The following is a 115343-nucleotide window of genomic DNA, read 5'->3' on the forward strand; positions in this document are numbered from 1 at the left end:
GGGCGCCGACGTGTTGCAGCAGGCGATCACTGAGGTTCGGATGGTGCAGGTCAGCCTCGACATCGGCCCATGGCCTGATGGCCGCAGCCTCATCTTCGACTCGCAGCCGGGCGATCAGGCCATGGGCAAAGCCGCACAGCTCACGCAGCAGGGGGTCCCGTTCGCCCGGGTCCTTGAGCACTTGGGTTTCGCGGATCAGCGACCGCAACTCGATGATCAACTGGCCCAATTGCTTGCGGCCTTCCCACCACCGGTCATAACAGGCGTTGTTGCGAAAGCTCATGAAAATCGACAGTGACAGCCCCAGCAGGGTGAACGGTGTGGCATTGACCTTGGAGAAGTACGCCGGGTGCAAGGTTTCCACCAGCACAATGACCGATGCCAGCAACGTCACCAGCAGGCTGCGCAAGGCGATGCGCTTGGCAATCGAACCCTTGAGGGAGAACAGGATGCCGATCAGGTTGGGTTTGGGGCGGACAATCATCAGTGGGGTCTTCAGCCGTTTTGGTGCAGTGGCAGCGAGTAGAGGCTAGAGGCCCGCAGGCAGCCTGTCCAATTGCTCTGGCTGACGGGGTGATCGATGCTGTCTATGGATTTGACTTGGCTGATCGATTTACGCCATGTGCCACGTTCAGACCCTTGTGGGAGCTGGCTTGCCAGCGATGGACGTCAACGATGACGCGAGGCTCCTGAATAAACGCGGCGCTCTCAGGTTTTTCGCGCGTAGGCTCGCTCCCACAGGACGGCGTTCGGCCTGTGGGAGCGGGCGCCCGCTTGCGGCTTGCCCGCGATGAGCATAGGTATCTACACAACTGTGGTGCGACGTTGCACCAGGGTTTTGGATTAGACCGAGTACATATCCAACACCCCAGAGGCCGCTACAAAGTTGTGTAGATACCTATGCCGCGATGAGGCCGACCCAGTCCCACAGGTTTGGTGGCCATACGCAAAATTTGCCGGCAGCCAGATTCACTGTGCGAGCCCACTCGCGAAAACGGCCTCAAGCCTTGCGCAGTGTTTGATTCAACCAATCCCCAGGCCAAAAAAAGCCCCGCGACCGAATGAGGCGCGGGGCTAAAAGTTGGTTGGTTGCGGCCAACCAAAGGAGCACGTTTAAGCTTAGTTGCTGGCGACGGTTTGTGGTTGCCAACCGCCACCCAGGGCTTTGTAAATGGCGACGATGCCACGGTACAGGTCGACTTCGGCCTGGGCCTGGGCATCTTCGGCTGCCAGGCGCTCGCGTTGGGCGTCCAGCAGCACCAGGAAGTCCACGGTGCCTTCGCGGTAGCGAATCTCTGCAAGGTCGGCGGCGGCCCGGCTCGATTCGCTTTGGCGAATCAGCGAAATCAGCCGCTGCTGGCGTTTGCCGTAGTCAGAGAAGGCGTTTTCCGATTCTTCCAGGGCCAGCAACACTTGCTGTTCGTAGCTGGCCAGGGCGCCGTCGGCGTTGGCATCGGCGGCCCGCAAACGCGCGCGCACGCTGCCCAGGTCAAAGGCCGCCCAGGTGATGCTGGGGCCCAGCGCCCAGGCATTGGCTGCCGATGAACCGATCTGCGAGCCGCGCCCGGCGGTAAAGCCGAGGAAGCCACTGAGGCTGACCCGCGGGAACAGGTCGGCCTTGGCCACGCCGATGCGCGCGGTGGCGGCTGCCAGCTTGCGTTCGGCGCTCTGGATGTCCGGCCGGCGTTGCAAAAGTTCCCCCGGGTCGCCAATCGGCAAGGCCTTGGCAATGGCCGGCAGGCTGGCCGGGCTGAGGTCGACGCTGAGCTTGTCCGGACGTTGACCGAGCAACGTCGCAATGCGGTTGCGCTGACGGATCTGCACTTCCTGCAATTGCGGCACGCTGGCTTCCACGGACGCGAGGCGGGCATCGGCGCGCACCACGTCCAATTGATCGCCGACACCGGCATCACGCAGGGTCACGGTGATCTTGCTCGACTCCTGCTGGTTCGCCAGGTTGGCCAGGGCAATCTTCTCGCGCAATTGCGCACCGCGCAGTTGGCCGTAGGCGTCCACCAGTTCGGCAATCAGGGTGACTTGCAACTGGTACAGGTCCGCCGCGGCCACCTGGGTGTCGGCGTCGGCCGCTTCCAGGTTGCGCTGGATACGTCCGAACAGGTCCAGTTCCCAGGCCATGTCCAGGCCCAGGTCATAACGTTCGCTGCTGACCCGGTCGGTGGTCTGGCCGGGGATCTGCCCCTTGGCCAGGTCACTGCTGACGCGGCTGGTCACCACCGGCATGGCGTCGTTGCTGACGTCATCGCGAAACGCTCGGGCGGCCCGCAGGCGGTCAAATGCCACCCGCAGTTCCCGGTTGCCTTGCAGCGAGGTGTTGACCAGCTCGTTGAGGATCGGGTCCTCGAACTGCTGCCACCAGATACCCTCGAAGCGGGCCCGGTCGAAGTTCTTCTGACCCTGGGCGCCATCGGTGGCGGCCGTGATGTGGGCCGCCTCCGTCGTTGGAGTCTGGTAGTCCGGGCCGACGGCGCAGGCACTCAGGGCCAGCACCAGCAAGCTCGGCAGGAAGACTTTCAGGCTCATGGTTGTGCCTCCAGTGGCAGGGCCTTGGCCGCTTTGCGCGCTTCACCGCGCTCGACATAGCGGCGAATCAATACGTAGAACACCGGCGTCAGCAACAGGCCGAAGAAGGTCACCCCAAGCATCCCGGAGAACACCGCCACACCCATGGCGTGACGCATTTCGGCACCGGCACCGCTGGAGAAGACCAGGGGCACCACGCCCATGATGAAGGCGAAGGAGGTCATCAGGATCGGCCGCAGACGCAGGCGGCAGGCTTCCAGCACCGCGCTGAGGGCGTCCATGCCTTCCTCTTGCTTGTCCTTGGCGAACTCGACGATCAGGATCGCGTTCTTGCACGCCAGGCCCACCAGTACGATCAAGCCGATCTGGGTGAAGATGTTGTTGTCACCACCGGACAGGATCACCCCGGTAATGGCCGACAGCAGGGTCATCGGTACGATCAGGATCACCGCCAGGGGCAGGCTCCAGCTCTCGTATTGCGCCGCCAGCACCAGGAACGCCAGCAGCACACACAGTGGGAACACGAACAGCGCGGTGTTGCCCGAGAGAATCTGCTGGTAGGTCAGGTCGGTCCACTCGTAGGTCATGCCGTTGGGCAGTTCTTCCTTGAGCAGTTTTTCAATTGCCTGTTCGGCCTGGCCGGAGCTGTAGCCGGGAGCTGCGGCACCGTTGATTTCAGCGGTGATGAAGCCGTTGTAGTGCATCACACGGTCCGGCCCCGAGGTGTCGCTGACCTTGATGAAGGTCGCCAGCGGGATCATCTCGCCTTTGTTGTTGCGCACTTTCAGCTGGCCGATCTGGTCCGGTTCGAGGCGGAACTGCTGCTCGGCCTGGACGTTGACCTGATAGGTGCGGCCGAAGCGGTTGAAGTCGTTGGCATACAGCGAACCCAGGTAGATCTGCAGGGTGTCGAAGATGTCACTGACGGCCACGCCATGGGTCTTGGCTTTTTCCCGGTCGATGGCGGCATCGACCTGGGGCACGTTCACGGTGTAGCTGGTGAACAGGCCAGCCAGCTCCGGCACGTTGTGGCTCTTGTTGATGATGTTCATGGTTTCTTTGTACAGCTCGTCGTAACCCAGGTTGCCGCGGTCCTCGATCTGCAGGCGGAACCCGCCAATGGTGCCCAGGCCCTGTACCGGCGGCGGTGGGAAGATCGCCATGTAGGCTTCCTGGATGTCGGCGTACTGGCCGTTCAACGCCCCGGCAATCGCCCCGGCGGACTCGCTCGGGTCCTTGCGTTCATCGAAAGGCTTGAGGGTGACGAACACGATCCCGGCGTTGGGGCTGTTGGTGAAGCCGTTGATCGACAGGCCCGGGAAGGCCACCGCGCTTTCCACGCCCGGCTGCTTGAGCGCCATGTCGGACATGCGCTTGATCACTTCTTCGGTGCGGTCCAGGCTCGCCGCATCCGGCAACTGGGCGAAGGCCACCAGGTACTGCTTGTCCTGGGCCGGGACAAAGCCGGTCGGGGTGTTGGAGAAACCGAAGAAGGTCAGCACCATCAGCCCGGCGTACAGCAGCAGGGCAATCCCGCTGCTGCGGATGACCCGGGTCACGGTGCCGACATAACCATGGCTGGCGCGGTCGAAGAAGCGGTTGAACGGACGGAACAACCAGCCACCGAACAGCGAGTCCAGGACCCGCGAGAAGCGGTCCTTCGGCGCGTCATGACTCTTGAGCAGCACGGCGGCCAGGGCCGGCGACAGGGTCAGGGAGTTGAAGGCCGAGATCACGGTCGAAATGGCAATGGTCAGGGCGAACTGTTTGTAGAACTGCCCGGTCAAGCCGGAGATGAACGCGGCCGGGATAAACACCGCACACAGCACCAGTGCCGTGGCAATGATCGGGCCGGTCACTTCGCGCATGGCGCGCTTGGTGGCTTCCACCGGTGTCAGCCCCAGGCCGATGTTACGTTCGACGTTCTCCACCACCACGATGGCGTCGTCGACCACGATACCGATGGCCAGCACCAGGCCGAACAGCGACAGCGCGTTGAGGGAGAAGCCGAACAGGTGCATCACGGCGAACGTGCCGATCAGCGAGACCGGTACCGCCACCAGCGGAATGATCGAGGCGCGCCAGGTCTGCAGGAACAGGATAACCACCAGCACCACAAGGATCAGCGCTTCGAACAGGGTGTGCACCACCGCTTCGATGGAGCCACGGACGAAGATCGTCGGGTCATAGACGATGCTGAAGTCCATGCCTTCAGGGAAGTTCTTCTTCAGCTCCGCCATTTTCTCGCGAACCTGGTTGGAGATTTCGATGGCGTTGGAGCCCGGACGCTGGAAGATCGGGATCGCCACCGCCGGATCGTTGTTGAGCAGCGAGCGCAGGGCGTACTGGCTGGAGCCCAGCTCGACCCGGGCGATGTCCTTCAGTCGGGTGATTTCACCGTCGTCGCCGGCGCGGATGATGATGTTCTCGAACTCTTCTTCAGAGACCAGGCGCCCCTGGGTGTTGACCGAGAGCTGGAACGCGGTGGCGTTCGGTGCGGGCGGCGCGCCCAGGGCACCGGCGGCGACCTGGCGGTTCTGTTCGCGAATCGCGGTGACCACGTCGGTAGCCGTCAGGTTGCGCGAAGCGGTCTTGTTCGGATCGAGCCAGACCCGCAGCGAGTAATCACCCATGCCGAACAGCTGCACGTCACCGACACCGCCCAGGCGCGCCAACTCGTCCTTGATGTTGAGCAGGGCGTAGTTGGACAGGTAGAGCATGTCGTAGCGTTTGTCCGGGGAGGTCAAGTGCACGACCATGGTCAGGTCGGGCGAGGCCTTGTCCACCGTGATGCCGATCCGGGTCACTTCTTCCGGCAGCTTGGGCTCGGTACGGGTGACGCGGTTCTGCACCTGCACCTGGGCGTTATCCAGGTCGGTGCCCAGGGCAAAGGTGATGGTCAGGGTGATCTTGCCGTCGGCGGTGGACTGCGAGGACATGTACAGCATGTTCTCGACACCCGTGATGGCTTGCTCCAGGGGCGCTGCGACGGTTTCGCCGATGACCTTGGGGTTGGCGCCGGGGAAGTTGGCGCGCACCACCACGGTCGGCGGTACCACTTCCGGGTATTCGCTGATCGGCAACTGGAACAGCGAGATGCTGCCGGCGATCAGGATCAGCAGCGACAGCACGGCGGCAAAGATCGGCCGTGAAATGAAGAACTGGGAAAAATTCATTGGCGTGTGTATCCCTTAACCGCGTGGAGTCGCAGCGGCGAGCTTGACAGCCGTACCCGGCGCACCCTTGGCAGGTGCGACTTGGGGCAGGTTGCTGGCTTCAAGCGCCTGGCGTTGTTGGGCGAGGGCGGCAAGGGTTTCCTGGCTGGCCATCTGCACCACTTCAGGGGTGACCGGCGAGCCTGGGCGCACCCGTTGCAACCCCTTGACGATGATCGTGTCGTCCTTGTTCAGGCCACTGCGCACGATGCGCAAGCCTTCGATCTTCGGACCCAGCTCGACGGCGCGGTACACCGACTTGTCGCCATCCATGACCAGCACGAACTTCTTGCCCAGGTCGGTTCCCACCGCTTCGTCGGTGATCAGCACCGCCGAGTAGGTACCGCTGCCCACCAGCTTCAGGCGTGCGTAGAGGCCGGGGGTGTATTCGCCCTTGCTGTTGTCGAACACCGCACGACCGCGAATGGTGCCGGTCTTGGGGTTGACCTGGTTGTCCATGAAGTTCATCTGGCCCTGGTGCGGGTTACCGTCTTCGTTGGACAGGCCCAGGTACACCGGGGTGCTCTGGCCGCGCTGGCCTTGGCGAGCCAACTGGCTGTACTTGAGGAACACCCGCTCATCGGCGTCGAAGTAGGCGTAGACCTTGTCGGTGGAAACCACGCTGGTCAGTGGCGTGACATCGGCGGTCACCAGGTTGCCGGCGGTGATTTCGGCGCGGCTGACGCGGCCACTGATGGGGGCGGTGACGCGGGTGAAGCTCAGGTTCAGCCGGGCCAGGTCCAACTGCGCCTGGATCGCGCCCACGGCGGCCCGGGCTTCCTGGGCGGCGCTGGTGCGCGAGTCGGCGAGTTCCGCCGAGATCGCGTTGCTGGTGCGCAGGCGCTCGCCGCGTTGGGCTTCGTTTTCACTGCGGGTGGCATTGGCGCGGCCTTGGGCAACCAGGGCTTCGAGGCGGCGGACCTCAGCCTGGAACGGACGCGGATCAATCTGGAACAGCAGGTCGCCCTTTTTCACCAGGGCGCCTTCGGTGAACGCTACCTCATCGATCTGGCCGGACACCCTTGGGCGGATCTCCACGGTTTCCGGCGCTTCCAGGCGCCCGGTGAACTCGTCCCACTCGTTGACCGGTTGTTCCAGCACCTTGGCCACGCTGACCTTGGCGGCGGGCATGGCGGCGGCCGAGTCCGGGGTCTTGCCGCAGGCGCTCATCACCAGCACGGTGAGGGCGGCCAGGGGCAAGCGCAAATGTTTAAGAGACTGTTCCATGGATAGATCCGCCAATGTATTGAGATGGGCGGATGATGCTCGGCGAGGCTCTATCTCACGAATCGAATGAAGCAAAGGTAACTATCATTCGGAATGATATAAGCCTCGGGACAGCCCTCTAGCCTAAGGCTTTTGCGAACAAGTCTTCGAATGTGCTGAGTCGAGATGGATCGGGCCGTGTTGTCACTTGCCTATGGCAAGTAACTCATCCAATGCCTGCTTGAAGCTGACCAACAGCGCGTGCACGCAATCGTCAGGAATGGCGTCACGATAGTAGGAAAGACTACCGACCAATCCGCTTTCGGTACGTAGTGTGTTAAGCGAAACATCAGTCTTTATTCCGCTGGACGGAACCCCGATACCGTGGAGCTGTGACGTGCCTAATCGGCGCTGTCGTGAGGGATAGTTGTGGTGGTTGTACCAGTAAGGAAATCGGGAGCCGTAAGCGACAGAGTGGGGCGAGCAGTTGGCCTCAAAAATAGGTGGTGGCAGCATGGCATGGCGATAGGCATCCAACACACAACGATTGACCTGCGCGAGCAGCCGCTGAGAAGGTGACCATTCGCAAAGCCTTGGTCGAATCACCATGGGGTGAACAAAATACCCCACCACCGGTTCCAGGGCTGCGTCGGTCCGGTTGGCTACAGGAGAGCGTACATAGAGGTCGATCGTGCCTGTATTTCTGGCGAGAGAAACCAGGAACGCAGTGAGGATAACGGTATAAAGGCTGAAGCCTGTTCGGCTGCTCAATTGCGCGATTGCGGGGTATTGCGCATCCAGGTTGAGCGGTAGGACCGCACTGCGATAGGTAAATTGCTGAGGCCGCTCAATAGCGCCGCGCAACGCAAAGGGTTCAGGCAGTTGCTTCAGTGTCTCTTGCCAAAAAGCGCTATGTGTATCCAGCAGGTTTTCAGCCAAACGTTGCTGTTGGGCATCAGTAAATTCAGCGTATTGCATGCAATGTTTGGCTTCGTCAGGCACGCCGGTAGCGAGTAACGACTGATAGTGCGCGCAAAGCTGGTCCATCAGTACCGCACCTGACCAGCCATCGAATGCAATGTGATGGGCAGTGATGATCAGCACGTCATCTGTCCCTTGGCAATCAAGGTAGGTTGCCCGCATCAACGGTGGATGTCTCAGGTCAAAAGCGAGCAATGATTCTTCAACGATCAGATCGGCCACGGTTTGGCTGATGTCGCTTTGAAGCGCCAGTTTTATCGGGTGAAAAGGCAATGGGAACTCATCAAGGGCGTGTTGTGATCGACGCCACTGGCCGTGCGAGTTGAGTTCGAAACTGCAACGTAATGCCGGTTGCTGTTCAAGTACGGCGCCGAACGCTTCGCGCACCCTGGTGACTGAACACTCGCCTCGAATGTAAAACGCCATCACCACATTTTCCAGATAGCCTGGGGTTTCGGGGGGCTTTTCAAGGATCTCGCGTTGAGCCAGTCCGGGCGTATCTTCACCTTCGCGCATGCGCCAGGCATGGGCGTCCCGCATTAGGCTGTTTTCACCATCCTGGCGTGCGCTGCAGTTGAGCAACACCGCCTGCTGAGCCAGTATCGGATGGTCGAAAATATCGTTGGGGGTCAGGTCAACATTGAAGAGGTTGGAAATCCTGCCAAGCAGCATCATCACCGAAAGGGAAGTCGCGCCACATTCAAAAAAATGGCTGTCGGCCGAAATCGCCTGGTGGCTGAGGATTTCTTTCCAGATAGCTTGTAGTCGATCCAATGTTGACGCGTCGCCGGCGACTGCCGCGCGCAGATTGGTCTTTAGGGATAGTAAATCAGTGTGGTTCATGGTGGCCCCTTTGTAGATTAAGTTATCCATAAGGTAGGGGTTACTATTGGCGGTTGTAGAGGCCTTGTTAAGTCGGCCTTGTCCGATATCTCCGATCCGTTTTCCATTTGTCGAGAGAGAGGATTCCTACAAAGTGTTTGGTCGATTCAACTCTTTTGGCTAAAAAATTTAACTGTCCCCAAGTGCCTACATTCAAGGCTATCCGCTGACTTCTGACGCTGTGTTCCGGATCCTTATCTGGAGCTAAGGCTTTCGTTAGGCTGCTATCAATATCATTGATGGGCCCCCGGACCCGCCAATCCCGCCCCTGGCCAGCCCCCTGAAAGCACAAGCTGCTCTATTCCGGGCATCTTAGACCAATGAATAAGCGCTCATGAGTGTTATTCCGAACACCATGTGTGATATTTTGCGCGCCGTTCAAGGTTTTACTGCATGCAGTGCTTTGATGACGAACGCTGCGTGGATTCTGCAATAACTATAAATAGCGAGAATTGTTCATGAGCAAGACCCCTTACGCCGTGGCCGACGAGCCACACGAGGCGAGCCATGCCGAGTCTTCCGGGCTGGAAGTCAAACGCCTGACCTTCGTCGAGGCGGTGGCAATGATTGTCGGCACCAACATTGGTGCTGGCGTGCTGTCGATGGCCTACGCCAGCCGCAAGGCCGGCTACATGCCGCTGCTGTTCTGGCTGGCGGTCGCCGGCATCTTCACCACCATCTCCATGCTGTATGTCTCGGAAACCGCCTTGCGCACCCGCCGTCACCACCAATTGAGTGGCCTGGCCCAACGCTATGTCGGCTCCTTCGGGGCCTGGGCGATCTTCCTCTCGGTGGCGGTCAACAGCATCGGCGCGCTCGTGGCCTACATGAGCGGCAGCGGCAAGGTGCTCAGCGAATTTTTCGGCATCAGCCCGGCACTCGGCAGCTTGCTGTTCTTCCTGCCTGCGGCGTTGGTGCTGTTCCTGGGCCTGAAGGCCATCGGCAAGGGTGAGAAGTTCATCAGCATCGGCATGCTCAGCATGACCCTGGTGCTGGTCATTGCCACGCTGGTCAATGAAAACACCCAGTTTGCCAACCTGCTGGAAGGCGATTGGATCTACATGATCCCGGTGTTCAACATTGCCGTGTTCTGTTTCTCGGCCCAGTACGTGGTTCCGGAAATGGCTCGCGGCTTCAGCCACGCGCCCAAGCGCCTGCCGCTGGCGGTGATCACCGGGATGCTGATTACCTTTATTTTGCTGGCGATGGTGCCGATGTCGGTGATCGCCCTGACCGGTCTGGAAAACCAGAGCGAAGTGGCGACCCTGGCCTGGGGCCAGGCACTGGGGCAGTGGGCGTTCTACACCGCCAACACCTTTGCCCTGTGCGCGATGATGACGTCCTACTGGGGTCTGGGTGGCAGCTTCCTGACCAACATTTTTGACAAGTTCCAGAGCCTGGGCTCGGAGAGCAACCCCAAGACCCGCCTGATGGTCCTGGCCATTGTCTGTGTGCCGCCGTTTATCCTGGCCTACAGCGGTATGGTCGGCTTCGTCAGCGCCTTGTACTTCGCCGGGGTTTTCAGCGGGGTGATCCTGTCGATCATGCCGATCCTGATGCTGCGTTCTGCGCGCAAGAACGGCGACATCGTCCCGGCCTGGCAATGCGGCTGGATTGCCCATCCGCTGATCCAGGTCACGGTGGTGGTGCTGTACCTTCTCAGCATGGCCTACGCCATCTGCGGGGCACTGGGTTGGTTGCCTGCCAGTTGGTAGGGTTTTGCGGCTACGCCAGTTGAGATAAAAAACGCCCCGACTTGTCGGGGCGTTTTTGTGTTTGCGGGAGACAAACCTTTAGCAGCTGCCGAGCGAAGGCAATACACCGTTCCGGGTATGCATCGTTACTCCCTCCCAGAGATGCGTTTGCTTAAGGCCTTCCCGATCCGTCGGGACCCGTGGCATTTCGCGCCCGTACTCGCCGCTCACAGTTGCGGGGGCAGCGCGGGAATCGCCCTTGTGGGGCTTACCCGCTTCCCTGTTGCCTGTGTCTTGCGACACAACCGGCAGGCGTTGCAAGGGTGGTGCTCGTGGCCAGCCGATGCCAGCCGTTGGAACGGGGTGAAAAGGCTCAGAAGTAGCGCCACTGCACGGCGAATTCCAGGCTGCGCGGCTCACCCAGGTAGTACTGGGTGTTGGTCTGGTGGACGAACCGGGCATAAACCTCATCGGTCAGGTTGCGCAGGCGTGCGCTGAGCTGCACCTGTTTGTCCAGATCGTGGGTCATCGACAGCCCATAGACGGTGTAGGAAGGCACCCACGAGGTGTTGGCTGTGTTGGCGTAGACCGAGGCGACGTAGCGGGCGTCGGCACCGATCTGCCAGCCTGGGGTCAGGTCGTAGGTCAGCCAGAGGTTGGCCACGCGGTCGGGGATGTTCACCGGGGTCTTGCCTTTGCGTGAATACACCACGCCACCGATGGTTTCGTTGAACTCATCGTATTCGGCATTCACCCAACTGAAATTACCCGCTGCCAGCAGCGTGGGCGTGACCTTGAACGAGGTCGCCAGTTCGATCCCGGTGGACGTCTGCTGACCCGCCTGTTCGGTGGTGTTGGGCACAGTCGAGGAGGGCACCGAGATGTCCTTGCGCACAATGCGATAGGCCGCGGCGGTCGCCGAGCCTCGGCCATCGAGGAAGTCGAGCTTGCTGCCCACTTCGATCTGCCGGCCGGTGCTCAGGTCAAAGTCGCCGACCTGGCTGATCGAGGCACTGGTGAGGGTGCCTCCAGGCGGTTCGGCCGAGGTGCTGTATTGGGTGTAGAGGCTGATGTCGGACGTCAGGTCGTATACCAGGCCCAAGCGACCGGTGAACGCATCCCAGCGGCGGTCAAACCGGGTCCGAGCAACATGGTCGACGACGTCGAAGTCGATGTGGTCGTAGCGCAAGGCGGAGACCAGCGACAGTTGGTCGGTCAGTCGAGTGCGGTTTTCGACGAAGGCCGATGAAGTATCGGTCGTAGTGCTGCGACCTTTACTGCGCGGTGCGTCCATTCCCGGAATATCGAGGAAGTGATCGGGCTCGAAGCCATTCGGATCGACGGTGTCAAAGGCACCCTTGGACAGTGGGTAGTTGGTTTGCTGGTTACTGTTGTAATCCAGCCCGAACGCCCAGTCGCTGGCCAGGCCAAACAGTTGGTTCTGGTGGGTCAGCTCTATGCGATCGCCGTTGACGTGCTGGTCGTGGCGCTGGCGATAGCCGCCGGAGCGGGCGATGGCGCTGTTGTCGGCGTTGTAGCGGTACACCTCCAGATTGCGGTAATCGCGCTGGCCGTTGTAGTGGTAGAAGGTGTTGCGCAGTTGGGTGTTGTCATCGAAGCGATAGTCGGTGATCGAGCGCAGCCAGCGGGTGCGCTGCTCGTAGCGGCCGTCTTCGACGTTGTAGTTGTTGAAGCGGTTGTGCTTGTCGATATGCAGGGTGCCCACCAGCGGCTGTAGCACAGGCGTCCCCCAGTACGGACTGTCTTCCTGCTCTTGCAGGTATTCGATGGCCAGGGTGTGGGACAGCTGATCATTGATGTCGCTGAGCAGGGAGAAGGCAAGGTTGCCGGCGCCGTTCTCCTGGCGATCGATGTAGCCGTTGGTGTTAGTTCGGCTGTAGTCCAGCCGTGCATAGTGGCGTGGGCCATCGCCGCTGTTGAGCGCCTTGTTGAAACCGACGGCCGTTTCCCAGGTGTCGTAGCGTCCGTAGCTGACCCGCCCCTCGGATGTATCCCCATCGCGGTTGGCTAGTTTGGTGATGACATTGAGGCTGCCGCCGACAGCGCCGCTACCGTTGAGAAACGAAGAAGGGCCACCGAGCAGCTCGACACGGTCATAGATCCATGCGCCGACCGGGCGTGCCGCACCGCCATATTGCAGGTTGATACCGTTGAACAACTGACTGATCTGCGCGCCGTTGAAGCCCCGGTACGCTACGTAGCCACCCCAGCCTGGTGGTGCGGAGGCATTTACGCCGGGCAAGGCATTGGCGACGTCCTGAAAGTTTCGCGCGCCTATACGCTCCATGGTCTTGCGATCGGCCACGCTAACGGAGGCGGGGTTTTCCCGAGCGCTGAGGTTCAGGCGTGAGCCGCTTTCGATGGCCTGGTCGAGGTCCAGGGCGGTGGCCTGCTTGGGGTTGTCGGCTGTGGCATTCACAGTGCTGGTGGGCAGGGTCAGGGTGCCGTCCTGCGCCCACGCGCAGGTTGCGCTGCTGACAAGCAGCGCCAAAGTGGTAGAGCGAAACATGCAAGGCTTCCTAGCTAGAAGTCGATGAGCCCGTGAAGACCGCCATTAACGTGGCAATCAACCGGAGCGTTCTCAGTGCACTTGCATCGAATCGGGGGAGGCGCGGGGGTTTATCAGCGGCCAGCGATGGCGCGGTGAGCGGGACAGTATCTGTTTGCTCGGGTGCTTTTGTGCGGCGCATGGCAGGCGCCCGAACATGCTGAAAAATGCGGCGAGCAATATCGCGCTGAACAGGCTGGCAATGGCGCAGTCAGCTCCCGGCAGCAACATAGGTTCCGATAGATCGGTACTCATCTTCGCTGCGCCGTTGCTGTCCATCGAGCAGAACTGGGCATCCAAACCACTCAGACGCAAGCCTGCCATCTGGCCATGGCCCATCGCACACATCAGCGAACCGAGCAGGACACTGAAATACAGTACCCAGGCGATCAGAGATTTTTCGTGGCCGGCCATTTTCATGGGCGATGCTCGTAGGGCAGGGGTGGGCGAGAGGGGCGGTGGGATTCTACAGGTTCTGATGCCGCTGAACAGCAGCACTGACCAGGTAGCGTCCGGGGAATATACCTGGCGTCGGTACCGGCATCGCCCGTGCTTGTCGCCAACCCATCATTGCTCTCCCGCAACCCGCGTTTTGCCCTTGGTCAACGCCAGGCTCAACACCACCGAACTCAATATGAGGCCGCCGACGGTGGTCAGCGACCACTGGACCGGTACGTGCCACCACGGCGCGATCAGCATCTTGGTGCCGATGAACACCAGGACGATGGCCAGGCCGTATTTGAGCAAGTGGAAGCGGTAGGCCATGTCGGCAAGCAGGAAATACAGTGCGCGCAGGCCCATGATGGCGAAGATGTTGGAGGTGAATACGATGAAGGGGTCGGTGGTGACGGCGAAGATCGCCGGGATGCTGTCGACCGCGAACACCAGGTCGCTGGCCTCGATCAGCACCAGCACCAGGAACATCGGGGTCGCCCAGCGCAGGCCGTTCTGGCGCACGAAGAAGCGCTCGCCGTGAAAGGTGTCGGTGATGCGCAGATGGCGACGCAGCCAGCGCAGCAACGGGTTCTTTTCGAGGTCTGGTTGCTGGTTGGCGAAGATCAGCATCTTGATGCCGGTGATGGCGAGGAAAGCGCCAAACACATACAGCAGCCAGGCAAACTCCTGCACCAGCCAGACACCGGCGAAAATCATGCCGGCGCGCATGACGATGGCGCCGAGCACGCCATAAAGCAGGACGCGGCGCTGCAACTCCGGCGGCACGGCGAAGTAGCCGAAGATCATCACGAACACGAACATGTTGTCGATCGACAGCGACTGCTCGATCAGGTAGCCCGTCAGGAATTCGAGCGTTGTACGCTGGGCCACTTCGACGCCGAACATGCTGCGCAGATACCACCAGAGCAGGGCGGCGAAGAGCAGCGCCAGGCTGGTCCAGGCGATGACCCAGGCCAACGCTTCGCGCACTGAAACACGATGGGCCTTGCGCCCGCCGAAGACGAAAAGATCCAGCGCCAGCATGGCCAGAACGAATCCGATGAAGGCGGCCCACATCCAGGACTGGCCGACGCTGATGGCAGTCATTTAACCACCCACGGGCGCCATGACTCAGGCTGTGAGCCAGGCGCTTGCAGAGGCAATTGTGCAAACCCTCGATCAGCTCGAAACCGTGGCATTGGATGACCCTCTGCATGGCTGTCTGCGCATCAAACAGCGATGGGCTGGATGGGGTCATGCTAAAGGGCATGTTGCATCAGTAAAATTCGGTTATTCGGGGCCAGTTGTTCGTTTTTTCCGAAGTATGGGTGCAACGGTTCAAAAGCGGTGAGGCTGGCCTATATTGATAGTGTCGATCCTGATAGTTGAGGCGATAAGAGATCGCCAAGGGTGGGACAAGAAAGTGCTGGGGGCGCTAGCGGTTAACCCAGAACGTTTTGAGGTGCCACATGAGGCAGTATCAACGACTCTTTCTGATCGCAGGCCCCACCATGCGTCACTCGCCAGCGATGGAGCGGGCAATCGCGCTGGCCGAAGCCACTGGCGCGGCGCTGCATATCGCGGTGTTCATCGAAGACTTCGACCTGATGCGGTTAATGAGCAACAGTGAACACCTTCGCGAACGTTGCCGGCAGGAGAACCAGCAGTGGTTGACGGACGAGGCCGAACTCATGCGCCGCAAGGGCATCAATGTGACCACCGAGGTTGCGTTGACCCGCGACCCACTGCAAGAGATCCTCGAGCATGTGGCTCAAATGCAGCCGGACCTAGTGATCAAGGACGTACATCATGAGTCCGCGCTCAAACGCGTATTCGTCACGCCTTTGGATTGGCAGTTGTTGCGCGAATGCCCGACCCCGGTGCATCTGGTCAGCGAAGTCAGGTGCCCGCTTCCTCGGGTGATAGTGGCGGCGGTTGATCCCTCGCATCCAGAGGGGCAGGTCAGCGCAATCAACGACAGCATCATTCAGGCGGCAAACGAATTGGCGACGCAATGTGCGGCTGAGTTGCACATGCTGCACGCCTATGAACTGACCCACACGCATTTCTCTGATGCAGGGGCTGGCGCCGTGACGATGCCCGGCTTTAGCAACGACGTGCGCCGCTCCCTTGAAAAGTGCTTCGTTGCCTTGGCTGAACGCTACGGCGTACCCCCTGAGCGGCAACACTTCATTGCAGGGCCACCCACCAAAGCGATGGTCGACTTTGCGACTCATACCCGAGCGGACGTCTTCGTCATGGGAAATACCCATCACCAAGGGGTAGGCAAGCTGCTTGGCAGTACCACGGAGCATGTTCTGTATCAGGTGCCCTGCAGCGTTTTGGCCATCAAGGTCGAAGCGCACCAATGAAAAAACCTGCCGCGATCACCGCCGGTTGTTGGTGCTGGACCCTCTCGGGTCAAGGGGCACAGGGCGGGTACAGTTCGACCGCAGCAACTGCACGATGGGCTGGTGCCCGCCCGGGCTGAAGAACAACTGAACGTCGTGTGGGGCGTTTTGCTACAGGCTATCCGGGTCCCCAAAAAACATCTGAATCCGCGACCGCAACCAACGCTCCCCCGGATCATTGTCCTGGGACCCGCGCCAGGCCATGTGCAGTTCGAAGGTGCGGGTTGGCAGGGGTGGGTTTTCGGCGCGCAGGCCGCCGGCGGCGGTCAGGGCTTCGGCGGTGTAGTCCGGAACGGTGGCGAGGATGTCGGTGCCGGCAAGCAGCGTGCCGAGGCCGTTGAACTGTGGCACGGCGAGTACCACGTGGCGTTTGCGACCTTGCTTTTCCAGCTCTTCATCGACGAAGCCGCTCAGGTCGCCGGCAAAGGACACCAGTGCATGGGGGCGGGTGCAGAAGTCGTCCAGGCTCAGCGCCCCGGGGACGGTGTCGGCGCGCAGCAGTTTGGGCTGGCTGCGGCGCAGCACTTTGCGCTTGGCATTGGCCGGCAGGTCGGTGGTGTAGCTGACGCCAATGGAGATTTCCCCCGAGGCCAGCAGGTTTGGCATCAGCAGGTAATTGACCCGGCGTACCACCAGGACAATTCCCGGGGCCTCGGCGCGCAGGCGCTTGAGCAGCATGGGTAACAGGGCAAATTCGACGTCATCCGACAGGCCGATGCGAAATACTGTGGTGCTGGTGGCGGGGTCGAACTCGGCTGCGCGGCTGACGGCCGTCGAGATCGAGTCCAGGGCCGGGGAGAGCAGGGCGAAGATTTCCACCGCGCGGGCGGTCGGTTCCATGCTGCGTCCGGTGCGCACGAACAGGGGGTCGTCGAACAGCCCCCGCAGGCGTGAGAGGGCCGCGCTGATGGCCGGCTGGCCGAGGAACAGCTTCTCGGCGGCACGGGTCACGCTGCGTTCGTGCATCAGGGTTTCAAACACGATCAACAGGTTCAGGTCGACACGACGCAGGTCATTACGATTCATCTGGAGTCCTGGCAGAGTCAGCAAACTTGACGAGAGCGGCCATTTGAGAACAATGACCGGCATGAATCTTACGGGGAAAGGCTGTTACTCTGCACCGAGTAATTCATTTTTCCCACAATGCTGGTTCGGTTTTCTAGATTGGATTGACGGATTGCCGGAGCTGCGGAATCAATGACAGGCATGTCGACTATTAATAGCCACTGATGGTCTTGGCCAGAAAGCCCGGATAAAGTTCATGGCATTAGAGGTTTCTTTGACGAGGTTTGCGATGTCCCGCACGATCCGTTTTCACAAGTTTGGTCCAGCCGAGGTGCTCAAATGCGAAGAGCATGCGGCTGCTCTGCCTGCACCCGGTGAAGTACAGGTGCGTGTCGAGGCGATAGGCGTCAGTTGGTATGACATCCTCTGGCGGCAGAACCTGGCGTCCTCCCATGCACGACTGCCCTCCGGGCTGGGGCATGAGATGGCGGGCGTGGTCACGGCCCTGGGTGAAGGCGTGGACGACCTGGCGATTGGCGACAAGGTCGCCAGCTTCCCGGCTGAAAGCCCCAATGACTACCCGGTGTACGGCGAGCAGATTGTGCTGCCGCGTTCGGCGCTGACCCGTTATCCCGATGTCCTGAGCCCGATCGAGGCTTCGGTGCATTACACGCCCCTGCTGATCGCCTATTTTGCCTACGCCGATCTGGCGCGGGTCAAACCCGGGCAGTTTGCCCTGGTGACTGACGCCAGCCACTGCGCCGGCCCGTCCTTTGTGCAACTGGGCAAGGCCCTGGGTGTGCGGGTGATTGCCGCGACCAAGACCGCCGAGGAACGTGAGTACCTGCTGTCGCTGGGTGCCGAGAAGGTGATTGTCACCGAAGAGCAGGACCTGCTCATGCAGATCAACAAGCTCACCGACAATCGAGGCGTGGACGTGGTGTTCGACGGCCTGGGTGGCCCACAGATGTCGCTGCTGGGCGACGTGCTGGCGCCACGGGGCAGTCTGGTGCTGTATGGCCTGCAAGGCGGCAACCAGACGCCATTCCCGGCCTGCGCGGCGTTCCAGAAGAACATTCAGTTTTTCGTGCACTGCATCGGTAACTTCACCGGCAAGCCGGAACTGGGGATTGTCCAGGACCAGGCTGCGCTGCAACGGGCCCTGCGCGAGATCAATCAATTGACCGCCGACCGTGTGTTGCTGCCGCTCAAGACCCGGGTCTTCCCGTTTGCCGAGTTCGTCGAGGCGCACCGTTACATGGACGAGTGTCCGTGTCGCGAGCGGGTGGCGCTTCTGGTCGAGCCCGCCTGAGGCCAGCACTAAAAACAGCCCGCGAAAGCGGGATGTTGCGTTATGGAACCTGATAAACCCCGCAAACGTTGCCCTGATAAACAACCCGTTCAGCAACTGAACTGGTTTTTGTCTGTGATCTGTATCTTCTAATCAATATCCAAGCCCTGATAATTGAAAGATCACTTTCATCTCAAGGAATGAGTCATGGCTGAGCCTTTTATTTTAATCAGCGCTATTAACGGTGGCGGGGGGCGGGCACAGTGCTCGTCCATACCCGGTGTTGGTATTTGGCAAGTAACGCAGTCAACTACAAGTTGCCGATTTTTTGCCGGGTTATGGCTTCTTGATTTTGCGTACTCATTGGCTGTGGGAAGTTGTCGGAATTGTCCTAGGCCATGCCGTATGGGGCTGGGAGCCCTTGGTTCAGGCGTGTCAGGGCGAACTTTCCGGCGTGTCAACTCGGCTTGGGCAATAGTGTCAAATGGTTGCTGGAATCAAAATGCTAGCATCTGAGCGCCGATAATTACGCCACGCATTAATCAACCGACAATGATCACCGCCAGTGCGGTTGAGCCATGTTCTTTTGATACCGACTTATTGAATATCAGGTAAATAACGATGAGCGCCATGCATGATTCAGCGATGAACAATGTCTATCACCAAGTATTGACTCGTCTGCTGAGTTACTTCTCCCGGGCAGAGCGCACTGCACTGCAACTTTTAATCCAGCGTTTACTCGTGGCGGCTGGCGGCCCAGAAAGAATGGAGCATTTCAAGGTGCTGTTGGCCCACACCGGCACTCAGGACAGCTGTTATTCGCTGGCGCTGCTGCGTGCCGCGCAGTTGAGCATCGCTACCCGGTCGCCAGCGACCTTCCACCTGCGGGTAGCAACCCTGCGCATGGGCACCACGACACCGGCGATCATGGACAGCATTCACCGCAGCTATGGGGCGCTGTTTGTCTACGATGACCCGCGGGTCGAAGTGCTGATGGTCGACAACCGTGAGGTGTTGCCCTTCAGCCATTTGCCAGCGCTGTCCGACGCCGGCCGGGAGTGGAATCGCTACAGTCTGTTGTTGCTTGGCCATTTGCGAGAGACGGGGAGTCCCTATGAAGCCTGCGATGACGGCTACCTGGCCACCGGCGAATTCTATGGGCAGATGAGCCGCTGGCAGGGGGGCGTGGATGCGCTGGTGGGCGGAGCAACGGCGCGCCAGCAGCGACAGTTCCTGGCCGGATTGGCGCGAGCGGCGCAACGCGCCAACTTGCCGACGCTGGCGGAACCGGCACTGAGCATGGATGGGCTACTGAACAGCCTCGAACTACTGGACAACGACTGCTACCACGCGCTGTATGCCGAGCAAAAAACCGTGGCCTGGCGGCCCCAGGCGGATTTTGACGCACGGCGCGGGACCACCTTTATCGATATCCAGGACCTGGTCACGGGCAACGCGCAGGAGCGCTGGCCGCTGCTCAACGAATTTTTCGGTCTGCAGGCGGAGGACGCGGGGCTTGCCCTGCGGGAAAACGACTACGCCAGCGCGCTGCTATCGGCCCATTGCCGTGGTTTACAGGCCAGCTACCTGGAGGGCCAGCCGTATGAGCGCGGATTTGCCCACTACGTGCAGCGTGGGTTGTTGCTGATGCGCAAAAGAGGCGTACCGGAACCCATTTGCCAGCAGGCCTCGGCGCCCTATGACAATCCCCTGGCATTGGCCGAGCGGCGCATCGAGGCCAACGCCGAACTTCAGCAGACCCTGGGCCTGAGCGAAACGCAACTGGTGTGCCTGTTGTTTTCGCCCTTTGTCGGCCAGGGCGCAGGGCTGGAGAAATTTCTGCGGCGCTGCCATCCCGGCATGCTGGTGGCCATGGGCGAGCTGCACAAGGCGTTGCAGGGCGAGGCCGCGCCGGAGCAGGTCATGCACTGGATGGTGGATGTCAGTGGTTTGCCGATCAACCTGATGCGAGTGTTGTATCGCCGCCGTCCCGTGCTGGAGGCTGGTGTTCCGGTCTCCAGTGGCGGGGACGTGGTGCAGTCGCTCAATGCTCTGTCAGCGCGACCTTGAAGGAGCCTGGTTTGATTGATCTGAACCACATGGGCCGGGGCAATGGCGGCCAGGCGTGTTTGCCGTGGGCGCGGTCCCTGACCCTTGCCGCGATTGGCTTGCGTCCATGAAAGAGCACAGAGAGAACGACTTCGCCTACCAGGCGGTGTACCGCTACCTGACCTGCCTGATCAATGAAATGGAGGCCGAGACGCCGATCAAACTGCCGTCCCTGCGGCAACTGGCCGAGCGCCTGAGTGTGTCGATTTCGACCATCCAGTACGCCTACTCGTTGCTGGAGAAGGAAGGGCGGGTGTACTCGGTGGCCAAGTCCGGTTATTACGCGTTGCCGGTGTCGCTGAACGCGGCGTTCTGCGGCGGCAATGACCTGCTGGAAACCCTTTACGTGAGTGCCAGGCGTCCAGGCGTGCTGGTCATGAGCACCGACGAGCCGGCCCTGTTGCAATCGCTGGACAGTCCGTTGCTGCTGCTGGAGCGCGAACTGGTGCGCCAATACCCGCGCCAGCAGCAACCGCACTCCCAACCCTGTGGCGAGCTGGAACTGCGTACCGCGCTGGCGGCGCGCTATACCACATCGCCCACTCGATGCTGGCACGCCGATGATGTCTACATAGGTGCCGATTTGCGTGGCGTGCTGGAGATCCTGATCGCGGTGCTGGCGCTCAAGGGCGCCACCGTGCTGGTGGAGTCGCCCTGCGACTGGGTGATTTTGCGCCTGTTGCAGGCGGCCGGGGTCCGGGTGATCGAACTGCCGCTTGGCGACGATGGCTCGCTCGACCCGCAATGGCTGGCGCACCTGCTGGCGACCGAGCCAGTGCGCTTGGTGCTGCTGTCCTCAGGCGTGAGCATGCCCAGGGGCAGCCTGATGCCGGCCGCCAACCGCCAGGACATCGCCCACCTGTTGCAGGCGCACGGCTGCTGGGTGCTGGAGAATGATGTCTACGGCGAACTGGGGCACGGGCCGAACGAGCTGCGCTTTCGCGACCTGCTCGACCCTGAGCGCTTGATTGTGTTTTCGACCTTCGAAAAACTCATGGGGCCCGAGGCGCCATACGGCTACGTGCTCTCGCGCCCGCTCAGCGCTGAGTTGCAGCGCACCTTTCTGCTGCGCTCCTTCCGCTTGTCGCCGATCCGCCAGAAAGCCATTGCCCGGCTGTACAGCAGTGGGCGCATCGACCAGCACCTGCCGGTATTGCGCCGCCTGCTCACGGAGCGCAAGAGCCGCATGGTGCACCTGCTGCAGGAGCGCCTGGCCGATGCCCTGGACTTTGTCGAGCCGGCGGGTGGCGCGACCCTCTGGGCCCGCTCGCTGCGCCCGGTGGATATGCGTCGGGTGTTCCAGCGCATGCTCAAGCAGAGCGTGGTGATTGCCCCGGGAGAGCTGTTCAGCCTGCACGGCCTGCATTCACAGCACCTGCGCCTCAGCCATGCGTTCAATGGCCATCACGATCTGGACGCGACCATGGCGATGCTCGGCGATGCCCTGAGGCTGGAGCTGATGGAGTGATCGAGGGGTAAATAATCCTGGCCGGACGCGGATAGATATCGTCGCTCTATAGTCAAACTGCCAGTAAACTGCGTCCCTATTCCTGAACCACTCTTTTTCAGAGGTTTTGCATGACACTCAGTCCTTTTGCGGGCAAACCGGCACCAGCAGAGCTCTTGGTCGATATCCCGCGACTGGTAACCGCCTATTACACCGGCCGCCCCGATGCCTCGGTGGCGACCCAGCGCGTTGCGTTCGGTACCTCCGGGCACCGTGGCAGCTCGTTCGAGCTGAGTTTCAACGAATGGCACGTCCTGGCGATCAGCCAGGCGATCTGCCTCTATCGCCAGGCCCAGGGCATCGACGGCCCGTTGTTCGTCGGTATCGACACCCACGCGCTGTCGACGCCGGCCGGTGCCAGCGCCCTGGAAGTGCTGGCGGCCAACGGTGTCACCGTGATGATCGCCGCCGGTGACGAATACACCCCGACCCCGGCCATTTCCCACGCGATCCTGTGCTACAACCGTGGCCGCACCTCGGGCCTGGCCGACGGCATCGTCATCACGCCGTCGCACAACCCGCCGCAAAGCGGTGGCTACAAGTACAACCCCACCAACGGTGGCCCGGCCGATACCCACATCACCAAGTGGATCGAAGCCAAGGCCAACGAACTGCTGGCCAACCAGTTGGCCGGGGTCAAGCGCATCAGCTACGAGCAGGCGCTCAAGGCCAGCACCACCCATCGCCATGACTACCTCAATACCTACGTCGCCGACCTGGTCAATGTGATCGACTTCGACGCGATCCGTGGCGCCAACCTGCGCCTGGGCGTCGATCCACTGGGCGGCGCCGGGGTGCGCTACTGGTCGGCCATCGCCGAGCACTACCGCCTGAACCTTGAAGTGGTGAACACCGAGGTCGACCCGACGTTCCGCTTCATGTCGGTGGACTGGGATGGGCAGATCCGCATGGACCCATCTTCCAGCCACGCCATGCAGGGCCTGATCGGCCTCAAGGAACGTTTCGACGTCGCCTTTGCCTGCGACCCGGACCATGACCGTCACGGTATCGTCACACCCTCCGGTGGTCTGCTGGCGCCGAACAACTACCTGGCAGTCGCCATTGACTACCTGTTCCAGAACCGTCCGTTGTGGCGTGCCGATGCCGCCGTTGGCAAGACCGTGGTCAGCAGCGGCCTGATCGACCGCGTGGCCAAGCGCCTGGGCCGGCGCCTGTACGAAGTACCGGTGGGCTTCAAGTGGTTCGCTGACGGCCTGTTCGACGGCTCCCTGGGTTTTGGTGGGGAGGAGAGCGCGGGCGCTTCGTTCCTGCGCAAGGATGGCGGCGTCTGGAGCACCGACAAGGATGGTCTGATCCCGGCATTGCTGGCCGCGGAAATGACCGCCCGCACCGGCCGCGACCCAAGCCAGGCCTACCGTGCCCTGACCGATGAACTGGGCGAACCCTTCGCCGTGCGCGTCGATGCCAAGGCCAGCCCCGAGCAAAAAGCCCTGCTGGGCAAACTCGCGCCGGAGCAGGTGAAGTCGACCCAACTGGCGGGCGAAGCGATCCAGAGCATCCTCAGCAAGGCACCGGGCAACGACCAGGCCATTGGTGGCCTGAAAGTCATGACCGAAAACGGCTGGTTCGCCGCCCGTCCTTCGGGCACCGAAGACATCTACAAGATCTATGCCGAGAGCTTCATTGGCGACGATCACCTCAAGCAACTGGTGCAAGAAGCCCAGACCCTGGTGGATAGCGCGATCAGCGTCTGATAACCCCCGGCTCTACTTTGTGGGAGCGAGTCGGGCGGCGTTCCGTTTGCTCGCGATAGCGGTGGGTCAGGCACCGTCGATATTGAATGTTCTGGCCCCAGCGCTAGCAGGCCGCAAGCAGGCCGCAAGCGGGCGCCGCAAGCGGGCACCGCAAGCGGGCACTAACTCCCACATGGGAAATTCGTACACCAGGAAAAGCGAGGCCGGCCGGTAGGCCGTCTCGCCCACCCTTACCACTCAACAGGCCGAGCGTTAGCTCGCCTGCAGCTCTTGATCTTGATCCACACGCCCCAACCGCGAACCCGCAAAGGGCCTCAGCGGCGCAGGTACGAGCCGAAATCAATGTCCCCGGCACTGAGGATCGCCTGGACCCGATTGTGCACATTGAGCTTGCGCAGGATGGCCGAGACGTGGGCCTTGACCGTGGTCTCGGCGATTTCCAGGGTGTAGGCAATCTGCTTGTTCGACTCGCCCTTGGTCATCCGTTCGAGCACCAGCAACTGTTTGCGGGTCAACGCCTGGAGCAGTTCCGGCGGGAAGCTGGGGGTGTCGTTCATGCGCCGCTGGCTGCTGCTTTTTTGCGTGCGGATGATATCGGGCGGCAGGTACACGTTGCCGTTGAGAATCTGCTCGATGGCGTCGGTCATCTGCGCCCTGGGCGAGGACTTGGTAATGAAGCCCACCGCGCCATAGGTAATGGCTTGCAGCACGATCTGCTTGTCCTGTTCGGCGGACACGATCACCACCGGGATGGTCGGCGCTTCGTTGCGCAGGTTGATCAGGCCGTTGAGGCCGTGCATGCCGGGCATGTTCAGGTCCAGCAGGATCAGGTCCAGGTCGTCGTGGGTCTGGGTCAGGGCCAGGGCACTGTCCAGGTCGGCGGTTTCCATCACCTCGCTGCCGGGAAAACCATCGCTGATGACGTTATGAATGGCTTCGCGGAACAGTGGGTGATCGTCGGCAATCAGAATTTTGTACATAGCCTTTCACCTCATTATTTTGATTATGGTGTGGCAACAACACGCAAGGGTGCAACGTCAGGGAAAGGGCTCCGGTTGGGCCAGGGTCACTGGCAGGTTCGCCGCCTGCCAGGCATCCAGGCCGTCGCGGTACCAGTACACCGACTGATAGCCCAGAGCTGCGGCGCGTTTTACCGCGTTCCAGCTCAGCCAGCAATCGGAGCGGCAGTAAAACACCAGCGCACGCTGCCGATCGCCCTCGGTCAGTGTTTGCAGGTTACGCGCAAAATAGGCCTGCCAGGCAGGCGTCAGATCACCGTCCCCGGTATTGGCCAGCCAGTGGCTGCCGGGCAGGTTCTCGTGGGGTTGGTCTTCAATGAAACGCTCATGCAGCCATTGCCGGCGGTAGACGTCGATCAGCAGCGGGCGCGGTGTCTGGCCGAGCAGGGTTTGCAGGCCGGCGGTATCGATGATGCTGGCGCCCGGCGCCTGGTCGGGCGTCGGGCTGCGGTACAGGCTGATGCGGTAACCCTCGGCAGAGAACAGCGGGCCCTCGGCGTGGGCCACGCCCAGCAGCAGGCACAGCGACAGGGCGGTGAGCGGAGGGCACAACAGGCGGCGGCAGGCACGCAGCATAGCGGTTCAGTCCTTATCGTTATGAACCTATTACATGCCAGTCGTTGTGCCTTGGGAATGCGACGATAGACAGGAAAACCAGTACCAAAGTAGTAGTTTTGCGCCTTTATGGGGAAATACCGCCTAACCCGCCTTTCGCAACGCCGCATGCTGCGGATTGAACGTCAGCACGGCAAGCAGGCCGAACACCAGCGTCAGCCCAACGCACACCGCCAAGGCCAGGGGGTTGAACCGCTCGTACAGGGCAAACCGCACCAACTCCACCGCGTGGCTGAACGGGTTGACCGCGCACAGCCAGTACAACCACTCACTGGAGTCGCGCATTTTCCACAGCGGATACAGCGCCGATGACAGGAAAAACAGCGGGAAGATCACGAAGTTCATCACCCCGGCGAAGTTCTCCAACTGGCGGATCCCATTGGACAGCAGCAACCCCAGGGCACTGAGCATCAAGGCCACCAGCAACAGCGCCGGCAGGGCGAGCAGCAGGCCCGCCACGGGAGGGCGCACCCCGTACAGCCAGGCAATCGCCAGAAAGGCATACACCTGCAACAGCGAGACCAGCGCGGTCGCCAGCAATTTGCTGCACAGCAAAAAGGTCCGTGGCAGCGGGCTGGTGAGCAGCACGCGCATGCTGCCCATTTCCCGGTCGTAGACCATCGACAGCGAACCCTGCATGCCGTTGAACAGCAGGATCATGCAGGCCAGCCCAGGGATGATGTAGACCTCGTAGGGGATGTAGGTGTCGTAGGGCTCGATGATCGCTATGCCCAGCGCCGCCCGAAAGCCAGCGGCAAATACCAGCAACCACAACAGCGGCCGCACCAGGGCGCTGAGAAAACGCGTGCGCTGCAACACAAACCGCAGCCATTCGCGCAGCACGATGCCGCGCAGGCATTGCCAGTAGGCGTTCATCGGGTGGCTCCCACGGTGGTCAGGCGGTTGAAGGCTGCGCCGAGGTCGCCGCCATGTTCCAGGCTCAGGGCCGCAGCCTGCCCGCTGGCCACCAGGCGGCCCTGATGGAGAATCAGCAGGTCGTCGCTGGGCAACACCTCGTCCAGCAGGTGGGTGGTCCACAGCACGCTCAACTGCTGCTCGCGGCACAGGTTGCGCAGGTGCTGGTTGAGGGCCAGGCGGCTGGCCGGGTCGAGGCCGACGGTGGCTTCGTCAAGCAACAACAGGCGCGGCTCATGCAGCAGGGCCCGGGCAATCTCCACCCGGCGGCGATGGCCCCCGTTGAGTTCGCGCACTCGTTCGCCGCGGCGCTCGCTCAGGCCCTGGCGCGCCAGTTCGGCGTCCACCCGCTGGCCGCTCTGGCGCCGGGACAGACCATGCAGGGCGGCGTGGTAGCGCAGGTTCTGTTCGACGCTGAGGTCCAGGTCCAGGGTGCTTTGCTGAAACACCACGCCCAATTGCTTGAGCGCCGGGCGCGGGTGCTCGCGCATCGAGTGACCGCCAACCCGGATCTCCCCGCGCTGCAGGTCATAAAGTCGGGTGAGCAGGGCGATCAGGGTCGATTTGCCCGCCCCGTTGGGCCCCAGCAACGCGGCAAAACGCCCCGGGGCCAGACTGAAACCGACCTGGTTCAGCGCCTGACGGGCACCGTAGGCAAAGCTCAGGTCGCTGACGTCCAGGGCGTTCATGGCGTGACCACCACGCCCCAGGGATAACGCCCGACTTTTACCGACTTGATGACCTTGAGGCTGTCGACATCGATCACCGAGACATCGCCGCTGACGCCGTTGGTGGCCAGCAACTGCTTTTGATCCGGGGTGAACGCCATCTGCCAGACGCGCCGTCCCACCAGCAGGTAGTCGAGGATTTCAAAGGTCTTGGCGTCGATCACCGCCACATGGTTGGCCGGGCCGAGGGCGACAAACCCGTACTTGCCGTCGGCGCTGAGCTTGACCCCCACCGGCTGGACCTTGTCCGGGTGCACGCCCTTGATCTGGAAGTTCAGGGTCTTGAGCACCTTGCGGCTGGCCACCTCGAGAATGGTCACGGTGCCGCCGATTTCCGCCGAAGCCCAGAGCTGTTGGCCATCCGGGGAGAACTCGACAAACCGTGGGCGCTGGTCCACCAGGGTGCTGTCGGCCAGGGTCTGGGTGCTGGTGTCGATCCAGTGCAGCATGTTGGTGGTTTCACTGGTGTTCACCGCCCACTTGCCATCGGGGCTGACGGCCATGCCTTCGGGCTCGACGCCGACGCTGATCTGCCCGAGCACCTTGGCGGTCTCGGTGTCGATCACCGTCACCAGCGCATCGTCTTCGTTGGACACGTACAGCCAGCGGTTGTTGGGGTGCAGGGCGAACTGCTCGGGGTCCTTGCCGGAGGGCAGTTCCTTGATGATCTTGCGGGTCGCCACGTCCATCACCTGGACCCGGTCCGAATCACTGGCGCAGATGTACAGCAGCGTGTTGTCGTGGGACAGCAGCAGGCCACGGGGGCGCTGGCCGACGGGCAGGGTGTCGGTGACTTGCAGGGTCTGCAGGTCGATCAGGCTCAGGCTGTTGTCCTTCTCGTTGGAGACCCAGGCAGTGCTGGCCACGGCGTGCCCGGCGGCGAGCAACAGGGCGCATGAGAGCAGGGTGCGGCGCATGGCGGATACCTTCTTGTTGTTGTGGGGTGGGCTATTTCAGGGAAAGCGGCAACTGACTTCGGGCTTGTCGTAACCCAGGCTGTCCATTTCGTTGAAGGGGTGCAGGAAACCCTCCTGGGGGGACGTGCTGACCAATGCCCGGGGCTGCACGATGGGGATGGGCTGGCGCAACTGGCCGTTCCAGGGGCGATAGCTGAGCTTGCGGCCCTTGAAGCCGTCCAGTGGCAGTTGATCGATCAGTTCCAGTTCGCGGATTGCCATGGGGTCGGCGTTGCGCAGCTTGCTCACCGCACTGGCGATGCTGCGCACGGCCATCCAGGCGGCGAAATCGCGGTCGTTCATCCAGCGCCCGGCCAGGCTCTCGAAACGCTTTTGCAACTGTGCGGCGCCGAAGGTCTCCACGGTCTTGTGCCAGCCCACCGGGGTCAGGCCCTGGGTGCCCGCGACCGGGCGTGGGTACCAGGTCTGGTAGGGCACGTACTCGCCGAAATCGCCGCGCTCATCGGCCACCAGCACCACGTCATACTCGGCGGTCTGGGTGAACAGGGGCATGTCGGCCTGGGCGCTGCGACGCTGGTCGTTGTCGAAACTCCAGGCCTTTTCTGCCACCAGTTGCACGCCGAAGCGTTTGGCCGCGCGCCGCAGGGCGGCGGCATAGGCCTGGTCATCGGCGGTCGGGCCGACAATCAGCAAGGCCCGCTGCAATTTGCGTACCACCAGGAACTGCCCCAGGGCATCGGCGAGCATCGCCCGGCTCGGCAGGCTGTGCAGCACGTTGGGCAGGCAATCGGTGCTGCGCAGGCTGTCATCCGGGCTCCCGGCATTGAACAGCAGGCTGTCGGGCAATGCCGCGCTCAGTTGGCGCAGGCTGGCCGCCGGGGCGTTGACCACAAACAGGCGCAGCCCTTGCTCGTGCTGGACCTTGGCGGCGTCCAGCAGGGCTTGTGGGGTGACGACACTGGCGCTTTGCAGGTGATAGCTCTGGTTGAGAAAGCGCCCGGTGCTGTTGCTGTCGGTGATCGCCAGTTCGGCGCCGCGCAGGCCGGCGTCAGTGGGTTCGGCAATCACGTTGGACAACAGCGGGCCTGGGTCGGGGCGATAGCCCAGGTAGCCGATCTGCACCGGCAACGCTGGGTCCGCGGCCTGGCTTTGGGTCGCCACGCCGGCGGCGCAGGCAATCGCCAGCAGGTAGATCAAGGCGTAGGGGGCAAGCTGGCGCATAGGGCACTCCGTTCCAGGTAGCGCCAGCATAGGAAGCCCACGAGCAAGGGGAAATATGCAGAAAGTACCAGTGAGCCAGTACCAAGGTAGTAACTGCGCCAAGGCGGCGTGGTTTTAGCATGGGCAATACCGGCCATTTCAGTGGAGGCGATCGACCATGCGAATTCTCAAGGCGCTGCTCCTGCCGTTGTTGCTGATCCTGAGCATGATCGGCGTCGACCGTCTGCACGGCCCGCAACCGGTCGCCGCGCGGGTTTTGCCTGTTTGGCCGGGGCGCTAGGCGTGTCGGCCCTGTGGCGGATCAACCTGTGGGTCTGCGGCTTTTTTGCCCTGGTGACCCTGGGGTGCATGGGGCTGCTGCTGCACCAGACGCTGGCGGATGTCGAGCGGGAGCTGCAGTCGGCGCAGGCGGTGGTCGAGTACTTGAGCGAAAGCGCCGCCCGCGACCCGGTCAGCCTGCAGCCCCGGCTGACCGAAGGATTGCGTCACGTACGGGTGCGTTGGTTGCAGCCGGGGGAGGCGGCCCAGGTCCCGGTGCAGGCGGGAATGGATGCCTGGCTCGCGCGCCTGCTGTTTGCCGAACGCCTGCACAGCCCCCGCCTCCTTGACCTGAGCGACGGCCGACGGGTGCAGATTGCCCTGGATCCGCGGGACGAACTCGATGAAGTCTGGGACTCGGTGCAGCAGTTGCTCGGCCTGTGCGCCCTGGCGTTGATCGTCAGCCTGTTGAGTATTCGCTGGGCGGTGCGCCGTGGCATGGGCCTGCTCGATGAGCTGCTGCGGGCCATGCAGCAAGTGTGCGCCGGCCAGCTCCAGGTCCGCCTGCGCGGCGTCGGTCTGGCGGAAGCGCGGCAACTGGCCCGGCAGTTCAATCGCATGACCGAGACGCTGGAACAGGCCCACGCCGACAACGCCCGGTTGACCCGCACCCTGTTGGCCGTGCAGGAGCAGGAGCGCACCCATCTGGCCCAGACCCTGCACGACGATCTTGGCCAGTACCTGGCGGGGATACGCGCCCAGGCCTGTCTGCTGCGTCTGGTGGCGAACCAGCCCCAGACCATCGAACGCACGGTGCGCGAGTTGGAGCACAACTGCGAACACCTGCAGCAGGGCTTTCGCGCCCTGGTCCACGGTCTCTATCCGGTCGTCCTGCAGCACCTGCCGTTGAGCGAGGCCGTGGGCTTGCTGGTACAGCAGTGGCAGACCCGGCAGGGCATCGATTGCCGGTTGCGGGTCAGCGCCGATCTGCCGCTGCTGTCCGGACCGCACCAGACCCATCTTTATCGGCTGTTGCAAGAGGCCCTGACCAACATTGCCCGCCACGCGGGCGCCAGCCAGGTGCGGGTGCGCCTGCACCATTGCGGCGGACGATTACGGGTGCTGGTGCGCGATAACGGTCGTGGTGCGCAGCAACCCCAGCAACCGGGTGTCGGCCTGTATTCAATGTTCGAGCGGGCCCGTTGCCTGGGCGGCGAACTGCGCATCATCAGTCATCCCGGCGCCGGTTGGGCGCTGGCCTTGAGCATACCTTTGGAGGCGTCATGAATATTCTGCTGGTCGATGACCATGCGGTGGTCCGCCAGGGCTACGCCAGCCTGTTGCGGGCGTTGTTGCCGGCGATCGAGGTGCGCGAAGCGGCCACCGGCGAGGAGGCGTTGACCCGGGTCCAGGAGGCGCTGCCGAACCTTGTGATCATGGATTTCGGCCTGCCGGGCATCAGTGGCCTGGAAACCACCCGCCGTCTACGCCAGCGCTTGCCGCAACTGCGGGTGCTGTTTTTCAGCATGCACGATGAATTGCCACTGGTGCGCCAGGCCCTGGACGCCGGAGCCTCGGGCTACCTGACTAAAAGCTCGGCGCCTGAGGTGTTGATCGAGGCGGTGCGACGGATTCTCGCCGGTCACGCCTATATCGAGCAGCCCCTGGCCACCCAACTGGCGTGCCATCCGCAGCAGGACGCCAGCGATCCGCGCTTGCAGAGCATGACCCAGCGTGAACTGGAGATCTTTGTGATGCTCGCCAAAGGCACCCCGGCCCGGCTGATTGCCGAGCAGTTGAGCATCAGCAGCAAGACCGTTTCCAATCACCTGACCTTGCTCAAGAGCAAGCTGCAGGTCAGTTCCCATGCCGAACTGGTGCACCTGGGGATTGATATGGGGGTGGTGCGGGTGGCGAGCTGATCTTTTGATCTTGGCTTTGTGGGGGCATATCCGATGCTGCGGTTTTCGCTCAGCCACCATCGAGCCTCGACAACAAGTCAGTCATTTATCCCAGGTCGTTGGACAACCGATACAGCCCTCCATGTTGGCATCCTGGAAATTGCCGTAGTGCTGGCGTGAGCCGCTGAGGTTGGCCTGGGCCAGGTTGCTCTCGCCGAACTTGGCTTCCTGCAGGTTGGCGTCGCTGAGGTTGGCGCCTTGCAGGTCGGCCTTGCTCAGCCAGGTCATTTCCAGGTCGGCGGCGCGCAGGTTGGCATTGTGCAGCTTGGCTCCGGACAGTCGGGCGAATTGCAGGTAGGCGCCACTGAGGTTGGCGTCCTGGAATTGTGCGCCCTGGGCAAACAGGCCCCAGCCCTGGATCGCCAGCAGCGTGGCGCCGGTGAAGTCGGCCAGGCGCAGGTTGCTTTGTTGCAGGCTGGCGCGGGTCAGGTTGGCGCCTTGCAGTTGGGCCTTTTCCAGATTGGCCAGGTCAAGGCGGGCGTGGCGCAGGTCGGCATCGCGCAGGTCGGCGCCGCTGAGGTTCATGTTGCGCAAGTCCTGGTTGCTCAGGTTGGCGCCACGCAGATTGGCGCCGGGGCATTGGCTGTGGTCCGCGATGGTGCAGCCGTTGATGATCAGCGGCGCATTGTCAGCGTCGTCGGCGTGCGCCTGGGCGATGCTCAGCAACAGTAACAGGGGCAGGTATTTCATGGTGAGTAGGTCCTTGGGTGGTCGTGGGGATTGGTTGCCTGCGCGGGGGCCGCTTGTGGCGTGCTCGCGACGGCCGCCAGCCTGACGCGTTCATCCAGGTAGAACGAACGCGTCATCGTTGCCGTCCCTCGTCGGAACGCCGCCCGGAGCGGGCTCGCTCCTACTGGGTCAGCGTTTGGCGGTCGAGTTATCCCAGCTCGGGATCTTGAACACCCAGAACGAGCCACCCTGTGCCACCGGCTTGGTCAGTTCGGCCATGTCGCCGCCCCACAACGGCACCGCACCGCCGTAACCAACGGTCACGCCGATGTACTGCTCGCCATCCTGTTCCCAGGTGATCGGCGGCGAGACGATGCCGCTGCCGGTCTGGAACTTCCACAGCTCCTTGCCGGTTTTCGCATCGAAGGCCTTGAAGAACCCGTCGCCGGTGCCGGTGAACACCAGGTTGCCCTTGGTCGCCAGCACGCCGGCCCACAGCGGCAAGGCTTCCTTGTGTTCCCAGACCACTTTGCCGGTGGTCGGGTTCATGGCGCGCAGGGTGCCGACGTGATCGTCGTACATGCGCTTGATGCGAAACCCCATGCCCAGGTAGGCCGAGCCCTTCTTGTAGTTGACCTCTTCGGTCCAGTATTCCTCTTTCCACTGGTTGCCGGGGATGTAGAACAGCCCGGTGTCCTGGCTGTAGGCCATGGGGTTCCAGTTCTTGCCGCCGAGGAACGGCGGCGAGACTTCCACCGGCTTGCCCTTGGTTTCCCCTGGCAGGGGCTTGGCCGGACGTTGGCCCTCGTTCTCCACCGGCCGCCCGGTCTTGAGGTCGATGTGGCTGGCCCAGGTGATGTTGTCGACGAAGGGGAAGGCGTTCTGCAATTTGCCGTTGTTGCGGTCGACCACGTAGAAGAAGCCATTGCGGTCGGCGTGGCCGGTGGCCTTGACCAGTTTGCCGTCCTTGTCCTTGTAGTCGAACAGCACCAGCTCGTTGTTGCCGGAGAAGTCCCAGGCGTCGTTCGGGGTGTGCTGGTAGAACCACTTGACCTCGCCAGTGCTCGGGTCGACCCCGACCTGGCCTGAGGTGTAGAGGCTGTCGTAGTCGTGGGGGTTGCCGTCCTTGGAGGTACGCGCCCAGGTGTTCCAGGGGCCGGGGTTGCCCGCACCGACGATGATGGTGTTGCTTTCCGGGTCGAAACTGGCGCTCTGCCAAGGGGCGCCGCCGCCATGGCTCCAGGCCTCGACCTTGCCGGTCTCGGTGGTGGGATCATCGGGCCAGGATGGTGCCTTGACGTCACCGGTGGGGGTGCTGTCCTTGCCGTTCAGGCGGCCCATGTGGCCTTCGACGAAAGGCCGCATCCAGACTTCTTCGCCGGTGTCCGGGTCGCGGGCGAACAGTTGGCCGACCACGCCGAATTCATCACCGGAGCTGCCGTGGATCAGCAGCACCTTGCCGCTGGTCTTGTCCTTGATCAGCACCGGGGCGCCGGTCATGGTGTAGCCGGCGGCGTGGTCGCCGAATTTCTTGTTCCAGACGACTTTGCCGGTGTTCTTGTCGAGGGCGATCAGCCGCGCGTCGAGGGTGCCGAAGTAGATCTTGTCGCCGAAAATCGCCGCGCCACGGTTGACCACGTCACAGCACGGACGAATGTTGTCCGGCAGGCGATGGTTATAGGTCCACAGGCGCTTGCCGGTCTTGGCGTCGAGGGCAAAGACCCGGGAGTAGGAACCGGTGACGTACACCACGCCGTCGCTGACGATGGCCTGGGACTCCTGGCCGCGCTGTTTTTCATCGCCGAAGGAGTAGGACCAGGCAGGGGTCAGCTTGAACACGTTCTGGTCGTTGACCTGGGCCAGCGGGCTCCAGCGCTGGGCGTTGGTGCCCATGCCGTATTGCAGCACGTCCTTGGTGGTCAGGTGGTCGTTGGCAATGTCTTCCCAGCTCACCTTGGCGCTGCTCGGGGCGGTGGCAGCGTACCCGGTGGCGCTCAGGGACAGGCTGCCCACCAGCAGGAAAGCCTGCACGGCGAGGGTCAAGGGGGAAAGGGCGGGTAGCGATCTTATTGTCATGGTTGCAGTTCCCAGTGGAGGTTTTGGCCTGCACAGGTTGCTGCGCCGCCTCGGTGGCGCCTACGGAAAAAGTCCCGCTGTGGCCGGGAAGAGTTCCCGGCCGGGCCATGAATTGGGTGTGCGTCACAAGCCCTACTACCAAGGGAGTAGAACGCGGCCACCAAAGCAGCATGGGGCTTGTGCCAAGGGCTTTCTAAGATGGCTGCCATAGCCTCTGCCAAGAGGTTTTGCGTGCAATCCTGAGGGCATAACAATGACAACAAAACGCAACGCCTTGCTCGTGGCCGGACTGCTGGCCGGCTTTATCTCTGCAGGTTCGGCCTGGGCCCACGGCAACGTGGTGCCACAAGCCGTCGAGACCCAGGGCCTGACCCCGGTCAAGGATGCCGGCGTGACGCTGGATGGCGATGGCTGGGCCGCGGTGAACCCGTACCGCAGTTCGCCGGAGCACGACAAGGCCGTGGCCATCGGCTCATCGGCCTACAACCAGAACTGCGCCGCCTGTCATGGCCTGGAAGCCAAGTCCGGGGGGATTGCCCCTGACTTGCGCATGCTCGACGCAGGCGATGCCGGGGATGAGTGGTTCGTCGAGCGCGTGCGCCACGGCGCGGTGCGTGACGGTCGGGTGTACATGCCGAAGATGGCCGACTACCTGAGCCAGGAAGCCCTGTGGGCCGTGCGCACCTACCTGGACAGCGTGCACGTCGAGGAGTAAGCCCATGCGCCTGCTCGCGGTGTTGATCAGTGCGCTGCTGCTGTGTTGCCCGGCGGCGCAGGCCCAGGTCCGAACGTATGACGAAATGATCGCCGCCGGCGAATTGAAGGTGGCGGTGTACAAGGACTTTGCTCCCTACAGCTTCGAGGAAACCGGGCAACCCCGTGGGGTCGATGTGGAGCTGGCCCAGGCGTTGGCCAAGGCCCTGGGTGTACGGCTGCAACTGATCTGGGCACCGGCCGGGGAAAAGCTCGACGACGACCTGCGCGATTACATCTGGCGTGCCAGTGCGCTGCACAACCAGCAACTGGCCGACCTGATGATGCGCGTGCCCTACGACCGCGACTTTGCACAGAAACGCAACGAGCTGGGCGAACTGGAAAACGGCCATGTGGTGATGTTCGGACCGTACCAGAGCGAACAGTGGCAGGTGGCTTTTGACCGCCGCCGGCTGGACAAGGTGGCCAGTGTCGCGGTGTTCGAATACCAGCCGATCGGGGTCGAGGTCGACAGCGTGCCCTCGTTCTACCTGACCTCGGTGTTCAACGGCATGTTGGCGAAAAACACCCGCCACTATCCCGGTGTGCCCCAGGCGTTTGCCGCCATGCAGGCCGGTCAAGTAGATGCGGTCATGGCCATGCGTGGCGAGATCGACTGGCAACTGCATCAAGCCGCCGACCCGCAACTGGCGCTGGCCGAGAACGCCTACCCGAACATGGGTAAACAACGCTGGGAAATCGGCATGGCGGTGCACGAGAGCAACCGTCAGTTGGCCTACGCCGTCGAAGAGGCGCTGGAAGGGTTGATCCGCGAGGGTGTGGTGCAAGCCCTTTATAGCCATTACGGCCTGCGCTACGACGTGCCCGAGATGTATCAATAGGAGCTGCGATGAACTGGCGAGCGTGTTGTCTGTTGGCCTGCTGGCTGCCGTTGCTGGCGGCGGCCGCGCCGGTCGACCCAGGGCCGGACCCGGTGCCGTCGGTGATGTGGGCCTTCTATCACAAGCAGATGCTGGGCGATGCGCCGTTCGTGTTCGATGAGCGGGTCAAGCTGCTGGCGCCGCCGTTCGCCGAGGACGCGCGCCAGGTGCCGCTGGAAATCGACGCCCGGGCATTCAAGGGCGAGGTGGTGAGAATCCTCGCCTGGGCCGAGTTGAATCCCTTGCCCAAGATCGTCGACTTCGAACCCCTGGACGGGGTGCTGCCGTGGCTGGCGATCCGCATCCGTATCGAGCAGGCCACGCCGCTGCGCGCGGCGGTACAGACCCGGGACGGCCTGTGGCACGTTGGCTCGACCCTGATCGACGCCGCGGGTGGCGGCTGCACGGCGCCGAGCGTGGTGCGCACCCAGCCAGGCTGGGAAGAGCACATCGGTGAAGTGCTCGGCGGCCGTTATCCGCGGGACCACTTCAGCCGCTTGCGCCTGCAAGTGGCCCATCCGATGGACAACGGCATGGTGGGCGGGATCCCGGAATTTTTCCTCAACCACGCTGAACTGCGCGACCAGGACGACCGGCTCATGGCCCGCCTGGAGCTGTTCCCGGCGGTCAGCGAAAACCCCAGCCTGGCCTTCGATATCGAAGGGGCAGGGCAGACGCGCCTGCTGCTGCGTGACAACAGCGGCAACCAATTTTCCGCAACCCTGCCCTGAGCCCAAGGAGTACGTGATGCGCTGGATGCTGTTGTTGTGCCTGTCGCTGAGCCTGCCCGCCCTGGCGGATCTGGACTATGCGCTCAGCCCGCGGCAGATCGCCGAAGACACCTGGCTGCTGGAGGGCAGCACCGACAATTTTGCCAAGGCCAATGGCGGCAACATCGTCAACACCGCGTTCATCGTCACCACCCAAGGGGTGGTGGTGATCGACAGCGGGCCTTCCAAACGCTACGGCGAAGCGATGCGCAAGGCGATTGCAGCGGTCACCGACAAGCCGGTGATCCAGTTGCTGTTGACCCATCATCACCCTGACCACGTGCTGGGTAACCAGGCGTTCAGCGACGTGCCCATTGGCGCGTTGCCCGGCACCACCGTGCTCCTGCAACAGCAGGGGGACGCCATGGCCGAGAATATGTACCGGATGGTCGGCGACTGGATGCGCGGCACCGAAGTGGTGTTGCCGACCCAGGCCCTGGCGCCGGGAGTGAACCGTTTTGGGAATCACGATTTGCAACTGCTGAGCCTGGGTGGGCATACCGGCGCAGATCTGGCTATTCTCGACCAGAAAACCGGCGTGCTGTTTGCCGGTGATCTGGTGTTTTATCAGCGGGCCCTGACCACGCCCAACAGCCCGGGATTGTCGGTGTGGCTGGCCGACATCGCCACCCTGCAGGGCTTGCCCTGGACGCAGGTGGTGCCCGGTCACGGGCCGGTGGCCAACGATGCACGACCGTTCGAGCAGATGCGTGACTACCTGGCCTGGCTCGACCAGTTACTGCGTGACGGCGCCGCCAACGGCAGTGACATGGGCGAGATGATCCGCAGCCCCATCCCCGAGCGCTTCGCCGCCATCAACCTCAGCCGCTATGAATTGATCCGCAGCGTCAGTCATTTGTACCCGCGCTATGAGCGTGAGCAGATGAAGCGGATTGACGCCGCGTCTAATGGCCAGTAACCCCGCACCACCCCACTGACCACGCCGTGCCACCGCACTGCCGCGCCACGCCACCGCGCTACGGGGCCGCGTGGTACGGGAATCGGAATCGGACCCCCTACCAAGGAACTAACAATCTCCACACTGCGGGCAATTGTTGCCAGGGCGGTGGCGCCCAAGAATCTGCACCAGACCGGGAAAATTTCCCGGGTATAACAAAAACCGCAGAGGTAGCCGCCATGACCCAACCCGCACGTCGCCAACCCTTCGTCCTGTGTGCACTGCTCAGTGCCATGCTGCTGTCCGGCACGGCCCTGGCCGCCGTCAGCGACCAGGACATTCTCCAGGATCCGAAAAACCCGGAGCAGATTGTCACCAACGGTCTGGGCGTCCAGGGTCAGCGCTACAGCCCGCTGGACACCCTCAACGTCAGTAACGTCAAGGATCTGCGGCCCGTCTGGGCATTCTCCTTCGGCGGCGAAAAGCAGCGTGGCCAGCAAGCGCAGCCGATGATCAAGGACGGCGTGATGTACATGACCGGCTCCTACTCGCGGGTGTTTGCGGTGGACGCGCGCACCGGCAAGAAACTCTGGCAATACGATGCGCGCCTGCCCGATGACATCCGTCCCTGCTGCGACGTGATCAACCGTGGCGTGGCGCTGTACGGCGACCTGGTGTTCTTCGGCACCCTCGACGCCAAGCTGGTGGCCTTGAACAAGGACACCGGCAAAGTGGTCTGGAGCAAGAAAGTCGCCGACCACAAGGAAGGCTACTCCATCAGCGCCGCGCCCCTGGTGATCAACGGCAAGCTGATCACCGGGGTCGCCGGTGGCGAGTTCGGCGTGGTGGGCAAGATCGAAGCCTACGACCCGAAAAACGGCGATCTGTTGTGGAGCCGGCCAACGGTCGAAGGGCACATGGGCTATGTCTACAAGGACGGCAAGGCCGTGGAAAACGGCATTTCCGGTGGTGAAGCGGGCAAGACCTGGCCTGGCGACCTGTGGAAGACCGGCGGCGCGGCCCCGTGGCTGGGCGGCTACTACGACCCGGAAACCAACCTGCTGCTGTTCGGCACCGGTAACCCGGCTCCGTGGAACTCGCACCTGCGCCCTGGCGACAACCTCTACTCCTCGTCGCGCCTGGCCCTCAACCCGGACGACGGCACCATCAAGTGGCATTTCCAGAGCACCCCCCATGACGGTTGGGACTATGACGGGGTGAACGAACTGGTGTCGTTCAACTACAACGAAGGCGGCAAAGAGATCAAGGCGGCCGCCACCGCCGACCGCAACGGCTTCTTCTACGTGCTGGACCGCACCAACGGCAAGTTCATCCGCGGCTTCCCGTTTGTCGACAAGATCACCTGGGCCACCGGCCTGGATAAAGACGGCCGGCCGATCTACAACGAAGCCAGCCGTCCGGGTGCTCCCGGCAGCGAGGCCAAGGGCAGTTCGGTGTTTGTCGCGCCGGCGTTCCTGGGGGCCAAGAACTGGATGCCGATGGCCTATAACAAGGACACCGGGCTGTTCTATGTGCCGTCCAACGAGTGGGGCATGGACATCTGGAACGAAGGCATCGCCTACAAAAAAGGCGCGGCATTCCTCGGTGCCGGTTTCACCATCAAGCCGCTGAACGAAGACTACATTGGCGTGCTGCGGGCAATCGACCCGAAAACCGGCAAGGAAGTCTGGCGCCACAAGAACTTCGCGCCGCTGTGGGGCGGGGTGCTGACCACCAAGGGCAACCTGGTGTTCACCGGCACGCCGGAAGGCTTCCTGCAGGCGTTCAACGCCAAGACCGGGGAAAAAGTCTGGGAGTTCCAGACCGGCTCCGGGGTACTGGGTTCACCCGTGACCTGGGAAATGGACGGCGAGCAATACGTCTCGGTGCTCTCGGGCTGGGGCGGCGCCGTACCCCTGTGGGGCGGTGAAGTGGCCAAGCGGATCAAGGATTTCAACCAGGGCGGCATGCTCTGGACCTTCAAGTTGCCGAAGGAGCTGGTGGCCAAGCACTGATCCACCACAAACCTGTAGGAGCGAGCTCGCTCGCGATGGTCGTTAACGATAACGCTGGAAGCCTGACACCCCACGGCGTTCTCGGGTTCATCGCGAGCATGCTCGCTCCTACAGTGATCTGTGTGAAATCTACGACCAAATAATGAGAGCCCCCCTGCCAACGGCGCATACGTCTGGCTCGCGGGGCTCTCTACTATCGGTGCATCGCCTGTTTGCCGACAGGCATCGACCAAGACAGAGGCCCAGCATGATCTACGCACAACCCGGTACCCCAGGCGCTGTTGTTTGCTTCAAGCCGCGCTACGGCAATTTCATCGGCGGCGAATTTGTCGCCCCGATCAATGGCCAGTACTTCACCAACACCTCGCCGGTCACCGGCGAGGTGATCGCCGAGTTCCCGCGCTCCTGCGCCGCCGACATCGACCGCGCCCTGGATGCCGCCCACGCCGCGGCCGATGCCTGGGGCAAGACTTCGGCCCAGGACCGCTCCCTGGTGTTGTTGAAAATTGCTGATCGCATCGAACAGAACCTGGAAATCCTCGCGGTCACCGAGACCTGGGACAACGGCAAGGCTGTGCGCGAGACCCTCAACGCCGACGTTCCGCTGGCCGCCGACCACTTCCGTTACTTCGCCGGGTGCATCCGCGCCCAGGAAGGCGGTGCTGCCGAAATCAATGAACTGACCACCGCCTACCACTTCCACGAACCCCTGGGCGTGGTCGGGCAGATCATCCCGTGGAACTTCCCGCTGCTGATGGCTGCCTGGAAGCTCGCTCCGGCGCTGGCCGCCGGCAACTGCATCGTGCTCAAGCCAGCCGAGCAGACGCCGCTGTCGATCATGGTCTTCGCCGAACTGATCGCCGACCTGCTGCCTGCTGGCGTGCTGAACATCGTCCAGGGTTTTGGTCGCGAAGCCGGTGAAGCCCTGGCCACCAGCAAGCGTATCGCCAAGATCGCCTTCACCGGCTCGACTCCGGTGGGCGCGCACATCATGCATTGTGCCGCCGAGAACATCATTCCGAGCACGGTGGAGCTGGGCGGCAAGTCGCCGAATATCTTCTTCGAAGACATCATGAATGCCGAGCCTGCGTTCATCGAGAAGGCCGCCGAAGGCCTGGTGCTGGCGTTCTTCAACCAGGGCGAAGTGTGCACGTGCCCGTCACGGGCGCTGGTGCAGGAGTCGATCTACGAGCCGTTCATGGCCGAGGTGATGAAGAAGATCGTCAAGATCAAGCGCGGCAACCCGTTGGACACCGAGACCATGGTCGGCGCCCAGGCGTCCGAGCAGCAATACGACAAGATCCTCTCGTACCTGCAGATTGCCCAGGAGGAGGGCGCCGAACTGCTCACGGGCGGTGCGGCCGAGCGCCTGGAGGGTGACCTGTCCAGCGGCTATTACATCCAGCCGACCCTGCTCAAGGGCCACAACAAGATGCGCGTGTTCCAGGAAGAAATCTTCGGTCCGGTGGTGGGTGTCACCACCTTCAAGGATGAAGCCGAGGCCCTGGCGATTGCCAACGACAGCGAGTTCGGCCTCGGTGCCGGCCTGTGGACCCGCGACATCAACCGCGCCTATCGCATGGGCCGGGCGATCAAGGCCGGGCGCGTGTGGACCAACTGCTACCACCTGTACCCGGCTCATGCCGCGTTTGGTGGCTACAAGAAGTCCGGGGTTGGCCGGGAAAACCACAAGATGATGCTCGACCACTACCAGCAGACCAAGAACCTGCTGGTGAGCTACGACATCAACCCGTTGGGGTTCTTCTGATTACCTGAGCACGACACAAAACCTGTGGGAGCGGGCGCCCGCTTGCGGCTTGCCCGCGATGGGCATAGGTATCTACACAACTTTGTAGCGGCCTGTGGCGAGGGAGGAGCTTGCTACCGTGGCGGTCTCTGGGCCGTCCGTGGTGTTGGATTAGACCGAGTACATATCCATTTCTTCGGTAACGGCCACCTATGGTTCCGCTCTTACAGCGGCTCACTTTTGGGAGCCGGAATGCCGGCCCAGCCAAAAGTAAGCAAAAGGCTCTTGCCCCACCACTTGGTGCCTCGCTTAGGCTCGGCATGCCCGTACTCCGACATTGATTTGGGGGGTCGCCGCACTGGGCCATCCCTGGCCCAGTGCGGCTAAACCGGCGTCCTGCCGGTTTACCCCCCAAATCAATATCGGACTCCGGCCAGCGTGGTTAACGGGCGCCCAGAATCAAAAACAAAGCGAGGCGGCCTTAGAGCCGACCTGATCGCTAGGGCATGCGCGGTGTAGCTTCTACTTCCTCAGACGCTGACGAAGTCAGCCATCTTTTGATCTGGCTTTTGCTTTCGCTTTAGCTCTGGCTCTGGCTTTTGATCCTGGGCGCCCCGTTAACCACGCTGGCCGAACGCAGGCTTGAAGCCGTGGGCAACCCGGCAGGACGCCGGGTTAGCCGCCCCGCGCCATGGATGGCGCGTGGCGGCGGCCCACGGATTCAAGCCGGAGTGAGGGAACACCGAGCCCAAGCGAGGTGCCGAGTGGTGGGGTAAGAGCGTTTTGCTTACTTTTGCGCTCTCAAAAGTGAGCCGCTGTAAGAGCGGAACCATAGGTGGTCTTTACCGAAGAAATGGATATGTACTCGGACGTCGCACCACAGTTGTGTAGATACCTATGCCTATCGCGGGCAAGCGGAGCGCCGCCCGGCCAGCTCCCACAGGTCGGATGGTGTTTCTGAAAATCGGGCAAACACCCCCTACCAAATCACCCCGCCAGCTCCTTCGAAAGTAGCATTCGGTCACCTCAAGCCCCGTGCATTAATGCGTGTACCGGAATCGCCCGGCACAAGAAGAGGAATGACCCATGTGGACTAAACCCGCGTTTACCGATCTGCGCATTGGCTTCGAAGTGACGATGTATTTCGCCAACCGTTGATTGACCACCCGGCCAGCCGTTGCGTTGGCCGGGCCTGCCATCTGGAGCAATGCCCATGCACATCCGTGTCCTCGGTTCCGCCGCCGGTGGCGGTTTTCCGCAGTGGAATTGCAATTGCCGCCAGTGCGCCGGCGTGCGCGCGGGCAGCCTGCGGGCGCAACGGCGGACGCAGTCGTCGATTGCCTTGAGTGACAACGGTGTGGATTGGGTGCTGTGCAACGCCTCGCCGGACATCCGCGTGCAACTGGAAAGTTTCCCTGCGCTGCAACCCGCGCGCCAGCTGCGGGATACGGCGATTGCCGGGATCATCCTGATGGACAGCCAGATCGACCACTGCACCGGCCTGTTGAGCCTGCGCGAAGGTTGTCCGCACGCCGTGTGGTGCACCGAGCGGGTCCACCAGGACCTGAGCAGCGGTTTTCCCCTGTTCAACATGCTGACCCACTGGAACGGCGGCCTGCAGTGGCAGCCCATCGGCCTGGACCGCGCACCGTTCAGCATCGCTGCTTGCGCGCACCTTGAGTTCCGGGCCATCCCCTTGGTCAGCAACGCACCGCCGTATTCGCCGAATCGTGGCAATCCGCAGCCGGGTGACACCATCGGCCTGTTCATCGAGGACCGGCGCAGCGGTGCTTCGCTGTTCTATGCCCCGGGCCTGGGCCAGGTCGACGACGAGTTGCTGGGCTGGATGCAGCGCGCCGATTGCCTGTTGCTCGATGGCACGCTGTGGCGCGATGACGAGATGCGCCTGTGCGAAGTCGGCCAGAGCCTGGGCCGCGACATGGGGCACCTGGCGCAAAGCGGCCCGGGCGGCATGCTGGAGGTGCTGGAGGGGTTCCCACGCCAGCGCAAGGTGCTGATCCACATCAACAACACCAACCCGATCCTCGACCCGGACTCGGCCGAGCGGGCGGAGCTTGAGCGGCGCGGGATCGAAGTGGCCTATGACGGCCTGCACATCGACCTGTAGGGCCTTTCGCGAGCAGGCTGACTCGGACCCTTGTGGGAGCGGGCTTGCCCGCGATGCCCCCAGACCCCACCGAACCGCGAGGAGAAGCACCATGATTGACCAGGCAATGACCCCCAGCGAATTCGAAGCGGCCCTGCGTGCCAAGGGCGCCTATTACCACATCCATCACCCATTCCACCAAACCATGTACGCCGGGGGTGCCACTCGCCGGCAGATCCAGGGCTGGGTCGCCAATCGGTTCTATTACCAGTTGAACATCCCGCTCAAGGACGCGGCGATCCTGGCCAATTGTCCGGACCGCGACGTGCGTCGCCAGTGGTTGCAACGCCTGCTCGATCACGATGGCGCGCCGGGCAGCGAAGGCGGGATCGAAGCCTGGTTGCGCCTCGGCGAAGCCGTGGGGCTGACCCGCGAGCAAGTGTTGTCCCAGGAACTGGTGTTGCCGGGGGTGCGGTTTGCCGTGGATGCCTATGTCAATTTCGCCCGGCGCGCCTGCTGGCAGGAAGCGGCCAGCAGTTCGCTGACCGAGCTGTTCGCCCCGCAGATCCACCAGTCGCGCCTGGATGCCTGGCCCCAGCATTACCCCTGGATCGACCCGGCCGGCTACCAGTATTTCCGCACACGCCTGGGCCAGGCCCGTCGCGATGTCGAGCACGGGCTGCAGATCACCCTGGCGCACTACGTCACCGCCGCCGGCCAGCAACGGATGCTCGAGATCCTCCAGTTCAAGCTCGATGTGCTGTGGAGCATGCTCGATGCCATGAGCCTGGCCTACGAACTGGAGCGCCCGCCGTACCACACGGTGACCGCCGCCAATGTCTGGCACCGGGGGATCGCCCTGTGAGCCTGATCAAACGCGAACAGGCACCGCTGCTGCGCCGGGGTTTTCGCCTGCAATGGGAACCGCGCCAGGACTGTCACGTGCTGCTGTACCCCGAGGGCATGATCAAGCTCAACGCCAGTGCCGGGCAGATCCTCAGCCTGGTGGACGGCCAGCGCAGTGTGGCGGCGATCATTGCCCAGCTGACGTCGAGTTTCCCCGGGGTGCCGGGGATCGACGAGGATGTCCTGGCATTCCTGGAGGTGGCCCATGCGCAATTCTGGATTGAGTGAGGCGCCACCCGGCCCCCCGCTATGGTTGCTGGCGGAGCTGACCTATCGGTGCCCGCTGCAATGCCCTTACTGCTCCAATCCGCTGGATTTTGCCCGGCACGGTGAGGAGTTGAGTACCGCCGAGTGGATCCGGGTGTTCCGCCAGGCACGCGACATGGGCGCCGCGCAACTGGGCTTTTCCGGTGGCGAGCCGTTGGTGCGCCAGGACCTCGCCGAGCTGATCAAGGCCGCCCGGGACATGGGCTACTACACCAACCTGATCACCTCGGGCATTGGCCTGACCGAACAGAAAGTGCGGGATTTCAAGGTGGCTGGGCTGGACCATATCCAGATCAGTTTCCAGGCCGCCGACGAAGCGGTGAACAACATGCTCGCCGGCTCGCGCAAGGCCTTCGCCCAGAAGCTGGCCATGGCCCGGGCGGTCAAGGCCGAGGGTTACCCGATGGTGCTGAATTTTGTCACCCACCGGCACAATATCGACCGTATCGAGCAGATCATTGAGCTGTGCCTGGAGCTGGAGGCTGACTTTGTCGAGTTGGCCACCTGTCAGTTCTATGGCTGGGCCGAACTCAACCGGGTGGGCCTGCTGCCGACCCGCGACCAGTTGGAGCGCGCCGAGGCGGTCACCCAGGCTTACCGCCAGCGGCTCGAGGCCCAGGGCCATCCGTGCAAACTGATTTTCGTCACCCCGGACTACTACGAGGAGCGTCCCAAAACCTGCATGAACGGCTGGGCCAACCTGTTTCTCGACATCACCCCGGACGGCACCGCGTTGCCGTGCCACAGCGCCCGGCAATTGCCCGTGGCGTTTCCCAACGTGCGCGAGCACAGCATCGAGCACATCTGGAATGACTCGTTCGGCTTCAACCGCTTTCGCGGTGACGCCTGGATGAAGGAGCCGTGCCGTTCCTGCGATGAAAAGCACAAGGACCTGGGTGGCTGTCGCTGCCAGGCGTTCATGCTCACGGGGGATGCCGCCAACGCTGACCCGGTGTGCAGCAAGTCGGCGCACCATGGGGTGATCCTCAAGGCCCGGGAAGAAGCCGAGGCGCCGGGGCCGGGCATGGAGGCGCTGACGCTGCGCAATGAAAAGGCTTCACGGTTGATTTATCGCGGATAGCTCGCCAAGCCTGGTTCAGGCTTGGGGTACCCAATGGTCTGATTGCATTCACCAGCGGATCGGTTAGTGTGGCTGTTACCTTTCAAAACAATAAAAAACAGGCTTTCCAATGAGCCAGAGTCTCAGCCAACTGCGTAAGTTCGTTTCCCCTGAAATCATCTTCGGTGCCGGTTGCCGGCACAACGTCGGCAACTATGCCAAGACCTTCGGCGCCCGCAAGGTGCTGGTGGTCAGCGACCCGGGGGTGATTGCCGCCGGCTGGGTCGCGGATGTCGAGGCCAGCCTGCAGGCCCAGGGCATCGACTACTTCCTCTACAGCGATGTGTCGCCCAACCCGCGGGTCGAAGAAGTCATGCTCGGTGCCGAGCTGTATCGGGAGAATCACTGCGACGTGATTGTCGCGGTCGGTGGCGGCAGCCCGATGGACTGCGGCAAAGGCATTGGCATTGTGGTCGCCCACGGGCGCAGCATTCTCGAGTTCGAAGGCGTGGACACCATTCGTGTCCCCAGCCCGCCGCTGATCCTGATCCCGACCACTGCCGGTACTTCGGCGGATGTGTCCCAGTTCGTGATCATCTCCAACCAGCAGGAGCGCATGAAGTTCTCCATTGTCAGCAAGGCGGTGGTGCCCGACGTGTCGCTGATCGACCCGGAAACCACATTGAGCATGGACCCGTTCCTGTCGGCCTGTACCGGCATCGATGCGTTGGTGCATGCCATCGAAGCCTTTGTGTCCACCGGACACGGGCCGCTGACCGATCCCCATGCCCTGGAGGCGATGCGGCTGATCAATGGCAACCTGGTGCAGATGATTGCCAACCCCGCGGACATCGCCCTGCGGGAAAAAATCATGCTCGGCAGCATGCAGGCCGGGCTGGCGTTCTCCAACGCGATCCTGGGCGCGGTGCATGCCATGTCCCATAGCCTGGGTGGCTTTCTCGACCTGCCGCACGGGCTGTGCAACGCGGTGCTGGTGGAGCACGTGGTGGCGTTCAACTACAGCTCGGCGCCGGAGCGCTTCAAGGTGATCGCCGAGACCTTTGGCATCGACTGCCGTGGCCTTAACCACCGGCAGATCTGCGGGCGCCTGGTGGAGCACCTGATCGCCCTCAAGCACGCCATCGGTTTCCACGAAACCCTGGGCCTGCATGGGGTCAGTACGGCGGATATCCCGTTCCTCTCGCAACACGCGATGGATGACCCGTGCATTCTCACCAATCCGCGCGAGTCCAGTCAGCGGGATGTCGAGGTCGTCTATGGCGAAGCCCTCTGACCAGCAGCAACAGGCGCTGGCCGGGCTGCTGGGGCTGGGCAATCACTCGGCCCGCAAGAGTCATTACCCGGAGCTGGCAGCGCGCCTTAAAGAGTTGGAAGCGGAGCGCAATCGCTACAAGTGGCTGTTCGAAAACGCCGTGCACGGGGTGTTCCAGGCCAGCCTGCTGGAGGGCATGCGCGCGGCCAACCCGGCGTTGGCGCGGATGCTCGGCTACGCAGACCCGCAGGATGTGCTGTTCTCCCTGACAGACCTGGCCGACACGCTGTTTGTCGGTGGTGCCCGCGAGCTGGAACAGATTCGCGAGATCCTGCAACGCGAGCGCAGCCTGCTGGGCTACGAGACCCAGTTGCGGCGCAAGGACGGCAGCGCGCTGGACGTGCTGATGAACCTGTTGCTCAAGCCCGATCAGGAAGGGTTGGTGGAAGGGTTTGTCGCCGACATCACCGAACGCAAACTGGCCCAGGAGCGCCTGCAACAGCTCAATGATCAACTGGAGCAGCGGGTCACCGCGCGCACCGACGAATTGCTCGAGGCCAACCGCAACCTGCAACAGCAGATCGCCGAGCGCGAGCAGATCGAGCATGCCCTGCGTGAAGCCCGGGACGCCGCCCAGGCTGCCAACCACAGCAAGGACAAGTACCTGGCGGCGGCCAGTCACGACCTGCTGCAACCGCTCAACGCCGCGCGGCTGCTGGTCTCGACCCTGCGCGAGCGCCATCTGCCGGAGGTCGAGCAGGTGTTGGTGGAACGCACCCATCAGGCCCTGGAAGGGGCCGAGGACCTGCTGACCGACTTGCTGGACATCTCGCGCCTGGACCAGGCCGCGGTAAAGCCCGACGTGGCCCTGTATCGGCTCGACGAACTGCTCGGCCCGCTGGTCTCGGAGTTCCAGTCGGTGGCTCAAGCTGCCGGGCTGAACTTGCGGGTGCGCATGGGGGACTTCGGAATCCGTACCGACCTGCGGCTGATGACCCGTATCCTGCGCAACTTCCTCAGCAATGCCTGCCGCTACACCGAGCAGGGCAGCATCCTGCTGGCCGCCCGCCGGCGGGGCGCGGCCTTGCGCCTGGAAGTCTGGGACACCGGGCGCGGCATTGCCGCAGATCGTCTGGACTCGATCTTCCTCGAATTCAATCAGCTGGATGTCGGCCGTGCGGCCGACCGCAAGGGGGTCGGCCTGGGCCTGGCGATTGTCGAGCGGATCGCCAAGATCCTCGATTACCGGGTTCAGGTGCATTCCTTGCCGGGACGCGGGTCGATGTTCAGCATCGATGTGCCGATCTGCGACGACATCCCGTTGCCCATCAGCCTCGCGGTGCCCCAGGCGGGCACCGGCAATCCGCTGCCGGGCCGCCGCTTGCTGGTGCTGGACAACGAAGTGAGCATCCTGCAGAGCATGAGTGCGTTGCTTGGGCAGTGGGGCTGCGAGGTGGTCACGGCCACGGATGAAAGCTCGGCCCTGAGCAACTTGATGGGCCAGGCTCCGGAACTGATTCTGGCGGACTATCACCTGGACCACGGGGTGGTGGGCAGTGAGGTGGTGCGGCATTTGCGCGAGCATTTCCAGCAGGTGATCCCGGCGGTGATCATCACTGCCGACCGCACCGACCAATGTCGGCAATCCTTGCACAGACTGGATGCGCCGTTGCTCAACAAACCGGTGAAACCCGGCAAGTTGCGCGCGGTGCTGAGCCAGTTGCTGGGCTGAGCTGCGCTCATTGGCGGCCTTGGGCGTACGACGTTTCGTTTCGCGTGTCGCCAATGCTAGTCTTGGGAAATGCCGCTGACAGGGAGCCCCCATGGGCAATCACAAGATCGAGATCCGTCGCAGCAACGTCGAGAAAATCCTCCTGGCCGCGGAAAAAGTCTTCGCCGAAAAAGGCTTTGGCAGCACCGCGATGGCGGACATTGCCAGGGAAGTGCAATTGCCGCGCTCCAACCTGCATTACTACTTCAGCACCAAGACCGAACTTTACAGCGCCGTGCTCTTCGACTTGCTGGAAGTGTGGAAACAGGACGCGCTGTGCTTCGAGATGTTCGATGATCCACGGGTGGTGTTGAGCAGCTACATCCGCGCGAAAATGCAGCACTCACGTAGCCGCCCCTATGGCTCGAAAGTCTGGGCCAACGAAATCATCCATGGCGCACCGACCCTGGGCTTGGCGCTGGACGCCAGCCTGTACGACTGGGCCAAGATGAAAGAAGCGAAAATCCGCCAATGGGTCGACGACCAGCGCATCCTCCCGGTCGAGCCTTCCAGCCTGCTGTACATGATCTGGGCCTCGACCCAGCACTACGCGGACTTTGATCACCAGGTGAACATTCTCAACGAGCACCAGCCGCTGTCGGACATGCAGTTCGAGAGGGCGGTGCAGACGGTGACCAGTGTGATCTTGCGCGGGATTGGGTTGGAGCCTTGAGGTCGGGATTGTCCGGGCTGACTTCATCGCGAGCAAACGGGCGGCGCTCCGTCTGCTCGCGATGACGATCGGTCAGATAGCGACGTGGTAGGGATTACGCGGATCATGGTTCCAGTCGAGGAAGGGTTTGCCGTTATCGACCGGCACCATCTCGATGCAATCCTGCACCGGGCAGGTGATCTGGCACAGGTTGCAGCCCACGCATTCGTCGTCGATCACCTGGTACTTGTGGCTGCCGTCGGCCTGCTTGAGGCTGGCAACGGCCTGGTGCGAGGTGTCTTCGCAGGCGATGTGGCAACGTCCGCAGCCGATGCAGGCCTGCTGGTCGATCCGGGCGATCACCTGGTAGTTGATGTCCAGGTACTTCCAGTCGGTGGTGTTGCCCACCGCGCGCCCCGCGAAGTCCTGCACGCTGGCGTAACCTTGGCTGTCCATCCAGCGCGACAGGCCGTCCTTCATGTCCTCGACGATCCGGAAGCCGTGCAGCATTGCCGCCGTGCACACTTGCACCGCGCCGCTGCCCAGGGCCATGAATTCGGCGGCGTCGCGCCAACTGCCGATGCCACCGATGCCGCAGATTGGCAGGCCCTGGGTCTGCGGGTCACGGGCGATTTCGGCGACCATGTTCAAGGCAATCGGCTTGACCGCCGAGCCGCAGTAACCGCCGTGGGTACTCTGGTTGCCGACCATGGGCAGGGCGACCATGCGGTCGAGGTCGACGCTGGTGATTGAGTTGATGGTATTGATCAGTGACACCGCATCGGCCCCACCACGATGGGCCGCCCGGGCGGCGACGCGGATGTCGGTGATGTTCGGCGTGAGCTTGACGATCACCGGCAGCGAGCAATAGGTCTTGCACCAGCGGGTCACTTGTTCGACGTATTCCGGCACCTGGCCCACCGCCGCGCCCATGCCGCGCTCCGGCATGCCGTGGGGGCAGCCGAAGTTCAGCTCGATGCCGTCCGCGCCGGTGGCTTCAACCAGCGGCAGGATGTGTTTCCACGACTCCTCGACGCAGGGCACCATCAGCGAGACGATCAGGGCGCGGTCCGGCCAGTCTTTCTTGACCTGGGTGATTTCCCGCAGGTTGATCTCCAGCGAGCGGTCGGTGATCAGTTCGATGTTGTTGATGCCCATGACTTCACGGTTGGCGCCAAAGTGCGCGGAGTAGCGCGATGACACGTTGACCGCCGCCGGGTCCTCGCCCAGGGTTTTCCAGACCACGCCGCCCCAACCGGCCTCGAAGGCTCGAACCACGTTGTAGGCCTTGTCGGTGGGCGGTGCTGAAGCCAGCCAGAAGGGGTTGGGCGCCTTGATGCCGGCGAAGACAATCGAGAGATCGGCCATTACGCAGCCTCCACGTTGAGCATGAGTCGGGCATGCATGGCTTGCGCGGCGAGTTTGCCGTGCTGCACCGCTTGCACGGTAAGGTCCTGGTCGAGGCTGGTGCAGTCGCCCCCGGCATAGACCCCGGGAATGCTGGTTTGCATCTGTTCGTCCACCTGGATTCGCCCGCCCTGGCGCTGCAGTTGGCTGGCCAGCGGATCGCTCAGGGCGTGCTCGTCAAAGCTCTGGCCGATGGCCTTGAAAATGGCATCGGCGGCCAGTTCGAAGGTCTCGCCGGTGGTGACCAGCCGCCCCTCATCCATGCGGGTGCGGGCGAAGCGCATGCCGCGGACCAGGCCCTGGTCGTCGAGCAGTACTTGCTCGGGTTGGGCCCAGGTCAGCAGGCGCACCTGGTTGGCCTTGGCGATGTCCTGTTCATGGTCGGTGGCGCCCATGTCCGGCACACCCCGGCGGTATACCAGGTTGACGTCGCGGGCGCCGAGGCGGGCCATTTGCACCGCCATGTCGATGGCGGTGTTGCCGGCGCCGAGGACGATGCAATGCTCGGCCAGGGGCAGTTGGCTGAGGTCATCGGTCTGGCGCAGTTCGCGGATGTAATCGGTGGCGGCCAGCATCCCCGGCGCGTCCTCGTGGGGCAGCCCCAGTTGTTTGCTGGCGGCCAGGCCGAGGCCGAGGAACACGGCGTCGAACTGTTGGTGCAGGTCGCTGAGGCTCAGGTTGTCGCCAAGCTTGTGCCCGTGGCGGATTTCGATGCCGCCGATTTGCAGGAGGAAATCCAGCTCGTGCTGGGCGAAGTCATCCACCAGCTTGTACTTGGCGATCCCGTATTCATTGAGACCACCGGCTTTTTCCCGGGCTTCGAAGATCACCACGTCATGGCCGTGCATGGCACTGCGGTGCGCGCAGGACAATCCGGCGGGCCCGGCGCCGACCACAGCAATGCGCTTGCCGGTGGCGGCGGCGCGCTGGAACGGATGCTCGCGAAAGTGTGCGTTGTCGATGGCGTAGCGTTGCAACAGGCCGATCAGTACCGGCGCGCACTCTTCGGCGTTGTTGCGCACGCAGGCATGCTGGCAGAGGATTTCGGTCGGGCAGACCCGGGCGCAACTGCCGCCGAGAATGTTCGCCGAGAGGATTTTCTGCGCGGCGCCCTGGACGTTGTCCTGGTGGATGTTGCGGATGAAGGAGGGGATGTCGATCTCGCTGGGGCAGGCGTTGACGCACGGCGCGTCGTAGCAGTACAGGCAGCGCGAGGCTTCGACCTCGGCCTGGCGCGCGGTGAGGGGCGGGGCCAGGTCGCTGAAATGGCCGGCGAGGGTGGCGCCATCCTCAAGGGGATGGGGCAAGTGGTTCAAGGAATTGATCACGGTCTTGGCCTCACGGTTATTTGAGGGTTTGCCTCTGACGGGCATTGGTTTTTGTATGGCCTGTGTGGGCCCGGATCTCAGCGCTTCACTGCCACCGGCTTGTGCAATTCGGCGCGCTTGCTCAGCAGGTCGAATACCGCCGGGTAGGCCGGGCGTTCGATGTAGCGCCCGGCACCCCGTTCGGCCCGCAGGTCGCCATCGGCCCAGACCAGCCGGCCCTGGCTGATGGTATGGCTGGGAATGCCGCGCACGGTCTTGCCTTCGAAGATGTTGAAGTCGACTTGCTGGTGATGGGTCTTGGCCGAGATGGTGCGAGTGCCGTGTGGATCCCACAGCACCAGGTCGGCGTCGGCGCCCACGCGGATCGCGCCCTTGCGCGGGTAGAGGTTGAAGATCTTCGCGGTGTTGGTGGAGGTGAGCGCCACGAACTCCTGCATCGACAGCCGCCCGCTGTTGACGCCTTCATCCCAGAGCACCGCCATGCGGTCTTCGATGCCGGCCGTGCCATTGGGGATCTTGCTGAAATCCTCGCGACCGGCGGCTTTCTGATCGGCGCAGAAACAGCAGTGGTCGGTGGCGGTGGTGTGCAGGTTGCCCGATTGCAGGCCGTGCCAGAGCGCCTCTTGGTGGCCGCGGGGGCGGAAGGGCGGGCTCATCACGTAGCCGGCGGCGGTGTGCCAGTCCGGATGCTGGTAGACGCTGTCGTCCAGCAGCAGGTGCCCAGCCAGCACTTCACCGTAGACCGGTTGCCCCTTGCTGCGGGCATAGGTGATTTCGTCCAGGGCTTCCTTGGTCGAGACGTGGACCAGGTACAGCGGCGTACCAAGGGTTTCGGCGATGCGGATCGCCCGGCTGGCCGCCTCACCCTCGACCTGTGACGGACGCGACAGCGGGTGCGCTTCAGGCCCGGTCATGCCCTGGGCCATCAACTTGCGTTGCAGGTGGTAGACCAGTTCGCCGTTTTCCGCGTGTACGGTCGGCACGGCCCCGAGTTCCAGGCAGCGCTCGAAGCTGGCGACCAGGGTGTCGTCGGCCGCCATGATGGCGTTCTTGTAGGCCATAAAGTGCTTGAAGCTGTTGACCCCATGCTGGCTGACCAACTCGGCCATTTCCTCGCGGACCTGCTCGCTCCACCAGGTGATGGCGACATGAAAGCCGTAGTCCGCGGCGGACTTCTCGGCCCAGCCGCGCCATTGATGAAACGCTTCGAGCAGGGACTGCTGGGGGTTGGGGATCACGAAGTCGATGATCGAGGTGGTGCCGCCGGCAAGGCCCGCGGCGGTGCCGCTGTAGAAGTCTTCGCTGGCCACTGTGCCCATGAAGGGCAGTTGCATGTGGGTGTGAGGGTCGATGCCGCCGGGCATCAGGTACTGCCCGCTGCCATCGAGCACTTCGCAGCCTGCGGGAACTTCCAGGTTGTTACCGATGGCTTTGATCAGGCCGTCGGCGCAGAGGACATCGGCGCGGTAACTTTCATCATGGGTAATAACAGTGGCGCCACGGATCAACAGAGACATTCCGAGTTCCTCGCAGGCAAGACCGGCTTGTGCCGGTTCTAAGTGTTTTATATGTAGCAGGCTAAGGAAGTTATATTCCTGTCAGCGCTGTCAGGATTAAACGCTAGCTGGAGTTAAGCGAATGAGCAAGAATATTTTTTATATGCTTATAACAATATTAAGTTATTGAATATAAAAGGATAAAAGTGAGAATTCGCATATTGGTGCAGCCGTTCACCATTTTGACGCACTTGACAGGAACCCAATATGGTCGAGATTTGTCATGTGAAATCAGCCATTTGAGGTCAGCCTGTGGCGCTTGAGAAATTCATCTATAAATATAACGCACCAGAATGAGTCCTGACGGGTTGGACAACTTGCCTGGCAGTTAGCCTGAGTGTGCGGGCGGGTTGTTGCAGACGGGATAGTTTTGAAACAGAAACCAATTGATATCAGTTGTTTACATGGATTTTACTGATCCGCAGCAAAGCCTGGCAGCGTCGGCGGCACGCTTATTGATTGCCGCCGCTGACACCTTGGCCGGTCGGTAAAAGTCGTCAGTTCTCCGGCCATCGTTTGGCTCGCGGATACTCCGTTGGCCAGCCCGATGAGCAAAATAATCAAAAGAACAGTGGAGCGGCCATGCAACAGAACAGATCCCAGGTCACCGAGCGCGACGGGTTGTACGAACTGGACGCCGGCAGTGACGTCCTCGACAGCCCCAGGTACAACCACGACATTGCCCCGACCAAGGTGCACGAGCGCACCTGGAACAAATGGCACATCACCGCCCTGTGGGTCGGCATGTCGATCTGCGTGCCGACCTACACCCTGGGCGGGGTGCTGACGGCGTACTTCGGCCTGAGCGTCGGCGAAGCGCTGCTGGCGATCCTGCTGGCCAACGTCATCGTCCTGATTCCACTGACCCTCAATGCGTTTGCCGGGACCAAGTACGGTATTCCGTTCCCGGTATTGCTGCGCTCCTCCTTCGGGGTGATTGGCTCCAACGTGCCCTGTCTGATCCGCGCCCTGGTGGCCTGCGGCTGGTTCGGCATCCAGACCATGTTCGGCGGGCTGGCGATCCACCTGTTCCTGGGCTCGATCTTCGAGGGCTGGAAATCCCTCGGCGGTACCGGCGAGGTCATTGGCTTCATGGTGTTCTGGGCCCTGAACCTGTGGGTAGTGCTGCGCGGGGCCGAGTCGATCAAATGGCTGGAGACGCTGTCGGCGCCACTGTTGGTACTGGTGGGGCTGGGGCTGCTGGTGTGGGCCATGCCGAACGTTTCCATGACCGAGTTGCTGGCGCAGCCGCCCAAGCGCCCGGAAGGCGCCAGCGTCTGGAGTTACTTTTTCGCCGGGTTGACCGCCATGGTCGGCTTCTGGGCCACCCTGTCGTTGAACATTCCGGATTTCAGCCGCTACGCCAAAAGCCAGAAGGACCAGATCGTCGGGCAAATCATTGGCCTGCCGCTGACCATGTTCCTGTTCGCCGCCCTGGGCGTAGTGCTCACCGCTGCTTCGGAAAAGCTGGTGGGGGTGACAGTGTCCGATCCGGTGACCCTCATTGGCCACATCCAGAGCCCGCTCTGGGTCGCGCTGGCCATGGCCTTGATCATCATCGCGACCTTGTCCACCAACACCGCGGCGAACATCGTGTCGCCCACCAATGACTTCCAGAACCTGGCACCCAAACTGATCAACCGGACCACGGCAGTGATGCTCACCGGATTCGTGGGCCTGGCCCTGATGGGCCATGAGTTGCTGAAAAAACTGGGCTGGATTGTCTCCGAGATCAGCCTTGAGTCGGTGTACTCCAACTGGCTGCTGGGTTATTCGAGCTTGCTCGGACCGATTGCCGGGATCATGGTGGTGGACTATTTCCTGATCAAGAAACAGCGACTGGACCTGGCGGGGCTGTACCGCGATGACGTGTACCCGGCATGGAACTGGTTCGGTTTCGTCGCGTTCGGCGTACCGGTGGTGCTGACCCTGCTGTCCCTGGGCAGCGATGCGTTCAGTTGGTTCTACAGCTACGGCTGGTTCACCGGTTCGGCCCTGGGAGGCCTGATTTACTACGGGTTGTGCACGATGCGGCCGGACGCTTCCATTGCGAAATCGGCGGTATGACTGCAGGCCTCATCGCGGGCAAGCCCGCTCCCACAGAGCGGAGCATTTGCCTGGTACCTGACAAAACAATGACAGCCTGAGGAGAACCCCATGAACGCGGCCGTAGACGTTCTGCAATCGAACCATCAGCACATCAATCGCGACCGCCTGTGGCAGTCGCTCATGGAACTGGCCAAGCTCGGCGCCACGGTCAAGGGCGGCGTCTGTCGCCTGGCGCTGACTGACCTTGACCGCCAGGCCCGGGACATCTTTGTGCGCTGGTGCGAGGACGCTGGGTGCAGCGTGAGCATCGATGCCGTCGGCAACATTTTTGCCCGTCGCCCGGGGCGCAACCCGGACTTGCCGCCGGTGATGACCGGCAGCCACATCGACACCCAGCCCACCGGTGGCAAGTTCGACGGCTGTTTTGGCGTGCTGGCCGGGGTCGAAGTGCTGCGCACGCTCAACGACCTGGGAATAGAGACTGAGGCGCCACTGGAAGTGGTGGTCTGGACCAACGAAGAAGGCTCGCGTTTTGCCCCGTGCATGATGGGTTCCGGGGTGTTTGCCGAAAAGTTCACCCTGGAAGAAACCCTGGCCAAGGTCGATGCCGAGGGGGTGAGCGTCGGTGAAGCCCTCAACGCCATCGGTTATGCCGGGCCGCGCCAGGTCAGCGGGCATGCGGTGGGGGCCTACTTTGAAGCGCACATCGAGCAAGGACCGATCCTGGAGGACGAGCGCAAGACCATCGGCGTGGTGATGGGGGCGCTGGGGCAGAAATGGTTCGATCTCAAGCTGCGCGGTGTCGAGGCCCACGCCGGACCGACGCCGATGCACCTGCGCAAGGACGCCCTGGTGGGCGCTGCCGTGATCGTCGGCGCGGTCAATCGCGCGGCCCTTGGTCATCAGCCCCACGCCTGTGGCACCGTTGGTTGCCTGCAAGCCTATCCGGGATCGCGCAACGTGATCCCCGGCGAGGTGCGCATGACCCTGGACTTCCGGCATCTGCAGCCGGCGCGCCTGGACTCGATGATCGATGAGGTGCGCCAGGTGATCGACAGTACCTGTCAGGAGCACGGCCTGACCTATGAGCTGACGCCGACCGCCGATTTCCCGCCGTTGTACTTCGACCAGGGCTGTGTCGAAGCCGTGCGCGGCGCGGCCCAGGGCTTGGGCCTGTCCCATATGGACATCGTCAGTGGCGCGGGGCATGACGCGATCTTCCTCGCTGAGCTGGGCCCGGCCGGGATGATCTTCGTGCCGTGCGAGGGCGGCATCAGTCACAACGAAATTGAAAACGCCGCGCCAGACGACCTGGCGGCGGGTTGTGCGGTGTTGTTGCGGGCGATGCTGGCGGCATCGGCGGCGATCGCCAAGAGGTAGGGGGCTCAGCCCAAGGCATAAAAAAACCCGCCGTAATCGGCGGGCTTTTTCGTGCAACGCGAAGATTACTCTTCGATGTTGCCCATGGCGGTGGTGTTGAAGCCGCCGTCCACGTACATGATTTCGCCGCTGATGCCGGACGCCAGGTCCGAGCACAGGAACGCGCCGGCATTGCCGACTTCGTCGATGGTGACGTTACGACGCAGCGGGGTTTGCGCTTCGTTGGCGGCCAGCATTTTGCGGAAGTTCTTGATGCCGGAAGCCGCCAGGGTGCGGATCGGGCCAGCCGATACGCAGTTCACGCGGGTACCGTCCGGGCCCAGGGAGCCGGCCAGGTAACGTACGCCAGCTTCCAGGGAAGCCTTGGCCATGCCCATTACGTTGTAGTTCGGCATGGTGCGCTCGGCGCCCAGGTACGACAGGGTCAGCAGGCTGCCGTTGCGGCCTTTCATCATTTCGCGACCAGCCTTGGCCAGGGCCACGAAGCTGTAGGCGCTGATGTCGTGGGCAATACGGAAACCGTCACGGGTGGTGGCTTCGGTGAAGTCGCCGTCCAGTTGGTCGCCCGGGGCGAAGCCGACGGAGTGCACGATGCAGTCCAGGCCGTCCCACTTCTTGCTCAGTGCTTCGAAGACCTTGGCGATTTCTTCATCGCTGGCCACGTCGCACGGGAAGCACAGCTCAGGGCTCGAGCCCCAGCCTTGTGCGAACTCTTCGACGCGACCCTTGAGTTTGTCGTTCTGATAAGTGAAGGCAAGCTCAGCGCCCTCGCGATGCATGGCGGCAGCGATGCCGGATGCGATGGACAGCTTGCTGGCGACACCGACGATCAGTACGCGCTTACCGGCGAGAAAACCCATGTGTTGCTCCTCTTTCAGGTTATTGCGCAGTGGCTGGTGCCAGGAAAGCGGCTTCCAGCAACTGCTGTGTATACGGATGTTGGGGGGCGGCAAAGATACCTTGCGCGTCTCCCTGTTCGACCACTTGGCCATGCTTGACCACCATCAACTGGTGGCTAAGCGCTTTCACCACAGCCAGGTCATGGCTGATAAACAGATACGTCAGGTTGTACTTGCTTTGCAGTCTGCGCAGCAGTTCAACCACTTGGCGTTGCACGGTGCGGTCCAGAGCCGAAGTCGGCTCGTCCAGCAAAATCAACGCCGGTTTTAGCACTAAAGCCCGGGCAATGGCGATTCTTTGCCGTTGCCCACCGGAAAATTCATGGGGGTAGCGGTGCCGGGTTGCCGGGTCCAGTCCTACCTCCTCAAGGGCTGCAATGATAGCCAGCTCCTGTTCGGCTTGCGTACCGATCTTGTGGATCTGCAAGCCTTCGCCGACGATCTGGCTCACGCACATGCGTGGGCTCAGGCTGCCGAAGGGGTCCTGGAAGACCACTTGCATCTCCCGCCGCAGCGGCCTGACCTGCTGCTGCGTCAAGCCGTCCAGCTGCTTGCCTTCAAAGCGGATCGCGCCTTTGCTGGCGATCAGACGCAAAATCGCCAGGCCCAGGGTCGATTTTCCCGAGCCACTCTCGCCGACAATGCCCAGGGTCTGACCCTGGGGCAGGCTGAAGTTGATGCCGTCCACCGCTTTTACGTAATCGACCGTCTTGCGCAAGAAGCCTTTCTTGATCGGGAACCAGACTTTCAGGTCCTCGACTTGCAGCAGCGGCGGCCCGATTTCATTGGTTGCAGGCTGCCCGCTGGGCTCGGCGGCCAACAGCTCACGGGTGTACGGATGCTGCGGCGCTCGAAACAATTGTTCACAGGATGCCTGTTCGACGATGCAACCGCGCTGCATGACACATACCCGATGCGCAATTCTTTGCACCAGGTTCAAATCGTGGCTGATCAGCAGCAGCGCCATGCCCAGGCGCGCCTGCAACTCCTTGAGCAACTCGAGGATTTTCAGCTGCACGGTGACGTCCAGCGCAGTGGTCGGTTCGTCGGCGATCAGCAGTTCGGGCTCGTTGGCCAGGGCCATGGCGATCATCACCCGCTGGCGTTGGCCGCCGGACAACTCGTGGGGCAGGGCCTTGAGGCGCTTGTGCGGCTCGGGGATGCCCACCAGCTCCAGCAGTTCCAGGGTGCGCCGGGTCGCGACCTTGCCGGTCAGGCCCTTGTGGATCCCGAGCACTTCGTTGATCTGCTTCTCGATGCTGTGCAGCGGGTTCAGCGAGGTCATGGGCTCCTGGAAGATCATCGCGATCCGGTTACCACGGATGTGGCGGATGGTTTTCTCTTTCAGGCTCAGCAGGTCGTGCCCGGCGTAGTTGATGGTCCCCGTGGGGTGACGGGCCAGGGGGTAGGGCAGCAGGCGCAGGATCGAGTGCGCCGTGACCGACTTGCCCGATCCGCTTTCGCCCACCAGGGCCAGGGTTTCCCCGCGCTTGATGTCGAAGCTGACGCCTTGCACCACGCGCTGCTGGTGCTCGCCAACCACGAACTCGACGCTGAGGTCGCGCACTTCGATCAGATTGTCCTGACTCATTTCACTTCCTCGGGTCGAAGGCATCGCGAGCGGACTCGCCGATAAACACCAGCAGGCTGAGCATCACCGCCAGCACGGCAAAGGCACTGATGCCCAGCCAGGGTGCCTGCAGGTTGGATTTGCCCTGGGCCACCAGCTCACCCAGGGACGGGGCGCCGGGCGGCAGGCCAAAACCAAGGAAGTCCAGGGCGGTGAGGGTGCCGATGGCGCCCGTGAGAATGAACGGCATGAAGGTCATGGTCGAGACCATGGCGTTGGGCAGGATATGGCGGAACATGATTGCCCCGTTCTGCATGCCCAGCGCCCGGGCGGCGCGCACGTATTCCAGGTTGCGCCCACGCAGGAACTCGGCGCGCACCACGTCCACCAGGCTCATCCAGGAAAACAGCAGCATGATCCCCAGCAGCCACCAGAAATTGGGCTGCACGAAGCTGGCGAGGATGATCAGCAGGTACAGCACCGGCAAGCCCGACCAGATTTCCAGGAAGCGCTGGCCCAGCAGGTCGACCCAGCCGCCATAAAAGCCCTGCAGGGCGCCGGCGATGACGCCGATGATCGAGCTGAGCACGGTCAGGGTCAGGGCAAACAATACCGACACCCGAAAGCCATAGATCACCCGCGCGAGCACGTCCCGGCCCTGGTCGTCGGTGCCCAGCAGGTTATCCGCCGAGGGCGGGGCCGGGGCCGGGACTTTCAGGTCGTAGTTGATGCTCTGATAGCTGAAGGGGATGGGGGCCCACAGGGTCCAGGCGTCCTTGGCCTTGAGCAGTTCGCGGATGTAGGGGCTCTTGTAGTTGGCCTCCAGCGGGAATTCGCCGCCGAAGGTGGTCTCCGGGTAGCGCTTGAGTGCCGGGAAGTACCACTCGCCGTCGTAGTGCACCGCCAGCGGCTTGTCGTTGGCAATCAGTTCGGCGCCCAGGCTCAGGCCAAACAGGATCAGGAACAGCCACAGCGACCACCAGCCACGCTTGTTGGCCTTGAACAGTTCGAACCGCCGGCGGTTGAGAGGGGACAGGTTCATCTCAATGCTCCCGGGTTTCGAAGTCGATGCGCGGATCGACCAGGGTGTAGGTGAGGTCGCCGATCAGTTTCACCACCAGGCCGAGCAAGGTGAAGATGAACAGCGTGCCGAAGACCACCGGGTAGTCGCGGTTGATCGCCGCCTCGAAACTCATCAAGCCGAGGCCGTCGAGAGAGAAGATCACCTCCACCAGCAGGGAGCCGGTGAAGAAAATCCCGATGAAGGCCGAGGGGAATCCGGCGATCACCAGCAGCATGGCATTGCGGAACACGTGGCCATAGAGCACCCGATGGCGGGTCAGCCCCTTGGCCCGGGCCGTGACCACGTACTGTTTGTTGATTTCGTCGAGAAAGCTGTTCTTGGTCAGCAGGGTCATGGTCGCGAAGTTGCCGATCACCAACGCTGTCACAGGCAGCGCCAGGTGCCAGAAGTAGTCGAGGATCTTGCCGCTCCAGCTCAATTCGTCGAAGTTGTTCGAGGTCAGGCCACGCAAGGGGAACCAGTCCAGGTAACTGCCCCCGGCGAACACCACGATCAGCAGAATGGCAAACAGGAACGCCGGGATCGCGTAGCCGACGATGATCGCCGAGCTGGTCCAGACGTCGAAGTGGCTGCCGTGGCGGGTGGCCTTGGCGATCCCCAGGGGGATCGACACCAGGTACATGATCAGGGTGCTCCACAACCCGAGGGAGATCGACACCGGCATCTTTTCCTTGATCAGGTCGATGACCTTGGCGTCGCGAAAGAAGCTTTCACCGAAATCCAGGCGGGCGTAGTTTTTGACCATGATCCACAAGCGTTCCGGCGCCGACTTGTCGAAACCGTACATGTGCTCGATTTCCTTGATCAGCGCCGGGTCCAGGCCCTGGGCGCCACGGTAGCTGGAGCCGGCCACCGAGACTTCCGCACCGCCACCGGCAATGCGGCTGGTGGCGCCTTCAAAGCCTTCGAGCTTGGCGATCATCTGCTCCACAGGGCCACCGGGGGCCGCCTGGATGATCACGAAGTTGATCAACAGGATGCCGAACAGGGTCGGGATGATCAGCAACAGTCGCCGTAATATGTACGCCAGCATCTTATTGCTCCACGCCTGCAGGTTCGGTTTGCTCGTTGGTCAGCACCTCGATCGCGGGCTTGGCATCGGGCTTGATCCACCAGGTGTTGATGCCTATGTCATAGGCCGGCGAAATCCTGGGGTGGCCGATGTGATTCCAGTAAGCCACGCGCCAGGTCTTGATGTGCCAGTTGGGGATCACGTAATAGCCCCATTGCAACACTCTGTCGAGCGCCCTGGCGTGGGCCACCAGGCTCTGGCGCGAATCGGCGTTGATCAGTTGTTCCACCAGTTGGTCGATCGCCGGGTCCTTCAGGCCGATGGTGTTGCGGCTGCCGGGCTTGTCGGCGCTTTCCGATTTCCAGAACTCGCGCTGTTCGTTGCCCGGCGAGTTGGACTGCGGGAAGCTGCCGACCACCATGTCGAAGTCCCGCGAGCGCACGCGGGTGATGTACTGGGAGACGTCGACCCGGCGGATCACCAGCTCGATCCCCAGGTCGCTGAGGTTGCGCTTGAACGGCAGCAGGACCCGCTCGAATTCGGTCTGGGCCAGCAGGAACTCGATGCTGACCGGTTTGCCGGTGGTGTCGACCATCTTGTCGTCGACAATGCGCCAGCCGGCTTCCTGCAACAGTTGGTAGGCCTGACGCTGCTGGGCGCGGATCATGCCGCTGCCGTCACACACCGAGTTTTCGAAGGCCTGGCTGAACACCGGGTCGGGGATCTTGCCGCGCAGGGGTTCGAGGATCGCCAACTGCTCGGCGTCCGGCAGGCCGCTGGCGGCCATTTCCGAGTTTTCGAAGTAGCTGCGGGTGCGGGCGTAGGCACCGTTGAACAGCTGTTTATTGGTCCACTCGAAGTCCAGCAGCAGGCTCAGGGCCTGGCGTACCCGCACATCCTGGAACAACGGGCGGCGCAGGTTGTAGACGAAACCTTGCATGCCGGTGGGGTTGCCGTTGGGGATCTGCTCCTTGATCAGCCGACCTTCGGTGACGGCGGGAATGTTGTAGGCGTTGGCCCAGTTCTTGGCGGTCATTTCCAGCCAGTAATCGAACTGACCGGCCTTGAGTGCCTCCAGTGCCACCGTGTTATCGCGGTAGTAGTCGGTGCTCAGGGTGTCGAAATTGTAGAAGCCGCGATTGATCGGCAGGTCCTTGCCCCAGTAGTCCTTGACCCGCTGATAGCGGATCGAGCGCCCGGCCTTGACCTGGCTGACCTGGTACGGACCGCTGCCCAGCGGCGCCTCGAGGTTGCCTTTGCTGAAATCGCGGTTTTGCCACCAGTGTTTGGGCAGCACCGGCAATTGGCCAAGGATCAGTGGCAGCTCGCGGTTATTGGTGTGCTTGAACTTGAACAGGACCCGCAGCGGGTCTTCGGCGATCACCTCGGCGACGTCACCGTAGTAGCCGCGGTACAGGGGCGCGCCGTCCTTGATCAGGGTCTGGAAGCTGAACACCACGTCCTCGGCGCGCACCGGATGGCCGTCATGGAAGCGGGCTTCGGGGCGCAGGTAATAACGTACCCAGCTGTTGTCCGGGGCCTTTTCGATCTTGCCGGCCAGCAATCCGTACTCGGTGAAGGGTTCATCCAGGCTTTGACGAGCCAGGGTGTCGTAGATCAGGTCGATGTTGTCGGCCGGCACGCCTTTGCTGATGAAGGGGTTGAGGCTGTCGAACCCGCCGAAACCGGCCTGGCGGAAGATCCCGCCTTTGGGCGCATCGGGATTGACGTAGTCAAAGTGCTTGAAGTCAGCGGGGTACTTGGGGGGCTCGTTGTACAGGGTCAGGGCATGTTGCGGGGCCGCTTGGGCGACGCAGGCCAGTCCTGCGAAGACTAGGCCCAGCAGGGTACGCAAAGGCATCATTGGGCTTTCTCCGAAGTCTTCAGCCACCAGGCGTTGAGCCCCAGGGTGTAGGGCGGCGTGGTGACGAAGGCGAACCGGTTGCGGTACGCCAGGCGATGATAATTGATGTACCAGTTGGGAATGATGTAGTGCTGCCACAGCAGTACGCGGTCCAGGGCCTTGCCGGCGGCTATTTGCGCGTCACGGGATTGGGCGGCCAGCAGTTGCTCCAGCAGGTGGTCGACCACCGGGTTGGCCACGCCAGCGTAATTCTTGCTGCCCTTGACCTTGACCTGGCTGGAGTGGAAGTACTGCCACTGCTCCAGGCCCGGGCTCAGGGTCTGGTCGAGGGTCATCAGGATCATGTCGAAATCGAACTGGTCCAGGCGTTGCTTGTACTGGGCCCGGTCGACGGTGCGCAGGCGGGCGTCGATGCCGATGCTGGCGAGGTTTTCCGTGTAGGGCTGGAGAATGCGCTCCAGGTTCGGATTGACCAGCAGGATCTCCAGGCGCAGCGGTTGGCCGGCGGCGTTCTGCAGGCGCTGGCCATTGAGCTTCCACCCGGCCTCGGCGAGCAGGCCCAGGGCCTGGCGCAGGGTGTCGCGGGGGATCCCGCGGCCATCGGTCTGCGGCAGGCTGAAGGGCGCGGTGAACAGCTTGGCGGGCAACTGCTCGCGATAGGGCGAGAGCAGCAGCCACTCGTGACCCACCGGCAGGCCCGTGGCGGCGAATTCGCTGTTGGGGTAGAAACTCATGGCCCGTTTGTAGGCGCCGCTGAACAGGGTGCGGTTGGTCCACTCGAAGTCGAACATCAAGCCCAGGGCTTCGCGCACCTTGGCGTCGGCGAAGGCGGCGCGCCGGGTGTTCATGAACAGGCCCTGGGTCTGGGTCGGGATCTGGTGCTCGATCTGCGCCTTGACCACCTCAGCGCGGCGTACGGCGGGGAAGTTGTAGCCATTGGCCCAGTTTTTCGCCTGGTGCTCGATGTAGATGTCGAACTCGCCGGCCTTGAAGGCTTCGAACGCCACGTCGCTGTCGCGATAGAACTCCACCTCCACGCGATCGTAGTTGTATTTGCCGCGATTGACCGGCAAGTCCTTGCCCCAGTAATCCTTCACTCGCTCGAACAGCAACTGCCGGCCTGGCGACACCTGGGTGATGCGGTACGGCCCGCTGCCCAGTGGCGCCTGGAAGGTGGTGGCCTTGAAGTCGCGGTCTTTCCAGTAGTGCTGGGGCAATACCGGCAGTTCGCCCAGGCGCAGGATCAGCAAGGGGTTGCCCGCCCGCTTGAACACGAAGCGGATGCGCAGCGGGTTGAGGATATCCACCCGCTGCACTTCCTGGAGGCTGGTGCGGTAGCGCGGATGGCCTTCCTTGAGCAGCAGCCGGTAAGAGAAGGCCACGTCCCGGGCGGTAATCGGATGGCCATCGTGAAAGCGCGCTTCGGGCCGCAGGTTGAACACCACCCAGCTGCGGTCCTCGCTGTATTCGACGGACTGGGCGATCAGGCCATAGCTGGAGGCCGGCTCATCCCCTGATGGCGCGTACTGGCCGGTGCCGACCATCAACGGCTCGTTCAGCTCGTTGATGCCGTACTGCAGGAAGTTGGCCGTGGCGACCGGGCTGGTGCCCTTGAAGGTGTAGGGGTTGAGGGTATCGAACGTGCCAAAGGCCATGAGCCGCAAGGTACCGCCCTTGGGCGCTTGCGGGTTTACCCAGTCGAAGTGGGTGAAACGTGTCGGGTACTTGAGTGTGCCGAACTGCGCATAACCATGGCTTTCGCTGATCGTCGCGCAGGCGGGGAAGCTCAAGGCCAGACTGATCAGGAAGAGGGGCAGGGGACGCTTCAAGTCAGAGATCCGATCCAGGCGGCTTGGGCTACATGGTTCGTACAGTAACAGCTTGTATGGGCAGGAAAAAGGTAGGGTTCAAGGTTCTCCCACGCAACACGGGCCATCGTTGACGACCATCGCCGGCAAGCCGGCTCCCACAAGGATTGCGGCAGAAACTGTGGGAGCTGGCTTGCCAGCGATGAACTAAAGAACAACGCGGTGATTCAGGATGTACGCGTCATCGTTGGCGACCATCGCAGGCGGGGCGGGATCAGCGTGGAGAAGAGACCGTCAGCATCTGTCCAGGCTTGAGTGCCTGGCCAACACGAGGGTTCCAGCGCTTGAGGTGTTGCATCTCGACGTTGAAGCGCTTGGCTACCATGTACAACGAGTCGCCTTGCTTGACCTTGTACTGGGTCTGCTTCTTGCTGTTGGCAGCCAGCACCGTGGTGGTGCGGCCGGTGCTGCGCTTGCGGGTGTCCTGCATGACCAGGGTCTGGCCGGCCTTGAGGTTCTTGCCGGTCAAGTTGTTCCAGCGCTGCAGGTCCTTGACGTCGACCCGGTTGGCCTTGGCGATGGATGTCAGGTTGTCGCCACGCTTGACCCGATAGTTACGCTTGGCCGTGGCAAGCACCGGGCTGTCGGCGCCCTCGAACACCGGTTTGAGCGAACGCTTGCTGATCAGCTCTTCGGGTTTCATGGTCGACAGGCTGGTCGTCAGCAGTTGCGCCTTGGACGTTGGCACCAGCAGGTGCTGGGGGCCGTCGATGGTGGTGCGTTGCTTGAAGGCCGGGTTGAGCTGGAACAGTTCGTCTTCGTCGATGTTGGCCACCGCGGCAACCTTGGACAGGTCCATGCGCTGGTTGATCTCGACGACTTCGAAGTAGGGTTCGTTGGCGATCGGGTTGAGGTTCACACCGTAGGCTTCGGGCGCCAGCACCACTTGCGAGAGGGCCAGCAGCTTGGGCACGTAGGCCTGGGTTTCCGCTGGCAGCGGCAGGTTCCAGTAGTCGGTGGGCAGGCCGAGTTTTTCGTTGCGCTCGATGGCCCGGCTGACCGTGCCTTCGCCGGCATTGTAGGCCGCCAGGGCCAGCAGCCAGTCGCCGTTGAACATGTCATGCAGCTTGGTCAGGTAGTCCATCGCTGCCGTGGTGGAGGCTGTGATGTCGCGACGACCGTCGTAGAAGCGGGTCTGGCGCAGGTTGAAGTAACGCCCGGTGGACGGAATGAACTGCCACAGGCCGACGGCGTGGGAGCGCGAGTAGGCCATCGGGTTGTAAGAGCTTTCAATCACTGGCAACAGCGCCAGTTCCAGCGGCATGTTGCGTTCTTCGAGGCGTTCGACAATGTAGTGGATGTACAGGCTGCCGCGCTCGCCGGCGCTTTCCAGGTAGGACGGGTTACTGGCGAACCACAGGCGCTGTTGCTCGATGCGTGGGTTGACGCCCAGGCCATCTTGCAGCTGGAAGCCCTGGCGCATGCGCTCCCAGACATCCTGGGGGATTTCCGGGGTGGGCTTCTCGCTGAGCCAGATCGGTTTTTGCTTGGTGCGTACGGATAAGGTGTGGGCCGCGTCGGTTTGCGGCAACTGACTGGTGCTGCTACAGCCCGCCAGGGTGGCGGACACAGCTACCGCGATGGCTTGAGCCAGGCGGGTCAATGCGTCTGAATGGATGGATTTACGAATAGATGACGACATTGGCTGGAAGTAAGTTCCGGGCAAAAATGTCGGGCGATTCTAGAAAGCGCACCGGGTGCGGTCAACCATTCAGAATTTTTCGGCCAATGGTGGCACTGTTTAGAACTTATCTTTCCATGCGCGCAAGGCCGCAAAAACCTCACTGGGCGCCCGGTTATCGAGGCCGTTCCGTTCGTCTATTTTTTCTTTAACAGATGTTACGCCAGTACGCAGAAACGGATTTGTCAGCTTTTCCAGCGCCAGGGTCGACGGCAATGACATGCGTCCAGCTTGGCGTAACTGGGAGACCTTCTCGAGTCGCTCGGCGATGTGCCGGTTGTCGGGCTCTACCGCGACGGCGAAACGCAGGTTACTCAAAGTGTACTCATGGGTGCAGTACACCAGGGTGTCCTCGGGCAGGGCGGCGAGGCGGCTGAGGGAGTCGTGCATCTGCTGCGGCGTGCCTTCGAACAGGCGTCCGCAGCCGGCGGCGAACAGGGTGTCGCCACAGAACAGCAGGCCATGGTGGTAATAGGCGATATGACCCAGGGTGTGGCCAGGCACCGCATACACCTCGAACTCCCAGCCCAGTACGCTGACCCGATCGTTGTCATTGAGGGCCACGTCGCGCCCGGGGATGTTTTCGCTGGCCGGGCCGTAGACCGTCGCGCCCGTGGCGTGTTTCAGGGTTTCGACCCCGCCGACGTGATCATGGTGATGGTGGGTGATCAGAATGTCGCTCAGGCGCCACTGCGGATGCTGGGCCAGCCAGGCCTGGACCGGCGCGGCATCGCCTGGATCGACCACGGCACAGCACTGGCTGCGATGATCCTGTAACAACCAGATGTAGTTGTCGGTGAACGCGGGGAGAGCACTGATCTGTATCATCGCGGGATTCGCCAAGCGGAAGACATTGGTGCATCTTAGAGCTTCCTGGCGCATTGGAGAATGCAATGACCGATAAAGCGTTCGCTCAGGCTGATCCGGACTGGCTGGCATTGATCAGCGCGGCCCGCGAGTGGCTGTCCGGTCCCCTGGGGCAACTGCTATTGAATGAAGAGCGGCGCATGCTCGAAGACGAGTTGGGGCGTTTTTTTGGTGGCTACCTGGTGCATTACGGGCCGTCTGCCGAATCCCCACCCAATGCGCCCCAAGTGCAGCGCAATGTACGCCTTGGCGCACCGTTGCCGGGGGTGGAAATCGTCTGCGAAGAACAGGCCTGGCCCCTCAGCGAACACGCCGCCGACGTGGTGGTAATGCAGCACGGCCTGGACTTCTGCCTGTCGCCCCATGGCCTGTTGCGCGAAGCGGCCAGTGCCGTGCGGCCGGGCGGGCACCTGCTGATCATCGGTATCAACCCCTGGAGCGCCTGGGGCCTGCGCCATGTGTTTGCCCACGACGGGCTGCGCAAAGCGCGCTGCATTTCGCCGTCGCGGGTTGCCGACTGGCTCAACCTGCTGGGCTTCGCGCTGGAGAAACGCCGCTTCGGGTGCTATCGTCCGCCGCTCGCATCCCCCGCCTGGCAATCGCGCCTGGCCGGTTGGGAACGCAAGGCCGGAGACTGGCAGGTGTCCGGTGGTGGCTTCTATTTATTGGTGGCCCGCAAGATAGTGGTCGGCCTGCGCCCGGTGCGCCAGGTGCGCCGCGAGCCAATGGGCAAGCTGATCCCGCTGCCGATGGCCAAGGTCAACCGCCGCCACAGCGATCCGTAACACCCTCATTATTTTCCCGGCCGGGCTTGCCCGGCCTCAGGCGTTGTCGGTCGTTGATCGGCAAGCCACCGACATTTTCTGGATAGATTGGCATGAGCGATAGCGTAGAACTCTTCACCGACGGCGCCTGCAAAGGCAACCCTGGCCCCGGCGGCTGGGGCGCACTGCTGATATGCAAGGGCGTGGAAAAGGAACTCTGGGGCGGTGAAGCCAATACCACCAACAACCGCATGGAGCTGATGGGCGCGATTCGCGGCCTGGAAGAGCTCAAGCGTTCCTGCGACGTGCTGCTGGTGACCGACTCGCAGTACGTGATGAAAGGCATCAACGAGTGGATGGTCAACTGGAAGAAACGCGGCTGGAAAACCGCGGCCAAGGAACCGGTGAAAAACGCCGACCTGTGGCGGCTACTGGACGAACAGGTCAACCGCCACAACGTGACCTGGAAATGGGTCCGCGGGCACATCGGTCACCCGGGCAACGAACGCGCCGACCAATTGGCCAACCGTGGCGTCGACGAAGTCCGAGGTCTGTAGGATCTGTAAGGCTTGTGGGAGCGAGCAAGGTTTGCGCCGAACTATCTAGAACTGCGCAACTGCTCGATCAGCCGCAGGCAATGGTTCAGCCCCGGGGATACATCGCCGATGCGCTGGCTGAGGATGATCGGGGAGGTGGCGTTGCTTTCCAGCAGCGGGGTGAAGCCGATGTCGTCGCGGTGCAGCAATTGCACCGAGGCCGGTACCAGCGTCACGCCGATTCCTGCCCCCACCAGGCCGATCGCCGTTTGTAGTTCGTTGGTCCACTGCGCCACCTTGATGCTGACCCCGTAGGACTCGAACAGCGCGATCACGTGGTCGGCGTAGCTCGGCCGGGGATTGCCCGGGTACAGCACAAAGGGTTCGGCGGCCAGTTCGGTGAGGCTGATGGGCCGTGCCAGCAGAGGGTGGCCAGCGGGCAGGGCGGCGACCAGGCGGTCTTCGTTGAGCACCGTCTGGATGATCGCCGGGTCGTCGATGCGAATCCGCCCGAATCCGACATCGATCCGCCCGGCCTTGAGTGCCTGCACCTGTTGCAGGGTGGTCATTTCCGACAGCCCCAGCTCCAGTTCCAGGATCTCGTTGCTGCGCAGGCGGCGAATCAGCTCGGGCAACACGCCATACAGGGTCGAAGGCGCAAAGCCGATGCCCAGCCAGGTCTTCTCGCCCAGGCCGATACGCCGCGTGTTGTCGCAGACCTTATGCAGTTGCTCGAGCAGCGCCGTGGAATGCTCGAGGAAAAATCGTCCCGCCTCGGTCAGGCGCAATGGCCGCCCACGCTCGAGCAGCACCACCCCCAGTTCATCTTCCAATTGCTGGATCTGCCGGCTCAGGGGCGGCTGGGCGATATGCAGGCGCTCGGCGGCGCGAGTGAAATTCAGGGTTTGCCCCAGCACCTGGAAGTAACGCAAATGACGCAGCTCCATGAGCCCTCCACCGTCCACAGGAATGAATACCTTTAAGGTATTGATCCAGACCAATTCTATATTGGAACCCGGAAAAAAGCCGTATGAGAATCGAACCCAGAACTTCAAGAACCTGACGGGTATCGACATGCTTGCTGCTGCCATTAAATCGATCGAGACGATCATCGTCGATCTGCCGACCATCCGCCCGCACAAGCTGGCGATGCACACCATGCAGAACCAGACCCTGGTCATCATCCGGGTGCGCTGCGAGGACGGGATCGAGGGCATAGGCGAGGCGACCACCATCGGTGGCCTGGCCTACGGCAATGAAAGCCCGGACAGCATCAAGACCAACATTGACCAGCATTTCACCCCGCTGCTGCTGGGGCAGGATGGCAGCAATATCAACGCGGCGATGTTGCGCCTGGAGCGCAGCATTCGCGGCAACACCTTTGCCAAGTCCGGTATCGAAACCGCCTTGCTCGACGCCCAGGGCAAGCGCCTGGGCCTGGCGGTCAGCGAATTACTCGGTGGCCGGGTGCGCGACTCGCTGCCGGTGGCCTGGACGCTGGCCAGCGGCGATACCGCCCGGGACATCGCCGAGGCCGAGCAGATGCTCGACCTGCGTCGGCACCGGATCTTCAAGTTGAAAATCGGCGCCGGTGACGTCGACCGCGACCTGGCCCACGTGATCGCCATCAAGAAAGCCCTGGGCGAGCGAGCCAGTGTGCGGGTCGACGTCAACCAGGCGTGGGACGAAGCCGTGGCCCTGCGCGCCTGCCGGATTCTCGGCGGCAATGGCATCGACCTGATCGAACAGCCGATTTCGCGCAACAACCGTTCCGGCATGGTGCGCCTGAATGCCATGAGCCCGGCGCCGATCATGGCGGACGAGTCGATCGAGTGCGTCGAGGACGCCTTCAACCTGGCCCGCGAAGGCGCAGCGTCGGTGTTTGCCCTGAAGATCGCCAAGAACGGCGGCCCCCGTGCGGTGTTGCGTACGGCGGCGATTGCCGAAGCGGCGGGCATCGGCCTCTACGGTGGCACCATGCTCGAAGGCGGGATCGGTACCCTGGCCTCGGCCCATGCGTTCCTGACCCTCAACAAACTGAGCTGGGACACCGAACTGTTCGGCCCGCTGCTGTTGACCGAAGACATCCTCCGCGAGCCGCTGGAGTACCGCGATTTCCATTTGCACGTTTCATCGGCGCCGGGTCTGGGCCTGAACCTGGACGAAGAACGCCTGGCGTTTTTCCGCCGCGACAAGAGCTCCACTGCCCACCATTTAGCCTGAGGAGTTGCGCATGTTGTTCCACGTAAAAATGACCGTGAACCTGCCGGTCGACATGAACCCTGAGCGAGCCGCTCAACTCAAGGCCGACGAGAAGGCCCTGGCCCAGCGCCTGCAGCAGCAGGGCAAGTGGCGGCACCTGTGGCGCATTGCCGGGCTGTACGCCAATTACAGCGTCTTTGACGTCGACAGCGTGCAGGAATTGCACGATCTGCTGATGCAATTGCCGCTGTATCCCTACATGGCTATCGAAGTGACCGCGATGTGCAGGCATCCTTCTTCTATTCATGAAGACGATCGCTGAGTCGCTGTTGCCTGTTCTGTACTCTAATAAATACAAGATGAGGATCAATCATGAACGTCAGAATTTCCCACACTGCCACGGCCCAGAAGTTTCTCGAAGAAGCCAGCGGCCTGCTCAACGATGACGGTAACCCGCGTGCCAAGGCCCTGGTCCACCGCATCCTGCGCGACTCGGTGAGCATCATCGAAGACCTCAACGTGACCCCGGAAGAGTTCTGGAAAGCAGTCAACTACCTCAACGTGCTGGGCAGCCGCCAGGAAGCCGGCCTGCTGGTGGCCGGCCTGGGCCTGGAGCACTACCTGGACCTGCTGATGGACGCTGCAGACGAGCAGGTCGGCAAGTCCGGCGGCACGCCGCGGACCATCGAAGGCCCGCTGTACGTGGCCGGCGCACCCTTGTCCCAGGCTGAGGCACGCCTGGATGACGGCGTCGACCCGGGCGTGGTGCTGTTCATGCAGGGCCAGGTCAAGAACACCGACGGCACGCCGCTGGCGGGGGCGGTGGTTGACGTCTGGCACGCCAACACCGGCGGCACCTACTCGTATTTCGATGGCAGCCAGTCGGAGTTCAACCTGCGTCGGCGCATCGTCACCGATGCCGAAGGCCGCTATCGTTTTCGCAGTATCGTGCCGTCGGGCTACGGCTGCCCACCGGACGGTCCGACCCAGCAACTGCTCGATCAACTGGGCCGCCACGGCCAGCGTCCGGCGCACATTCACTTCTTCATCTCGGCCGATGACCATCGCCACCTGACCACCCAGATCAACCTGGATGGCGACAAGTACCTGCACGATGACTTCGCCTACGCCACCCGTGACGAACTGATCGCCCAGATCACCTTCAGCGACGATCAGCAGCGTGCCGCCGCCTACGGCGTGAGTGGCCGGTTTGCCGAAATCGAGTTCGACTTCACCCTGCAATCCTCGGCCCAGCCCGAAGAACAGCAGCGTCATGAGCGGGTTCGCGCACTGGAGGATTGATCCGCGCGGGCACCCGGCCACGAGATAACGCACCGTTTATCTCGTGGTCTTTCGCATTGTGGGCATTGGCATAGAATGGCCAGGCCTGATTTGCCTGAGGCGGGCGCCAGCGACCCGCCATCGCCTATAAAAACAATGAGAGTGACCGGTTATGCAAGCGCACCTGTTAAGTGAGCGCAGCAGCGTGTTTGTCCAGGCCGACCCCTATGCGGTGTCGGGCTACGTCAATCAGCACGTGGGCAGCCACGACATTCGCCTGCCTCGCAGTGGCAGCCCGCAGGCCAGTCTCAATCACAGCAAATTCGCCAGCCTGGACCTGTGCCGCATCAGCTACGGCGGCAGCGTGCGGGTGACCTCGCCGGCGCTGGAGACCCTCTTTCACCTGCAGGTGCTGCTCAAGGGCAACTGCCTGTGGCGCGGTCACAAGCAGGAACACTACTTCGCCCCCGGTGAACTGCTGCTGATCAACCCGGACGATCCGGTAGACCTGACGTATTCCGACGATTGCGAAAAATTCATCCTGAAAATGCCCGCCAGCCTGCTGGAGTCGGTCTGCCAGGAACAACGCTGGCTGCACCCGGGGCAGGGCGTACGTTTCCTGGAAAACCGCTACCAACTGGCCGAGCTCGAAGGATTCATCAACCTGCTGGGCATGGTCTGCCAGGAGGCCGAGGCAGCCGAGAGCATGCCCCGGGTCCAGGAACACTACGCGCAGATCATCGTCAGCAAAATGCTCAGCCTGATGAAAACCAACGTCAGCCGTGCTGGCCTTGGGTCCCCGACCTCAAGTTTCGAGCTGATCGCCGACTACATCGAGCGCAACCTCAAGCAGGACATCTGCAGCGAGGAACTGGCGCGCCAGGCCCGCATCAGCCTGCGCTCGCTGTATGGCCTGTTCGAGCGCCATGCCGCCACCACGCCGAAAAACTACATCCGGCAGAAGAAGCTGGAGCGGGTCAACGCCTGCCTCAGCGACCCCACCTGCACGGTGCGCAACGTCACCGAACTGGCCATGGACTACGGCTTCCTGCACCTGGGCCGGTTCTCCGAAAGCTATCGCAAGCAGTTCGGCGAATTGCCTTCCGACACCCTCAAGCGCCGCCATTGACTGCCACGCCTTGCCGCTCGCGCTTTGCACAAAACGGATAATGATCTGCAGCCAATGGCTATTGCCCCTCCAGCACCGGCTCTAGCATGAGCCTTGCCTGAATAAAAACAATGGAGGCGGCGGCCATGTCCCTGCGACCCGAATACCTTCACTCCCTGCTCGAAGACGACAAAGAACAGGGTATCTTCCGTTGCAAGCGCGAGATGTTTACCGACCCGCGCCTGTTCGACCTCGAAATGCAGCACATCTTCGAGGGCAACTGGTTGTATCTGGCCCACGAGAGCCAGATCCCCAACAAAAACGATTTCTACACCACCACCATGGGCCGCCAGTCGATCTTCATCGCGCGCAACAAGGACGGTGAGCTCAACGCCTTCCTCAACGCCTGCAGCCACCGTGGGGCGATGCTCTGCCGCCACAAGACCGGCAACAAGTCGTCCTACACCTGTCCGTTCCACGGCTGGACGTTCAACAACTCCGGCAAGTTGCTCAAGGTCAAGGATCCCTCGGCGGCAGGTTACCCGGCCAGCTTCAACTGCGAAGGCTCCCACGACCTGACCAAAGTCGCGCGCTTCGAGTCCTACCGTGGCTTCCTGTTCGGCAGCCTCAAGGCCGATGTAGTGCCCCTGGTCGAGCACCTGGGGGAATCGGCGAAGATCATCGACATGATCGTCGATCAATCCGCCGATGGCCTGGAAGTACTGCGCGGCTCCAGCAGCTACATCTATGAAGGCAACTGGAAACTCACCGCGGAGAACGGCGCCGACGGCTACCACGTCAGCTCCGTGCACTGGAACTACGCGGCCACCCAGAACCAGCGCAAGCAACGCGAATGCGGTGACGAGAACCCGACCATGAGCGCCGGCACCTGGGCCAAGCAGGGCGGCGGTTTTTACTCCTTCGACAAGGGCCACATGCTGCTCTGGACCCGCTGGTCCAACCCCGAGGATCGTCCGCTGTACGAGCGCCGTGACGAACTGGCCAGGGACTTCGGCAAGGCGCGCGCCGACTGGATGATCGAGAACTCGCGCAACCTGTGCCTGTACCCCAACGTGTACCTGATGGACCAGTTCAGCTCGCAGATCCGCATTGCCCGCCCGATCTCGGTCAACCGCACCGAAATCACCATCTACTGCATCGCCCCCAAAGGGGAGAGCGACACCGCCCGTTCGAGCCGGATCCGCCAGTACGAAGACTTCTTCAATGTCAGCGGCATGGCCACGCCGGACGACCTGGAAGAGTTCCGCTCCTGCCAGATGGGCTACCAGGGCAGCACCAGTGCCTGGAACGACATGTCCCGTGGCGCCGAGCACTGGGTCGAAGGCGCCGACGAGGCGGCCAAGGAAATCGACCTGCACCCATTGCTCAGTGGGGTGCGTACCGAAGATGAAGGGCTGTTCGTGCTGCAACACAAATACTGGCAGCAAACCATGCTCAAGGCGCTGGAGGCCGAGCAGTCGGCGTTGATCAAGGTGGAGGAACTGGCATGAGCGTGACCTACGACACTGTGCGCGATTTTCTCTACCGCGAAGCGCGCTACCTCGACGACAAGGACTGGGACAACTGGCTGGAACTCTACGCCGCCGACGCCAGCTTCTGGATGCCGTCCTGGGACGACAACGACGAACTGACCGAAGACCCGCAGCGGGAAATTTCCCTGATCTGGTACGGCAACCGCACCGGCCTTGAAGACCGCATCTTCCGCATCAAGACCGAACGTTCCAGCGCCAGCGTGCCGGACACCCGGACCTCCCACAACATCAGCAACATCGAGCTGCTCGAACAGCACGACGGCCTGTGCAAGGTGCGCTTCAACTGGCACACCTTGAGTTTTCGCTACAAGACCGTCGACAGCTATTTCGGCAGCAGCTTCTACACCCTCGACGTGCGCGGTGACAGCCCGCTGATCAAGGCCAAGAAAGTGATCCTGAAGAACGACTACGTTCGCCAGGTCATCGATGTCTACCATTTGTGAGGCCGCGGTCATGACCCATTCCATCGCTTTGAATTTTGAAGACGGCGTCACCCGCTTTGTCGACGCCAACCCCGGTGAGACCGTGGCCGATGCCGCCTACCGCCAGGGCATCAACATCCCGCTCGATTGCCGCGATGGCGCCTGCGGGACCTGCAAGTGTTTTGCCGAGGCCGGGCGCTATGACCTGGGCGAGGAATACATCGAAGACGCGCTGACGGCCGAAGAGGCCGAGCAGGGGTTTGTCCTGACCTGTCAGATGCGTGCCCAGAGCGATTGCGTGGTGCGGGTGCCGGCCTCGTCCGACGTCTGCCGCACCCAGCAGGCCAGCTACAGTGCCGCCATCAGTCAGGTACGGCAGTTGTCGGACAGCACCATTGCCCTGTCGATCAAGGGCGAGGCCCTGAGCAAGCTGGCGTTCCTGCCGGGGCAATACGTCAACCTGGGCATTCCCGGCAGCGAGCAGACCCGGGCCTATTCATTCAGCTCGCTGCAGCGTGACGGTGAGGTCAGCTTCCTGATCCGCAATGTCCCGGGTGGGTTGATGAGCAGTTTCCTGACCGGCATCGCCAAGGCCGGCGACAGCATGAGCCTGGCGGGCCCCCTGGGCAGCTTCTACCTGCGCGAGATCCAGCGGCCGTTGCTGCTGCTGGCCGGCGGCACGGGGTTGGCGCCCTTTACCGCCATGCTGGAAAAAATCGCCGACCAGGGCAGCGCCCACCCATTGCACCTGATCTACGGGGTGACCAACGATTTTGACCTGGTGGAGCTCGATCGCCTGCAAGCCTTGGCCGCGCGCATCCCCAACTTCAGCTTCAGTTCCTGCGTGGCCAACCCGGACAGCGCGCACCCGCTCAAGGGCTACGTGACCCAGCACATCGAACCCCGGCATTTGAACGATGGCGACGTTGACGTCTACCTCTGTGGCCCGCCACCGATGGTCGAGGCGGTGAGCCAGTACATTCGCGAGCAGGGCATTGCGCCAAAGAACTTTTACTACGAGAAATTTGCCGCCAGTGCTGCCTGACAGGCTCAGGCCGCCACCCCATCCCCTTTGGGGTCAGTCACACCGTCTTGAGGATTGGAAATGCACAGATTCCACGAAAAAGTCGCGCTGGTCACTGGCGCAGCCCAGGGCATCGGGCGTCGGGTCGCCGAGCGCATGGCGGCTGAAGGCGCGCGCCTGGTGCTGGTCGATCGCTCTGAGCTGGTGTTCGAGTTGCAGGAGCAACTGGGCGCACACTGCGAAGTCCTGACCCTCACCGCCGACCTTGAACAATACACCGAGTGCGACCGGGTGATGCAGGCTGCGGTCGAGCGTTTCGGGCGTCTCGACATCCTGATCAACAACGTCGGCGGCACCATCTGGGCCAAGCCGTTCGAGCACTACGAGGCGCCGCAGATCGAGGCGGAGGTCCGGCGGTCGTTGTTTCCGACCTTGTGGTGCTGTCATGCCGCACTGCCGTACATGCTGGAGCAGGGCAGTGGGGCGATCGTCAACGTCTCGTCCATCGCCACCCGCAGCGTCAATCGGGTGCCCTATGGCGCGGCGAAGGGCGGGGTCAACGCACTGACGGCGTGCCTGGCCTTCGAAACCGCCGGGCGCGGGATCCGGGTCAATGCCACCGCCCCTGGCGGCACCGAAGCACCACCGCGGCGAATCCCGCGTAACAGTGCCGAGCAGAGCCCGCAGGAGCAGGTCTGGTACCAGCAGATCGTCGACCAGACCGTCGACAGCAGCCTGATGAAGCGCTATGGCACCATTGACGAACAGGTCGAACCGATCCTGTTCCTGGCGTCCGACGCCGCGGCCTACATCACCGGGCTGGTGATGCCGGTGGGCGGCGGCGACCAGGGCTGAGGCCTGCAACTGCCACAGGGCTGCGCCTTGCAGCTCTGTGTTAAGATCGCCGCCCTACGCAAAATGCTACGCAGAAGGGGTGTACACAGATGGCTCAGAGGATGGTGGTGCTCGACACCGAAACCACCGGCATGCCGGTGACCGACGGGCACCGGATCATCGAGATCGGTTGCGTCGAGTTGCTCGGTCGACGTCTGACGGGCCGGCATTTCCACGTCTATTTGCAGCCGGACCGGGAAAGTGACGAGGGCGCGATTGGCGTCCACGGCATCACCAACGAGTTCCTGGTGGGCAAGCCGCGCTTCGCTGAAGTGGCCGATGAGTTCTTTGAGTTCATCAAGGGCGCCCAACTGATCATCCATAACGCGGCGTTCGACGTTGGTTTCATCAACAACGAATTTGCCCTGATGGGCCAGCACGACCGGGCGGATATTACCCAGCACTGCTCGATCCTCGACACCCTGATGATGGCCCGGGAGCGTCACCCCGGGCAGCGCAACAGCCTCGATGCCCTGTGCAAACGTTATGGCGTCGACAACTCCGGCCGTGAGCTGCACGGCGCCTTGCTCGACTCCGAGATCCTTGCCGACGTCTACCTGACCATGACCGGCGGCCAGACCAGCCTGTCGCTGGCTGGCAATGCGTCTGACGGTAATGGTTCGGGCGATGGCTCGGGCAGCCAGGCCAGCGAAATCCGTCGCCTGCCGGCAGACCGCACCCCGGCGCGGATCATTCGTGCCAGCGAAGCCGAACTGGCCGAGCATGCCGCACGCCTGGAAATCATCGCCAAGTCCGCCGGCGCTCCCGCGCTGTGGACCCAACTGGCCGAAGCCAAAGCCCTGGGCTGAGGAAGTAGCGCCGACCCTGTGGGGGCGGCGTACCCATGGATTGTGCGGGCTTTTGTGCCGGGTTCATGGTGTTCTCGTATCAGCCATACCGTTTGCCCGTAGGTTCCGGTGCATCGCTCGCTACATGGGCCGCAACCCTCTACCCTGAGTGTATTGGCAGACCATGGTCCGCCGCTTCAGGACGCCAAGCCCCATGTACAAAGACTTGAAGTTCCCGGTCCTCATCGTTCACCGCGATATCAAGGCCGACACGGTTGCCGGTGACCGCGTCCGGGGTATCGCGCGGGAGTTGGAGCAGGAAGGTTTCAGCGTGGTATCGGCGGTGGATTACACGGAGGGGCGGCTGGTTGCCTCGACTCACCACGGCCTGGCGTGCATGTTGATTGCCGCCGAGGGCGCGGGTGAAAACACCCACCTGCTGCAGAACATGGCCGAGTTGATCCGGGTGGCCCGGGCCCGGGCACCGAACCTGCCGATCTTCGCCCTGGGCGAACAGGTCACCCTGGAAAACGCCCCGGCCGACGCCATGAGCGAACTCAACCAGCTACGCGGCATTCTTTATCTGTTCGAAGACACCGTGCCCTTTCTCGCACGCCAGGTGGCGCGGGCGGCCCGCAGTTACCTGGATGGCTTGCTGCCGCCGTTCTTCAAGGCCCTGGTGCAGCATACCGCCGACTCCAACTACTCCTGGCACACACCGGGGCACGGTGGGGGCGTTGCCTATCACAAGAGCCCGGTCGGGCAGGCCTTCCACCAGTTTTTCGGGGAAAACACCTTGCGCTCAGACCTCTCGGTCTCGGTGCCCGAGCTCGGTTCGCTGCTCGACCACACCGGTCCCCTGGCCGAAGCCGAAGCCCGGGCCGCGCGCAACTTCGGGGCCGATCACACCTTTTTCGTGATCAATGGCACGTCCACCGCCAACAAGATCGTCTGGCAGGCCATGGTTGCCCGCGACGACCTGGTGCTGGTGGATCGCAACTGCCACAAATCGGTGCTGCATTCGATCATCATGACCGGGGCCATCCCGCTGTACCTGTGCCCGGAGCGCAACGAGCTGGGGATCATCGGCCCGATCCCCTTGAGCGAATTCAGCCGCGAATCGATCCAGGCCAAGATCGACGCCAGCCCGCTGACTCGTGGCCGTGCCCCCAACGTCAAGCTGGCGGTGGTCACCAATTCGACCTACGACGGCCTTTGCTACAACGCGGAGCTGATCAAGCAGACCCTGGGCAACAGCGTCGAAGTCCTGCACTTTGACGAGGCCTGGTACGCCTATGCGGCCTTTCATGAGTTCTTCGCCGGGCGCTACGGCATGGGCACTTCGCGCTCGGCCGACAGCCCGCTGGTGTTCACCACCCATTCGACCCACAAGCTGCTGGCGGCCTTCAGCCAGGCCTCGATGATTCATGTGCAGGACGGTGGCGCCCGGCAACTGGACCGCGACCGTTTCAATGAAGCGTTCATGATGCACATCTCGACATCGCCGCAGTACAGCATCATTGCCTCGCTGGACGTGGCGTCGGCGATGATGGAGGGACCGGCGGGGCGCTCGCTGCTGCAGGAAATGTTCGATGAGGCCCTGAGTTTTCGCCGGGCGCTGGCCAACCTGCGCCAGCACATTGGCGCCGATGACTGGTGGTTCTCTATCTGGCAGCCGCCGCTGGTGACCGGCATCGACCGGGTCGCCACCGCGGACTGGCTGTTGCTGCCCGAAGACGAGTGGCACGGTTTTGGTGATATCGCCGAGGACTACGTGCTGCTCGACCCGATCAAGGTGACCCTGGTGATGCCCGGCCTGACCGCCGGCGGTGCCTTGAGCGAGCGCGGGATCCCGGCGGCGGTGGTCAGCAAGTTCCTCTGGGAGCGCGGCCTGGTGGTCGAGAAGACGGGTCTATACTCGTTCCTGGTGCTGTTCTCGATGGGCATCACCAAGGGCAAATGGAGCACCTTGCTCACCGAGTTGCTGGAGTTCAAGCGCAGCTACGATGCCAACGTCAGCCTCGCCACCTGCCTGCCCTGTGTGGCGCAACAGGACGGCGCCCGTTATCAGGGAATGGGCTTGCGCGACCTGTGCGACCAACTGCACGCCTGTTATCGCAGCAACGCCACGGCCAAGCACCTCAAACGCATGTACACGGTGCTGCCGGAAGTCGCGATGAAACCGGCCGACGCCTACGATCAACTGGTCCGTGGTGAAGTCGAGGCGGTGCCCATTGAACAACTGCTAGGGCGCATCGCCGCCGTGATGCTGGTACCGTACCCGCCGGGGATCCCTTTGATCATGCCAGGTGAGCGCTTTACCGAGGCCACTCGCTCGATCATCGATTACCTGGCGTTTGCCCGCACGTTTGACCACAGTTTCCCGGGTTTCGTCGCCGATGTGCACGGCCTGCAACATGAAGACGAGGGCAATGGCCGGTGCTACACCGTCGATTGCATCAGGATGTGAGGATGTTTCCCAGTATGCAACCGGTCATCAACCCCAAATACCCGGGCCTGGCAGTGCGTGTCGCTGACCAGGGCTTTGCCGCGTACATCTGGGGCAGCGACTTCAGTTTTGAAGTCAGGGCCTACGCCAGTGCCCAACTCGATACCCCGGTGGCGGCGTGGCCGCTGCACCCCATCACGCCTTATCGCAAGTGCTACGGCATCGACCCCGAGGAGTTCGCCAGTTTCCACAACGCCGTCGACAGTGCGATTTTCATGGCCTTCCTCGATGACCAGCCGGTGGGGCACATCGTGGTCAGCACCAACTGGAACGGCTTTGCCCATATCGACGAACTGGCCGTGCATGCGCCGGCGCGGCGTCATGGCGTGGCCAAGGCGTTGCTCGACGTGGCGCAGTTCTGGAGTCGCAAGAAGAAGCTGCCGGGGATCATGCTGGAAACCCAGAACAACAACCTGGGCGCCTGTCGGCTGTATGAGCGGTGCGGGTATGTGATTGGCGGCATCGATCACCTGCGGTATCGCGGCATCGACCCGCAGACGGCGGAAGTGGCGTTGTTCTGGTACCGCCTGTTTGCTGACCCGTTGGAGCCGCCGATCAGCCCGCCAGCATCGCCTCGGCTTGTGCCTTGATGATCTCCAGCAGTGCGCTCACTGCCGCAGTGGCGAGCCCATGGTTGAGGGTCAGGGCATACAGGTTGATCGGCACTGCCGGCGACAGGGGGCAGACGTCCAGGCCGCCGGCCTTGGCCCCCAGGGCGGTAAAGGGGTCGACGATGGCCAGGCCTTCGCCAGCCTCGACCATGCTGCGCATCATCTGGTGGGTCTGCACCCGGGTGTGAATCACCGGGGCGGGGCGCAGCGCCTGCAACTTGCTGTCGAACAGCGGGCTCAGTGGGTCGTGGCCTTCCAGTCCCACCAATGACTGGCCCGCCAGGTCCTGCACGCCGATGTACTTCTGTCGCGGCTGCAGCCAGCCGTGGGGAGCCAGGAGCTGGAGCTTGCCCTGGGCCAGGAGCTGGCAATGAATATCGGGGTGCTCGGGGTCATGCAGGCTCAAGCCGAGGTCGCTTTCGCGCAGCAGCAGGCTCCTGACGATGTCGCGGGTGGGTTGGCTGTGCAGCGAGCAGGGGGCATCGGGAAACCGTCGGCGCAGGCTCGCCAGTCCCTGGGGCACCAGTTGCTGGGCCAGGGGCGGGGTGCAGATCACCCGCAATGGCGGGGCCTGGTACTGTCGCAGGCTGTCGGCCAGGCGTTGCACAGGCTCGAAGGCTTCGTACACGCGGGCTATCTGCACTTGCAACTGGCGAGCTTCGCGGGTCGCCTGCAGGCGCCCACGCACGCTGGCAAACAGCATGAAGCCGAGATGATCCTCGGCCTCGCGCAACATCCCCTCGATCGCGGCCACCGGCAATTGCAGCATCTCGGCAGCGGTGCCTAGATGGCTGGTTTGCAGGAGTGCCTGAATCACTTCGATATGGCGTAGACGCATGCGTGAAGTCCATGTTCAGCCGGTGAGGGGTAGTGGCTGAATCCTAACCCAAGTCCGTGACGTTGACTTCAGCTCATGACGGCGGGCTCAAGAGGCGACGTTGGCGTCCGGTTCACGAATGATGGTGACGCCCGATTGCACCAGTACAAATTCATTGCCGTCGAGTTTGTTGACCCGATCACCGATGGCCAGCTTGTAGGTGGTCACGGGTGCGCTGCTGCTGAAACCGTCTGCCGACGGGGTGGAATCCTGGAACTCATGCACCGAATAGACACGGCCCTCTGCGTCTCTTGCATGGAATTGTCCGACGAGTACTGCTGCCATCTGCTTAGAACCTCTGGAGATAAGTCACTCAATTTGCGGTTCTGTAGACCGTCGATAAGCTTGGTAAGTTTTCCTACAGGAAAAAAAATAGTGTTTTGCCGCGATAACAGCGCAACAACCGCCTGACATGGCATCGGATCATCTATAACTACAGGCTCCTTTAGCCAGATAGTCGGGAATCTCCAATGAGCAAGGTCTATACGGTTGCTGTCCTGGTGGGTAGCTTGAGAAAACAGTCGATCAACCGCAAGGTCGCGCTGGCGCTGGCCGAACTGGCTCCGGCCAACCTGCGCTTGAACATCGTCGAAATTGGTGATCTGGCGCTTTACAACGAAGACATCGACGTCACCCCGCCGGCAGCCTACAGCACTTTCCGCGATCAGGTGAGCTCATCCGACGCGGTGCTGTTCGTGACCCCGGAATACAACCGCTCGGTACCGGCACCCTTGAAGAACGCCATCGACGTCGGTTCACGGCCTTACGGCAAGAGCGCCTGGAGCGGCAAGCCGGGCGCGGTGATCAGTGTTTCGCCGGGTGCGGTCGGCGGTTTTGGCGCCAACCACCACTTGCGCCAGTCCCTGGTGTTCCTCGACGTGCCGTGCATGCAGCAGCCGGAAGCGTACCTGGGCGGCGCGGGATCGGCCTTTGATGAGGCGGGCAAACTCTCGGAAAAAGTCCGGCCATTCCTGCAAGGCTTCATCGACGCCTACGCCAAGTGGGTTGAGCAACACAAGAAATCCTGACCGAGCTTTGTAGCCGCTGCCGAAGGCCGCGCCGGGTTGCGCAGCGACCCCGGCGGCGGTATTGCCAAGTTGAATGAACGTCCTGCGGCCGTTGACGCAGCCTCGCGCTGCTCGACAGCTGCTACAGGGGCCAACGCGGCTCCCGTAGCTGCCGCACAGTCTGTGCTTTACCAAATATTCGAAATTCCATATATTCACCCCTCGTTTGTCCAGGCACGCTCCTTCCATGTCCTCATCCTGCAACCCCGTCGAAGTGTTCAAGGCGCTGGCCGATGACACCCGCACCCGTATCGCCTTGCTCATCACCCATGAAGGTTGCTGTGCATGCTGATCGCCTCTTTGATTTTCCTGCTGACCATCACCCTGGTGATCTGGCAACCCAAGGGCCTGGGCGTCGGCTGGAGTGCCATGCTCGGCGCGGTGCTGGCTTTGCTCAGCGGCGTGGTGCACCTGAGCGATATCCCCTTGGTCTGGGAGATTATCTGGAATGCCACCGGGACCTTTGTCGCCCTGATCATCATCAGCCTGCTGCTGGATGAAGCCGGGTTTTTTGCCTGGGCGGCCCTGCATGTGGCGCGCTGGGGGCAGGGCAGCGGGCGCAAGCTGTTTGCCTATATGGTCTTGCTCGGGGCCCTGGTCTCGGCGTTGTTCGCCAACGACGGCGCGGCGCTGATCCTTACCCCGATTGTGATTTCCATGCTGCTGGCCCTGCGATTTTCGCCGACGGCGACCCTGGCCTTCGTGATGGGTGCCGGATTCATCGCCGACACCGCCAGCCTGCCGTTGGTGGTGTCGAACCTGGTGAATATTGTCTCGGCCGACTTCTTCCACATTGGCTTCAACCGGTATGCCGCGGTCATGGTGCCGGTCAACCTGGTGGCCGTGGCCGCGACCCTGGCGGTGCTGTTGTGGTACTTCCGTCGCGACATTCCGCAGCGTTACGACCCTGAGCAATTGGCCGATCCGAAGACTGCGATTCACGACCGGGCCACTTTTTTTGCCGGTTGGGCGGTGCTGGGGATTCTGCTGCTGGGGTGTTTCGCCCTGGAGCCGCTGGGGATCCCCATCAGTGCGATTTCCGCGGTGTGTGCGGCCCTGCTGCTGGCCATTGCCGCCCGTGGGCACAAGATTTCCACGCGCAAGGTGTTGAAGGAAGCGCCGTGGCATATCGTGATTTTTTCCCTGGGCATGTACCTGGTGGTCTATGGCCTGCGCAATGCCGGGCTGACCGACTACCTGGCCGGCTGGCTGGATCTGTTCGCCCAGTACGGCGTGTGGGGCGCGGCCATGGGCACCGGGTTGCTGACGGCGTTGCTGTCGTCGCTGATGAACAACCTGCCGACGGTGTTGATCGGCGCCTTGTCGATCGACGCCAGCCAGGCCACCGGGGTGGTCAAGGAGGCGATGATCTACGCCAACGTGATCGGCAGCGACCTGGGGCCCAAAATCACCCCCATCGGCAGCCTCGCGACCTTGCTCTGGTTGCATGTGCTGCAACGCAAGAACATCCAGATTGGCTGGGGCTACTATTTCAAGGTCGGGATTGTGCTGACGTTGCCGGTGCTGTTGCTGACCCTGGCGGCGTTGGCGGTGCGGTTGTCGGTTTAGAGCAGCGATGGGGGCTGCCCAACCACCGCACCTCTCAGCTCGCCCCCGGAACGTTCGGCCACAAATCAGATACCAGAAACAACCGTTCGGCTTCCTCCCAGTCGCCCTGGAGATTCTCGCTCAGGCGCACCATCAACTGTGCCGGCGCCATGGGGTGCAGCTCAGCCAGCCAGGTGTCCAGTTGTTCCTGGCGCCAGGTCTGGTCGGCGCTGTAGTGCGCCGGCGCCAGCCAGGCGTGGCGGGGCAGGCACACCCAGCGCCCGGCCGGGCGTTGTGCAACAAAGGCCGGCCAGTCCTTCTGGTGCAGCCAACTGCCGCGCAGGTGTTGCGGGTGGGCACCGGCCGGCGGTTCGGCGTGCCCCGGCCAGGGGTACAGCAGATAGCCGCCGAGCCACAGTCTGGCGCTGAAAGCCCCGATATCCAGGGCCGCCAGGGCCGCGCGGCTCTCTGGGCGCGCGGAGATCGGCAACTGGTGCTGGCTCAGGTGCGCCAGCTTCAGGTCCAGCCGGTCATGGCAGCCGGGGCCCAGCCACTGGGCGGGATCCTGGCCGTTGCCGAGTTGCGGGCCAAGGTAGAGCTTGATCGCCAACTCCAGGTGGTGCACGCCGTCGCGGTCGCGCAGCAACATGTCGAGTTCACCCAGGGTATGACCTTCGCGGCGGATCGGCAGGTTGGCGGCAATCAGCTCGATCCCCGGCGCATGCTCCACGGCAAACTGCCACAGCCGCTCGTAATACAGGCCCAGGCGCCGGGTGCGCGCCTGGGACAACCAGTGCACCAGTGCGTGGCTGTCACGGTCGAGTTGGCGCAGCCAGTGTTCCAGGCGCTGCGGATCGCGCACCCAGTCGCTGCCGGCCAGCGGATGGCGTTGTGGCCAAGGCGTGGCGCTGAGCATCGGCGGGGCGAGAATCACCCACGCCAGGTCGCGCACGTGCGGGTGGTGCAACTGGCGGGGCAGGGCGAGCAAATCGGGGAACAGGATCATTTTGCGAGCATAGCTTCTAAAGTCCCGGCTGAAAGGATTTTGTCTACGCAGCGCTTTCGCCCATAATCGTGGTTTTCGCCGTCGCAGACCCCCGCAGGAGCCCCATGGAGCAATTTCGCAATATCGGCATTATCGGTCGCCTGGGCAGTTCCCAGGTGCTGGATACCGTTCGCCGACTGAAAAGATTCCTGCTTGACCGGCACTTGCACGTGATTCTCGAAGACACCATCGCCGAAGTCCTGCCCGGCCACGGCCTGCAGACCTCGTCGCGCAAGATGCTCGGCGAAGTCTGCGACATGGTGATTGTGGTCGGCGGTGACGGCAGCCTGCTGGGCGCCGCACGGGCGCTGGCGCGGCATAACATCCCGGTGCTGGGGATCAACCGTGGCAACCTGGGGTTCCTCACCGATATCCGTCCCGACGAGCTGGAAGTCAAGGTCGCCGAAGTGCTGGACGGCCACTACCTGGTGGAAAACCGTTTCCTGCTCCAGGCCGAAGTGCGCCGCCATGCCGAGGCGATCGGCCAGGGCGACGCCCTCAATGACGTGGTGCTGCACCCCGGCAAGTCGACGCGGATGATCGAGTTCGAGCTGTACATCGACGGCCAGTTCGTCTGCAGCCAGAAGGCCGACGGCCTGATCGTCGCCACGCCCACCGGTTCCACGGCCTACGCGCTGTCGGCCGGCGGCCCGATCATGCATCCCAAGCTCGATGCCATTGTGATTGTGCCGATGTACCCCCATACCTTGTCCGGACGGCCGATCGTGGTCGATGGCAACAGTGAGCTGAAAATCGTCGTGTCCAAGGATATGCAGATTTACCCGCAGGTGTCCTGTGATGGGCAGAATCACTTTACCTGCGCGCCCGGCGACACCATCACCATCAGCAAGAAGGCGCAGAAGTTGCGGCTGATCCACCCACTGGACCACAACTACTACGAAGTCTGCCGGACCAAGCTTGGCTGGGGCAGCCGTTTGGGTGGTGGAGGCGACTGATGCTCGATCCCGCGCGTAGCTACGACCTGATCGGTGACGTGCACGGTTGCGCTCATACCCTTGAGCATCTGCTGGACCGACTCGGGTACCACAAGCTGGGTGGCGTGTGGCGTCATCCGTCACGCATGGCGGTGTTCCTGGGCGATGTCATCGACCGTGGCCCGCGCATCCGTGAGGCGTTGCACCTGGTGCACGACATGGTCGAGGCGGGGCAGGCGCTGTGCATCATGGGCAACCACGAGTTCAACGCGCTGGGCTGGAGCACACCGGCCCCACCGGGCAGCGGCAAGCAGTACGTGCGCGAGCACACCCCGCGCCACGCGCGCCTGATCGATGAAACCCTGAGCCAGTTTGCCCATCACCCCGGTGACTGGCACGACTTCCTCCAATGGTTCTACGAGATGCCGCTGTTTGTCGATGCCGGGCGTTTCCGCGTGGTGCACGCCTGCTGGGACGGCGCCTTGATCGACCTGCTGCGCCGCCAGCACCCCGATGGTTGCGTGGATGAACACTTCGTCCAGGCGGCGGCGGTGAGCGGCAGCTTCGCCTGCATGGCCTTCGATCGCCTGTTGCGCGGCACCGACATGCGCCTGCCCCATGGCTTGACCATGACCAGCGGCGATGGCCTGACGCGTTCGTTCTTCCGTACCAAGTTCTGGGAAGACGACCCGCAGACCTACGGTGACATCGTGTTCCAGCCGGACGCCTTGCCCGAACCTGTGGCCAAGACGCCATTGACCCCGGTGGAGAAAAACACCCTGCTGCGTTACGGCATCGACGAGCCGTTGTTGTTCGTCGGCCATTACTGGCGCAGCGGCAAACCGGCGCCCATCCGCCAGAACCTGGCATGCCTGGACTACAGCGCAGTGCTGTGCGGCAAGCTGGTTGCCTATCGACTTGACCAGGAAACCCGTCTCGACCCGCGCAAATTCGTCTGGGTCGATGTCGAACGGCCGGAGGCCCTGCAATGAGTGCTGTTGCTGTATTACGTCTGCCCTTGAGCGTGGACCTCAGCGGTTTTGTCAAACTGCTGCAACGCATGCAGGTGCCCCACCGGGTCAGCGAGGAGGCGGGCCAGCAGGTGCTCTGGGTGCCGCACGCCGTCAGCGAAGACGTGCGCGCACTGTATGAGCGGTTTCCGGCGGGCGACCCTGATCAACAACTGGACCTGCCACCCCAGGCGAAATCCCAGCGCCCGGGTTTTGTTGCGCAACTGCGCGCCAGCCCCATGACCGCCTTTGTGCTGCTGCTGACCCTGATCGTCGGCGCGATTACCCTTCTGGGGGCCAACCTCGATACGATGCGCTGGTTCACCTTCCTGCAGTTTCGCGTAGTGGGCGAGTACATCCATTTCACCCCCCTGGCCGACAGCCTGGCGGCGGGGCAGTGGTGGCGCCTGGTAACGCCGATGCTGATCCACTTCGGTTTCCTCCACGTGGCCATGAACGGCATGTGGTACTGGGAACTGGGGCGGCGCATCGAAGCGCGCCAGGGCGGCATCAACCTGTTGGGGCTGACACTGCTATTTAGCCTGGTGTCGAACTACGCCCAGTATTTCTTCGGCGGCCCGGGGCTGTTCGGCGGCCTGTCCGGGGTGCTGTACGGTCTGCTTGGCCACTGCTGGATCTACCAATGGCTGGCGCCGAACCCGGCGTATCGCCTGCCCCGTGGCGTGCTGGTGATGATGCTGGTGTGGCTGGTGCTCTGTCTGTCCGGGCTGATCTCGCTGATCGGCTTCGGCGAAATCGCCAATGCGGCCCACGTCGGCGGGTTACTCGTCGGGTGCGCCACGGGTTTGTTGGGCGGCTTGTACAGTCGCCGTAGAACAGCCCTCTAATCTGTTTAGTGAATGAAGAGCACGGAGACCCTGATGTCCTCTTTTAACGAAATGATCAACAACATCACCCCCGAGATCTACCAGAGCCTGAAACTGGCGGTGGAGATCGGCAAGTGGTCCGACGGCGGCAAACTCACCGCCGAGCAGCGTGAACTGTCGTTGCAGGCAATGATTGCCTGGGAAGTGCAGAACCTGCCCGAAGACCAGCGCACCGGCTACATGGGCCCGCAGGAATGCAGCTCCAAGTCGATTGAAGTGCCGAATATCCTGTTCAAGTCGGATGCCATCCATTGATCGAGATTGGCCGCGGTGCAATCAGTAAAATGTCGGCGCGCCTCGACGCGTCGGCGGTGCAATACGCGTTTCGCCTGGGTGATGCCGAGGTGCCGGTCAACCCGCTGATCGGCAGCACACTGCGCCTGGAGTACCTGGGGGCGATCCACTGCAGCCATTGTGGACGCAAGACCAAGACCAGCTTCAGCCAGGGTTACTGCTACCCCTGCATGACCAAGCTGGCGCAGTGCGACGTCTGCATCATGAGCCCGGAACGCTGTCACTACGACGCCGGCACCTGCCGCGAGCCGAGTTGGGGCGAGCAGTTCTGCATGACCGATCACATTGTGTATCTGTCCAACTCCTCCGGGGTCAAGGTCGGGATCACCCGTGCCACCCAGTTGCCGACCCGCTGGATCGACCAGGGCGCCCGCCAGGCATTGCCCATCATGCGGGTGTCGACCCGCCAGCAGTCGGGTTTTGTCGAAGACCTGTTCCGCAGCCAGGTGGCCGACAAGACCAACTGGCGCGCCTTGCTCAAGGGCGAAGCACCCTCGGTCGACCTGGCCGGGGTGCGCGATCAACTGTTTGCCAGCTGTGCCGAGGGCCTGCTGGGCCTGCAGGAGCGTTTCGGCTTGCAGGCAATCCAGCCGGTGACCGATGTCGAGCCGCTGGAGATCCATTACCCGGTGCAACAATACCCGGCGAAGATTGTCAGTTTTAACCTGGACAAGAACCCGATTGCCGAAGGCACGCTGATGGGGATCAAGGGCCAGTACCTGATCTTCGACACGGGCGTGATCAATATTCGTAAATACACGGCCTACCAGCTCGCCGTGCATCAGTAGAAGGATTCGAGCCATGCGCACCGAACAACCGAAGATGATTTACCTGAAGGACTATCAGGCGCCTGAGTACCTGATCGACGAGACGCACCTGACCTTCGAGTTGTTCGAGGACCACAGCCTGGTCCATGCGCAACTGGTGATGCGCCGCAACCCCGCCCGAGGCGCCGGCCTGCCGCCGCTGGTGCTCGACGGCCAGCAGCTGGAACTGCTGTCGGTGGCCCTGGGCGATATCACGCTGACCCCGGCCGACTATCAGTTGAGCGACAGCCACCTGACCCTGCACCCCACCAGCGCCAGCTTCACGGTCGATACCAGCGTGCGTATCCACCCGCAAACCAACACCGCCCTGGAAGGCCTGTACAAGTCCAGCGGCATGTTCTGCACCCAGTGCGAGGCCGAGGGCTTTCGCAAGATCACCTATTACCTCGACCGCCCGGACGTGATGAGCAAGTTCACCACCACGGTCAGCGCCGAGCAGCACAGCTACCCGGTGCTGCTGTCCAACGGCAACCCGATTGCCTCGGGGCCGGGCGAAGACGGCCGGCACTGGGCGACCTGGGAAGACCCGTTCATGAAACCGGCCTACCTGTTCGCCCTGGTGGCCGGTGACCTGTGGTGCGTCGAAGACACCTTCACCACCATGACCCAACGCAGCGTTGCCCTGCGCATTTATGTCGAGCCGGAAAACATCGACAAGTGCCAGCACGCGATGAACAGCCTGAAGAAGTCCATGCGCTGGGACGAAGAAGTCTACGGTCGCGAGTACGACCTGGACATTTTCATGATCGTGGCAGTCAACGACTTCAACATGGGGGCCATGGAGAACAAGGGCCTCAACATCTTCAACTCCAGCTGCGTGCTGGCCCGCGCCGAAACCGCCACCGATGCCGCCCACCAGCGGGTCGAAGCGGTGGTCGCCCACGAATACTTCCACAACTGGTCGGGCAACCGCGTGACCTGCCGCGACTGGTTCCAGTTGTCGCTCAAGGAAGGTTTCACGGTGTTCCGCGATGCCGAGTTCTCCGCCGACATGCATTCACGCACCGTCAAGCGGATCGAGGACGTTGCCTACCTGCGTACCCATCAGTTCGCCGAAGATGCCGGCCCCATGGCCCACGCCGTGCGCCCGGACAGCTTCATCGAGATCTCCAACTTCTACACCCTCACGGTCTACGAGAAGGGGTCGGAAGTGGTGCGCATGATCCGCACCTTGCTCGGCAACGAAGGGTTCCGCAAAGGCAGCGACCTGTACTTCGAGCGCCATGATGGCCAGGCCGTGACCTGCGATGACTTCATCAAGGCCATGGAAGATGCCAACGGCGTCGACCTGACCCAGTTCAAGCGCTGGTACAGCCAGGCCGGTACGCCGCGTCTGGCGGTGAGCGAGTCGTACGACGCCGCCGCCCGGACCTACAGCCTGACCGTGCGCCAGAGCTGCCCGGAAACCCCGGACAAGGTGCAGAAACTGCCGTTCGTGATTCCCCTGGAACTGGGCCTGCTGGACCGCCAGGGCGCGGCGATTGCCCTGCGCCTGAGCGGCGAAGCGGCGGCCAGTGGCACCTCCCGTGTGCTGTCGGTGACCGAAGCCGAACAGACCTTCACCTTCCTCGACATCGCCGAACACCCGCTGCCGTCCTTGCTGCGTGGCTTCTCGGCACCGGTGAAACTGAGCTTCCCGTACAACCGCGACCAATTGATGTTCCTGATGCAGCACGACAGCGACGGCTTCAACCGTTGGGAAGCCGGCCAGCAACTGTCGGTGCAAGTGCTGCAGGAACTGATCGGCCAGCACCAGGCGGGGCAGGCATTGGCCCTCGACCATCGCTTGATCGAAGCGCTGCGCAGCGTGCTCGCCGACCCGGACCTGGACCAGGCCATGGTCGCCGAAATGCTCTCGCTGCCGAGCGAAGCCTACCTGACTGAAATCAGCGAAGTGGCGGACGTCGAGGCGATTCATGCCGCCCGCGAATTTGCCCGCAAACAGCTGGCCGACCAACTGTTCGAAGGGCTGTGGCTGCGTTACCAGGCCAATCGCGAGCTGTCCCGGCAGACGCCCTATGTCGCTGAGGCTGAGCACTTCGCCCGGCGCAGCCTGCAGAACATCGCCTTGTCCTACCTGATGCTCAGCGCCAAGCCTGAAGTCCTGGCCGCGACCCTCGAACAGTTCGAGGCCTGCGACAACATGACCGAGCGCCTGACCGCGCTGGCCGTGCTGGTCAATTCGCCGTTCGAGGCCGAGAAGGCCAAGGCCCTGGCGAGCTTCGCCGAGCACTTCAAGGACAACCCGCTGGTCATGGACCAATGGTTCAGCGTCCAGGCCGGCAGCGGCTTGCCCGGTGGCTTGCAACGTGTGCGGCAATTGATGGAACACCCGGCGTTCAACCTCAAGAACCCGAACAAGGTACGGGCCCTGGTAGGGGCGTTCGCCGGGCAGAACCTGATCAATTTCCACGCCGCCGACGGGTCGGGCTATCGCTTCCTCGCCGACCTGGTGATCGAACTCAACGGCTTCAACCCGCAGATCGCTTCGCGCCAACTGGCGCCGTTGACCCGCTGGCGCAAATACGACAGCGCCCGCCAGGCGCTGATGAAAGCCGAACTGGAACGCATCCGTGCCTCGGGCGAGCTGTCCAGCGACGTGTTCGAGGTGGTCAGCAAAAGCCTGGCCTAGGCAGGAGCGGGCGGGGTGGCTGCATGCAAAACATGCAGGCACCCCAAAACCACAAATATCTCAAGGCCACGTTCGTGGCCTTTTTTCATCATGGGCACTGATGCCCTGCCATTCAGCGCCTACCCTTACTCCCCAGGTTAACAAAACATAACGTGGCGTCGATTGTCAGGCGATTCTAAAGCTGGATAGGATAGGCCAGCTTCCGAGAAGGGGCTCTAGATTGCAGGTTTCAGCCAAGCGCTGAATCCGGCCATCCGGTAGCACGCCCCGCACGGCGCCCTTAAAGGTTGAACGACCTAACAATAATAATGGGGGAAAGGTCTATGAGTGAGCCTGTCATGGGTGTGGGTATTGGCCGCCCGCCGGCACTACGCAGATTCGCGTTGCTGGCTACAGCGCTCTCGCTGTTGGGCACTGCGGTCCTGTCGGCGCCGGCCCTGGCGAATGCCGCGCCAGCCGTCGATACGGTCTATTCCATTGAATCGGCCAAGTCCGCCAAGGGCTTGATGCTCGATGTCGTGCATGCCGGCAAACGGCTGATCGCGGTCGGTGACCGTGGGCACATTCTCTATTCCGACGACCAGGGCAGCACCTGGACCCAGGCCAAGGTGCCTTCGCGGCAGTTGCTGACCTCGGTGTTCTTTGTCGATGACCAGCATGGCTGGGCCGTCGGTCATGATGCACAGATCCTCGCCAGCGCCGACGGCGGTGTGACCTGGACCAAGCAGTTCGAAGACCTCAAGCGCGAAGCGCCGTTGCTCGACGTCTGGTTCAAGGACGCCAGCAACGGCTTTGCCGTGGGTGCCTATGGCGCGCTGCTGGAAACCACCGACGCCGGGAAAACCTGGGACGACGTCAGCGATCGCCTCGACAACGAAGACCAGTACCACCTCAACGCCATTGCCGCGGTCAAGGATGCCGGCCTGTTCATCGTCGGCGAGCAGGGCAGCATGTTCCGCTCCGCCGATTGGGGTCAGACCTGGGAACGGGTCGAAGGCCCTTACGAAGGTTCGCTGTTCGGGGCCATCGGCACCGCCCAGCCATCGACGCTGCTGGCCTACGGCTTGCGCGGCAACCTGTTCCGCTCCAGCGATTTTGGCAGCACCTGGGAGCCGGTCGAACTCAAGGCCGCGCGCGGCGCCCTGGAATTCGGCCTGTCTGGCGCCACCTTGCTCGAGGATGGCTCGATCGTGATCGTCGGCAACGGCGGCAGCGTGGTGCGCAGCAATGACGACGGGCAGACCTTCAGTGTGTTCAATCGCCCGGACCGGATCTCGGTGGCGGGCGTGACGGCGGCAGGCAACGGCAATCTGATTTTGGTCGGACAGGGCGGCGTTCGCGCCACTTCGCCAACCGGCGCAGAACTGAACAAATGAGCCGGGCAAATAATAAGAAGGCGGAGAAATGACATCCATGAGCAGTCATAACCAAGACAAGGCGACGTTTCTCGAGCGCCTGATTTTCAACAACCGCCCGGCAGTCATCGTGATCTGCCTGCTGGTGAGCATTTTCCTGTTCTGGCAGGCGACGCTCATCCGGCCTTCCACCAGCTTCGAAAAGATGATCCCGCTGCAGCATCCGTTCATTGAAAAAATGATGGAGCATCGCAACGACCTGGCGAACCTGGGCAACACCGTGCGGATTTCGGTGGAGGCCACCGACGGTGACATCTTCTCCAAGGAATACATGGAGACCCTGCGCCAGATCAACGACGAGGTGTTCTACATCTCCGGCGTCGATCGCTCGGGCCTCAAGTCGCTGTGGAGTCCCAGCGTGCGCTGGACCGAAGTGACCGAGGAAGGTTTTGCCGGCGGCGAAGTGATCCCGCAGAGCTACAACGGCTCGGCCGACAGCCTCGAACTGCTGCGCAACAACGTGCTCAAGTCCGGCCAGGTCGGGCGCCTGGTGTCCAACGACTTCAAGTCGAGCATCGTCGACATTCCGCTGCTGGAGTCCTACCCGGACCCGCAAGATCAGGGCAAGCTGCTGGCGCTGGACTACCAGAAGTTCTCCCATGAGCTGGAAGAGAAGATCCGCGACAAGTTCGAGAAGCAGAACCCCAACATCAAGATCCACATCGTCGGGTTTGCCAAGAAGGTCGGTGACCTGATCGATGGCCTGATCATGGTGGTGCTGTTCTTCGGTGTGGCCTTTGTCATCACCCTGGTCCTGCTGCTGTGGTTCACCAACTGCGTGCGCAGCACCATCGCCGTGCTGATTACCACCCTGGTGGCGGTCATCTGGCAACTGGGGCTGATGCATGCGTTCGGGTTCGGCCTGGATCCGTACTCGATGCTGGTGCCGTTCCTGATCTTTGCCATCGGTATTTCCCACGGTGTGCAGAAAATCAACGGTATCGCCTTGCAGTCAAGCGAGGCCGACAACGCGCTGACAGCCGCCCGGCGCACCTTCCGCCAGTTGTTCCTGCCGGGCATGATCGCGATCCTGGCGGACGCGGTGGGCTTCATTACCTTGCTGATCATCGACATCGGGGTGATCCGTGAGCTGGCCATCGGCGCCTCCATCGGCGTGGCGGTGATCGTGTTCACCAACCTGATCCTGTTGCCGGTGGCGATTTCCTACGTCGGCATCAGCAAGCGTGCCATCGCCAAAAGCAAGAAAGACGCGACCCGCGAACACCCGTTCTGGCGCCTGCTGTCGAACTTCGCCAGCTCCAAGGTCGCGCCGGTGTCGATCCTGATCGCCCTGATCGCCTTCGGTGGTGGCCTGTGGTACAGCAAGAACCTGAAAATCGGCGACCTCGACCAGGGCGCGCCGGAGCTGCGTCCGGACTCGCGCTACAACAAGGACAACAACTTCATCATCAACAACTATTCCACCAGTTCCGACGTGCTGGTGGTGATGGTCAAGACCAAGGCCGAAGGCTGCTCGCGCTACGAGGCCATGGCGCCGATCGATGAACTGATGTGGAAGATGCAGAACACCGAGGGCGTGCAGTCGGCGATTTCCCTGGTGACCGTTTCCAAGCAGATGATCAAGGGCATGAACGAGGGCAACCTGAAATGGGAAACCCTGTCGCGTAACCCGGACGTGCTGAACAACTCCATCGCCCGCGCCGACGGCTTGTACAACAACAGCTGCTCCCTGGCGCCGGTGCTGGTGTTCCTCAACGACCACAAGGCCGAAACCCTCGACCGTGCGGTGCATGCGGTGCAGGAGTTCGCCAAGGAGAACAACAAGGACGGCCTGGAATTCATCCTCGCCGCCGGTAACGCCGGGATCGAGGCGGCCACCAACGAGGTGATCAAGGAGTCGGAGCTGACCATCCTGATCCTGGTCTACCTCTGTGTGGCCACCATGTGCATGATCACCTTCCGTTCCTGGGCGGCGACCTTGTGCATCGTCCTGCCGCTGGTGCTGACCTCGGTGCTCGGCAACGCCCTGATGGCCTTCATGGGCATCGGCGTGAAGGTCGCGACCTTGCCGGTAGTGGCGCTCGGGGTGGGGATTGGCGTGGACTACGGCATCTACATCTACAGCCGCCTGGAAAGCTTCCTGCGTGCCGGCCTGCCTTTGCAAGAGGCCTACTACCAGACGCTCAAATCCACCGGCAAGGCGGTACTGTTCACCGGCCTGTGCCTGGCCATCGGCGTGTGCACCTGGATCTTCTCGGCGATCAAGTTCCAGGCCGACATGGGCCTGATGCTGACCTTCATGCTGTTGTGGAACATGTTCGGCGCCCTGTGGCTGCTGCCAGCCCTGGCACGGTTCCTGATCAAGCCGGAGAAACTGGCCGGGCAGAAGGGCAATTCGCTGTTTGCCCACTGATCTTGACCTGAAGTGAAAAAGCCGCAGCCCCAGGGTTGCGGTTTTTTTTGCCTGTTCGCTGCGTTGCAAGGCCATGGCCGCTATCATTGCGCCTTTCAACTTGATGATTGATCGCCATGACTGCTGCAACCGATACCTTGCTCACCGTTCTCGAAACCTGCGACATGCTGGAAATCGATGGCCTGCACGCCTTCGACTTCTCGCTGGACGAGGACGATCAGTTGCACATCGAGTGCATGGATGGCCGTGCGGCCAAGCATTGGGTGTTCAGCCTGGCCCAGGTGCAGGCGGCCGTGTTCGACGCCGACCTGCAGAGCTGGACCCTGCGCGGCGACGCCGGCGAGCACCGCCTGGTGTGCATGAGCGCATTCAGTGGCAGCAACGATGAAGGCGAAGACCATGGGGATGCGTAACCTCTGGCCGCTCCTGATGGCCGGCAGCTTCGCCGCGATGGGGGTGCAAGCCGCTCCCGCCGAGCCCCATGAGCTGTTGGTCGGCAGTTACACCCAGGGCCAGAGCCAGGGTATCTATCGCCTGCAGTTCGACAGCCGCAGCGGTCAGCTCGACGCGACGCCGCTGCAAGTGTTCAAGAGCGCCAACCCTTCCTGGCTGACCTTGTCCGGCGATCAGCGGCAACTGTTCGTGGTCAACGAAAATGGCCCTGGACAAGCCGACGTCGTCGGGCGGGTCAGCAGTGTGGCCATCGACCCCAAGACCCGGCAACTGAGCCTGATCAACCAGGTGCAGAGCCTGGGCAACGAGCCGACTCATTCGAGCCTCAGCGTCGACGGCCAGTACCTGTTCGTCAGCAACTACTCGGTGGCGGCCGACCCGGGTGGCAGTCTGGCGGTGTTGCCGGTCAGCCGCGAGGGCCGCTTGTCGCCACCGGTGCAACTGAGCAGCCATCCGGCAAGCCGGGTCAACCCTGAGCGCCAGCAGTCGGCCCACGTGCATTCGACGGTGTCTTCACCGGACGGTCGGTTCGTGTTTGCCAATGACCTGGGGGCCGACCAGGTGTTTGTCTACCGCTACGACCCCAAGGCCAATCCGGAGCATCCGCTGACGGCCGCCACTCCAGCCTCGGTGCAGTTGCCACCCGGCAGCGGGCCACGGCACCTGCTGTTCGCCGCCGATGGCAAGCATGCCTACCTGAGCATGGAAATGAGCGCGCAAGTCGCGGTGTTCGACTACCAGGACGGCACGTTGACCCAACGCCAACGGGTGGACCTGGCGGCAGGGCAGCCGGCGGCGAAAAAAGCCGCCGCGGCCTTGCATGCCTCTGCCGATGGCAAATTCCTCTACGTCAGCAACCGCGGTACGGCCAACGAGCTGCTGGTGTTTGCCATCGACCCGAACACGGGCGAGCTCAAGGAGCTGCAACGACGTTCGGTGGAGGGTGATCATCCCCGCGAGTTCAGCCTCGATCCGAGTGGCCGGTTTGTGTTGGTGGCCAACCAGAAAAGCAACCAGATCGTCGTCATCGAGCGTGACGCGCAGAGCGGCCTTCTGGGCAAAACCGTGCAGAAGCTGGCGCTCGATGCGCCCAGCGATCTCAAGTTCCTGTCCCGCCCGTAAGCCTGAGGCCCCGCTTGGCGGGGCCTGCACCCTTGTATTAATCGCAGTGATATCGGCTACTGATACAAAAGATTTCAAGCCCGCCGACCCTCGGGCGTAAGTTTGCTTCACGGCCTACACAGGCAAGCCAGCCAACTGCACACGAGGGTTACCGCCATGAACTTCAATCTCTTCTCCGTCATCGCCGCGTCCGCCATCTCAGCCAGCGTGGTGCTGCCAGCCAATGCCAGCGTCGAGATCAACGACAAACGAACCGGCACCCAGACCTACACCCAGAAATACCTGCAACAGAGCGCCAACTTCTATGCGGCGCTGGATCACAAGATTCAGCATTGATCTGCCAGGCACCGCCGATGTCGGCTGTGCCGGCGCCAGCTCCCACAGGACTTGTAGTGTCAGTGAGGCTCGGGTTGTTTGGCCATGATCGCCGTGAACAGCGCCGACTCGATCATCCCCGCAAGCCACGCCTGCAACGGCCGATACGGCAGCTGCGCGAAACCGTCGCGGTCGACGTGGGCGAACTGACGGACAAAGGGCATCAGGGCGATGTCGGCCAGGCTTGGGTGATCGGCCACTAAATAGCGCTGCTGTTGCAGCAAGTCATCGAGCTTGCGCAGAAACACTTCCCCCTCAGCACGGTAGTGCTCCCTGGAATGCTCCGGATAACGTTCGGCGTACTTGTAGCGATTGAGGCTGACCTTGAACACCTGGTCGTTTTCTTCGATCAGCGTCGCGGTCATTGATTGCGCGGCAGGGTTGTCCTTGAGCAACCAGTCCTCGGGATCGTTCTGCGCCAGTGCCCAGGTCATGATCTCCAGGCTTTCGTCGATCACCCGGCCATCGGCACTCAGTACCGGCACCGTGCCTTTGCTTGAAAGCGCGAGCATCTGCGGCGGCTTGGCCTTGAGGCTGACTTCCACGATGGTCAATGGCACCGCGCTATAGTGCAGCGCCATGCGTGCCCGCATGGCATAAGGGCAGCGGCGGAAGGAATACAGCCTGTTCATTTCACCTCCAGGGTGCTCAGCCCGTTGCCTTGGCGACGCACCTGAATCTGCACCGGAATCCGCTCATGCATTTCCTGCACGTGGGAAATCACCCCGACCTTGCGTCCTTGTGCCTGCAGGCCGTCGAGGGCGTCCATCGCCAGTTGCAGGGATTCGGGATCGAGACTGCCAAAACCTTCGTCGATGAACAGCGATTCGATTTTCAAAGTGCTCGAAGCCATCGAGGCCAGGCCCAGGGCCAGGGCCAGCGACACCAGGAAGGTTTCCCCGCCGGACAATGAGTGCACCGAACGCAGCTCGTCGCCCATCTCGGTGTCCATCACCAGCAGGCCGAGCATGCTGCCGCCGCGCTTGAGGCGATAGCGCCGCACCAGTTGGCGCAATTGCACGTTGGCGTGATGCACCAGCAGGTCGAGGTTGTAGGCCTGGGCGATCTTGCGGAAGGTGTCGCCGGTGGCCGAGCCGATCAAGGCATTGAGCCGGGCCCAGCGCTGCCACTCCAGATACGCCTGGCTGATGCGTTGCGCCAGTGCCTGGTTGGCCTCCTGGCGCCGTTGATCCTCGGTCTGTTGTGCGCGCAACTCGGCACAGAGTTGTTCGCTGATGGCCGCCTGCGCTTGCAGATCGCCCAGGGCCGTGGCCAGTTGTTCAGCGTCCAGGTAAGCGTTGTGCTGGGCCTGATGCTCGTGCAGGCGCTGCTCGCGCTCCTGCAGCAGGACCTTGGCTTGCTCGATCGCGGTTTCGCTGCGTTGCAACTGCAGGCGCAACTGGCTGACCTGTTCGTCGCTGTAGCCCAGCAACTGCGCAAGGCCTGTGTCGTCGAGTTCAGGGTGCAGGGCACGCCAGTCGGCGACCTTGCTCTGCAGTGCTTGCCGTTCGCTGTCCAGCGCCTGTTGGCGTTGTTGCTGCGCCTTGAGTTCGGCTGCCAGCTGGATGAGCTGGCTCTGCACTTCCTGCAGTTGCTGGCTGGCCGTGGCTTGTGCCTGGCGCGCCTGCTCGAGGGCCTGCTCCAGTTGTGTTTGCCAGGCTTCGGCACTCGGCTGTTCCCCCAGCAATGCGCTGAGTTGCTGTTGGGCGCCGTGCAGCTGGGCGCTGAGCAGGGCGTGCTGCTGTTGCGCGGACTCGGTCTGTTGCAGCCGGGTCAGTTGGCGGTCCTGTTCCTTTTCCAGGCTCTGCTGGCGTTGCTGCTGCTCGTCCAGCTCTTCACGCTGCAGCGCCAGTTGTTCCAGACGCTGGGCCACTTGTTGGTCGAGCTGGAGGAAGGTCGCCGCGGGCTCATGGCGCAGGCCTTCAAGGATGGCTGCCGGGAGCAGGTTGGCGAAGGCGGCGAGCTCTTCCTCCAGGCGTTGGCGGTCGTTGCCCAGTTCGCGCTGCTGCAGGGTCAGCAGTTGCACCGCCTGCTGGCTGGCCTGTTCAGCGGCTTGCAGTTGCTGCGCCAGGCGCGCGGCTTCCTGTTGCAGGGTGAGCAGGGCGCTCTGGCGCTGTTCGTCCTGGCTGAGGTTCTGGTTCAACTGAGTATTTTGCTGGGCTAGCCAGGCCTCTTGGTGGCCAGGGTCCTGCGCCAGCAACGAGGCTGCCAGCGGATGGGCTGCCAGGCTCGGGGCCAGGCTCTGCTGCTGGGCGAGCAGTTGTTCGTGCTGTTGCAGCAGTTCTTTTTGCTGGGCGATCACACCGCCGACTTCGGCACGCAGTTCGGCGAGGGTTTCCTTGAGCAGGTCGACGGCCTTCTGGGCAGCGGCCTGTTCGCTTTCATCGTGTTGACCCAGGCTTTGCAGCAAGGCTTCGGGCTGGTGGTAGGGGTGCTCGACACTGCCACACACCGGGCAGGGCTGATCGTCCTGCAACTGCCCGCGCAACTCCTCGACACTGGCGCTGCGGGCCAGGCGTTGGCGCTCCAGAAGCGCTTGGGTGACCGTCAGTGTCTGCTCGGCCACGGTCAGGTCGGCCTTGGCTTTTACGCCTTCGCGGGTCAGGCGTTCGCGTTCGCCCTGGGCGCTGTGCAGGCGTTGTTGCAGGGCTTGCCCGCGGGTATCCAGCTCCTGCTGGTTGGTCCACAGCCGCGTCAGCTCTTCCACCGCCCGCAGTTGCTTGCGGTTGTCTTGCAGCAGGCTGCCGAGAATCTGGATCTGCTCGGCGACTGCCTGAGGCTCGACGTCGGCTTCGCTGTACAGCACCTGCAGTTGCTGACGCTGTTCTTCCAGGCGGCTGGCGCTGGTGCTGGCCTGTTGTTGCAGCCCCAGCAGTTCCGCCTCACCTTGTTTGAGGCGATTGCCCACCAGCATCAGTTGCTGCAGGCGCTCGCGGTGCAGGTTCCAGGCGTCGCTGACCGGCGCCCACTGCAGGCTGTGCTCCAACTGGCTGGCGATATTGACCAGGCGTTCGGCCACCCGCTGTTGTTGTTCGAGCATCTGGGTGATGGCGTGCTGGCCTTGCAGGCTCGCCTGTTCGGCGGTCTGCTTGAGTTCTGCCGACGCGTCGATCGCCTGGGTCAGTCGCGCCAGGTTGCCTTGTTCCTCGAATGCCTGGCGCAGCAGCGGGGCATTGCTGGTGTGCTGGTGTTGCGCCTGGGTCAGCGCCGCCTTGGCCGATTCCAGGCTCAGTTCCAGCTGCGCCTGACGGGCCAGTTGTTCGGTCTGTTGGGCGCTGTGCTGCTGGATCGATGCGGCCAAGGGGCTCAACTGGGCATCAAGTTCGGCCTGACGGGCAAACTGGTGACGTTGCGGTGCCAGGTGCTCCAGGCGCTTGAGGTTCAGCCGTGCGTCCGCCTGGGCATCCCAGGCCTGCTGGGCCTGTTGCAGTTGCTCGACACCCGCCTGTTGCTGGTCCTGGATCTGCTGCAGTTCCTTGAGCCAGGTGTGCTGCAACTCCAGTTGCTTGAGCTGGGCCTGCTGGGTCTTGAGCTGCTGCTGGGCCTGGCTCAAACGCTGGTCGAGTTCGGCGCGCGCCTCGGGCTCCAGGGGGGTGACGCCGCTGGCTTGGTCCTGTAGCTGTTTGTGCAGCTCGCGGGTTTCCTTGCTCTTGTCGAAGGCGCGCTTGCCCAGGCGGGTGTAGAGCGCGGTGTCGGTGAGCTTTTCCAGCAGTTCGCTGCGGTCGTTGTCGTCGGCCTTGAGGAAGGCGCTGAATTCGCTCTGGGCGAGCATTACCGCCCGGGTGAACTGTTCGAAGTTCAGGCCCAACACCGCTTCGAGCTGGGTCTTGTATTCACCTTTCTGGCTGGCCAGCAGCTGGTCGGTGTCCAGGTCGCGCAGGCTCTGACGGCTGGCCTGCAGCTTGCCATTGGCTTTTTCCCGGGCGCGGTTGGCTTCCCAGCGTGCCCGATAGCGCCGGCCATCGATGCCGAGGAAGTCGACCTCGGCGTAGCCGTCGCCAGTGCCCCGGCGCAGCAGGGTGCGTGGATCGCCGGTGGCGATTTCGCCGTCCGCGTCCGGGACCTTGGCGTCACGCCCGGTGTTGTTGAGCCGCGGTACCGCGCCAAACAGGGCCAGGCACAGGGCATCGAGCAGGGTGCTTTTGCCGGCGCCGGTGGGCCCGGTGATCGCGAACAGGCCGGCACTGGCCAGCGGTTCGGCGGTGAAATCGATCTCGAACGGCCCGGCCAGCGAGGCCAGGTTCTTCAGGCGGATGGCGAGGATCTTCATGGCTGTTCGCTCTCCTGCTGAACGTCTTGCAGCAGTTGCGCAAAATCGCTGAGGGTCTGTTCGTCGACGGCGCTGCCGTAATTATCCAGCCAGGCGCGGCTGAACAGTTCCTGAGGGGTGAGTTGGTCCAGTTCGATCAAGACGTCGCCCTCATCGCTGCCTCCCCGGGCACCGCTGCCGGCGTATTCGGCGGCGATCCGCACCAGGCGCACGGCTTTGCCTTGCAAGGCGCTTTCCACCTGATGGCGCAGGTCCGGTTGCGGTTCGTCGAGGCGCACCCGTACCTCCAGCCAGGGCTGGCGCTGGACGTCGGCCAACAGGTCGATGTCGGGCAGCGCGGCCAGTTGCCCGAGGATCTCGGCCAGCGGTGCGGGGCCCATGCGTTGCAGGTTGACCGCCCGTGGGATCAGGCGCGGCTCGACGCTGACCAGGGTTGGCCCGTCGAGGCGCACATCGAGGATCTGGTGCGGGTAGGCAATCTCGGAGAACGATAGGGGGATGGGCGAGCCGCAGTAGCGAATGCGCTCCTCGCCGTTGACCTTCTGTGGCTTGTGCAGGTGGCCGAGGGCAACGTAGCTGATGCTCGGGCCAAACAGGCTGGCGGGCAGGGCTTCGGCATTGCCGATGATCAGGCTGCGTTCGGAGTCCTCGGACACCGAGCCGCCGGCCATGTGTGCATGACTGATGGCGATCAGCGCCTGGCCCGGCTGGCGCTTGGCATTGGCGGCCTCGATCAGCCACTCATGCACCTGGCCGATACCGCGCAGGTAGTCGTCGCCCAGGTGGGCACCGGTGACTTCCGCCGGGCGCAGGAACGGCAGTGCCAGGCACCAGCCAGCGATCTCGCCCGAGGCATCGGGCAGCGGGATCAGCAACCGCTCGGCATCCAGTTGCCCGTCATCAAGCCACAGCACTCGGCCCAGGGCGTGGGTGCGCAGGCGGCGCATCAGCGGCGCCGGCAGTTCGATCCGGGAACCGGAATCGTGGTTGCCGGCGATCATCACGATACTCAGCGCAGGCTGTTGTTCGTGGGCACTGACGATGAAGTCGTACAGGCGTTCCTGGGCTTTGACCGGCGGGTTGACCGTGTCGAAGATATCGCCGGCGATCAGCAGCACGTCGGGCTTTTCCTGCCCCAGTTGACGCAGCAGCCAGTCGAGGAAGCAACCGTGTTCGTAGTCGCGTTCCTGGCCATGCAGGTTTTGCCCAAGGTGCCAGTCGGAGGTGTGAAACAGACGCAAGGCAAACTCCGCTCATTCTGAAAGAGGTGGACTGTGTAGGGGCAAGGCTTGCTCGTGATCACGTGCTTGAGAGCGTGATCATGCTCAGGCCTTGCCCCTGCAAGGTATCGAAATTACTTAGGGTAAAGCGGCGGCAAGCCACTGTCGCCCACCGGGTCCTGGACCCGTTCGGCGGTGGGGATGGCGCGGATCGCGCGCCACAGGTCTTCGCCTTGCCAGTGTTGTCCGGTTTCGCTGTAGAGCGCGCCGTTGAGGCCATCGAGGGCGTCGGACAGCGGCACAAAGCGCGCCGCCATGTCCGCCAGGGTTTCCGGTTGCTGACGGGCCCAGGCGTCCAGCGCCTGGCGTGTGGCCTGGGGGTCGTTGGCCTGGCTGGCGCGCTTGAGGTCGTCGAGCAGGGTGCGCGGGCTCGGCCCGGTCTGGGCGGCCCGCAGGATCGCCGGTTGCCAACGCGCGCGCCACCACAGGCCAAAGCCCAGCAGGGTGGTGCAGGACAGGACCAGGGTGGCGAGTTTCCAGTACCACAGCGTTTCACTGTCCACCGTGGGATGGGCCGGCGCATTGCCGGCCGGGGTGTCGACCATCAGGCTCGGGTTGTTCTGGATGTGCAGGGTGCGTGCCGGCAGGCTGCTGCGTTCGAGGCGGTCTTCGTCGGTGTTCCACCAAACCACCTCGACGGCGGGCAACTCGATGTTGCCGCTGTGGGTCGGGACCAGGGCTTCGCGGTCCTCGCGGCTGCCAATCAGCCCGCGTTCGCTCTGCTGATTGCTCAATTGCGGCTGGTCGGGGTAGCGGCGCAGGCCGCTGACGTCAGTTGCCGGCAAGGGGGGCAGTTGGGAGCTGGCCAGGCCCTCGGCCTTGAGGGTCAGGCTGCGGGTCAACGAGTCGCCGACCTGGCTGCGGTCCGGTTCCGGGTTCCAGCTTTCCTCCAGGCTCAGGCTGCGTGCCGGGAGCCACGGGGTGTCCGGCGGATAGTCGGCGGGCTTGACCTTGACCGTCAGGGTGGTCTCGGCGGAGCTGACGCGCAGCAACTTGCCGGATTTCGGCCCCTGGGCGGCCGGGTCCTGGTTCGGTTGGGCGTCCACCAGGGTGGCGCTGAAGATCTGCGGCGGGATGCTCAGGACACCGCTGTGTTGCGGGTAAATGGCATAGCGCTGTTCGATCACCCCATGGCGCAGGTCATTGATGACTTTTTCGTAAGTGCGCGACTCGCCCAGCGGTTCGACGCGCGCATCGGGAATCTGCAGCGGCGTGATATTGCTGTCGTCGTACAGCGACACCGAGTGGTAGATGCGCAGGGTCAGGATCGCCTGGGCCTGCACGTAGACGCTGCTCTGATCCAGGCTGGCCTCGATGAACACCGGGGCCAGTTTGCTCGGGGTGTCCTGGGTCTGGCTTTGCACCACGGTCAACTCGATCGGCTCGCTGGTGAATTCCCCCAAGTGCAACGGCGCAATCACCACAGTGCCATTGAGCTTGGGCAGCAGGGTGATGATCCAGCGGGTGGTGGCGTGGTTTTCGCCGTTGAGGCTGGTCAACTGGTTGACCTGACGGGTGCCGCGCACTTCGAACTGCGGTTCCAGGGCGCTCAGGTCGGGCTTGCCGAAGAGCGTGACATCGCTGGACTCCAGGGTCAGCTCCACCGTTTCCCCGGAACTCAGCTGGTTGCGGTCGACACTGGCGACCAGGCCCGCCGCCTGGGTTTGCAGGCTGCAGAACAGCAGGCCGAGTAAGAGTGCGGTGCTGCGGTTCATCGAGTTTTTCCCTGATCCTGATGTTGTTGCTGTTCGTACCAGAACTTGCGTCTGAGCAGTTCTCCCGGTTCATCGGGGATTTTACGCAGCCATTGCTCCAGCGCTTCGCGGTGCTCGCCATTGAAGTCGCTGTCGGCGCTGCTTAGCGGCGGGGTGGTGGTGCGCTCGTCGCCCAACTCACTGCCTGGCACTTCATTATCACCCGGTTGGGGCGGGTGGTTGGGGTCAGGTTTCGGCTCGGGTGGGTTGTCCACCGTGGGCTCGGCTGGCTCGTTCGGCGTCTCGGCGGGCTGTTCTTCGCTGCTGGACGGCGGTGTCGCGGTGCCTGGCGGCGGGGTTTGCGCACCCGAAGGCGGGGTTTGCTCGGCAGGTGGTTCGGGCTCGGTGGCAGGTGGCGTGGCGTTCTGCTTGATCAGCGTCTCCACCAGCGCTTTGTTGGTTTGTGCCGGGCGCAGTTCCGGTTGCAGTTCCAGGGCTTGCTCGTAGGCATCCAGCGCAGCCTCCAGTTCACCGCCCTTGGCCAGGGCGTTGCCGCGATTGTAGTGGGCACGGGCATCGCTGCCCTGGGCGAAACGCTCGGCGGCCGCGGCATACTGGCCGGCCTCGTACAGCGCCACCCCTTGCCATTGCGGGTCTTGGAAGTGCTCGGCGGCGGCCAGCGGCTGCTTTTGCCGGAGCAGGTGCAGGCCCTGTTGGTCAGGGCGCAACCACAGGTCGTTGAACTCGAAGGCCTGGCTCGGCTGCGGCACCATGAACAGCAGGGGCAGGCACAGCAGCCAGCCCCTGCGTCCGGCACAGGCGGCCAACAGCAACAGGGGCAGCAACAGCCAGTAGCCCTGGTCGGCCCAGGTGTCGAGACGCAAGGTCTGGCCGTCTTCACGCAGGCTGTGGGGGGCGTCAAACAGGCCCAGGCCACGCAAGTCATTGTCGTCCACTCGCGCCTGGCGGTAACGGCCGCCCAGTTCATTGGCAAAGGCTTTCAGGCTCGGGCTGTCCAGGCGTGGCACCAGGATCGCGCCCTGGGCGTCCTTGAGGAAGCTGCCGTCTTCGGCGGTGACAGGCGCCCCCTGGGGCGTGCCGATGCCGAGCATCAACCACTGCGGTGCCTGCCCGCGCAGCGCCTGGCGAATGCCCTGGCGCTCCTGTTCGCTGAGGGAGGAGCCGATCAGCAGGATGCGGCCCTGGCCCAGGGCGCCGCGCTCGAGCAAGGTCAGCGCTTTGGCCACGGCGAGGTCGGCGCGCTGGCCGACTTGCGGCATGATCGAGGGCTTGAGGGCTTCGAGCAGGTTGCGGCTGGTGGCCAGGTCATCCGACAGCGGCACCAGGGTGTGGGCGCTGCCGGAATACACGACGATCGCCGTTTGCGCATCGCTGCGGCTCTGCAGCAGGTCGAGCAGTTTGCGCCGCGCTTGTTCCAGGCGTGTCGGGGTCACGTCGGTGGCGAGCATTTGCGGGGTCAGTTCGAGCAATACCACCAGCGGGTCGGCGGGTTTCTGCGCGGATTGTTCGACCCGGTCCCAGCTCGGACCGAGCAGCGCCAGCACGGCCAGCAGCCACGCCAGGCCGAGGAGGATCCACGGCGACTTGCTTTCACGCCCGCTGCCACCCTGGAGCAGCGCGGCATGAAAGGCCGGCGGCAGGATCATCTGCCAGCGCCCGGCACGTTTTTGCCGGTGCCAGAGTTGCCACAGCAACCAGCCCAGCAGCGGCAGGAGGAGTAACCACCAGGGGCGGAACCAATGGGGCCAGAGGTCGATCATCGACGCCTCCGCAGACGCAGGCGTTTGAGCCGTTGGTGCCAGTCCGGGTGCTGTTGCAGAAAGTGCGACGAGCTGAACAGCCGTTGCAGCGGGTTGTGCGGCCAGCGCTCGCGAATCGCCAGCAGCATGCTCAACAGCAACGCCGCCGCCAATGGCCAGCTGTACAGCGCCTGGGCGGGGCGGGCCTGGGTGGGCTGTTGGATCACCGGCTCCAGTTCATCGAGGGTCTGCTTGATCGCTTCCAGCTCGGCACCGTCGCGGGCGCGGAAGTAGCGCCCACCGGTGGCCTGGGCAATCGCCTGGAGCGCCGGCTCGTCAAGGTCCAGGCTCGGGTTGAGGCCGAGCAGCCCCAGGGTCCCGGTTTGTTCCGGGTCGGCGCCGATACCAATAGGGTAGATTTTTACGCCTTCTTCGGCTGCCAGGCGGGCGGCCGTCAGGGGATTGATTTCCCCGCCATTGTTGGCGCCGTCGGTGACCAGGATCAGCACCCGGCTTTGCGCCGGACGCTGGCGCAGGCGCTTGAGAGCCAGGCCGATGGCGTCGCCAATGGCGGTGTTCTTGCCGGCGATGCCGATCCGCGCCTCGTCTAGCCAGACCCGCACGGTGCGCCGATCGAACGTCAGCGGGGCCTGCAGGTAGGCCTGGCTGCCGAACAGGATCAGGCCGACCCGGTCACCATCGCGCTGCTCGAGAAAGTCCCCCAGCAGGAGTTGGACCAATTCCAGGCGGCTGACGTCTTCGCCTTGCCACTGCATGTCGGGAAAGTCCATCGAGCCGGACACGTCGACGGCCACCAGCAAATCGCGGCCACTGGCGGCAATCGGCAACGGCTCCCCCAACCATTGCGGGCGGGCAGCGGCTACCAGCAGGAGCAACCACAGGAGTATGAACGGTGCCTGTTGGCGCCAGGCCGGCAGGTTGGCCCGGGCGCGACGGCGCGCCAGGCCTTCGAGGTCGCTGAGGAAGCTGACCTTGAGCGCCGGCTCGCCACTGTCGGCCACCGGCAGCAGCACGCGCATCAGCCACGGCAGCGGCAGCAAGATGAAGATCCACGGCCAGGCGAACTCAAACATGTTTGCGGATCCAGGTGTCGATGGCCTGGGTCAGGCCGGCGATGGCCTTGTCATCGAGTTTGCATTCGGGCTTGTAGGCGCCTTCGACCAGGATCATCCAGCGGGTGAGGCCGGCCGCTGGGCAACGGTTATCGAGGAACGCCAGCCATTTGCGACCGTTGAGGGTATGGCTCTGGCTATAGGGATAGTCGTTGCGGCACAGGCGCTTGAGCAAGCCGTTGAGTTGTTGCAGCCAGGCCCCGGCCGGTGCGCCGTCGTAGGGCTTGGGCATCTGTGCCAACTCGGCCAGCGCGGCGACCCGCAGGGGGTCCAGAGGTTGTTCGGCGCGCGCCAGGTTGCGCTTGGCCGGCAAAAACCGGCGCAACTGCCACAGGCCAAAGCCGAGCGCCGGCAACAGCAGGAGCAACAGCCACCAGCCCGGGGCCGGCGGCCAGAACGGGATCGGCGGCGGGGTCATCAGCGGTTGCAGTTGCTCGAGACTGCTCATTGGCTTTTTCCCGGGCGTTGCGGGTTCAAGTATTCGCGCAGTTGCTCGACCATTTCGCTCTGGGTGCTCAGGGGCATCAGCAGCACCCGCAGTTTTTGTGCCAGCAACTCCCAGCGGGCGATACGCGCTTCGGCCTGGGCGCGATAGCTCTGGCGCAGTTCGAAGTTCAGGGTATCGAGCTCCAGTTGCGCGCCGTGCTCGGCAAACCGCAACAGGCCGGCGGCGGGCAGGGCGTGGTCCAGGGGGTCGGACAGCGGCAGCAGCAACAGGTCACAGTGGCGTGACAGCAGGCTCAGCTGTTGCTCGGCGCCGTCGCTCAGGGCGCGCTCGTCACAGATCACGATCACCAGGCTGCCGGGGCGCAGGACTTCCCGGGCGCGGCGCAGGGCCATGCCGAGATCGTCGTTGGCCGGCTCGCCTTCGGTGCTCAGGCTCTGGTTGACCCGCACCAGGCGGTTGAGCAATTGCAGCAAGCTCTGTTTGCTGCGTCGTGGTTTGATCTCGTAGTGTTCGTTGTCGCCATACACCAGCCCGCCCACCCGGTCGTTGTGGCCGAGCGCCGCCCAGCCGATCAGGCTCGCGGCCTGGGCGGCGAGGACCGACTTGAACATCAGCCCGGAACCGAAAAACAACCGGCGGCTTTGCTCGACCATGATGAAGATCGGCCGTTCGCGCTCTTCGTGAAACAGCTTGGTGTGGGGTTCCTGGGTGCGTGCGGTGACGCGCCAGTCGATGGTGCGTACGTCGTCGCCGGCCTGGTAGACCCGCACCTGGTCGAAGTCCACGCCACGCCCGCGTAGTTTGGAGTGGTGCAGGCCGATCAGCGGGCTGCGCTGGCTCGGCGTTGAGAACAGCTGGACTTCACGCACGCGATGGCGCATCTCGATCAGCTCCGAGAGGCTGACACGGATGCCCGGCTCGGGCAATGCGGGGGTGTTCATCGGGGTCAAGCGACGGCTACGACGTCGAGAATACGCTGGACCACGCGGTCCTGGTCGATACCGGCGGCCTCAGCTTCGAAGGACAGAATGATGCGGTGGCGCAACACGTCGAACAGTACCGCCTGGATGTCCTCGGGGCTGACGAAGTCGCGACCGGCCAGCCAGGCGTGGGCCCGGGCGCAGCGGTCCAGGGCGATCGAGCCCCGGGGGCTGGCGCCGTAGGCGATCCATTCGGCCATTTCCGGGTCGAACTTGCCCGGTGTGCGGGTGGCCATCACCAGCTGCACCAGGTACTCCTCCACGGCGTCGGCCATGTACAAGCCGAGGATTTCCTTGCGTGCAGCAAAAATCGCCTGCTGGCTGACCCGGCGTTCGGGTTTGGTTTCGCCATTGAGCGCCTCACCGCGCGCCTGCTGCAGGATCCGCCGCTCGACGCCGGCGTCCGGGAAGCCGATTTTCACGTGCATCAGGAAGCGGTCGAGCTGGGCTTCGGGTAGCGGGTAAGTGCCTTCCTGCTCGATCGGGTTTTGCGTGGCCATCACCAGGAACAGCGGTGACAGCTCGTAAGTGCTGCGTCCGACACTGACCTGGCGTTCGGCCATGGCCTCCAAGAGCGCCGACTGCACTTTGGCCGGAGCGCGGTTGATTTCGTCGGCCAGCACCAGGTTGTGGAAGATCGGCCCTTGCTGGAACACGAAGCTGCCGGTTTCCGGGCGATAGATCTCGGTGCCGGTGATGTCGGCGGGCAACAGGTCGGGGGTGAACTGGATACGATGGAACTGGGCTTCGATCCCTTCGGCAAGCTCTTTGATGGCCTTGGTCTTGGCCAGGCCCGGGGCGCCTTCGACCAGCATGTGGCCGTCGGCGAGCAAGGCGATGAGCAAGCGCTCGATGAGCTTTTCCTGGCCGAGAATCTGCGTTGAAAGAAAGGTTCGCAGCGCCAGCAGCGCTTCACGGTGTTCCATCGTCGAGTGTTCCTGGAAGAGGCCTGGGGTACACAGCATCAAGAGCGCCCGGGCAGGGGCTGCTACTTTAATCTATCCGGGCCCCTGGCGACTAACGGCACCGGGGAAAATCTGCAAATAAGTGGGTGGGTGTATCCATTCCGGTGCCGAGTGGGGGGCTCATACCGAGCCCCCCTCGAGGATTCGCCGGCTGCGCTGACTTACGGGCAATCGACTCCGGTCAGCCATGGCTTGCCAAAGTCGGCGGAGTTGATGTCTGGCTGTTCATTGATGTTGTAGAAATTCTGCTTGTAGAGCTTGCCGTTGTACGACACCGGCTCGCCATAAGTCTGATAGAGCCTGGTGGCGTCCCACGGCGCTGTGTCGGCGCATTGGCCTGGGTCCGGAGGCGCTGTCACCGTGACGGGATGATCGGCCACCTCGGCCTGGTTTGCGTCATCGACCGCCGTGACGCGGACGCTGTATTGGCCGGCAGTGTCTGGGGCGACAAAGGTTTGCGTCGGGCGGGTTGACGTCTCTGGGGTGAAGCCTTGCGCGAACCATGAAAAACGTAAATTGCTGCCGGTTGACGCCGTCGCCGACAGCAGCAGCGGCTTGCCCGCCTCAATGGTGCCTGGGCCGGTAATGACCGGGACCGGGCGTGTTCCATCCTGGCGTGGGCGGATCTTGATCACGTTGGTCGGCGTTCGCAGCGTATGGGTGCCGTCCTGGACTGTCACAAACACGGTGGCCAGGACCTCGCTCTGGACCGGCGCGGCGATGAAATGGCCGCTGGCGGCATTGCCTGGCGATCCTTGCAGCGAGGTCGAGGCCGACCATGCGTAGCTCAGCGGTTTGCCAGTGGCGCTGCGTGCCTCGACCCGTACCGGAACCAGATCGCCCGACACGGCGGTCGCGGGGGTGATCAGCGTTGCGCTGATCGACGCTGCCTTGAGGGTGAGGCTGTCCGTCAGTGTGATGCTCTGGGTGCCGTCGGACACTTCGACGGAGATGGACATCCTGGTATCGGCGGCCACCGTTGGCGCCTGAAGTATCAAGGTGGCCTCATTGCCGGTGTCAGGCTTGAAACCTGCGGCATTCCAGCGATAGGTCAACGGTCTGTTGGAGGGCGATTCGGCATGGATATGGGCGGTGAACGTCTGTGCCGATTGCACTTCTTCTGGCAGGGCCAGGCGTCCGGTGGGCGGCAGATTGGCGTTGTCGGCGAGCATTTTCTGGATGGCAGCGTCGAGATCAGGCTGCACGCCGATTTCGGTTCGGTTGCCATTGGCTTGCGGGTAGCCGGTGGCGACAAGGTACGCACGTAGCTTTTTCGGTGGGAGGTTGCCCAGGCCCTTGGCGCGGGCAACACCTTGCAGCGCGGCGACGACGCCAGTAATGATCGGATTGGACGAGGAAGTGCCGCTGTACGTATGGGTGTAGCCCGTGGTCGGGTTGGTGGCGCTGTGGGTCGTGGTGGTGACCTTGGCGCCCCAACTGAACACGTCGACCCGCCGGCCGTACTGAGAAAAGTATGAGCGCAATCCGCTATCGGGATTGACCGCGCCGGCATAGATCGAGCCGGAGTCAAACTGGTCTGGATCAAAATACCCACTGAAGTAAGGATGATCCAGGTTGATGTTGCCGTTGGAGGCCGCCAGGACCACGTGGATCCCTTTTTCCTCGGTCAGATAAGTGATGGTGTCGCGCACCAATCGATTGTATTCAAGCGGCATCATGCAATTGGTTGTACAGCCGACGTCCGGAAATGGCGTGTAGTTGTACTGGACCCCCAACTGGATGACGTCGCCGGCTTCCAGGCGCTCAGCCATCTGCACCAATCGGGCGTCGCTCCATTGCAGATAACCGACTTGCGCGAGCGGCACGATGCCGGTGGTGCCGAAGCCATTCTCCCGGGACGCAATCACCCCGACGCTGGCGGTGGCATGATAGTCGGCCACTGCACCGGCCGTCAGTTCCGTATAGGGCGGTGGCAAGTCGATATGTTCGTACGACCAATGAGTGACCTCTGAGGAAATCACGCGAATGCCTTGGCCTTTGCCGCCAGGTACTTTCCAGGCCTCCACAGCGTTTACCCCGCCGATAGCGTAGGGCGAGGCGGCTTGCCGGCCTTGCAGGTAATGCTGCCTTGGCGTGTAGTCGGGGATTTGCGGGTTGATTCGCCTGATCGGCTCGGCGGTGTCGGCGCGCATGCCATCGACCCGTGGTCCAGGTTCAACTGATTCCACTGACGGCAGTTGCCGCAGTTGCAACGTCAGTTGTTTCACCTGCTGTTGGCTCATTGCGCCAACATCGATGACGAAGTAACGATCCAGCCTGTGCCGTTGCAAGGCCTGCAGACTCTCCACTGTGCGTGTTCTGGAAGGCGGCACGAGGGGTGTGAGGTTCGGGGCCAGGCGTTGGATTTCGGTCAAGGGGGCCAGGCTGTTGGAGGTGTTGTTTGCCGTGTGGGAAACGATCGCCTCAGGCCTGACGAGCAGGATCAGCTCCTTTGTCGGCAAGTTGGCCGCGCTCGTCAGTAACGGCAGGGTCAGCGTGAATAAAAATGCAATCGTCCATCCGTTGTTAATGGCTCTCATGGCATACCCGGGGCGTTGGCTTTGTTGTCACTCAGCAAATGCGCAACGCCCGGTATTGGCAACTGTCAGTATTACCAGTGCTGACGAGTGGCCTGGGTCTTCGTAGCGTTCATGTGTCCGGTCCGCAATCCCTGTCAGGCCTCACAGCAAACGCTAGTTCTTGAAGTTGGAATGCTTGCGCCCTTGGTCAAACAGCGCAAACACCACCACCAGCACCCCGGAAATCAGCAAAATCACCGCCACGCCATCGGTAGAGTGGGTCGCCGAGTTGGCCACCAACGCCAGCCCGCCCAAGGGCGCCAGACCGCCGGCGATCGCCGTACCGATTTCACGCCCGGTGCCAAACCCCGAAGAGCGGGTCTGAGTCGGGAACTGACGGCTGAGGAACGAGCCCTGGGGCGCGAACATCATGGGGGCGAGGATCCCGGTGCCGATGGCGATGGCCAGGTAAATCATCAACGGCTCGCCGGTGTTGAGCAGGGTCAGGAACGGATAGGCGAACAGCGCCGAGAGCAGACCGCCGAGCATCAGTACCTTTTTGCTGCTCCACTTATCGCAGAGCCAGCCGAAGCACGGCACGGCAACGATCGCCACCAGACTGGCAATGGTCACCGACAACGAAGTGACATGGGCTTCGACACCCTTGAACTGGGTCAGGTAGGCCAGGGAGAAGGTTTTGAAGATGTAGCTCAGGGCGTTGTAGCCAATCGCCACGAACAGCACCACCACCAGGCCCTTCAGGTCATTTTTGAACAGCAGCTTGAGCGGCGAAACCTGTTGCTTGGCAACGGTTGCGTCGAGTTCCTTGAACTGTGGGGTTTCCGGAATGCTGCGACGCACCCACAGGCCCACGCCCACCAGGACGATGCTGCAGATGAACGGAATGCGCCAGCCGCCGGACAACAGGAATTCATTGCCATTCATGGTCAGCACGTAGACGGTCAGCGACGACAGCAGCAAGCCCAGGTTCAGGCCCAGGGCCGGCCAGGCACCCTGGCTGCCGCGCTTGCCTTCGCTGGCGTGTTCGTAGGAAGTGACCGCTGCGCCAGACAGTTCGGCACCCGCGCCCAGGCCCTGGATGATCCGCACCAGCACCAGGATGATCGGTGCCCAGATGCCAATCGAGGCATAGCTGGGAATCAACCCGATCAGGGTGGTGCACACGCCCATCATGCAGAAGGTGATGACCAGCACTTGCTTGCGGCCGAAACGGTCGCCCAGGTAGCCGAACAGAATGCCGCCGAACGGGCGAGCGATGAACCCGATGGCAAAGGTCGAGAAGGCCAGCAGCGAGGCGACTGCGGGGTTGCTCGGGTCAAAGAAGATTTTCGAGAAGACGATCGCCGCCATGGTGGCGTACAGGTAGAAGTCGTACCACTCCAGCATTGAGCCGAAGATCGTCGCGGCAGCCACCTTGCGCAGGCGTTTTTGCTTCTGGAGTGGGGTTTCCGGGGCGGTCGGGGCCGCTTGATGTACCGACATCGGTGATTTCCTTTGGTCTTTGTAGTTATTTTTTAGTGGGTGAGGCCACCCGTGCAGCGGGGTTCAGCGATTCTTGAGAATTTTCTCGGCGATCATCTGGCCGATGGGAATGGCCGAGGTCGCGGCCGGCGAAGGGGCGTTGCACACGTGCACCATGCGTGGCGTCTCGGCGAACAGGAAGTCATGCACCAGGGTGCCGTCGCGCATGACTGCCTGGGCTCGGATCCCGGCTTCATAGGGCAGCAAATCGTCGACTTCCAGCGATGGGCAGTACTTGCGGCACTGTTCCAGGTAGCCGCGCTTGAACAGCGAATTCTTCATCTCCGTGGTGCCGGAGCCGAGGTTGTTCCAGATGGTTTTCCAGAAACCCGGAAAGCTCGCGTACTCGGCGACGTCGCGCCAGTTGATCGAGAACTTGCGATAGTTCTCTCGGCCCAGGCCCAGCACGGCGTTGGGGCCAACCGTGACGCTGCCATCGATCATCCGCGTCAGGTGAACCCCCAGGAACGGCAGCTCCGGGTCGGGAATCGGGTAGATCAGGTGGTTGACGATCTCATTCCTGGACGCTGGCAGGCGGTAGTACTCGCCACGGAACGGAATGATCTGATGGTCGATCTTGACCCCGGCCAGCTT

Annotated in this window: 95 protein-coding genes and 1 riboswitch (2 of these 96 cut by a window edge); of the genes, 51 read left to right on the top strand and 44 right to left on the bottom strand. The window is 62.7% G+C overall.

The window, feature by feature from the left end; translation table 11 throughout:
* The 5 genes from H7995_RS04345 to H7995_RS04365 form a co-directional block, all read right to left on the bottom strand.
* Positions 1–484 carry the 5' portion of a bestrophin family protein gene (locus H7995_RS04345; protein WP_166592699.1) on the bottom strand. The gene continues 416 nt to the left of window position 1, outside the view, so the window shows 484 of its 900 coding nt (coding positions 1–484); its start codon is at positions 482–484; the stop codon falls past the left edge of the window.
* A 635-nt stretch (positions 485–1119) separates the two neighbouring features.
* Positions 1120–2541 (bottom strand): efflux transporter outer membrane subunit, encoded by a 1422-nt coding sequence (locus tag H7995_RS04350; protein ID WP_185818042.1) that lies wholly within the window; start codon positions 2539–2541, stop codon positions 1120–1122.
* Positions 2538–5717, bottom strand: a complete 3180-nt coding sequence (locus tag H7995_RS04355) for an efflux RND transporter permease subunit (RefSeq protein WP_166591575.1) — start codon at positions 5715–5717, stop codon at positions 2538–2540. The genes H7995_RS04350 and H7995_RS04355 overlap by 4 nt, the downstream gene beginning before the upstream one ends.
* Before the next feature lie 15 nt (positions 5718–5732).
* Entirely contained in the window at positions 5733–6983 is a 1251-nt protein-coding gene (gene mexE, locus H7995_RS04360) for a multidrug efflux RND transporter periplasmic adaptor subunit MexE (protein WP_185818043.1), read from the bottom strand.
* Positions 6984–7166: 183 nt separating this feature from the next.
* Complete coding sequence (locus H7995_RS04365) at positions 7167–8786, bottom strand: condensation domain-containing protein (RefSeq protein ID WP_166591577.1); 1620 nt, start codon at positions 8784–8786, stop codon at positions 7167–7169.
* A gap of 497 nt (positions 8787–9283) precedes the next feature.
* On the opposite strand from H7995_RS04365, the gene H7995_RS04370 reads away from it, so the two are divergent.
* Positions 9284–10540: an aromatic amino acid transport family protein gene (locus tag H7995_RS04370; protein ID WP_185818044.1), complete on the top strand. Its 1257-nt coding sequence runs from the start codon at positions 9284–9286 to the stop codon at positions 10538–10540.
* Positions 10541–10637: 97 nt separating this feature from the next.
* Positions 10638–10844: riboswitch (cobalamin riboswitch) on the bottom strand.
* A 48-nt stretch (positions 10845–10892) separates the two neighbouring features.
* Here H7995_RS04370 and H7995_RS04375 read toward each other — a convergent pair.
* From H7995_RS04375 to H7995_RS04385, 3 genes are all read right to left on the bottom strand, one after another.
* Positions 10893–13049, bottom strand: a complete 2157-nt coding sequence (locus H7995_RS04375) for a TonB-dependent receptor (RefSeq protein ID WP_166591579.1) — start codon at positions 13047–13049, stop codon at positions 10893–10895.
* Positions 13050–13121: 72 nt separating this feature from the next.
* Positions 13122–13508, bottom strand: coding sequence for a DUF2946 family protein (locus H7995_RS04380; protein WP_166591613.1), 387 nt, complete (start codon positions 13506–13508; stop codon positions 13122–13124).
* A gap of 147 nt (positions 13509–13655) precedes the next feature.
* A complete protein-coding gene (locus H7995_RS04385; RefSeq protein WP_280516520.1) occupies positions 13656–14630 on the bottom strand; it encodes a TerC family protein in 975 nt (324 codons plus the stop codon).
* 362 nt (positions 14631–14992) lie between these two features.
* On the opposite strand from H7995_RS04385, the gene H7995_RS04390 reads away from it, so the two are divergent.
* Positions 14993–15895, top strand: coding sequence for a universal stress protein (locus H7995_RS04390; protein WP_185818045.1), 903 nt, complete (start codon positions 14993–14995; stop codon positions 15893–15895).
* Between the two features lie 150 nt (positions 15896–16045).
* Here the strand turns inward: H7995_RS04390 and H7995_RS04395 are convergent, their stop codons facing one another.
* The gene (locus tag H7995_RS04395; protein ID WP_244647596.1) at positions 16046–16960 is read right to left on the bottom strand and encodes a LysR family transcriptional regulator; all 915 of its coding nucleotides are present in this window, start codon (positions 16958–16960) and stop codon (positions 16046–16048) included.
* 268 nt (positions 16961–17228) lie between these two features.
* Between H7995_RS04395 and H7995_RS04400 the strand changes: the two genes are divergently transcribed.
* The 4 genes from H7995_RS04400 to pgm all read left to right on the top strand — a co-directional run bounded on the left by H7995_RS04400 (position 17229) and on the right by pgm (position 23561).
* Positions 17229–18251 (top strand): zinc-dependent alcohol dehydrogenase family protein, encoded by a 1023-nt coding sequence (locus H7995_RS04400; protein ID WP_166591582.1) that lies wholly within the window; start codon positions 17229–17231, stop codon positions 18249–18251.
* Positions 18252–18851: 600 nt separating this feature from the next.
* Positions 18852–20300: a hypothetical protein gene (locus tag H7995_RS04405; protein ID WP_182344596.1), complete on the top strand. Its 1449-nt coding sequence runs from the start codon at positions 18852–18854 to the stop codon at positions 20298–20300.
* Positions 20301–20406: 106 nt separating this feature from the next.
* Complete coding sequence (locus H7995_RS04410; RefSeq protein WP_185818046.1) at positions 20407–21807, top strand: aminotransferase-like domain-containing protein; 1401 nt, start codon at positions 20407–20409, stop codon at positions 21805–21807.
* Between the two features lie 110 nt (positions 21808–21917).
* Entirely contained in the window at positions 21918–23561 is a 1644-nt protein-coding gene (gene pgm, locus H7995_RS04415) for a phosphoglucomutase (alpha-D-glucose-1,6-bisphosphate-dependent) (protein WP_166591585.1), read from the top strand.
* A 314-nt stretch (positions 23562–23875) separates the two neighbouring features.
* On the opposite strand, the gene H7995_RS04420 is transcribed toward pgm, so the two are convergent.
* The 6 genes from H7995_RS04420 to H7995_RS04445 all read right to left on the bottom strand — a co-directional run bounded on the left by H7995_RS04420 (position 23876) and on the right by H7995_RS04445 (position 28976).
* Positions 23876–24541 (bottom strand): response regulator transcription factor, encoded by a 666-nt coding sequence (locus H7995_RS04420; RefSeq protein WP_166591586.1) that lies wholly within the window; start codon positions 24539–24541, stop codon positions 23876–23878.
* A 57-nt stretch (positions 24542–24598) separates the two neighbouring features.
* Positions 24599–25156, bottom strand: coding sequence for a PQQ-dependent catabolism-associated CXXCW motif protein (locus H7995_RS04425; RefSeq protein ID WP_185818047.1), 558 nt, complete (start codon positions 25154–25156; stop codon positions 24599–24601).
* 123 nt (positions 25157–25279) lie between these two features.
* Entirely contained in the window at positions 25280–26071 is a 792-nt protein-coding gene (locus H7995_RS04430; RefSeq protein ID WP_166591588.1) for an ABC transporter permease, read from the bottom strand.
* Entirely contained in the window at positions 26068–26799 is a 732-nt protein-coding gene (locus H7995_RS04435) for an ABC transporter ATP-binding protein (RefSeq protein WP_182344601.1), read from the bottom strand. The genes H7995_RS04430 and H7995_RS04435 overlap by 4 nt, the downstream gene beginning before the upstream one ends.
* Complete coding sequence (locus tag H7995_RS04440) at positions 26796–27755, bottom strand: YVTN family beta-propeller repeat protein (RefSeq protein WP_166591590.1); 960 nt, start codon at positions 27753–27755, stop codon at positions 26796–26798. The genes H7995_RS04435 and H7995_RS04440 overlap by 4 nt, the downstream gene beginning before the upstream one ends.
* A 36-nt stretch (positions 27756–27791) precedes the next feature.
* Positions 27792–28976 carry an ABC transporter substrate-binding protein gene (locus H7995_RS04445; protein ID WP_185818048.1) on the bottom strand — a complete coding sequence of 395 codons (1185 nt, stop codon included), beginning with the start codon at positions 28974–28976 and terminating at the stop codon, positions 27792–27794.
* 157 nt (positions 28977–29133) lie between these two features.
* Here H7995_RS04445 and H7995_RS28625 point away from each other — a divergent pair, with 157 nt between their 5' ends.
* Genes H7995_RS28625 through H7995_RS04455 form a run of 3 tightly spaced genes read left to right on the top strand, consistent with a single transcriptional unit; the run spans position 29134 to position 31156 of the window.
* Positions 29134–29256, top strand: coding sequence for a hypothetical protein (locus tag H7995_RS28625; protein WP_265537697.1), 123 nt, complete (start codon positions 29134–29136; stop codon positions 29254–29256).
* A gap of 2 nt (positions 29257–29258) precedes the next feature.
* A complete protein-coding gene (locus H7995_RS04450; RefSeq protein WP_166591592.1) occupies positions 29259–30521 on the top strand; it encodes a sensor histidine kinase in 1263 nt (420 codons plus the stop codon).
* Positions 30518–31156, top strand: coding sequence for a response regulator (locus tag H7995_RS04455; protein WP_166591593.1), 639 nt, complete (start codon positions 30518–30520; stop codon positions 31154–31156). The genes H7995_RS04450 and H7995_RS04455 overlap by 4 nt, the downstream gene beginning before the upstream one ends.
* Before the next feature lie 81 nt (positions 31157–31237).
* Here H7995_RS04455 and H7995_RS04460 read toward each other — a convergent pair whose 3' ends face one another.
* Positions 31238–31885 (bottom strand): pentapeptide repeat-containing protein, encoded by a 648-nt coding sequence (locus H7995_RS04460; protein WP_182344605.1) that lies wholly within the window; start codon positions 31883–31885, stop codon positions 31238–31240.
* Between the two features lie 168 nt (positions 31886–32053).
* Positions 32054–33940 carry a quinoprotein ethanol dehydrogenase gene (gene exaA, locus H7995_RS04465; RefSeq protein ID WP_166591595.1) on the bottom strand — a complete coding sequence of 629 codons (1887 nt, stop codon included), beginning with the start codon at positions 33938–33940 and terminating at the stop codon, positions 32054–32056.
* Positions 33941–34193: 253 nt separating this feature from the next.
* Between exaA and pedF the strand changes: the two genes are divergently transcribed.
* The 14 genes from pedF to H7995_RS04535 all read left to right on the top strand — a co-directional run bounded on the left by pedF (position 34194) and on the right by H7995_RS04535 (position 49061).
* Positions 34194–34655, top strand: coding sequence for a cytochrome c-550 PedF (gene pedF, locus H7995_RS04470; protein ID WP_166591596.1), 462 nt, complete (start codon positions 34194–34196; stop codon positions 34653–34655).
* A 4-nt stretch (positions 34656–34659) separates the two neighbouring features.
* Positions 34660–35535 (top strand): substrate-binding periplasmic protein, encoded by an 876-nt coding sequence (locus H7995_RS04475; RefSeq protein ID WP_185818049.1) that lies wholly within the window; start codon positions 34660–34662, stop codon positions 35533–35535.
* Between the two features lie 8 nt (positions 35536–35543).
* Complete coding sequence (locus H7995_RS04480) at positions 35544–36305, top strand: quinoprotein dehydrogenase-associated SoxYZ-like carrier (RefSeq protein ID WP_166591598.1); 762 nt, start codon at positions 35544–35546, stop codon at positions 36303–36305.
* A gap of 16 nt (positions 36306–36321) precedes the next feature.
* The gene (locus H7995_RS04485; protein ID WP_166591599.1) at positions 36322–37263 is read left to right on the top strand and encodes a quinoprotein relay system zinc metallohydrolase 1; all 942 of its coding nucleotides are present in this window, start codon (positions 36322–36324) and stop codon (positions 37261–37263) included.
* Between the two features lie 218 nt (positions 37264–37481).
* The gene (locus H7995_RS04490; RefSeq protein WP_182344607.1) at positions 37482–39257 is read left to right on the top strand and encodes a PQQ-dependent methanol/ethanol family dehydrogenase; all 1776 of its coding nucleotides are present in this window, start codon (positions 37482–37484) and stop codon (positions 39255–39257) included.
* 247 nt (positions 39258–39504) lie between these two features.
* Complete coding sequence (gene exaC / locus H7995_RS04495; protein WP_185818050.1) at positions 39505–41025, top strand: acetaldehyde dehydrogenase ExaC; 1521 nt, start codon at positions 39505–39507, stop codon at positions 41023–41025.
* A 1065-nt stretch (positions 41026–42090) separates the two neighbouring features.
* Entirely contained in the window at positions 42091–42162 is a 72-nt protein-coding gene (gene pqqA, locus H7995_RS04500) for a pyrroloquinoline quinone precursor peptide PqqA (protein ID WP_003253598.1), read from the top strand.
* 55 nt (positions 42163–42217) lie between these two features.
* Positions 42218–43132: a pyrroloquinoline quinone biosynthesis protein PqqB gene (pqqB, locus tag H7995_RS04505; protein WP_166591602.1), complete on the top strand. Its 915-nt coding sequence runs from the start codon at positions 42218–42220 to the stop codon at positions 43130–43132.
* Between the two features lie 91 nt (positions 43133–43223).
* Positions 43224–43976 carry a pyrroloquinoline-quinone synthase PqqC gene (gene pqqC / locus H7995_RS04510; protein WP_166591603.1) on the top strand — a complete coding sequence of 251 codons (753 nt, stop codon included), beginning with the start codon at positions 43224–43226 and terminating at the stop codon, positions 43974–43976.
* Positions 43973–44245, top strand: a complete 273-nt coding sequence (gene pqqD / locus H7995_RS04515) for a pyrroloquinoline quinone biosynthesis peptide chaperone PqqD (protein ID WP_166591604.1) — start codon at positions 43973–43975, stop codon at positions 44243–44245. Before pqqC ends, pqqD begins: the two co-directional genes overlap by 4 nt.
* Positions 44223–45365, top strand: coding sequence for a pyrroloquinoline quinone biosynthesis protein PqqE (pqqE, locus tag H7995_RS04520; RefSeq protein ID WP_166591605.1), 1143 nt, complete (start codon positions 44223–44225; stop codon positions 45363–45365). Before pqqD ends, pqqE begins: the two co-directional genes overlap by 23 nt.
* Before the next feature lie 109 nt (positions 45366–45474).
* Positions 45475–46638 (top strand): alcohol dehydrogenase-like regulatory protein ErcA, encoded by a 1164-nt coding sequence (gene ercA, locus H7995_RS04525; RefSeq protein WP_095168854.1) that lies wholly within the window; start codon positions 45475–45477, stop codon positions 46636–46638.
* Positions 46622–48349, top strand: coding sequence for a PAS domain-containing hybrid sensor histidine kinase/response regulator (locus H7995_RS04530; RefSeq protein ID WP_166591606.1), 1728 nt, complete (start codon positions 46622–46624; stop codon positions 48347–48349). Before ercA ends, H7995_RS04530 begins: the two co-directional genes overlap by 17 nt.
* Positions 48350–48440: 91 nt before the next feature.
* The gene (locus tag H7995_RS04535) at positions 48441–49061 is read left to right on the top strand and encodes a TetR/AcrR family transcriptional regulator (protein ID WP_166591607.1); all 621 of its coding nucleotides are present in this window, start codon (positions 48441–48443) and stop codon (positions 49059–49061) included.
* A gap of 72 nt (positions 49062–49133) precedes the next feature.
* Here the strand turns inward: H7995_RS04535 and preA are convergent, their stop codons facing one another.
* From preA to hydA, 3 genes are all read right to left on the bottom strand, one after another.
* Positions 49134–50408 carry an NAD-dependent dihydropyrimidine dehydrogenase subunit PreA gene (gene preA, locus H7995_RS04540; RefSeq protein WP_185818051.1) on the bottom strand — a complete coding sequence of 425 codons (1275 nt, stop codon included), beginning with the start codon at positions 50406–50408 and terminating at the stop codon, positions 49134–49136.
* Positions 50408–51775: an FAD-dependent oxidoreductase gene (locus H7995_RS04545; protein ID WP_185818052.1), complete on the bottom strand. Its 1368-nt coding sequence runs from the start codon at positions 51773–51775 to the stop codon at positions 50408–50410. The genes preA and H7995_RS04545 overlap by 1 nt, the downstream gene beginning before the upstream one ends.
* A gap of 77 nt (positions 51776–51852) precedes the next feature.
* Positions 51853–53292 (bottom strand): dihydropyrimidinase, encoded by a 1440-nt coding sequence (gene hydA / locus H7995_RS04550; protein WP_185818053.1) that lies wholly within the window; start codon positions 53290–53292, stop codon positions 51853–51855.
* 621 nt (positions 53293–53913) lie between these two features.
* Between hydA and H7995_RS04555 the strand changes: the two genes are divergently transcribed.
* Both H7995_RS04555 and H7995_RS04560 read left to right on the top strand, forming a co-directional pair.
* Entirely contained in the window at positions 53914–55398 is a 1485-nt protein-coding gene (locus tag H7995_RS04555; protein WP_185818054.1) for an NCS1 family nucleobase:cation symporter-1, read from the top strand.
* A 90-nt stretch (positions 55399–55488) separates the two neighbouring features.
* Entirely contained in the window at positions 55489–56760 is a 1272-nt protein-coding gene (locus tag H7995_RS04560; protein WP_185818055.1) for a Zn-dependent hydrolase, read from the top strand.
* Positions 56761–56825: 65 nt separating this feature from the next.
* Here the strand turns inward: H7995_RS04560 and fabI are convergent, their stop codons facing one another.
* The 8 genes from fabI to gloB all read right to left on the bottom strand — a co-directional run bounded on the left by fabI (position 56826) and on the right by gloB (position 67566).
* Entirely contained in the window at positions 56826–57620 is a 795-nt protein-coding gene (gene fabI / locus H7995_RS04565) for an enoyl-ACP reductase FabI (RefSeq protein ID WP_007910591.1), read from the bottom strand.
* Positions 57621–57639: 19 nt separating this feature from the next.
* Positions 57640–59250, bottom strand: coding sequence for an ABC transporter ATP-binding protein (locus H7995_RS04570; RefSeq protein ID WP_166591128.1), 1611 nt, complete (start codon positions 59248–59250; stop codon positions 57640–57642).
* Position 59251: 1 nt separating this feature from the next.
* Positions 59252–60271 carry an ABC transporter permease gene (locus tag H7995_RS04575; protein WP_166591129.1) on the bottom strand — a complete coding sequence of 340 codons (1020 nt, stop codon included), beginning with the start codon at positions 60269–60271 and terminating at the stop codon, positions 59252–59254.
* 1 nt (position 60272) lies between these two features.
* Complete coding sequence (locus H7995_RS04580) at positions 60273–61346, bottom strand: microcin C ABC transporter permease YejB (RefSeq protein WP_095168842.1); 1074 nt, start codon at positions 61344–61346, stop codon at positions 60273–60275.
* A gap of 1 nt (position 61347) precedes the next feature.
* A complete protein-coding gene (locus tag H7995_RS04585; protein WP_185818056.1) occupies positions 61348–63189 on the bottom strand; it encodes an extracellular solute-binding protein in 1842 nt (613 codons plus the stop codon).
* Positions 63186–65018, bottom strand: coding sequence for an extracellular solute-binding protein (locus tag H7995_RS04590; RefSeq protein ID WP_166591132.1), 1833 nt, complete (start codon positions 65016–65018; stop codon positions 63186–63188). Before H7995_RS04590 ends, H7995_RS04585 begins: the two co-directional genes overlap by 4 nt.
* Positions 65019–65271: 253 nt before the next feature.
* The gene (locus tag H7995_RS04595; protein WP_166591133.1) at positions 65272–66699 is read right to left on the bottom strand and encodes a transglycosylase SLT domain-containing protein; all 1428 of its coding nucleotides are present in this window, start codon (positions 66697–66699) and stop codon (positions 65272–65274) included.
* Positions 66700–66798: 99 nt separating this feature from the next.
* Positions 66799–67566 (bottom strand): hydroxyacylglutathione hydrolase, encoded by a 768-nt coding sequence (gene gloB, locus H7995_RS04600; protein WP_185818057.1) that lies wholly within the window; start codon positions 67564–67566, stop codon positions 66799–66801.
* A 65-nt stretch (positions 67567–67631) separates the two neighbouring features.
* Between gloB and H7995_RS04605 the strand changes: the two genes are divergently transcribed.
* Entirely contained in the window at positions 67632–68390 is a 759-nt protein-coding gene (locus H7995_RS04605; RefSeq protein WP_166591135.1) for a class I SAM-dependent methyltransferase, read from the top strand.
* Between the two features lie 92 nt (positions 68391–68482).
* Positions 68483–68926, top strand: a complete 444-nt coding sequence (gene rnhA, locus H7995_RS04610; protein WP_095168836.1) for a ribonuclease HI — start codon at positions 68483–68485, stop codon at positions 68924–68926.
* A gap of 41 nt (positions 68927–68967) precedes the next feature.
* Here rnhA and H7995_RS04615 read toward each other — a convergent pair whose 3' ends face one another.
* Entirely contained in the window at positions 68968–69852 is an 885-nt protein-coding gene (locus tag H7995_RS04615) for a LysR family transcriptional regulator (RefSeq protein ID WP_166591136.1), read from the bottom strand.
* A 127-nt stretch (positions 69853–69979) separates the two neighbouring features.
* On the opposite strand from H7995_RS04615, the gene H7995_RS04620 reads away from it, so the two are divergent.
* The 11 genes from H7995_RS04620 to H7995_RS04670 all read left to right on the top strand — a co-directional run bounded on the left by H7995_RS04620 (position 69980) and on the right by H7995_RS04670 (position 81276).
* Entirely contained in the window at positions 69980–71128 is a 1149-nt protein-coding gene (locus tag H7995_RS04620) for a muconate cycloisomerase family protein (protein WP_166591137.1), read from the top strand.
* Positions 71129–71138: 10 nt separating this feature from the next.
* Complete coding sequence (catC, locus tag H7995_RS04625) at positions 71139–71429, top strand: muconolactone Delta-isomerase (RefSeq protein ID WP_159995779.1); 291 nt, start codon at positions 71139–71141, stop codon at positions 71427–71429.
* A gap of 50 nt (positions 71430–71479) precedes the next feature.
* Entirely contained in the window at positions 71480–72409 is a 930-nt protein-coding gene (catA, locus tag H7995_RS04630) for a catechol 1,2-dioxygenase (protein ID WP_166591138.1), read from the top strand.
* Between the two features lie 151 nt (positions 72410–72560).
* Positions 72561–73517, top strand: coding sequence for an AraC family transcriptional regulator (locus H7995_RS04635; RefSeq protein ID WP_166591139.1), 957 nt, complete (start codon positions 72561–72563; stop codon positions 73515–73517).
* Positions 73518–73642: 125 nt separating this feature from the next.
* Positions 73643–75007, top strand: a complete 1365-nt coding sequence (benA, locus tag H7995_RS04640; RefSeq protein ID WP_166591140.1) for a benzoate 1,2-dioxygenase large subunit — start codon at positions 73643–73645, stop codon at positions 75005–75007.
* Positions 75004–75492, top strand: coding sequence for a benzoate 1,2-dioxygenase small subunit (benB, locus tag H7995_RS04645; protein WP_095168830.1), 489 nt, complete (start codon positions 75004–75006; stop codon positions 75490–75492). The genes benA and benB overlap by 4 nt, the downstream gene beginning before the upstream one ends.
* Positions 75493–75502: 10 nt before the next feature.
* Positions 75503–76516: a benzoate 1,2-dioxygenase electron transfer component BenC gene (gene benC, locus H7995_RS04650; protein WP_166591141.1), complete on the top strand. Its 1014-nt coding sequence runs from the start codon at positions 75503–75505 to the stop codon at positions 76514–76516.
* Positions 76517–76576: 60 nt separating this feature from the next.
* Positions 76577–77350 (top strand): 1,6-dihydroxycyclohexa-2,4-diene-1-carboxylate dehydrogenase, encoded by a 774-nt coding sequence (locus H7995_RS04655; RefSeq protein WP_185818058.1) that lies wholly within the window; start codon positions 76577–76579, stop codon positions 77348–77350.
* Between the two features lie 89 nt (positions 77351–77439).
* Positions 77440–78198 carry a DNA polymerase III subunit epsilon gene (gene dnaQ, locus H7995_RS04660; protein WP_166591143.1) on the top strand — a complete coding sequence of 253 codons (759 nt, stop codon included), beginning with the start codon at positions 77440–77442 and terminating at the stop codon, positions 78196–78198.
* Between the two features lie 193 nt (positions 78199–78391).
* On the top strand, positions 78392–80647 hold the full coding sequence (locus tag H7995_RS04665) for an Orn/Lys/Arg family decarboxylase (RefSeq protein WP_166591144.1): 2256 nt from the start codon (positions 78392–78394) through the stop codon (positions 80645–80647).
* 14 nt (positions 80648–80661) lie between these two features.
* On the top strand, positions 80662–81276 hold the full coding sequence (locus H7995_RS04670) for a GNAT family N-acetyltransferase (protein ID WP_182344704.1): 615 nt from the start codon (positions 80662–80664) through the stop codon (positions 81274–81276).
* Here H7995_RS04670 and H7995_RS04675 read toward each other — a convergent pair.
* Both H7995_RS04675 and H7995_RS04680 read right to left on the bottom strand, forming a co-directional pair.
* Positions 81242–82135: a LysR substrate-binding domain-containing protein gene (locus tag H7995_RS04675; protein WP_166591145.1), complete on the bottom strand. Its 894-nt coding sequence runs from the start codon at positions 82133–82135 to the stop codon at positions 81242–81244. The two genes, H7995_RS04670 and H7995_RS04675, sit on opposite strands and share 35 nt — an antisense overlap.
* 87 nt (positions 82136–82222) lie before the next feature.
* Positions 82223–82459: a hypothetical protein gene (locus H7995_RS04680; RefSeq protein WP_166591146.1), complete on the bottom strand. Its 237-nt coding sequence runs from the start codon at positions 82457–82459 to the stop codon at positions 82223–82225.
* Between the two features lie 185 nt (positions 82460–82644).
* Between H7995_RS04680 and H7995_RS04685 the strand changes: the two genes are divergently transcribed.
* Positions 82645–83202 carry an NADPH-dependent FMN reductase gene (locus tag H7995_RS04685; RefSeq protein WP_095168822.1) on the top strand — a complete coding sequence of 186 codons (558 nt, stop codon included), beginning with the start codon at positions 82645–82647 and terminating at the stop codon, positions 83200–83202.
* A 324-nt stretch (positions 83203–83526) separates the two neighbouring features.
* Positions 83527–84810, top strand: coding sequence for an arsenic transporter (locus H7995_RS04695; protein ID WP_182340241.1), 1284 nt, complete (start codon positions 83527–83529; stop codon positions 84808–84810).
* Between the two features lie 34 nt (positions 84811–84844).
* On the opposite strand, the gene H7995_RS04700 is transcribed toward H7995_RS04695, so the two are convergent.
* Complete coding sequence (locus tag H7995_RS04700; protein WP_185818059.1) at positions 84845–85795, bottom strand: DUF1853 family protein; 951 nt, start codon at positions 85793–85795, stop codon at positions 84845–84847.
* 104 nt (positions 85796–85899) lie between these two features.
* Here H7995_RS04700 and H7995_RS04705 point away from each other — a divergent pair, with 104 nt between their 5' ends.
* The 11 genes from H7995_RS04705 (at position 85900) to H7995_RS04755 (ending at position 98119) form a co-directional block, all read left to right on the top strand.
* Complete coding sequence (locus tag H7995_RS04705; RefSeq protein ID WP_095168818.1) at positions 85900–86790, top strand: NAD(+) kinase; 891 nt, start codon at positions 85900–85902, stop codon at positions 86788–86790.
* Positions 86790–87761: a metallophosphoesterase gene (locus tag H7995_RS04710; RefSeq protein WP_185818060.1), complete on the top strand. Its 972-nt coding sequence runs from the start codon at positions 86790–86792 to the stop codon at positions 87759–87761. Before H7995_RS04705 ends, H7995_RS04710 begins: the two co-directional genes overlap by 1 nt.
* Positions 87758–88627, top strand: coding sequence for a rhomboid family intramembrane serine protease (locus H7995_RS04715; protein WP_182340251.1), 870 nt, complete (start codon positions 87758–87760; stop codon positions 88625–88627). Before H7995_RS04710 ends, H7995_RS04715 begins: the two co-directional genes overlap by 4 nt.
* Before the next feature lie 33 nt (positions 88628–88660).
* Positions 88661–88921, top strand: coding sequence for a YeaC family protein (locus H7995_RS04720; RefSeq protein ID WP_166591151.1), 261 nt, complete (start codon positions 88661–88663; stop codon positions 88919–88921).
* Positions 88918–89748: a DUF2797 domain-containing protein gene (locus H7995_RS04725; protein WP_178117405.1), complete on the top strand. Its 831-nt coding sequence runs from the start codon at positions 88918–88920 to the stop codon at positions 89746–89748. Before H7995_RS04720 ends, H7995_RS04725 begins: the two co-directional genes overlap by 4 nt.
* A 13-nt stretch (positions 89749–89761) precedes the next feature.
* Positions 89762–92419: an aminopeptidase N gene (pepN, locus tag H7995_RS04730; protein ID WP_185818061.1), complete on the top strand. Its 2658-nt coding sequence runs from the start codon at positions 89762–89764 to the stop codon at positions 92417–92419.
* Positions 92420–92742: 323 nt separating this feature from the next.
* Complete coding sequence (locus H7995_RS04735) at positions 92743–93795, top strand: WD40/YVTN/BNR-like repeat-containing protein (protein WP_182340257.1); 1053 nt, start codon at positions 92743–92745, stop codon at positions 93793–93795.
* 37 nt (positions 93796–93832) lie between these two features.
* Complete coding sequence (locus H7995_RS04740; protein ID WP_371927866.1) at positions 93833–96208, top strand: efflux RND transporter permease subunit; 2376 nt, start codon at positions 93833–93835, stop codon at positions 96206–96208.
* Positions 96209–96324: 116 nt separating this feature from the next.
* Positions 96325–96621: a DUF5629 family protein gene (locus H7995_RS04745; RefSeq protein ID WP_166591156.1), complete on the top strand. Its 297-nt coding sequence runs from the start codon at positions 96325–96327 to the stop codon at positions 96619–96621.
* Positions 96614–97783: a lactonase family protein gene (locus tag H7995_RS04750; protein ID WP_166591175.1), complete on the top strand. Its 1170-nt coding sequence runs from the start codon at positions 96614–96616 to the stop codon at positions 97781–97783. The genes H7995_RS04745 and H7995_RS04750 overlap by 8 nt, the downstream gene beginning before the upstream one ends.
* Before the next feature lie 156 nt (positions 97784–97939).
* Positions 97940–98119, top strand: a complete 180-nt coding sequence (locus tag H7995_RS04755) for a hypothetical protein (RefSeq protein WP_166591157.1) — start codon at positions 97940–97942, stop codon at positions 98117–98119.
* Positions 98120–98178: 59 nt separating this feature from the next.
* Here H7995_RS04755 and H7995_RS04760 read toward each other — a convergent pair whose 3' ends face one another.
* The 12 genes from H7995_RS04760 to lhgO all read right to left on the bottom strand — a co-directional run.
* Positions 98179–98790, bottom strand: coding sequence for a glutathione S-transferase (locus H7995_RS04760; RefSeq protein ID WP_182340259.1), 612 nt, complete (start codon positions 98788–98790; stop codon positions 98179–98181).
* Complete coding sequence (locus tag H7995_RS04765) at positions 98787–102428, bottom strand: AAA family ATPase (RefSeq protein WP_185818062.1); 3642 nt, start codon at positions 102426–102428, stop codon at positions 98787–98789. The genes H7995_RS04760 and H7995_RS04765 overlap by 4 nt, the downstream gene beginning before the upstream one ends.
* Positions 102425–103669: an exonuclease SbcCD subunit D C-terminal domain-containing protein gene (locus H7995_RS04770; protein WP_166591160.1), complete on the bottom strand. Its 1245-nt coding sequence runs from the start codon at positions 103667–103669 to the stop codon at positions 102425–102427. Before H7995_RS04770 ends, H7995_RS04765 begins: the two co-directional genes overlap by 4 nt.
* Before the next feature lie 113 nt (positions 103670–103782).
* Positions 103783–105423 (bottom strand): BatD family protein, encoded by a 1641-nt coding sequence (locus tag H7995_RS04775; protein ID WP_185818063.1) that lies wholly within the window; start codon positions 105421–105423, stop codon positions 103783–103785.
* A complete protein-coding gene (locus H7995_RS04780) occupies positions 105420–107183 on the bottom strand; it encodes a vWA domain-containing protein (protein WP_185818064.1) in 1764 nt (587 codons plus the stop codon). The genes H7995_RS04775 and H7995_RS04780 overlap by 4 nt, the downstream gene beginning before the upstream one ends.
* Positions 107180–108256 (bottom strand): vWA domain-containing protein, encoded by a 1077-nt coding sequence (locus H7995_RS04785; protein WP_182340265.1) that lies wholly within the window; start codon positions 108254–108256, stop codon positions 107180–107182. The genes H7995_RS04780 and H7995_RS04785 overlap by 4 nt, the downstream gene beginning before the upstream one ends.
* A complete protein-coding gene (locus H7995_RS04790; RefSeq protein WP_166591164.1) occupies positions 108249–108743 on the bottom strand; it encodes a DUF4381 domain-containing protein in 495 nt (164 codons plus the stop codon). The genes H7995_RS04785 and H7995_RS04790 overlap by 8 nt, the downstream gene beginning before the upstream one ends.
* The gene (locus H7995_RS04795) at positions 108740–109684 is read right to left on the bottom strand and encodes a DUF58 domain-containing protein (protein WP_166591165.1); all 945 of its coding nucleotides are present in this window, start codon (positions 109682–109684) and stop codon (positions 108740–108742) included. The genes H7995_RS04790 and H7995_RS04795 overlap by 4 nt, the downstream gene beginning before the upstream one ends.
* Before the next feature lie 5 nt (positions 109685–109689).
* Complete coding sequence (locus H7995_RS04800; RefSeq protein WP_166591166.1) at positions 109690–110649, bottom strand: AAA family ATPase; 960 nt, start codon at positions 110647–110649, stop codon at positions 109690–109692.
* 200 nt (positions 110650–110849) lie between these two features.
* Positions 110850–113150 carry a S8 family peptidase gene (locus H7995_RS04805; protein ID WP_185818065.1) on the bottom strand — a complete coding sequence of 767 codons (2301 nt, stop codon included), beginning with the start codon at positions 113148–113150 and terminating at the stop codon, positions 110850–110852.
* Between the two features lie 231 nt (positions 113151–113381).
* A complete protein-coding gene (locus H7995_RS04810) occupies positions 113382–114710 on the bottom strand; it encodes an MFS transporter (RefSeq protein WP_166591168.1) in 1329 nt (442 codons plus the stop codon).
* Positions 114711–114773: 63 nt separating this feature from the next.
* On the bottom strand, positions 114774–115343 hold the 3' portion of the coding sequence (lhgO, locus tag H7995_RS04815) for an L-2-hydroxyglutarate oxidase (protein WP_185818066.1). The gene runs 624 nt beyond the window's last position; 570 of the gene's 1194 nt are visible here — the last part of the coding sequence; its start codon lies off the right edge, out of view; its stop codon occupies positions 114774–114776.

It is taken from the genome of Pseudomonas kielensis, from assembly GCF_014236655.1.
Taxonomy (GTDB): domain Bacteria; phylum Pseudomonadota; class Gammaproteobacteria; order Pseudomonadales; family Pseudomonadaceae; genus Aquipseudomonas; species Aquipseudomonas kielensis.

Bases quoted from the DNA above. Each gene is read 5' to 3' on its own strand.
- H7995_RS04480 (WP_166591598.1), top strand. From the start codon at position 35,544: ATGAACTGGCGAGCGTGTTGTCTGTTGGCCTGCTGGCTGCCGTTGCTG.
- H7995_RS04745 (WP_166591156.1), top strand. From the start codon at position 96,325: ATGACTGCTGCAACCGATACCTTGCTCACCGTTCTCGAAACCTGCGAC.
- H7995_RS04695 (WP_182340241.1), top strand. From the start codon at position 83,527: ATGCTGATCGCCTCTTTGATTTTCCTGCTGACCATCACCCTGGTGATC.
- H7995_RS04405 (WP_182344596.1), top strand. From the start codon at position 18,852: ATGAGCGCCATGCATGATTCAGCGATGAACAATGTCTATCACCAAGTA.
- hydA (WP_185818053.1), bottom strand. From the start codon at position 53,292: ATGTCTCTGTTGATCCGTGGCGCCACTGTTATTACCCATGATGAAAGT.
- H7995_RS04350 (WP_185818042.1), bottom strand. From the start codon at position 2,541: ATGAGCCTGAAAGTCTTCCTGCCGAGCTTGCTGGTGCTGGCCCTGAGT.
- pqqB (WP_166591602.1), top strand. From the start codon at position 42,218: ATGCACATCCGTGTCCTCGGTTCCGCCGCCGGTGGCGGTTTTCCGCAG.
- H7995_RS04490 (WP_182344607.1), top strand. From the start codon at position 37,482: ATGACCCAACCCGCACGTCGCCAACCCTTCGTCCTGTGTGCACTGCTC.
- mexE (WP_185818043.1), bottom strand. From the start codon at position 6,983: ATGGAACAGTCTCTTAAACATTTGCGCTTGCCCCTGGCCGCCCTCACC.
- H7995_RS04485 (WP_166591599.1), top strand. From the start codon at position 36,322: ATGCGCTGGATGCTGTTGTTGTGCCTGTCGCTGAGCCTGCCCGCCCTG.
- H7995_RS04810 (WP_166591168.1), bottom strand. From the start codon at position 114,710: ATGTCGGTACATCAAGCGGCCCCGACCGCCCCGGAAACCCCACTCCAG.
- H7995_RS04560 (WP_185818055.1), top strand. From the start codon at position 55,489: ATGAACGCGGCCGTAGACGTTCTGCAATCGAACCATCAGCACATCAAT.
- H7995_RS04620 (WP_166591137.1), top strand. From the start codon at position 69,980: ATGCTTGCTGCTGCCATTAAATCGATCGAGACGATCATCGTCGATCTG.
- H7995_RS04735 (WP_182340257.1), top strand. From the start codon at position 92,743: ATGAGTGAGCCTGTCATGGGTGTGGGTATTGGCCGCCCGCCGGCACTA.
- rnhA (WP_095168836.1), top strand. From the start codon at position 68,483: ATGAGCGATAGCGTAGAACTCTTCACCGACGGCGCCTGCAAAGGCAAC.
- H7995_RS04780 (WP_185818064.1), bottom strand. From the start codon at position 107,183: ATGATCGACCTCTGGCCCCATTGGTTCCGCCCCTGGTGGTTACTCCTC.
- H7995_RS04740 (WP_371927866.1), top strand. From the start codon at position 93,833: ATGAGCAGTCATAACCAAGACAAGGCGACGTTTCTCGAGCGCCTGATT.
- H7995_RS04700 (WP_185818059.1), bottom strand. From the start codon at position 85,795: ATGATCCTGTTCCCCGATTTGCTCGCCCTGCCCCGCCAGTTGCACCAC.
- exaC (WP_185818050.1), top strand. From the start codon at position 39,505: ATGATCTACGCACAACCCGGTACCCCAGGCGCTGTTGTTTGCTTCAAG.
- catA (WP_166591138.1), top strand. From the start codon at position 71,480: ATGAACGTCAGAATTTCCCACACTGCCACGGCCCAGAAGTTTCTCGAA.
- H7995_RS04455 (WP_166591593.1), top strand. From the start codon at position 30,518: ATGAATATTCTGCTGGTCGATGACCATGCGGTGGTCCGCCAGGGCTAC.
- H7995_RS04570 (WP_166591128.1), bottom strand. From the start codon at position 59,250: ATGAGTCAGGACAATCTGATCGAAGTGCGCGACCTCAGCGTCGAGTTC.
- H7995_RS04705 (WP_095168818.1), top strand. From the start codon at position 85,900: ATGGAGCAATTTCGCAATATCGGCATTATCGGTCGCCTGGGCAGTTCC.
- H7995_RS04680 (WP_166591146.1), bottom strand. From the start codon at position 82,459: ATGGCAGCAGTACTCGTCGGACAATTCCATGCAAGAGACGCAGAGGGC.
- H7995_RS04775 (WP_185818063.1), bottom strand. From the start codon at position 105,423: ATGAACCGCAGCACCGCACTCTTACTCGGCCTGCTGTTCTGCAGCCTG.
- H7995_RS04555 (WP_185818054.1), top strand. From the start codon at position 53,914: ATGCAACAGAACAGATCCCAGGTCACCGAGCGCGACGGGTTGTACGAA.
- H7995_RS04475 (WP_185818049.1), top strand. From the start codon at position 34,660: ATGCGCCTGCTCGCGGTGTTGATCAGTGCGCTGCTGCTGTGTTGCCCG.
- H7995_RS04420 (WP_166591586.1), bottom strand. From the start codon at position 24,541: ATGTACAAAATTCTGATTGCCGACGATCACCCACTGTTCCGCGAAGCC.
- H7995_RS04785 (WP_182340265.1), bottom strand. From the start codon at position 108,256: ATGTTTGAGTTCGCCTGGCCGTGGATCTTCATCTTGCTGCCGCTGCCG.
- H7995_RS04575 (WP_166591129.1), bottom strand. From the start codon at position 60,271: ATGAACCTGTCCCCTCTCAACCGCCGGCGGTTCGAACTGTTCAAGGCC.
- pqqE (WP_166591605.1), top strand. From the start codon at position 44,223: ATGCGCAATTCTGGATTGAGTGAGGCGCCACCCGGCCCCCCGCTATGG.
- H7995_RS04400 (WP_166591582.1), top strand. From the start codon at position 17,229: ATGTCCCGCACGATCCGTTTTCACAAGTTTGGTCCAGCCGAGGTGCTC.
- H7995_RS04670 (WP_182344704.1), top strand. From the start codon at position 80,662: ATGCAACCGGTCATCAACCCCAAATACCCGGGCCTGGCAGTGCGTGTC.
- fabI (WP_007910591.1), bottom strand. From the start codon at position 57,620: ATGGGTTTTCTCGCCGGTAAGCGCGTACTGATCGTCGGTGTCGCCAGC.
- H7995_RS04460 (WP_182344605.1), bottom strand. From the start codon at position 31,885: ATGAAATACCTGCCCCTGTTACTGTTGCTGAGCATCGCCCAGGCGCAC.
- pedF (WP_166591596.1), top strand. From the start codon at position 34,194: ATGACAACAAAACGCAACGCCTTGCTCGTGGCCGGACTGCTGGCCGGC.
- H7995_RS04435 (WP_182344601.1), bottom strand. From the start codon at position 26,799: ATGAACGCCCTGGACGTCAGCGACCTGAGCTTTGCCTACGGTGCCCGT.
- exaA (WP_166591595.1), bottom strand. From the start codon at position 33,940: ATGACAATAAGATCGCTACCCGCCCTTTCCCCCTTGACCCTCGCCGTG.
- H7995_RS04425 (WP_185818047.1), bottom strand. From the start codon at position 25,156: ATGCTGCGTGCCTGCCGCCGCCTGTTGTGCCCTCCGCTCACCGCCCTG.
- H7995_RS04800 (WP_166591166.1), bottom strand. From the start codon at position 110,649: ATGGAACACCGTGAAGCGCTGCTGGCGCTGCGAACCTTTCTTTCAACG.
- H7995_RS04665 (WP_166591144.1), top strand. From the start codon at position 78,392: ATGTACAAAGACTTGAAGTTCCCGGTCCTCATCGTTCACCGCGATATC.
- H7995_RS04675 (WP_166591145.1), bottom strand. From the start codon at position 82,135: ATGCGTCTACGCCATATCGAAGTGATTCAGGCACTCCTGCAAACCAGC.
- H7995_RS04430 (WP_166591588.1), bottom strand. From the start codon at position 26,071: ATGAACGCCTACTGGCAATGCCTGCGCGGCATCGTGCTGCGCGAATGG.
- benB (WP_095168830.1), top strand. From the start codon at position 75,004: ATGAGCGTGACCTACGACACTGTGCGCGATTTTCTCTACCGCGAAGCG.
- H7995_RS04685 (WP_095168822.1), top strand. From the start codon at position 82,645: ATGAGCAAGGTCTATACGGTTGCTGTCCTGGTGGGTAGCTTGAGAAAA.
- benA (WP_166591140.1), top strand. From the start codon at position 73,643: ATGTCCCTGCGACCCGAATACCTTCACTCCCTGCTCGAAGACGACAAA.
- H7995_RS04765 (WP_185818062.1), bottom strand. From the start codon at position 102,428: ATGAAGATCCTCGCCATCCGCCTGAAGAACCTGGCCTCGCTGGCCGGG.
- gloB (WP_185818057.1), bottom strand. From the start codon at position 67,566: ATGATACAGATCAGTGCTCTCCCCGCGTTCACCGACAACTACATCTGG.
- H7995_RS04755 (WP_166591157.1), top strand. From the start codon at position 97,940: ATGAACTTCAATCTCTTCTCCGTCATCGCCGCGTCCGCCATCTCAGCC.
- pepN (WP_185818061.1), top strand. From the start codon at position 89,762: ATGCGCACCGAACAACCGAAGATGATTTACCTGAAGGACTATCAGGCG.
- H7995_RS04615 (WP_166591136.1), bottom strand. From the start codon at position 69,852: ATGGAGCTGCGTCATTTGCGTTACTTCCAGGTGCTGGGGCAAACCCTG.
- H7995_RS04715 (WP_182340251.1), top strand. From the start codon at position 87,758: ATGAGTGCTGTTGCTGTATTACGTCTGCCCTTGAGCGTGGACCTCAGC.
- H7995_RS04595 (WP_166591133.1), bottom strand. From the start codon at position 66,699: ATGTCGTCATCTATTCGTAAATCCATCCATTCAGACGCATTGACCCGC.
- H7995_RS04580 (WP_095168842.1), bottom strand. From the start codon at position 61,346: ATGCTGGCGTACATATTACGGCGACTGTTGCTGATCATCCCGACCCTG.
- H7995_RS04375 (WP_166591579.1), bottom strand. From the start codon at position 13,049: ATGTTTCGCTCTACCACTTTGGCGCTGCTTGTCAGCAGCGCAACCTGC.
- H7995_RS04355 (WP_166591575.1), bottom strand. From the start codon at position 5,717: ATGAATTTTTCCCAGTTCTTCATTTCACGGCCGATCTTTGCCGCCGTG.
- H7995_RS28625 (WP_265537697.1), top strand. From the start codon at position 29,134: ATGCGAATTCTCAAGGCGCTGCTCCTGCCGTTGTTGCTGATCCTGAGC.
- H7995_RS04585 (WP_185818056.1), bottom strand. From the start codon at position 63,189: ATGATGCCTTTGCGTACCCTGCTGGGCCTAGTCTTCGCAGGACTGGCC.
- pqqC (WP_166591603.1), top strand. From the start codon at position 43,224: ATGATTGACCAGGCAATGACCCCCAGCGAATTCGAAGCGGCCCTGCGT.
- H7995_RS04750 (WP_166591175.1), top strand. From the start codon at position 96,614: ATGCGTAACCTCTGGCCGCTCCTGATGGCCGGCAGCTTCGCCGCGATG.
- H7995_RS04410 (WP_185818046.1), top strand. From the start codon at position 20,407: ATGAAAGAGCACAGAGAGAACGACTTCGCCTACCAGGCGGTGTACCGC.
- H7995_RS04530 (WP_166591606.1), top strand. From the start codon at position 46,622: ATGGCGAAGCCCTCTGACCAGCAGCAACAGGCGCTGGCCGGGCTGCTG.
- H7995_RS04370 (WP_185818044.1), top strand. From the start codon at position 9,284: ATGAGCAAGACCCCTTACGCCGTGGCCGACGAGCCACACGAGGCGAGC.
- H7995_RS04390 (WP_185818045.1), top strand. From the start codon at position 14,993: ATGAGGCAGTATCAACGACTCTTTCTGATCGCAGGCCCCACCATGCGT.
- H7995_RS04535 (WP_166591607.1), top strand. From the start codon at position 48,441: ATGGGCAATCACAAGATCGAGATCCGTCGCAGCAACGTCGAGAAAATC.
- H7995_RS04720 (WP_166591151.1), top strand. From the start codon at position 88,661: ATGTCCTCTTTTAACGAAATGATCAACAACATCACCCCCGAGATCTAC.
- pgm (WP_166591585.1), top strand. From the start codon at position 21,918: ATGACACTCAGTCCTTTTGCGGGCAAACCGGCACCAGCAGAGCTCTTG.
- H7995_RS04635 (WP_166591139.1), top strand. From the start codon at position 72,561: ATGCAAGCGCACCTGTTAAGTGAGCGCAGCAGCGTGTTTGTCCAGGCC.
- dnaQ (WP_166591143.1), top strand. From the start codon at position 77,440: ATGGCTCAGAGGATGGTGGTGCTCGACACCGAAACCACCGGCATGCCG.
- H7995_RS04655 (WP_185818058.1), top strand. From the start codon at position 76,577: ATGCACAGATTCCACGAAAAAGTCGCGCTGGTCACTGGCGCAGCCCAG.
- H7995_RS04445 (WP_185818048.1), bottom strand. From the start codon at position 28,976: ATGCGCCAGCTTGCCCCCTACGCCTTGATCTACCTGCTGGCGATTGCC.
- benC (WP_166591141.1), top strand. From the start codon at position 75,503: ATGACCCATTCCATCGCTTTGAATTTTGAAGACGGCGTCACCCGCTTT.
- catC (WP_159995779.1), top strand. From the start codon at position 71,139: ATGTTGTTCCACGTAAAAATGACCGTGAACCTGCCGGTCGACATGAAC.
- H7995_RS04440 (WP_166591590.1), bottom strand. From the start codon at position 27,755: ATGCGCCGCACCCTGCTCTCATGCGCCCTGTTGCTCGCCGCCGGGCAC.
- H7995_RS04605 (WP_166591135.1), top strand. From the start codon at position 67,632: ATGACCGATAAAGCGTTCGCTCAGGCTGATCCGGACTGGCTGGCATTG.
- H7995_RS04385 (WP_280516520.1), bottom strand. From the start codon at position 14,630: ATGACTGCCATCAGCGTCGGCCAGTCCTGGATGTGGGCCGCCTTCATC.
- H7995_RS04710 (WP_185818060.1), top strand. From the start codon at position 86,790: ATGCTCGATCCCGCGCGTAGCTACGACCTGATCGGTGACGTGCACGGT.
- H7995_RS04790 (WP_166591164.1), bottom strand. From the start codon at position 108,743: ATGAGCAGTCTCGAGCAACTGCAACCGCTGATGACCCCGCCGCCGATC.
- H7995_RS04380 (WP_166591613.1), bottom strand. From the start codon at position 13,508: ATGAAAATGGCCGGCCACGAAAAATCTCTGATCGCCTGGGTACTGTAT.
- H7995_RS04760 (WP_182340259.1), bottom strand. From the start codon at position 98,790: ATGAACAGGCTGTATTCCTTCCGCCGCTGCCCTTATGCCATGCGGGCA.
- H7995_RS04795 (WP_166591165.1), bottom strand. From the start codon at position 109,684: ATGAACACCCCCGCATTGCCCGAGCCGGGCATCCGTGTCAGCCTCTCG.
- ercA (WP_095168854.1), top strand. From the start codon at position 45,475: ATGAGCCAGAGTCTCAGCCAACTGCGTAAGTTCGTTTCCCCTGAAATC.
- preA (WP_185818051.1), bottom strand. From the start codon at position 50,408: ATGGCCGATCTCTCGATTGTCTTCGCCGGCATCAAGGCGCCCAACCCC.
- H7995_RS04365 (WP_166591577.1), bottom strand. From the start codon at position 8,786: ATGAACCACACTGATTTACTATCCCTAAAGACCAATCTGCGCGCGGCA.
- H7995_RS04395 (WP_244647596.1), bottom strand. From the start codon at position 16,960: ATGAATCGTAATGACCTGCGTCGTGTCGACCTGAACCTGTTGATCGTG.